This is a genomic window from Nocardia camponoti, assembly GCF_014646135.1.
GTDB lineage: Bacteria > Actinomycetota > Actinomycetes > Mycobacteriales > Mycobacteriaceae > Nocardia > Nocardia camponoti.
Window position 1 is genome coordinate 56,908 of the sequence record NZ_BMMW01000004.1, and the last position, 113,565, is coordinate 170,472.

At 64.9% G+C, this 113,565-nt stretch carries 114 protein-coding genes, 3 tRNA genes and 4 pseudogenes (1 of these 121 only partly in view); 62 read left to right on the forward strand and 59 right to left on the reverse strand.

Annotation, left to right across the window (positions count from 1 at the left end):
• Nucleotides 1-103: 103 nt before the first annotated feature.
• The 5 genes from IEX78_RS18775 to aceE form a co-directional block, all read right to left on the reverse strand.
• Nucleotides 104-1,360, reverse strand: a complete 1,257-nt coding sequence (locus tag IEX78_RS18775) for a KasA/KasB family beta-ketoacyl-ACP synthase (RefSeq protein ID WP_188830342.1) — start codon at nt 1,358-1,360, stop codon at nt 104-106.
• A gap of 9 nt (nt 1,361-1,369) precedes the next feature.
• Nucleotides 1,370-1,669 carry a meromycolate extension acyl carrier protein AcpM gene (acpM, locus tag IEX78_RS18780; RefSeq protein WP_188830343.1) on the reverse strand — a complete coding sequence of 100 codons (300 nt, stop codon included), beginning with the start codon at nt 1,667-1,669 and terminating at the stop codon, nt 1,370-1,372.
• An 82-nt stretch (nt 1,670-1,751) separates the two neighbouring features.
• Nucleotides 1,752-2,675, reverse strand: coding sequence for an ACP S-malonyltransferase (locus IEX78_RS18785; RefSeq protein WP_188830344.1), 924 nt, complete (start codon nt 2,673-2,675; stop codon nt 1,752-1,754).
• A 127-nt stretch (nt 2,676-2,802) separates the two neighbouring features.
• Nucleotides 2,803-4,104 carry a PucR family transcriptional regulator gene (locus IEX78_RS18790; RefSeq protein WP_188830741.1) on the reverse strand — a complete coding sequence of 434 codons (1,302 nt, stop codon included), beginning with the start codon at nt 4,102-4,104 and terminating at the stop codon, nt 2,803-2,805.
• A 44-nt stretch (nt 4,105-4,148) separates the two neighbouring features.
• Nucleotides 4,149-7,034: a pyruvate dehydrogenase (acetyl-transferring), homodimeric type gene (gene aceE / locus IEX78_RS18795; RefSeq protein WP_188830345.1), complete on the reverse strand. Its 2,886-nt coding sequence runs from the start codon at nt 7,032-7,034 to the stop codon at nt 4,149-4,151.
• Between the two features lie 187 nt (nt 7,035-7,221).
• Between aceE and IEX78_RS18800 the strand changes: the two genes are divergently transcribed.
• The 4 genes from IEX78_RS18800 to IEX78_RS18815 all read left to right on the forward strand — a co-directional run bounded on the left by IEX78_RS18800 (nt 7,222) and on the right by IEX78_RS18815 (nt 8,962).
• Entirely contained in the window at nt 7,222-7,773 is a 552-nt protein-coding gene (locus tag IEX78_RS18800) for an Rv2240c family protein (RefSeq protein ID WP_188830346.1), read from the forward strand.
• Nucleotides 7,774-7,890: 117 nt separating this feature from the next.
• Nucleotides 7,891-8,313, forward strand: a complete 423-nt coding sequence (locus IEX78_RS18805) for a DUF3052 domain-containing protein (RefSeq protein ID WP_188830347.1) — start codon at nt 7,891-7,893, stop codon at nt 8,311-8,313.
• Nucleotides 8,314-8,392: 79 nt separating this feature from the next.
• Nucleotides 8,393-8,857, forward strand: a complete 465-nt coding sequence (locus IEX78_RS18810) for a peroxiredoxin (RefSeq protein WP_188830348.1) — start codon at nt 8,393-8,395, stop codon at nt 8,855-8,857.
• A gap of 33 nt (nt 8,858-8,890) precedes the next feature.
• Nucleotides 8,891-8,962: transfer RNA gene (locus IEX78_RS18815), tRNA-Val, on the forward strand.
• Nucleotides 8,963-9,088: 126 nt separating this feature from the next.
• Here IEX78_RS18815 and IEX78_RS18820 read toward each other — a convergent pair.
• The gene (locus tag IEX78_RS18820; RefSeq protein ID WP_188830349.1) at nt 9,089-10,363 is read right to left on the reverse strand and encodes a class I SAM-dependent methyltransferase; all 1,275 of its coding nucleotides are present in this window, start codon (nt 10,361-10,363) and stop codon (nt 9,089-9,091) included.
• 94 nt (nt 10,364-10,457) lie between these two features.
• Here IEX78_RS18820 and IEX78_RS18825 point away from each other — a divergent pair, with 94 nt between their 5' ends.
• From IEX78_RS18825 to IEX78_RS18840, 4 genes are all read left to right on the forward strand, one after another.
• The gene (locus tag IEX78_RS18825; protein ID WP_188830350.1) at nt 10,458-10,865 is read left to right on the forward strand and encodes a DUF6924 domain-containing protein; all 408 of its coding nucleotides are present in this window, start codon (nt 10,458-10,460) and stop codon (nt 10,863-10,865) included.
• A 5-nt stretch (nt 10,866-10,870) separates the two neighbouring features.
• Nucleotides 10,871-11,170, forward strand: coding sequence for a hypothetical protein (locus IEX78_RS18830; protein WP_188830351.1), 300 nt, complete (start codon nt 10,871-10,873; stop codon nt 11,168-11,170).
• On the forward strand, nt 11,167-11,469 hold the full coding sequence (locus IEX78_RS18835) for a hypothetical protein (RefSeq protein WP_188830352.1): 303 nt from the start codon (nt 11,167-11,169) through the stop codon (nt 11,467-11,469). The genes IEX78_RS18830 and IEX78_RS18835 overlap by 4 nt, the downstream gene beginning before the upstream one ends.
• A 209-nt stretch (nt 11,470-11,678) precedes the next feature.
• Nucleotides 11,679-12,071, forward strand: a complete 393-nt coding sequence (locus tag IEX78_RS18840) for a hypothetical protein (RefSeq protein ID WP_188830783.1) — start codon at nt 11,679-11,681, stop codon at nt 12,069-12,071.
• Here the strand turns inward: IEX78_RS18840 and IEX78_RS18845 are convergent.
• The 4 genes and pseudogenes from IEX78_RS18845 to aztB all read right to left on the reverse strand — a co-directional run.
• Nucleotides 12,068-12,166, reverse strand: a pseudogene (locus IEX78_RS18845) (type ISP restriction/modification enzyme); the annotation flags it as partial. The gene IEX78_RS18840 and the pseudogene IEX78_RS18845 overlap by 4 nt on opposite strands.
• 136 nt (nt 12,167-12,302) lie before the next feature.
• Complete coding sequence (gene aztD / locus IEX78_RS18850) at nt 12,303-13,463, reverse strand: zinc metallochaperone AztD (RefSeq protein WP_373291620.1); 1,161 nt, start codon at nt 13,461-13,463, stop codon at nt 12,303-12,305.
• A gap of 27 nt (nt 13,464-13,490) precedes the next feature.
• Nucleotides 13,491-14,435, reverse strand: coding sequence for a zinc ABC transporter substrate-binding protein AztC (gene aztC / locus IEX78_RS18855; protein ID WP_373291621.1), 945 nt, complete (start codon nt 14,433-14,435; stop codon nt 13,491-13,493).
• Nucleotides 14,432-16,444, reverse strand: a complete 2,013-nt coding sequence (aztB, locus tag IEX78_RS18860; protein ID WP_188830354.1) for a zinc ABC transporter permease AztB — start codon at nt 16,442-16,444, stop codon at nt 14,432-14,434. The genes aztC and aztB overlap by 4 nt, the downstream gene beginning before the upstream one ends.
• A 47-nt stretch (nt 16,445-16,491) precedes the next feature.
• On the opposite strand from aztB, the gene aztA reads away from it, so the two are divergent.
• Both aztA and IEX78_RS18870 read left to right on the forward strand, forming a co-directional pair.
• Entirely contained in the window at nt 16,492-17,199 is a 708-nt protein-coding gene (gene aztA / locus IEX78_RS18865; RefSeq protein ID WP_188830355.1) for a zinc ABC transporter ATP-binding protein AztA, read from the forward strand.
• A gap of 95 nt (nt 17,200-17,294) precedes the next feature.
• Nucleotides 17,295-18,794 carry a hypothetical protein gene (locus IEX78_RS18870; RefSeq protein ID WP_188830356.1) on the forward strand — a complete coding sequence of 500 codons (1,500 nt, stop codon included), beginning with the start codon at nt 17,295-17,297 and terminating at the stop codon, nt 18,792-18,794.
• An 18-nt stretch (nt 18,795-18,812) separates the two neighbouring features.
• Here the strand turns inward: IEX78_RS18870 and IEX78_RS18875 are convergent, their stop codons facing one another.
• The 3 genes from IEX78_RS18875 to IEX78_RS18885 are packed head-to-tail and all read right to left on the reverse strand — an operon-like array spanning nt 18,813 to nt 20,916.
• Nucleotides 18,813-19,301 carry an FBP domain-containing protein gene (locus IEX78_RS18875; RefSeq protein ID WP_188830357.1) on the reverse strand — a complete coding sequence of 163 codons (489 nt, stop codon included), beginning with the start codon at nt 19,299-19,301 and terminating at the stop codon, nt 18,813-18,815.
• Nucleotides 19,302-19,313: 12 nt separating this feature from the next.
• On the reverse strand, nt 19,314-20,222 hold the full coding sequence (locus tag IEX78_RS18880) for an AraC family transcriptional regulator (RefSeq protein ID WP_188830358.1): 909 nt from the start codon (nt 20,220-20,222) through the stop codon (nt 19,314-19,316).
• Nucleotides 20,223-20,250: 28 nt separating this feature from the next.
• A complete protein-coding gene (locus IEX78_RS18885; RefSeq protein ID WP_188830359.1) occupies nt 20,251-20,916 on the reverse strand; it encodes a GntR family transcriptional regulator in 666 nt (221 codons plus the stop codon).
• Nucleotides 20,917-21,149: 233 nt separating this feature from the next.
• Here IEX78_RS18885 and IEX78_RS18890 point away from each other — a divergent pair, with 233 nt between their 5' ends.
• The 8 genes and pseudogenes from IEX78_RS18890 to IEX78_RS18930 all read left to right on the forward strand — a co-directional run bounded on the left by IEX78_RS18890 (nt 21,150) and on the right by IEX78_RS18930 (nt 30,452).
• On the forward strand, nt 21,150-22,097 hold the full coding sequence (locus tag IEX78_RS18890; RefSeq protein ID WP_268240915.1) for an ABC transporter permease: 948 nt from the start codon (nt 21,150-21,152) through the stop codon (nt 22,095-22,097).
• On the forward strand, nt 22,094-22,951 hold the full coding sequence (locus tag IEX78_RS18895) for an ABC transporter permease (protein WP_188830361.1): 858 nt from the start codon (nt 22,094-22,096) through the stop codon (nt 22,949-22,951). Before IEX78_RS18890 ends, IEX78_RS18895 begins: the two co-directional genes overlap by 4 nt.
• A pseudogene (locus IEX78_RS24770) lies at nt 22,948-24,890 on the forward strand (dipeptide ABC transporter ATP-binding protein). Before IEX78_RS18895 ends, IEX78_RS24770 begins: the two are co-directional and overlap by 4 nt.
• Entirely contained in the window at nt 24,887-26,413 is a 1,527-nt protein-coding gene (locus IEX78_RS18910) for an ABC transporter substrate-binding protein (protein ID WP_188830364.1), read from the forward strand. The pseudogene IEX78_RS24770 and the gene IEX78_RS18910 overlap by 4 nt, the downstream one beginning before the upstream one ends.
• A gap of 9 nt (nt 26,414-26,422) precedes the next feature.
• On the forward strand, nt 26,423-27,655 hold the full coding sequence (locus IEX78_RS18915) for an amidohydrolase family protein (protein ID WP_188830365.1): 1,233 nt from the start codon (nt 26,423-26,425) through the stop codon (nt 27,653-27,655).
• Nucleotides 27,652-29,109, forward strand: a complete 1,458-nt coding sequence (locus IEX78_RS18920; RefSeq protein ID WP_188830366.1) for a chlorohydrolase family protein — start codon at nt 27,652-27,654, stop codon at nt 29,107-29,109. The genes IEX78_RS18915 and IEX78_RS18920 overlap by 4 nt, the downstream gene beginning before the upstream one ends.
• Nucleotides 29,110-29,136: 27 nt before the next feature.
• Nucleotides 29,137-30,036: a ribonuclease Z gene (locus tag IEX78_RS18925; RefSeq protein WP_188830367.1), complete on the forward strand. Its 900-nt coding sequence runs from the start codon at nt 29,137-29,139 to the stop codon at nt 30,034-30,036.
• Between the two features lie 38 nt (nt 30,037-30,074).
• A complete protein-coding gene (locus IEX78_RS18930; protein ID WP_188830368.1) occupies nt 30,075-30,452 on the forward strand; it encodes an NYN domain-containing protein in 378 nt (125 codons plus the stop codon).
• Between the two features lie 3 nt (nt 30,453-30,455).
• Here IEX78_RS18930 and IEX78_RS18935 read toward each other — a convergent pair whose 3' ends face one another.
• Both IEX78_RS18935 and IEX78_RS18940 read right to left on the reverse strand, forming a co-directional pair.
• Nucleotides 30,456-30,989: a DUF3145 domain-containing protein gene (locus IEX78_RS18935; RefSeq protein WP_188830369.1), complete on the reverse strand. Its 534-nt coding sequence runs from the start codon at nt 30,987-30,989 to the stop codon at nt 30,456-30,458.
• Nucleotides 30,990-31,093: 104 nt separating this feature from the next.
• The gene (locus tag IEX78_RS18940; protein WP_188830370.1) at nt 31,094-31,912 is read right to left on the reverse strand and encodes a serine hydrolase domain-containing protein; all 819 of its coding nucleotides are present in this window, start codon (nt 31,910-31,912) and stop codon (nt 31,094-31,096) included.
• 36 nt (nt 31,913-31,948) lie between these two features.
• On the opposite strand from IEX78_RS18940, the gene IEX78_RS18945 reads away from it, so the two are divergent.
• Nucleotides 31,949-33,142, forward strand: coding sequence for a serine hydrolase domain-containing protein (locus tag IEX78_RS18945; RefSeq protein ID WP_188830371.1), 1,194 nt, complete (start codon nt 31,949-31,951; stop codon nt 33,140-33,142).
• Nucleotide 33,143: 1 nt separating this feature from the next.
• On the opposite strand, the gene IEX78_RS18950 is transcribed toward IEX78_RS18945, so the two are convergent.
• From IEX78_RS18950 to IEX78_RS18960, 3 genes are all read right to left on the reverse strand, one after another.
• Complete coding sequence (locus IEX78_RS18950; RefSeq protein ID WP_188830372.1) at nt 33,144-34,274, reverse strand: NDMA-dependent alcohol dehydrogenase; 1,131 nt, start codon at nt 34,272-34,274, stop codon at nt 33,144-33,146.
• A gap of 98 nt (nt 34,275-34,372) precedes the next feature.
• Nucleotides 34,373-34,894, reverse strand: a complete 522-nt coding sequence (locus IEX78_RS18955; RefSeq protein ID WP_444543792.1) for a DinB family protein — start codon at nt 34,892-34,894, stop codon at nt 34,373-34,375.
• A gap of 71 nt (nt 34,895-34,965) precedes the next feature.
• Nucleotides 34,966-36,021, reverse strand: a complete 1,056-nt coding sequence (locus IEX78_RS18960) for a phosphotransferase family protein (RefSeq protein ID WP_373291622.1) — start codon at nt 36,019-36,021, stop codon at nt 34,966-34,968.
• 81 nt (nt 36,022-36,102) lie between these two features.
• Here IEX78_RS18960 and pabB point away from each other — a divergent pair, with 81 nt between their 5' ends.
• Entirely contained in the window at nt 36,103-38,304 is a 2,202-nt protein-coding gene (gene pabB / locus IEX78_RS18965; RefSeq protein ID WP_188830375.1) for an aminodeoxychorismate synthase, read from the forward strand.
• Between the two features lie 4 nt (nt 38,305-38,308).
• Here pabB and IEX78_RS18970 read toward each other — a convergent pair whose 3' ends face one another.
• Nucleotides 38,309-38,800: a hypothetical protein gene (locus tag IEX78_RS18970; protein WP_188830376.1), complete on the reverse strand. Its 492-nt coding sequence runs from the start codon at nt 38,798-38,800 to the stop codon at nt 38,309-38,311.
• 99 nt (nt 38,801-38,899) lie between these two features.
• Here IEX78_RS18970 and IEX78_RS18975 point away from each other — a divergent pair, with 99 nt between their 5' ends.
• Complete coding sequence (locus IEX78_RS18975; protein ID WP_229684105.1) at nt 38,900-40,888, forward strand: TerD family protein; 1,989 nt, start codon at nt 38,900-38,902, stop codon at nt 40,886-40,888.
• On the opposite strand, the gene IEX78_RS18980 is transcribed toward IEX78_RS18975, so the two are convergent.
• The gene (locus tag IEX78_RS18980; protein WP_188830377.1) at nt 40,885-41,178 is read right to left on the reverse strand and encodes a hypothetical protein; all 294 of its coding nucleotides are present in this window, start codon (nt 41,176-41,178) and stop codon (nt 40,885-40,887) included. The genes IEX78_RS18975 and IEX78_RS18980 overlap by 4 nt on opposite strands.
• A 197-nt stretch (nt 41,179-41,375) precedes the next feature.
• On the opposite strand from IEX78_RS18980, the gene IEX78_RS18985 reads away from it, so the two are divergent.
• Entirely contained in the window at nt 41,376-41,648 is a 273-nt protein-coding gene (locus tag IEX78_RS18985; RefSeq protein WP_188830378.1) for a hypothetical protein, read from the forward strand.
• Between the two features lie 20 nt (nt 41,649-41,668).
• Here IEX78_RS18985 and IEX78_RS18990 read toward each other — a convergent pair whose 3' ends face one another.
• The 3 genes from IEX78_RS18990 to IEX78_RS19000 form a co-directional block, all read right to left on the reverse strand.
• Entirely contained in the window at nt 41,669-42,907 is a 1,239-nt protein-coding gene (locus IEX78_RS18990; RefSeq protein ID WP_188830379.1) for a vWA domain-containing protein, read from the reverse strand.
• 60 nt (nt 42,908-42,967) lie between these two features.
• Nucleotides 42,968-43,041 (reverse strand) — tRNA-Ile (locus IEX78_RS18995).
• A 60-nt stretch (nt 43,042-43,101) separates the two neighbouring features.
• A complete protein-coding gene (locus tag IEX78_RS19000) occupies nt 43,102-43,293 on the reverse strand; it encodes a hypothetical protein (RefSeq protein ID WP_188830380.1) in 192 nt (63 codons plus the stop codon).
• A gap of 555 nt (nt 43,294-43,848) precedes the next feature.
• Here IEX78_RS19000 and IEX78_RS19005 point away from each other — a divergent pair.
• The gene (locus IEX78_RS19005; RefSeq protein WP_229684165.1) at nt 43,849-44,346 is read left to right on the forward strand and encodes a UCP032817 domain-containing protein; all 498 of its coding nucleotides are present in this window, start codon (nt 43,849-43,851) and stop codon (nt 44,344-44,346) included.
• 10 nt (nt 44,347-44,356) lie between these two features.
• Here the strand turns inward: IEX78_RS19005 and IEX78_RS19010 are convergent, their stop codons facing one another.
• From IEX78_RS19010 to IEX78_RS19020, 3 genes are read right to left on the reverse strand one after another with little or no spacing between them, the layout of a single operon-like run.
• The gene (locus tag IEX78_RS19010) at nt 44,357-46,123 is read right to left on the reverse strand and encodes an SDR family oxidoreductase (protein ID WP_188830381.1); all 1,767 of its coding nucleotides are present in this window, start codon (nt 46,121-46,123) and stop codon (nt 44,357-44,359) included.
• A gap of 29 nt (nt 46,124-46,152) precedes the next feature.
• The gene (locus IEX78_RS19015; RefSeq protein ID WP_188830382.1) at nt 46,153-47,241 is read right to left on the reverse strand and encodes a PDR/VanB family oxidoreductase; all 1,089 of its coding nucleotides are present in this window, start codon (nt 47,239-47,241) and stop codon (nt 46,153-46,155) included.
• The gene (locus tag IEX78_RS19020; RefSeq protein WP_188830383.1) at nt 47,238-48,140 is read right to left on the reverse strand and encodes a metal-dependent hydrolase; all 903 of its coding nucleotides are present in this window, start codon (nt 48,138-48,140) and stop codon (nt 47,238-47,240) included. The genes IEX78_RS19015 and IEX78_RS19020 overlap by 4 nt, the downstream gene beginning before the upstream one ends.
• A 437-nt stretch (nt 48,141-48,577) precedes the next feature.
• On the opposite strand from IEX78_RS19020, the gene IEX78_RS19025 reads away from it, so the two are divergent.
• Complete coding sequence (locus IEX78_RS19025; RefSeq protein WP_188830384.1) at nt 48,578-49,381, forward strand: DUF72 domain-containing protein; 804 nt, start codon at nt 48,578-48,580, stop codon at nt 49,379-49,381.
• Here IEX78_RS19025 and IEX78_RS19030 read toward each other — a convergent pair.
• The gene (locus tag IEX78_RS19030; RefSeq protein WP_188830385.1) at nt 49,347-51,377 is read right to left on the reverse strand and encodes a CocE/NonD family hydrolase; all 2,031 of its coding nucleotides are present in this window, start codon (nt 51,375-51,377) and stop codon (nt 49,347-49,349) included. The two genes, IEX78_RS19025 and IEX78_RS19030, sit on opposite strands and share 35 nt — an antisense overlap.
• Nucleotides 51,378-51,521: 144 nt before the next feature.
• On the opposite strand from IEX78_RS19030, the gene IEX78_RS19035 reads away from it, so the two are divergent.
• The 4 genes from IEX78_RS19035 (at nt 51,522) to IEX78_RS19050 (ending at nt 53,913) form a co-directional block, all read left to right on the forward strand.
• Nucleotides 51,522-52,607: an S-(hydroxymethyl)mycothiol dehydrogenase gene (locus tag IEX78_RS19035; protein WP_188830386.1), complete on the forward strand. Its 1,086-nt coding sequence runs from the start codon at nt 51,522-51,524 to the stop codon at nt 52,605-52,607.
• The gene (locus IEX78_RS19040) at nt 52,604-53,230 is read left to right on the forward strand and encodes an MBL fold metallo-hydrolase (RefSeq protein WP_188830387.1); all 627 of its coding nucleotides are present in this window, start codon (nt 52,604-52,606) and stop codon (nt 53,228-53,230) included. The genes IEX78_RS19035 and IEX78_RS19040 overlap by 4 nt, the downstream gene beginning before the upstream one ends.
• A gap of 120 nt (nt 53,231-53,350) precedes the next feature.
• The gene (locus IEX78_RS19045) at nt 53,351-53,608 is read left to right on the forward strand and encodes a hypothetical protein (RefSeq protein WP_188830388.1); all 258 of its coding nucleotides are present in this window, start codon (nt 53,351-53,353) and stop codon (nt 53,606-53,608) included.
• A 59-nt stretch (nt 53,609-53,667) separates the two neighbouring features.
• Complete coding sequence (locus IEX78_RS19050; RefSeq protein ID WP_188830389.1) at nt 53,668-53,913, forward strand: plasmid stabilization protein; 246 nt, start codon at nt 53,668-53,670, stop codon at nt 53,911-53,913.
• Between the two features lie 133 nt (nt 53,914-54,046).
• On the opposite strand, the gene IEX78_RS19055 is transcribed toward IEX78_RS19050, so the two are convergent.
• Both IEX78_RS19055 and IEX78_RS19060 read right to left on the reverse strand, forming a co-directional pair.
• Nucleotides 54,047-54,346, reverse strand: coding sequence for a hypothetical protein (locus IEX78_RS19055; RefSeq protein WP_188830390.1), 300 nt, complete (start codon nt 54,344-54,346; stop codon nt 54,047-54,049).
• A 4-nt stretch (nt 54,347-54,350) separates the two neighbouring features.
• The gene (locus IEX78_RS19060) at nt 54,351-54,737 is read right to left on the reverse strand and encodes a hypothetical protein (RefSeq protein ID WP_188830391.1); all 387 of its coding nucleotides are present in this window, start codon (nt 54,735-54,737) and stop codon (nt 54,351-54,353) included.
• A 202-nt stretch (nt 54,738-54,939) separates the two neighbouring features.
• Between IEX78_RS19060 and IEX78_RS19065 the strand changes: the two genes are divergently transcribed.
• From IEX78_RS19065 to IEX78_RS19085, 5 genes are all read left to right on the forward strand, one after another.
• Nucleotides 54,940-55,581 carry a TetR/AcrR family transcriptional regulator gene (locus IEX78_RS19065; protein ID WP_188830392.1) on the forward strand — a complete coding sequence of 214 codons (642 nt, stop codon included), beginning with the start codon at nt 54,940-54,942 and terminating at the stop codon, nt 55,579-55,581.
• Between the two features lie 78 nt (nt 55,582-55,659).
• Nucleotides 55,660-56,763, forward strand: a complete 1,104-nt coding sequence (locus tag IEX78_RS19070) for an MBL fold metallo-hydrolase (RefSeq protein WP_188830393.1) — start codon at nt 55,660-55,662, stop codon at nt 56,761-56,763.
• A 132-nt stretch (nt 56,764-56,895) separates the two neighbouring features.
• Complete coding sequence (locus IEX78_RS19075) at nt 56,896-58,476, forward strand: tannase/feruloyl esterase family alpha/beta hydrolase (protein ID WP_188830394.1); 1,581 nt, start codon at nt 56,896-56,898, stop codon at nt 58,474-58,476.
• Nucleotides 58,477-58,509: 33 nt separating this feature from the next.
• The gene (locus tag IEX78_RS19080; RefSeq protein WP_188830395.1) at nt 58,510-59,148 is read left to right on the forward strand and encodes a pentapeptide repeat-containing protein; all 639 of its coding nucleotides are present in this window, start codon (nt 58,510-58,512) and stop codon (nt 59,146-59,148) included.
• 22 nt (nt 59,149-59,170) lie between these two features.
• Nucleotides 59,171-59,716, forward strand: coding sequence for a hypothetical protein (locus tag IEX78_RS19085; RefSeq protein WP_188830396.1), 546 nt, complete (start codon nt 59,171-59,173; stop codon nt 59,714-59,716).
• Between the two features lie 10 nt (nt 59,717-59,726).
• Here IEX78_RS19085 and IEX78_RS24775 read toward each other — a convergent pair whose 3' ends face one another.
• Nucleotides 59,727-59,870, reverse strand: coding sequence for a hypothetical protein (locus IEX78_RS24775; protein ID WP_373291634.1), 144 nt, complete (start codon nt 59,868-59,870; stop codon nt 59,727-59,729).
• Nucleotides 59,871-59,872: 2 nt separating this feature from the next.
• A pseudogene (locus tag IEX78_RS24780) lies at nt 59,873-60,085 on the reverse strand (hypothetical protein); the annotation flags it as partial.
• A gap of 117 nt (nt 60,086-60,202) precedes the next feature.
• Here IEX78_RS24780 and IEX78_RS19090 point away from each other — a divergent pair.
• Nucleotides 60,203-62,164 carry a UvrD-helicase domain-containing protein gene (locus IEX78_RS19090; RefSeq protein ID WP_188830397.1) on the forward strand — a complete coding sequence of 654 codons (1,962 nt, stop codon included), beginning with the start codon at nt 60,203-60,205 and terminating at the stop codon, nt 62,162-62,164.
• Nucleotides 62,165-62,392: 228 nt separating this feature from the next.
• Nucleotides 62,393-62,527 (forward strand): hypothetical protein, encoded by a 135-nt coding sequence (locus IEX78_RS24545; RefSeq protein ID WP_268240916.1) that lies wholly within the window; start codon nt 62,393-62,395, stop codon nt 62,525-62,527.
• A gap of 70 nt (nt 62,528-62,597) precedes the next feature.
• Here the strand turns inward: IEX78_RS24545 and IEX78_RS19095 are convergent, their stop codons facing one another.
• On the reverse strand, nt 62,598-63,155 hold the full coding sequence (locus IEX78_RS19095; protein WP_188830398.1) for a dihydrofolate reductase family protein: 558 nt from the start codon (nt 63,153-63,155) through the stop codon (nt 62,598-62,600).
• 1,529 nt (nt 63,156-64,684) lie between these two features.
• On the opposite strand from IEX78_RS19095, the gene IEX78_RS19100 reads away from it, so the two are divergent.
• The 3 genes from IEX78_RS19100 (at nt 64,685) to IEX78_RS19110 (ending at nt 67,747) form a co-directional block, all read left to right on the forward strand.
• Entirely contained in the window at nt 64,685-66,289 is a 1,605-nt protein-coding gene (locus IEX78_RS19100) for a long-chain-fatty-acid--CoA ligase (RefSeq protein WP_188830399.1), read from the forward strand.
• Nucleotides 66,290-66,326: 37 nt separating this feature from the next.
• Nucleotides 66,327-67,031: an AfsR/SARP family transcriptional regulator gene (locus IEX78_RS19105; protein WP_188830400.1), complete on the forward strand. Its 705-nt coding sequence runs from the start codon at nt 66,327-66,329 to the stop codon at nt 67,029-67,031.
• A gap of 443 nt (nt 67,032-67,474) precedes the next feature.
• Nucleotides 67,475-67,747 (forward strand): hypothetical protein, encoded by a 273-nt coding sequence (locus IEX78_RS19110; protein ID WP_229684106.1) that lies wholly within the window; start codon nt 67,475-67,477, stop codon nt 67,745-67,747.
• On the opposite strand, the gene IEX78_RS19115 is transcribed toward IEX78_RS19110, so the two are convergent.
• Nucleotides 67,694-68,413: an NAD(P)/FAD-dependent oxidoreductase gene (locus IEX78_RS19115; RefSeq protein WP_188830402.1), complete on the reverse strand. Its 720-nt coding sequence runs from the start codon at nt 68,411-68,413 to the stop codon at nt 67,694-67,696. The two genes, IEX78_RS19110 and IEX78_RS19115, sit on opposite strands and share 54 nt — an antisense overlap.
• Nucleotides 68,406-68,546 (reverse strand): hypothetical protein, encoded by a 141-nt coding sequence (locus tag IEX78_RS19120; protein ID WP_188830784.1) that lies wholly within the window; start codon nt 68,544-68,546, stop codon nt 68,406-68,408. Before IEX78_RS19120 ends, IEX78_RS19115 begins: the two co-directional genes overlap by 8 nt.
• On the opposite strand from IEX78_RS19120, the gene IEX78_RS19125 reads away from it, so the two are divergent.
• From IEX78_RS19125 to IEX78_RS19140, 5 genes and pseudogenes are all read left to right on the forward strand, one after another.
• Complete coding sequence (locus tag IEX78_RS19125; protein ID WP_188830785.1) at nt 68,539-68,760, forward strand: hypothetical protein; 222 nt, start codon at nt 68,539-68,541, stop codon at nt 68,758-68,760. The genes IEX78_RS19120 and IEX78_RS19125 overlap by 8 nt on opposite strands.
• Nucleotides 68,761-68,765: 5 nt before the next feature.
• Entirely contained in the window at nt 68,766-68,933 is a 168-nt protein-coding gene (locus IEX78_RS19130; RefSeq protein WP_188830403.1) for a hypothetical protein, read from the forward strand.
• 126 nt (nt 68,934-69,059) lie between these two features.
• Nucleotides 69,060-69,191: a DUF6892 domain-containing protein gene (locus tag IEX78_RS24550; protein ID WP_268240917.1), complete on the forward strand. Its 132-nt coding sequence runs from the start codon at nt 69,060-69,062 to the stop codon at nt 69,189-69,191.
• A pseudogene (locus IEX78_RS24785) lies at nt 69,192-69,458 on the forward strand (DUF6892 domain-containing protein); the annotation flags it as partial.
• A 78-nt stretch (nt 69,459-69,536) separates the two neighbouring features.
• On the forward strand, nt 69,537-69,965 hold the full coding sequence (locus IEX78_RS19140) for a hypothetical protein (RefSeq protein WP_188830405.1): 429 nt from the start codon (nt 69,537-69,539) through the stop codon (nt 69,963-69,965).
• A 312-nt stretch (nt 69,966-70,277) separates the two neighbouring features.
• Here the strand turns inward: IEX78_RS19140 and IEX78_RS19145 are convergent.
• Nucleotides 70,278-70,350, reverse strand: a tRNA-Asn gene (locus IEX78_RS19145).
• A 221-nt stretch (nt 70,351-70,571) separates the two neighbouring features.
• Between IEX78_RS19145 and IEX78_RS19150 the strand changes: the two genes are divergently transcribed.
• Complete coding sequence (locus tag IEX78_RS19150) at nt 70,572-70,820, forward strand: hypothetical protein (protein ID WP_188830406.1); 249 nt, start codon at nt 70,572-70,574, stop codon at nt 70,818-70,820.
• A 65-nt stretch (nt 70,821-70,885) separates the two neighbouring features.
• Here the strand turns inward: IEX78_RS19150 and dnaG are convergent, their stop codons facing one another.
• From dnaG to IEX78_RS19170, 4 genes are all read right to left on the reverse strand, one after another.
• Complete coding sequence (dnaG, locus tag IEX78_RS19155) at nt 70,886-72,748, reverse strand: DNA primase (protein ID WP_188830407.1); 1,863 nt, start codon at nt 72,746-72,748, stop codon at nt 70,886-70,888.
• Nucleotides 72,749-72,775: 27 nt separating this feature from the next.
• On the reverse strand, nt 72,776-74,029 hold the full coding sequence (locus IEX78_RS19160) for a deoxyguanosinetriphosphate triphosphohydrolase (RefSeq protein ID WP_188830408.1): 1,254 nt from the start codon (nt 74,027-74,029) through the stop codon (nt 72,776-72,778).
• A gap of 6 nt (nt 74,030-74,035) precedes the next feature.
• A complete protein-coding gene (locus IEX78_RS19165; protein ID WP_188830409.1) occupies nt 74,036-74,728 on the reverse strand; it encodes a YdcF family protein in 693 nt (230 codons plus the stop codon).
• A 72-nt stretch (nt 74,729-74,800) separates the two neighbouring features.
• The gene (locus IEX78_RS19170) at nt 74,801-75,475 is read right to left on the reverse strand and encodes an MBL fold metallo-hydrolase (protein ID WP_188830410.1); all 675 of its coding nucleotides are present in this window, start codon (nt 75,473-75,475) and stop codon (nt 74,801-74,803) included.
• Nucleotides 75,476-75,592: 117 nt separating this feature from the next.
• On the opposite strand from IEX78_RS19170, the gene IEX78_RS19175 reads away from it, so the two are divergent.
• Entirely contained in the window at nt 75,593-77,566 is a 1,974-nt protein-coding gene (locus IEX78_RS19175) for a TPM domain-containing protein (protein WP_188830411.1), read from the forward strand.
• A gap of 51 nt (nt 77,567-77,617) precedes the next feature.
• Nucleotides 77,618-78,421 carry a MerR family transcriptional regulator gene (locus IEX78_RS19180; protein WP_188830412.1) on the forward strand — a complete coding sequence of 268 codons (804 nt, stop codon included), beginning with the start codon at nt 77,618-77,620 and terminating at the stop codon, nt 78,419-78,421.
• 36 nt (nt 78,422-78,457) lie between these two features.
• On the opposite strand, the gene IEX78_RS19185 is transcribed toward IEX78_RS19180, so the two are convergent.
• Both IEX78_RS19185 and IEX78_RS19190 read right to left on the reverse strand, forming a co-directional pair.
• Nucleotides 78,458-79,711 (reverse strand): phthiocerol/phthiodiolone dimycocerosyl transferase family protein, encoded by a 1,254-nt coding sequence (locus tag IEX78_RS19185; protein WP_188830413.1) that lies wholly within the window; start codon nt 79,709-79,711, stop codon nt 78,458-78,460.
• A 146-nt stretch (nt 79,712-79,857) separates the two neighbouring features.
• A complete protein-coding gene (locus tag IEX78_RS19190) occupies nt 79,858-81,258 on the reverse strand; it encodes a glycine--tRNA ligase (protein ID WP_188830414.1) in 1,401 nt (466 codons plus the stop codon).
• Nucleotides 81,259-81,468: 210 nt separating this feature from the next.
• On the opposite strand from IEX78_RS19190, the gene IEX78_RS19195 reads away from it, so the two are divergent.
• Together IEX78_RS19195 and IEX78_RS19200 are read left to right on the forward strand one after the other, a co-directional pair.
• Nucleotides 81,469-81,813, forward strand: a complete 345-nt coding sequence (locus IEX78_RS19195) for an ArsR/SmtB family transcription factor (RefSeq protein WP_188830415.1) — start codon at nt 81,469-81,471, stop codon at nt 81,811-81,813.
• A 4-nt stretch (nt 81,814-81,817) separates the two neighbouring features.
• The gene (locus IEX78_RS19200; protein WP_188830416.1) at nt 81,818-82,261 is read left to right on the forward strand and encodes a Fur family transcriptional regulator; all 444 of its coding nucleotides are present in this window, start codon (nt 81,818-81,820) and stop codon (nt 82,259-82,261) included.
• Nucleotides 82,262-82,442: 181 nt separating this feature from the next.
• On the opposite strand, the gene IEX78_RS19205 is transcribed toward IEX78_RS19200, so the two are convergent.
• Entirely contained in the window at nt 82,443-83,405 is a 963-nt protein-coding gene (locus IEX78_RS19205; protein ID WP_188830417.1) for an ECF transporter S component family protein, read from the reverse strand.
• Nucleotides 83,406-83,506: 101 nt separating this feature from the next.
• On the opposite strand from IEX78_RS19205, the gene IEX78_RS19210 reads away from it, so the two are divergent.
• Both IEX78_RS19210 and IEX78_RS19215 read left to right on the forward strand, forming a co-directional pair.
• Nucleotides 83,507-84,106, forward strand: coding sequence for a TetR/AcrR family transcriptional regulator (locus IEX78_RS19210; RefSeq protein WP_188830418.1), 600 nt, complete (start codon nt 83,507-83,509; stop codon nt 84,104-84,106).
• 104 nt (nt 84,107-84,210) lie between these two features.
• The gene (locus IEX78_RS19215) at nt 84,211-84,942 is read left to right on the forward strand and encodes an LGFP repeat-containing protein (RefSeq protein ID WP_308426567.1); all 732 of its coding nucleotides are present in this window, start codon (nt 84,211-84,213) and stop codon (nt 84,940-84,942) included.
• A 767-nt stretch (nt 84,943-85,709) separates the two neighbouring features.
• Here IEX78_RS19215 and IEX78_RS19220 read toward each other — a convergent pair.
• The 3 genes from IEX78_RS19220 to recO all read right to left on the reverse strand — a co-directional run bounded on the left by IEX78_RS19220 (nt 85,710) and on the right by recO (nt 88,163).
• On the reverse strand, nt 85,710-86,063 hold the full coding sequence (locus IEX78_RS19220; RefSeq protein ID WP_229684169.1) for a YbjN domain-containing protein: 354 nt from the start codon (nt 86,061-86,063) through the stop codon (nt 85,710-85,712).
• Nucleotides 86,064-86,143: 80 nt separating this feature from the next.
• Complete coding sequence (locus IEX78_RS19225; protein ID WP_373291623.1) at nt 86,144-86,947, reverse strand: isoprenyl transferase; 804 nt, start codon at nt 86,945-86,947, stop codon at nt 86,144-86,146.
• 466 nt (nt 86,948-87,413) lie between these two features.
• On the reverse strand, nt 87,414-88,163 hold the full coding sequence (recO, locus tag IEX78_RS19230) for a DNA repair protein RecO (RefSeq protein WP_188830419.1): 750 nt from the start codon (nt 88,161-88,163) through the stop codon (nt 87,414-87,416).
• Nucleotides 88,164-88,496: 333 nt separating this feature from the next.
• Between recO and IEX78_RS19235 the strand changes: the two genes are divergently transcribed.
• Nucleotides 88,497-89,912: an amidase gene (locus tag IEX78_RS19235; RefSeq protein WP_188830420.1), complete on the forward strand. Its 1,416-nt coding sequence runs from the start codon at nt 88,497-88,499 to the stop codon at nt 89,910-89,912.
• Between the two features lie 2 nt (nt 89,913-89,914).
• On the opposite strand, the gene IEX78_RS19240 is transcribed toward IEX78_RS19235, so the two are convergent.
• The 12 genes from IEX78_RS19240 to hemW all read right to left on the reverse strand — a co-directional run bounded on the left by IEX78_RS19240 (nt 89,915) and on the right by hemW (nt 102,217).
• Nucleotides 89,915-92,755 (reverse strand): type 1 periplasmic-binding domain-containing protein, encoded by a 2,841-nt coding sequence (locus IEX78_RS19240; protein WP_188830421.1) that lies wholly within the window; start codon nt 92,753-92,755, stop codon nt 89,915-89,917.
• An 85-nt stretch (nt 92,756-92,840) separates the two neighbouring features.
• Entirely contained in the window at nt 92,841-93,752 is a 912-nt protein-coding gene (gene era / locus IEX78_RS19245; RefSeq protein ID WP_188830422.1) for a GTPase Era, read from the reverse strand.
• On the reverse strand, nt 93,739-94,092 hold the full coding sequence (locus tag IEX78_RS19250) for a cytidine deaminase-like protein (RefSeq protein WP_188830423.1): 354 nt from the start codon (nt 94,090-94,092) through the stop codon (nt 93,739-93,741). The genes era and IEX78_RS19250 overlap by 14 nt, the downstream gene beginning before the upstream one ends.
• Nucleotides 94,085-95,392: a hemolysin family protein gene (locus IEX78_RS19255; RefSeq protein WP_188830424.1), complete on the reverse strand. Its 1,308-nt coding sequence runs from the start codon at nt 95,390-95,392 to the stop codon at nt 94,085-94,087. The genes IEX78_RS19250 and IEX78_RS19255 overlap by 8 nt, the downstream gene beginning before the upstream one ends.
• Nucleotides 95,389-95,949, reverse strand: coding sequence for an rRNA maturation RNase YbeY (gene ybeY, locus IEX78_RS19260; RefSeq protein ID WP_188830425.1), 561 nt, complete (start codon nt 95,947-95,949; stop codon nt 95,389-95,391). The genes IEX78_RS19255 and ybeY overlap by 4 nt, the downstream gene beginning before the upstream one ends.
• Before the next feature lie 109 nt (nt 95,950-96,058).
• Nucleotides 96,059-97,123: a PhoH family protein gene (locus IEX78_RS19265; protein WP_229684171.1), complete on the reverse strand. Its 1,065-nt coding sequence runs from the start codon at nt 97,121-97,123 to the stop codon at nt 96,059-96,061.
• Between the two features lie 180 nt (nt 97,124-97,303).
• Nucleotides 97,304-98,044, reverse strand: coding sequence for a 16S rRNA (uracil(1498)-N(3))-methyltransferase (locus IEX78_RS19270; RefSeq protein WP_188830427.1), 741 nt, complete (start codon nt 98,042-98,044; stop codon nt 97,304-97,306).
• Complete coding sequence (dnaJ, locus tag IEX78_RS19275; RefSeq protein WP_188830428.1) at nt 98,044-99,198, reverse strand: molecular chaperone DnaJ; 1,155 nt, start codon at nt 99,196-99,198, stop codon at nt 98,044-98,046. Before dnaJ ends, IEX78_RS19270 begins: the two co-directional genes overlap by 1 nt.
• A 102-nt stretch (nt 99,199-99,300) precedes the next feature.
• A complete protein-coding gene (gene hrcA / locus IEX78_RS19280) occupies nt 99,301-100,335 on the reverse strand; it encodes a heat-inducible transcriptional repressor HrcA (RefSeq protein WP_188830429.1) in 1,035 nt (344 codons plus the stop codon).
• Between the two features lie 110 nt (nt 100,336-100,445).
• The gene (locus IEX78_RS19285) at nt 100,446-100,670 is read right to left on the reverse strand and encodes a hypothetical protein (RefSeq protein ID WP_188830430.1); all 225 of its coding nucleotides are present in this window, start codon (nt 100,668-100,670) and stop codon (nt 100,446-100,448) included.
• 43 nt (nt 100,671-100,713) lie between these two features.
• Nucleotides 100,714-100,914, reverse strand: coding sequence for a hypothetical protein (locus IEX78_RS19290; protein WP_188830431.1), 201 nt, complete (start codon nt 100,912-100,914; stop codon nt 100,714-100,716).
• Between the two features lie 52 nt (nt 100,915-100,966).
• On the reverse strand, nt 100,967-102,217 hold the full coding sequence (gene hemW, locus IEX78_RS19295; RefSeq protein WP_188830432.1) for a radical SAM family heme chaperone HemW: 1,251 nt from the start codon (nt 102,215-102,217) through the stop codon (nt 100,967-100,969).
• Nucleotides 102,218-102,387: 170 nt separating this feature from the next.
• Here hemW and IEX78_RS24790 point away from each other — a divergent pair, with 170 nt between their 5' ends.
• From IEX78_RS24790 to IEX78_RS19320, 7 genes are all read left to right on the forward strand, one after another.
• Nucleotides 102,388-102,480, forward strand: a complete 93-nt coding sequence (locus tag IEX78_RS24790; RefSeq protein ID WP_373291626.1) for an Ms4527A family Cys-rich leader peptide — start codon at nt 102,388-102,390, stop codon at nt 102,478-102,480.
• 114 nt (nt 102,481-102,594) lie between these two features.
• Nucleotides 102,595-104,316, forward strand: a complete 1,722-nt coding sequence (locus tag IEX78_RS19300) for a nitrite/sulfite reductase (protein WP_188830433.1) — start codon at nt 102,595-102,597, stop codon at nt 104,314-104,316.
• Between the two features lie 20 nt (nt 104,317-104,336).
• A complete protein-coding gene (locus IEX78_RS19305; RefSeq protein ID WP_188830434.1) occupies nt 104,337-105,056 on the forward strand; it encodes a phosphoadenylyl-sulfate reductase in 720 nt (239 codons plus the stop codon).
• A complete protein-coding gene (cysD, locus tag IEX78_RS19310) occupies nt 105,053-106,015 on the forward strand; it encodes a sulfate adenylyltransferase subunit CysD (RefSeq protein ID WP_188830435.1) in 963 nt (320 codons plus the stop codon). The genes IEX78_RS19305 and cysD overlap by 4 nt, the downstream gene beginning before the upstream one ends.
• A complete protein-coding gene (locus tag IEX78_RS19315; RefSeq protein ID WP_188830436.1) occupies nt 106,015-107,310 on the forward strand; it encodes a sulfate adenylyltransferase subunit 1 in 1,296 nt (431 codons plus the stop codon). Before cysD ends, IEX78_RS19315 begins: the two co-directional genes overlap by 1 nt.
• A gap of 132 nt (nt 107,311-107,442) precedes the next feature.
• The gene (locus IEX78_RS24370; protein ID WP_229684107.1) at nt 107,443-107,664 is read left to right on the forward strand and encodes a hypothetical protein; all 222 of its coding nucleotides are present in this window, start codon (nt 107,443-107,445) and stop codon (nt 107,662-107,664) included.
• Nucleotides 107,634-108,383, forward strand: a complete 750-nt coding sequence (locus IEX78_RS19320; RefSeq protein ID WP_229684108.1) for a sirohydrochlorin chelatase — start codon at nt 107,634-107,636, stop codon at nt 108,381-108,383. Before IEX78_RS24370 ends, IEX78_RS19320 begins: the two co-directional genes overlap by 31 nt.
• A gap of 208 nt (nt 108,384-108,591) precedes the next feature.
• Here IEX78_RS19320 and IEX78_RS19325 read toward each other — a convergent pair whose 3' ends face one another.
• Entirely contained in the window at nt 108,592-109,533 is a 942-nt protein-coding gene (locus tag IEX78_RS19325; RefSeq protein ID WP_188830438.1) for a helix-turn-helix transcriptional regulator, read from the reverse strand.
• An 88-nt stretch (nt 109,534-109,621) separates the two neighbouring features.
• Here IEX78_RS19325 and IEX78_RS19330 point away from each other — a divergent pair, with 88 nt between their 5' ends.
• The 3 genes from IEX78_RS19330 to IEX78_RS19340 all read left to right on the forward strand — a co-directional run bounded on the left by IEX78_RS19330 (nt 109,622) and on the right by IEX78_RS19340 (nt 111,539).
• Nucleotides 109,622-109,990 (forward strand): VOC family protein, encoded by a 369-nt coding sequence (locus IEX78_RS19330; RefSeq protein WP_373291627.1) that lies wholly within the window; start codon nt 109,622-109,624, stop codon nt 109,988-109,990.
• 97 nt (nt 109,991-110,087) lie between these two features.
• Nucleotides 110,088-110,654, forward strand: a complete 567-nt coding sequence (locus IEX78_RS19335) for a hypothetical protein (RefSeq protein WP_188830439.1) — start codon at nt 110,088-110,090, stop codon at nt 110,652-110,654.
• Between the two features lie 69 nt (nt 110,655-110,723).
• Nucleotides 110,724-111,539: a DUF8832 domain-containing protein gene (locus IEX78_RS19340; protein WP_188830440.1), complete on the forward strand. Its 816-nt coding sequence runs from the start codon at nt 110,724-110,726 to the stop codon at nt 111,537-111,539.
• Nucleotides 111,540-111,603: 64 nt separating this feature from the next.
• Here the strand turns inward: IEX78_RS19340 and IEX78_RS19345 are convergent, their stop codons facing one another.
• A complete protein-coding gene (locus IEX78_RS19345) occupies nt 111,604-112,212 on the reverse strand; it encodes a TetR/AcrR family transcriptional regulator (protein ID WP_188830441.1) in 609 nt (202 codons plus the stop codon).
• A gap of 103 nt (nt 112,213-112,315) precedes the next feature.
• Here IEX78_RS19345 and IEX78_RS19350 point away from each other — a divergent pair, with 103 nt between their 5' ends.
• Nucleotides 112,316-113,565 carry the 5' portion of an MFS transporter gene (locus tag IEX78_RS19350; RefSeq protein WP_188830442.1) on the forward strand. 151 nt of this gene lie beyond the right edge of the window, so only the first 1,250 of its 1,401 coding nucleotides appear in the window; its start codon is at nt 112,316-112,318; its stop codon lies beyond the right edge, outside the window.

A 113,565-nucleotide genomic window follows, 5' to 3' on the forward strand; every position in this document is an offset into this window, starting at 1 on the left:
GCTGTTGTCGCGGCTGCGTATGGCGAACCACGGGCGGGGTCGAACCATGTAGTTGGCGCGACCCCCGCACCGAGGATCGAGATGCACCTACGGGCGGAGCGGGTTATGCCCGACCGAAGGCGAGCGCGACATTGTGCCCACCAAAACCGAAGGAGTTGTTGATCGCGTACTCGATTTCCTGGCGACGGGCCTCCCCGTGCACCACATCGAGGTCGATCGCCGGATCCTGGTTTTCCAGGTTCAGGGTTGGCGGCACGATTCCGTCACGGATGGAAAGCACCGTGAGGATCGACTCAAGGGCGCCAACAGCGCCGATCGAGTGACCGAGCGCCGACTTCGGCGCATACACCGAAGCGTGGGTGCCGATCGCCTTGTGGATCGCGTTGCACTCGGCGGTATCGCCGACGGGCGTCGCGGTCGCGTGGGCGTTGATGTGGGTGATGTCGGACTTGGTGAGTCCAGCGGTCTGCATCGCCCGCTGCATCGCCCGCGCCGCACCGGTGCCCTCAGGGTCGGGTGCCACGAGGTGGAAGCCATCCGACGTGATGCCGGCGCCGAGGAGGCGAGCGTGGATGGTCGCCCCGCGAGCCTTGGCGTGCTCTTCGGTCTCAATGACCATGAGCGCGCCCGCTTCACCGAAGACGAAGCCGTCGCGATCCTTATCGAAGGGACGCGAAGCACCCTTCGGATCGTCGTTGCGAGTGCTCATCGCGCGCATCATGGAGAACGCCGCGATCGGCACCGAGTCGATGAAGCCCTCGACGCCACCGGTGACGACGATGTCGGCGTCACCCATCACGATCATCCGCCACGCGTTGGCGATGGCCTCCGAACCCGACGAGCACGCCGAGACCGGAGTGACCACTCCCGCCCTGGCCTTGAGTTCGAGCCCGACGACAGCCGACGGACCGTTCGGCATGACCATCTGAACAGCCAGCGGCGAGATCTTGCGGTAGCCACCGTTCTTCAGCTTGTCGACCGAGTCGATCAGGGCGTCGCCACCACCGAGACCGGTACCAATCGCGACGCCGAGGCGTTCGGGATCGACTTCCGGGCTGCCCGCGTTGCGCCAAACCTCACGACCGAGGACGGTCGCGAGACGCTCGACATACGCCATGCGGCGGATTTCGACGCGGCTCAGCAGGGTGTCGGGGCTGACCTTCAGGTGACCGCCGATACGCACCGGCAGGTCATATTCCTCGATGAAGGAATCCTCGAGAACGTCGATTCCGCTCTCACCGTTGAGGAGTCCCTTCCACGTCGCGTCGACGTCACCGGCGATCGACGTCGTTGCCGCCATCGAGGTGACGACAACGTTGGGGAAGTTCCCGTTCAAAGTACTGGGAGCAGGAGTGGTCAAAGTTCAGCCCTACTCGGAGTCGAACTTGGCCTTGAGCTCAGCGGCGAGCTCACCGTTCTCGGCCTCAAGCTTCTGGACGTAAGCGACACCGTCGCCGACGGTCTTCAGGCTGGCGAGATCCTCGTCGGGGATCTTCACGCCGAACTTGTCTTCGAGCTGCACGGCGATTTCGACCATCGACAGCGAGTCGATGTCCAGGTCCTCGACGAAGGACTTCTCCAGCGTGACCTCGGAGGGCTCGATACCGGTCACCTCTTCAACGATCTTGCCAAGTTCTTCGACGATCTGTTCCTGGGTCAGAGCGGCCACTTTGGTGGCTCCCTTCTTGTAGCTACGTGATGGGGTGGGATGGAAGTCATTCACCTCGTCGTGAATGACCGCCGGGGGAAAGCTAGTTGGTGCCCGCGGTCACAGCCAACCCGGGCAGGGCGGCGAGGTCGTCGGGGGTCTTGAGCGCCAGGTTCGGCGTGCCCTTGAGCTCGCGCTTGGCGATCCCGACGAGGGTGCCAGCGGGCGGCAATTCGACAACAGCCGAAACACCAGCGGCGCGAACGGTTTCGGTGCACAGGTCCCAGCGAACTGGGCGCGTGACCTGGGCCGCGAGCTTGGCGATCGCGTCGGCACCCGAGGTGACGGGCTGACCATCGAAGTTCGACAGCAGCGTCCGAATCGGGTCGCTCGGCGAGATCTGGGCGATGGCCTCGGCGACAGCTTCCTGTGCCGGGGCCATGAAGTTGGTGTGGAACGCACCGGCGACGGGCAATGCGCGGACCCGTGCCTTCTCCGGCGGGTTCGCGGCGAGCTCCGCCAGAGCATCCAGTGCGCCCGCCGCCACGATCTGGCCTACCGCGTTGCGGTTGGCCGGGACGAGATCGAGTTCGGCGAGCCGAGCGAGCACGGCGTCTTCATCGCCGCCGAGCACCGCGGACATTCCGGTGGGAGTAAGCGCGCAAGCCCTTGCCATCTCCCGGCCACGAATGGCAGCCAAGCTCACCGCTTCATCGGCGGTGATAACGCCTGCCACCGCGGCCGCGGCGAATTCGCCGACCGAGTGCCCGGCGACGACTGTATCCGCCGGGAACGCTTCCGGGGCGATTTCGGCGAAGGCCAACAGCGCCGCGGCAACAACGAGCGGCTGAGTGACGGCCGTGTCGACGATTTCCTCCGCCGTGGCGGTGGTGCCGAGACGGGCGAGGTCGAGGCCCGCGGCCTTCGACCACAGCTCGATGCGGTCAGCGGCGCCGGGAAGAGCGAGCCACGGCGCGAGCATGCCTGGTGTCTGGGACCCCTGTCCAGGGGTGAACAACGCGATCACCCCCTAAGAAAACACTGTGACGCGGGCCGCATGAGATGTCGGCGCGAATGAACCTTAGGGTGAGCTTTTGTAGGGGTCCCACAAAATCCGTGGTGGGAAGTCCGGATCGACCGAATCTTCAATCTCGTTACAGTGACTCTTCACGAATTGTTACAGATGCGACATCTGCGACAGATGGGGACGATTCGTTACTGGTTCGTGTCAAACGCCCCACTGTGGCTGCGATGCGCAGCACATATGCGTCCCGAGGATTCATCGGGTCACGCCCGGTAATCTCGCCGATTCGTTTCAGACGGTACCGAACGGTATTTGGATGGACGTACAGCTGGCGCGCACAAGTCTCTACCGCGCCGCCACAATCTAAGTAGGCATCGAGTGTGTCGGATAACGAAGATCCCGCCGATGCCAACGGGAGCACAAGATACTCGTTTAGCGCGTCTATCGCAGCTCTATCGCCTAACAGGGCCCGTTCTGGTAACAGCTCGCCCGCGTGAACGGGCCTTGGCGCGCCTCGCCAGCCAACAACGGCTTCCATTCCGGCAAGCGCCTCGATAGCGCTGGCGTGCGCGGCGCTGAGCGTACGCATGGTTGGGCCGATGACAACGGGACCGTCGCCGAAGACGTCAGCGAGCAGGTCGGTGAGGAACGGCGTTCCCATCCCCGACTCGCCAAGGTGCCCACTAACGACCATGACAAGGCGCGCACCTTGCACCACCGCGAGCGCCGCCCGACCGTGCCGCGACGCGATCGTGTGCACCGCGCCAACCGTCGACACACCCTGGTCGGCAGGCGGCGTACCAACAAGCACCGTTGCGGGCGCGGTGGCGTCCCAGTTGAGCGTGGCGGCCCGCGAAAGCATGTCGGGACCGGTGTCGCCGCGCACGACCGCGTCGACCACCAGGGCCTCAAGACGCGTATCCCACGCACCACGCGACTCGGCCGCGCTCGCGTAAACCGAGGCGGCGGCGAAACCGAGCTCACGCCCGTATCGCAACACCGCCTCAGTCAACGCGACAAGCTGCCGGTCATTGCGAGCAAGGGCGGGCAGCCACTGTTCGAAGAAGTCCATGGCGACGCGCACCATGTCGACGGTCTGGCGCAGCGTGAGCCGCCGCGCCAGATCCTGCGGAATCACCTGGAACGCGTCAAGACTGAATCGAATATCCGATTCTGGATCTTGCAGCCACTCAAGGAAATTCACCACCGCCGTCTGCACCAACATCTGGACGCCCGCACGCTGCGCGGCGTCCAGATCGGCGAAGAACGGCAACCGGTCCTGCATTGACCCGACCGCCTCGGTCGATAGCCGCCCAGAGAACTGCTTCACCCGCCGCAGCAACGTGTCGGGCAGCGGATCACGAGTCTGCCGATTGGGCGTGAGCGCCCCGGTCGGCAGGTAAACCTCGTGCTCGCTTGTGCCCTCGGAGATGCGGCGCGGCCGCGGCGGCTTACGTTCCACAGTTCAATAGTCCGCTACGCGAGTTCCTCGGGTGCGTCCGCGTCGGGCTTCGGCGCGGCGGCGACGCTGTCGATGCCGTATTTACGTGCGGCTTCGACGACCTTCATGTGATCGAAGGTTCCCTCTTTCGCGAGCCCGGACAGCACAGCGACCACGATCGACTGGGCGTCGATATTGAAAACGCGACGGCCAGCCGGGCGGGTGTCGGAGAAGCCGAACCCGTCGGTGCCGAGCGTGATGTAGTCGCCGGGCACCCATTGACGGATCTGGTCGGAGACAGCGCGCATCCAGTCGGTCGCGGCGACAACCGGTCCGCGCGCCTCGGCGAGCGCCTCGGTGACATACGGTGTGCCGTGGTCGACCTCGGGGTGTTTGATCGCGTTGATCTCGCGAACAACCGCGTCGCGCCGCAGCTCACCGAACGACGTCACCGACCACACATCCGCGCTCACACCCCACTCGTTCGCGAGGAGTTCCTGGGCTTCAAGCCCGATCGGCACCGTGACACCAGAGACCAGAATCTGGGCTTTGATGTCGCCCGCGCCGCCTTCGCGGTAGCGGTAGATGCCCTTCAGCAGCCCTTCGACATCGAGGTTCTCCGGCTCGGGCGGCTGCACATACGGCTCGTTGTAGAGGGTGATGTAGTAGTAAACGTCCTCGCCACCGAAGTTGCCGATCGGCTTGGGTTGCGTGCCTGGCATCGGCGACGGCGTCTCGGGGCCGCCGCCGAACATGCGCCGCAGTCCGTCACGCATGATGTGCGCGATTTCAAACGAGAACGCCGGGTCATAGGTCACAACCGCCGGGTTGGTCGACGCGAGCAGCAGCGACTGACCGTCGTTGTGCTGCAGGCCTTCTCCGGTCAGCGTGGTGCGACCGGCCGTCGCGCCGAGCACGAAACCGCGCGCGAGCTGGTCGGCGGCGGCCCAGAAGCTGTCGCCGGTGCGTTGGAAACCGAACATCGAATAGAAGATGTAGAGCGGAATCATCGGCTCGCCGTGCGTGGCGTACGACGTGCCAGCGGCGGTGAAGCACGCCGTCGAACCGGCTTCGTTGATGCCCTCGTGCATGATCTGACCGGCCGAACTCTCCTTGTAGGCGAGCATCAGATCGGCGTCGACGGACGTGTAGAGCTGCCCGTTGCGGTTGTAGATCTTGAGCGTCGGGAACCACGAATCCATGCCGAACGTGCGGGCCTCGTCGGGGATGATCGGCACGATGCGCTTGCCGATCTCAGGGTCGCGCAACAGTTCCTTGACCAGACGAACCAACGCCATCGTAGTCGCGACCTGCTGCTTGCCCGACCCCTTGCGCACCGACCGATACGCCTCGTCGCCAGGCAACTTCAACGGCTTGGCAGGCGAGCGACGCTCAGGCACGAAGCCGCCCAACGACTTTCGCCGATCAAGCGCGTACTGGATCACCGGGTTGTTCATGCCGGGGTGGTAGTACGGCGGCAAGTACGGGTCTTTTTCCAGCTCGGCGTCGCTGATGGGGATGCGCTGCAGGTCGCGGAAGTCCTTAAGGTCTTGCAGCGCAAGCTTTTTCATCTGATGCGTTGCGTTGCGACCTTCGAAGTGCTTGCCGAGGGTGTAGCCCTTGATCGTTTTGGCGATGATCACCGTGGGCTGACCCTTGTGCGCCATCGCCGCCGAATAGGCCGCGTACACCTTGCGATAGTCGTGGCCGCCGCGCTTGAGGTTCCAGATGTCGCTGTCAGACATGTTGGCAACCAACGCTTTTGTGCGCGGATCGCGACCGAAGAAGTGGTCACGCACGTACGCGCCGTCGTTGGCTTTGTAGGTCTGGTAGTCGCCGTCGGGGGTGGTGTTCATCAGATTCACCAGGGCACCGTCGCGGTCGGCGCTCAGCAGCGCGTCCCACTCGCGACCCCACACCACCTTGATCACGTTCCAGCCGGCGCCACGGAAGAACGACTCAAGTTCCTGAATGATCTTGCCGTTACCGCGAACTGGGCCGTCGAGGCGCTGCAGGTTGGCGTTGATCACCCAGGTGAGGTTGTCGAGCGCTTCGTTGGCGGCGACCTGAATCAGGCCGCGCGACTCGGGTTCGTCCATCTCGCCGTCGCCGAGGAAGGCCCAAACATGTTGGTTCGACGTGTCTTTGATGCCGCGATCGTGCAGGTAGTGGTTGAACCGCGCCTGATAGATCGAGTTCATCGGGCCGAGACCCATTGAGACAGTGGGGAATTCCCAGAAGTCGGTGAAGGTGCGCGGGTGCGGATACGACGGCAGGCCCTTGCCGAAACCGCCGTGGCTGTATTCCTGCCGGAATCCGTCGAGGCGTTCGGCGCTGATGCGGCCTTCGAGGAACGCGCGTGCGTAAATACCCGGCGACGCGTGGCCCTGGATATACACCTGGTCGCCGCCGCCGGGGGCGTCCTTGCCGCGGAAGAAGTGGTTGAAGCCAACCTCATACAGCGCCGCCGACGACGCGTAGGTCGAGATGTGGCCGCCAACGCCGATGCCGGGTCGTTGCGCGCGATGCACCATGATCGCGGCGTTCCAGCGAATCCAGGCGCGGAAGCGGCGCTCGGTTTCCTCGTCGCCGGGGAACCACGGCTCGTTTTCGGTGGGGATGGTGTTGACGTAGTCGGTTGAGGTGAGCGCCGGAATCGACACTCGTCGTTCGCCAGCGCGCTCAAGCAACCGCAGCATGAGATAGCGCGCGCGACCGGGACCTTCCCGATCGAGCATGTCGTCGAAGGATTCAAGCCATTCGCCGGTTTCCTCCGGGTCGATGTCGGGCAAATACGATGCCACCCCGTCCCGGATCACTCGCACGCGATCGCCAGTCGGTTTAGCTGGCGAGGCTGCGGCGGCTCCGGTGGAGGAGTCGGCGGAATTCTCGGAAGCGTCAGAGTGGATCAGGTGGGTCAAATCTGCTCCTCGTACTTGGGGGCGTGGCCGCTGATGGCTTGCCACGGTCCCCGGGCCTGCCCGCTTGGTGTGCGGGCCACCCGTCGCTAATGGTTCGGGCGCATCCCCATCCTTACCGATAGGCTCGTCCGGGTCATCACGTCGACGGGGATACCAACCAGTTTCTTTTTTGAAGGGATCGCGCAGGATGAGGCAGCAGCAACGGCTGGGACTACTGTGCGCGACCACCGCCGCAGCGGCCGCCGTGGTCATCGCGGGCTGCGGCGCGCAGGTCACCGGCACACCGACCACTGACGCAGCCGATGTCGCCGCCTACAAAACCACCGCCGCTGCCGCGTCGTCGGCCGCCGCCGCGTCCAAAGCTGCCGCCGCGCGCACCCAAGCGATCAAAGACAATTGCGGCCAATTCGCGACAACGACCAGCGCGGGCGTCAAGGCCTACAACGACTTCATCACCGCCCACGACACCAACGCCCCCGACTACGCGGCCAAGCGCGACGGCGCGGCCACCACCCTCGACAACGCGGCGCTGAAAGTGGAGACCGGCGTCGTCTCCGCCGTTGGCGCGCTGCCGACCGAGCTGGCAGAAAAATTCACGGCCTATGTGACCGCCGCACGCGACCTCGCCGCCGAGACCAAGAAAATGACCTACAGCTCGCCCGTTGCCAAGCTCAACGAGGCGAGCCGACGCATCAACGGCGCTCGAACAGCCGTCCACGACGCGTGCCAAGCGAACTAATTTTCGCCCTCCGACACGCGGCAGACCGTCCCAATTCGTCCGATCAGCTTGCGCTACGGGCCGTAGGCGTGTTCGCTAGCACCTATCTATTGTCGGCAGTTTAGGGAGGACACCACCGTGGTCGCCGCGGCGGACGCGCAGAACTACGCTCAGAAGCTTGGCATTTCTCACGGCTTGGTCGTTCAGGAATTGGGCTGGGATACAGACACCGACGACGACTTGCGCGCCGAAATAGAGGAGGTGAGCGGCGGCGAGATGGTCGATGAGGACTCCGACGAGGTCGTTGACGCTGTCCTGCTCTGGTGGCGCGAAGGCGATGGCGATTTGGCCGACGAACTGATGGACGCCATCAGTCCGCTTTCGGACGAGGGATTCATCTGGGTGCTCACCCCCAAGACTGGTCAATCCGGACACGTGGACCCGAGCGAGATCGCCGAAGCCGCCCCCACGGCTGGGCTTACTCAAACGTCAACTATCAGCCTCGGTAGCTGGACCGGCTCACGCCTCGTTCAGCCCAAGGCTCCGACTAAACAGCGCTGACGTCGCGCCTAATTTGGTCCGCTAAGGTCTCAGCCGAACGGTTGTCGTTCGGCTGAGACCCAACGGGAGGATCCACCCCATGCCGCTCGCGGTTGGCACGCTCGCGCCCGAGTTCACCCTCAAAGACCAGAACAACCAACCGGTCTCCCTGTCGGATTATCGGGGCCGCAAGAACGTCCTGCTGGTGTTCTACCCGCTGGCGTTCACCGGCATTTGCCAAGGCGAGTTGTGCAAGGTGCGCGACGAACTGCCTAAGTTCCAAAACGACAACGCCGAGATCCTTGCTATCTCGGTCGGCCCGCCCCCCACGCACAAGATCTGGGCGGCCGAACAGGGCTACCTCTTCCCGTTGTTGTCGGACTTTTGGCCGCATGGTGCGGTCACGCAGGCCTACGACGTTTTCAACGAGAAAAGCGGCTACCCGAACCGTGGAACGTACGTGATCGACAAGTCGGGTTACATCACTTTCGCCGAAATGAACGGCCCCGGAGAGCCCCGTGACCAGGCGCTTTGGGAGAAAGCGTTGGCCGCGCTAGATTCATAGTCGCAACCCGGGCTTTGATGCCCTGTTTGCACGGGGCGTATAGCTCAGCGGTAGAGCACTGGTTTTACACACCAGCGGTCGTAGGTTCGATCCCTACTGCGCCCACTTTGAAAGCACCGGAGTATCCCGACACCCGCAGGCTCAAAACCTCCGCAGTGGCCCGAAAGTGTCCCAAGCGGAATAGCCCGCGGCGATTACGGGAAATCAGCACGGCCCCTTAGCCCGATACCTTCACCCCCAATTGCGACGGGTTGCTGGCATTCCTGAGTTGCCCTGCGCTGTCGGCACTACGCCGAGGACCTGGTGGATTCCTAACCCTCCGTCTTCAAACCCCAGTGCCGAAGCCGCCATGTACAGCCGCCAGATGCGGGCGCGGCCCTCGCCGACGAGCGAAACCGCTTGATCCCAAGCACTTTCCAGATTGGCGACCCAGTGGCGCAGCGTTAACGCGTAGTGCTCGCGCAGCGCCTCGACGTCGCGCACCTCAAACCCGGCGCGCTGCATCGCCAACGCGACCTCACCCACATCGATGAGCTCCCCGTCAGGGAAGACATAGCGCCCGATGAACGAACGGCTGCCCATCGTGGATCCGCCGGGGGATGAGATCGCGTGGTTGAGCAGACGGCCTTCGGGGCCAAGCAGTGCGCGCAGGGTGTCGAAGTACTCCGCAGCGCGTTTGCTGCCGACGTGTTCGAACATGCCGATCGAAGAGATGGCGTCGAACTGTTCGCCCTGCAAGTCGCGGTAGTCCGACAGCCGGATCTCAATATTCGCGCTGAGCCCGGCGTCGTTGACTCGCTCGCGCGCGAGATCGGCTTGCTCGCGACTGATCGTGACGCCGACGACTTGCGCGCCATAAACTGACGCCGCGTGCATGGCCATCGACCCCCAGCCACACCCAACGTCGAGCAGACGCATACCGGGCCGGTCGGCCAGGCCTAACTTGCGGCAGATCAGCTCATGCTTGGCACCCTGGGCATCGCCGAGTGTGCTGTCTTGGTCGACAAACCGCGCGCACGAGTAGGTCATGCTCGGTCCGAGAACCAGCCGGTAGAAGTCGTTGCCCACGTCGTAGTGATGGCTGATCGCCGCCGCATCCCGACGCTTGGTGTGCACCGGTCCGCGACGGGGCCGCGCTTCTTCGGGTGGCGGCTTCGGACGCGTAGTGAGCGCGCCGAGTCGGCGAGCCACGTCCACGGCCTGCCAGGTAGCGCCGAGCCCTAGGTGCGCGTCGTCCGAGGCCGTCAACTGCAGCGACCGCAGCATCGTGAAGATGTCGCCATCCAATTCCACATTCCCACTGACGTAGGCGCGCGCGAGCCCGAGTTCCCCTGGCGCCCAGACCATGTGGCTCACCGCGTCCCGCGACCGCACCCGCATCGTGCCCGCATTCCCGGATTCGATGGAGCTTCCGTCCCAGAACTCGAACCGCACCGCAGGCTTGGCACCCAACGCCGCCCGCACCAACGGTTCGAACGCCGCCGCGACGGTGCTTTCGTTTCCCATCCGACAACTATGTCCCGCGACCTAGGTCGCGAACCGCAACGACGCGGTGTCGCCATCAGACGTCACCAACCCCACGACGACTAGTCTGCCCCGCATGGCGAAATCCATCCCAGACGGCGAATCCATCCTCCTGCGCACCGATTTCAGCGACGACGCGGCGTGGGCCGAACTCCTCACCGCAGTTCAGAATTCGTATTTGGCGGATTCAGCCACGGGCCTCACGCCGGTCGACGACCGCGCGTTCGACGGTGTCACGCTCGACGATTTGCCAGCGCTGGTCGGCGACCGCACCTACCTCTTCCTAGCCGACGCGACCACGATGACCGAGCCCGAACACCCGATCCTTGCCGTCGACACCACCGACGACGATTTCGAAACGTTCCGCCTAGCGCCAAGCGCGATGGGAGCGGTCGAGGTGAACCTCTGGCTCGCCAACATGGATTTCGCCGACTTCGCCGAGAGCGTGGACGAAGACGGCATCTATCGCGGCTTCGGCGAGTAGGACGTATGAGGCAACGAGAAAACGTTCACCCGAGCGGCCCAGCGTTTTGGCAGTCTGCCACCATCGCCCTCGCGCTAAGTGCCTGCGCGGCAGCCGCGATCTTCGGGTTTGTGATTGGGCTTGCTGATGGGAGCGCGTCGTTGCACGAGGCGTCCCCGAACCACGTGTTCGCCATCGTTGCCGTCATCTTGGCCGTGATCGCGGCAGGGTTGGCGTGGCGGAGGACGCCGACGACGGTCGGGGCCGCAGTTGGTGTGTTCACCGCAGGAGTACTTGTCGCCTTCGTCTGCGTGGCGAACGCGTGACCCGCCCCTTCCGCTATGTGCGCGACGACTGGTTCGGGCCAGCGTCGTTTATTGCCGCCACCGTGGGCCTGCTGTGCATTGCGCTTCCCTACACAAAGGTGGTGCCGCACGGTTCGGGCTGGCTTGTTGCCACGCCGCTCGTGGCAGGAGCCGCCTTGCTCGCAATGAGCGGGCTGAGCATCGCGCCACGAATTCGCCTGCGGCGCACAGGGATCGGCCTCCTCGCCGCGTTCGCGGCCTTCATCCTGGCCATCCCGTGCTTCCTCGCCGGCCTCGCACTCTCCACAATTTTTCGATAGCCGCGACGATGAAGGGAAAATTGTCTACAATTTCAGCGGGGTGAATACGAATGATGCTATCCAGGTCGGTTGTGACCGTTCTGGCAATTATTTTTCTGGTCGGCTGCGCATCAAGTGCCGAATCTCCACGCGTGCATAGTGACCTCACCGCCGTACAGGCACAACAAACAATTCGCGGCTATATGACAGACGTGTTGAGGTCACTCCCGGTGGGTGCGGCCCTCTCAAAGACACCAGACAATCCTGGTCTTGCGGTCAAGAACCATGTGAAGCCACTCCCGAATCCGTGTTGGGACGGCAACGAGAAGTCGAGCGGCCCTAGATATTTAAGAGTCGGGTACTGGATCACCGGACTGCCGGTCGGCCGCGTCAGCGAGGAGTTCCTAGCCATCCAGGAGGCGTGGAAGCGCAATGGCTGGCAGGTCGATTCGTCGATACCCTCGGTGTCGAAGGCTGCGTTGCCCGACGGGTACGGCCTGCAGCTCCAAGATGCAGGTAAGGGCGACGGCTCACTGAGCCTGACTGGATTCTCCCCCTGCGTGCCGGAATCGACGATCGCCGAACTGCAGCCCGACCCAACGACTATCGAACGGCCGTCGTAGGTCGGGTCGTCGTGCTCGTCGCACCAGTCGTTGGGGTCGTTGACGATGCCCGAAGCCTTATCGACTTTGACCTGGTACCGATCAATAATCCACGCTTCGCCTCGCCATTCCGTGCTTCCTCGCCGGCCTCGCACTTTCCACAATTTTTCGGTGACTACCCACGTCGCCGACAACAGCCGCCGAAACCCAGAGTCGGTCCCGCGATCGCGGAACCGACTCATCAAACTGGGCTCAGTGCGCGCTAACGCCGCTGATCTCGTTCGGTGCGGCAGCGAGAGTGGCTGTGGCCGTGACCTTTCCGGCAGCTAAGTCGACGCGATGCACCTTCTTGGCGGCCGGGTCGGTCACGTAAGCGACCCCGCCACGCACGAACAGTGCCGGGCGCGCTTCCTGCCAGTTGAGAGGCTCCTGCCAAGGACCGAGCACATCGATGGTGCGAACTTGCTCGCCCGCGACCGGGTCGATCACGTGGATCTTGCCGTCGGTGCCGAGCACGAGCGCCTCACCCTGCGGACCGCGACCCAGCGAACGGAAGGTGTAACTGGTACCGATGTCGACTAGGCGAAGGGTGCCGTCGGTGGTGTTAACCAGCGAAATCTGCTGCGGCCGTTCGAGTTCCGCATCCTTGTCCTGCTTGTAGTCGCCGAGCACGATCGGCGAAACCTCGCTACCGGACATATTGCCGATCCGGCCGTAGGGGTTTGGGCTCTTCACCTTGGTGATCTTGCCGTCGCGATAGATGACAGCGCCGGTCTGACAACCGACTACCACCGCTTCGCCCTGTGCTGCGGCTTCGCCGTGAACTCCCGGACAGTCCTCGTTGCGGGTGATCTCCTTGCGGTTGGGGTCAAGGACAGCGAGTCCGACCCGCGCGTCGGCGGTGCCGAGCGTGATCAGCATGTTCCCGTTGCTCAGTTCGAGGGCGACACCGTGGTGCGCGGTGGGCGCCTTGTACACCTCCGAGGATTTCCCCCCATCGATCTTGTCGCTGTCGATGACGGTGACCTCGCCGGTGCCGTCGGCAAAGAGCACCGTCTTGCCCGCGTGACGCACTACGTGGCCGGGCTTGCTGGCGGCGTACTCGGTTCCGGTGAATTTAGCGGCGTAGGCGTCGAATACCCGGAAGCCGTCCTTGGTCGACACCATCACGTGGTCGTCGTCACCGGCGGGGTTGAGTCGGTTGAACCCTTCGAGTTTCACCTCACCTTCCTGGGCGAGGGTGGCACCGTCGAGCACGTAGATGCCGCCGTCATAGGTGAGCGCGACGGGTTCAGCGCCCGGCGTGTGCTCGTGCTTGTGTTCGGAATCGGCTGTGCCGCAAGCGCTTAGCGCGAGCACCGAAGCGATCGCCCCGGACATGGCCACCATCGTGGTGGTCCGTGACCTATTCATGTGTTGCTCCATCTCTTCGTGCGTGAATTACGTTGGTTGGCCGGTTAAGCCGCGCGCGATGGCCTCGGTATTGGCTCGCGCCATCTCCAGGTAGGTGGCTGCGCCCTCGCCGGGCCCGGTCAGCGATTCGGTGTGCAGGGCGATCACCCGCACCTGCAACCCGGTGTGTTCGGCGAGGACGCGCGAAAGTCGGCCGGGCGCTGCGGAATCAGCGAATATCGCGTTTACTCCCGCGGCCCTGATCGCGGTAGCGAGTCCGTCGAGGTCCGATGCGCTGGGTGAGGCGAGGGTGGTGCCGCTCGGGAGCACCGCGCCGATCACGCGAAAGCCGAATCGCTGTGCGAGATAACCGAATACGTGATGATCGGTGACCAGCTGCCTGCGCTCGGTCGGGATCGAGGCGAACCGGTCGGTCATCCACCGATCGAGCTGGGCGATTTCACCGAGGTAGCGCCGCGTATTCGCTTGCACCACAGCGGAATCGATCCCGTTAACCGTGGCCAGCACTTCCGCACTGATCGCCTCGACCGCCAAGCGTACCCGCGCCGGATCGGTCCAGAAGTGCGGATCGGGTTGTCCGACGGACTCGTCGGAGGCGTAGCGGATCGGGTCGACCTTCTCGGCAACCGCAATGGCCGGAACGCCCGCCCCCTCCGCCGCGCGCACGTGTCTTGCCACGCCTTCTTCAAGCCCGAGCCCGTTGTGCACCACCAGCGCGGCCCGCTCGATTTCGGCCGCCTGACGTGCGGAGATCGCGAACGAGTGTGGGTCGGTGCCCGGCCGCATCAACACCGTCACCGGGACCGAGTCACCGACGACCGCCTTCGTCAGGTCGCCGAGGATGTTGGTTGTCACCACGATCCCGGACCGTTCGCCGCCGCGTGTGCACGCGCTTACCAGCGGCCCGAGCAACGCGACCGCCAAGATCAACTGGACCGTTCGGCGGATCGCCGCTTTCGATGTGCGCTTCACAGCCCGGTCTCCACCATCAGCGTGGGCGCGATGTCCAACTCGAAAGTCCGTGCCACCCGGAGGTTGTCGTTGTAGGCGATCTCGTGAACCTTGCGACCGCGAATGTCATTGACGTAGGCGCGGTTGGGGTCGACGCGGATCACCGGCTGCCCATCGACCGGCCCGTCCGACACCGTGAGGCGCGCCGTCTCCGCACCGGATTCGGGGTCGATCCCGCGCAGGACGCCGTCGCGCGTGAGCACCAGCAGCGACGCCCCTTCGCCAGCGGTGTTCACCGCGACCGGATCGGCGACAGCGGTTCGGGTCCAGGTCTCCTTCCTGATATCGAGCGCCCACACGCCGTCGCGACCAGCCAGCGCGGTCAGCGTGGTGCTGCCGGGCCGGTGCGTGAATTCGGTTGCTCGGTCGGTGGTCGGGCTCGGGTACGCGATCTTCTCGGCGACGAAGTCGCTTTCGCGTCGCGTCACCACGAGCGCGCCGTCTGCACAGCCGAAAACGACTCCGCGCCTGGTGACGGCCTGCCCCTTCGGCTGCGGGCACGTGGTGTCCAGCGCCTGCACGGACGCGCCGTCGCGACCGCGCACTTCCACCCGACCCGAACTGTCAGCGACCACGATCCGCTCGGCATACGGCAGCGCGATGCCCGCTACGCTGCGCTGCTGTTGGACAGTGCCGCCATCGAGGGTCGGTCGGTCGAACAGGATCGTCGTCCCGGACGCGAGCACCACCGACGTGACTGCAGGGTCGGCGTAGGCACCGACAATGCCGGATCGCGGAACCTCCGACGGTCCGGAGCTGGGTAAAGCAACCGTGCCGAGATCGCGGACGGGTGCCTGGTAGTAGTGCCGATGGTCGTCGTGCTCGACCGTCCATCCACCACTGTCAACGACCCGAACCGAGGCCCCCGAGCTGAGATACGCGTACCGCCCGTCCCCGACCACTCCGTCAGTCGGCAGCGAATTAGCCTGCGGCTGAACATTTTCCGGCGTAGGTGCGACGTTCAGCAGATCGATCACCCGAACAGCCCCGGTCGCGGACGCGACAACTAGGCGCGTCTGCGCCTCGCTCATCTCTTCCGCACCAGCGACGTACCCGTGTGGCGCCTCCTCAAGCGGCGCAGGTTCCTCGGCCGAACCACATCCCACCAGCGGCAGCGCGGCAAGCGCGGCCACCGAAGCGGCCCCCACCTTCCCGAGCCGGTCACGCACCGCTGAGCAAATCGCGGAGACGAAGAACAACCCGACCGCGACCGCCGCGATAGTCGCGCCAGCAGCCGTTTCCGCGTGCCACGAAATGACCAGTCCCGCAATGGTGGAGAACCCGCCAATGAGCGCGGCGATCAGCATCACCACCGGAATCCGGTCCGACCAGTACACCGCCGCCGCAGGCGGGGCGATCAATAACCCGAACACCAGCAACGTCCCGACGACGTGGAACGAGGCAACGATCGCCAACGTGAGCAACCCGATCAGCGCCACCTGCGCCGCCTTCGGATGCAACCCGAGCGTGTGCGCTTTGCGCGGATCGAAAGTCAACGCGACGAACGCGCGGTGCCCGAGCACCGCGATCACCAGCGCGACCACGAGCGCAATCACGAGGTACCACAGGTCAACCGTGCGTACGGCGAGCACGTCACCGAAGAGGAACCCGGTCAGATCGACAGCGAACGACTGTGACCGCGACACGATAATCACCCCGGTCGCGAGCATCCCCACGAACAGCAGTCCGATCGCGGTGTCGGCGGCGAACCGTTTGCCGCGCGAGAGTGCCGATACGCCGAACGCCATCGCGGTGCAGCTAATCGCCGCGCCGACAACCAGATTCCCACCAAGCAGCGCCGCGACCGCGACGCCGGGCAGCATCCCGTGCGCCATCGCGTCGCCAAGAAATGCCATGCCGCGCACCACGACCCAGGTTCCAGCAAGGGCGCAGACGCAGGAAACAAGCAGGCCACCCCACATTGCTCGTTGCACGAATGCCACCTCGAACGGGGCGATCAGCCAATCCATAGCGGCGAAGCTATACTGAAAACGATTATCATTTCAAATGAGGTGAGATGAAACACACAGATGATGCGGCGTTCCGAATTGAGCGCCTGACAGCGGCCTACGCCGGGCAGCCCGTGCTGTCGGAAATATCGGCGACCATCCCGCGCGGCCGGATCACCGCGATCGTCGGACCCAACGGGTCAGGCAAGTCGACCCTGCTCGGCATCCTCGCGGGCACCGCGTCGGCGCGGTCGGGCAGTGTGCGTCGAACCACCGCGCACAAACCAGCTTTCGTCGTGCAGCACAGCGCGATTCCCGCCGCGATGCCGATGACGGTGCGCGATGCGGTATCGATGGGCCGCTGGGCGCATCGGGGTCCGTGGCGGCGACTCACCAAAGTCGACCGCGAGATCACGCGCGCCTGCCTAGAGCGAATGGACCTCACCGACCTGGCGACCCGACGGCTCGACACCCTTTCCGGCGGTCAGCGCCAACGCACCCTGCTCGCCCAAGCGCTAGCCCAGCAGTCGGACCTGGTACTTCTCGACGAACCGTCGACCGGGCTGGACGCGGCTTCGCGCGCCGAGATCTCCCGTGCGCTGGCCGACATCAGCGCAACCGGCGTCACCGTGGTGCAGGCAACTCACGACATGGCCGAGGCCGCGCTCGCCGACTACTGCCTGCTGCTACGCGACGGTGTTCTCGAAGCGGCCGGACCTCCCGAGGAGGTGCTCGCCAGAGCGGAAGCCCCGGTTGGGGTGCGGTCGACGGGGTAATTCCTCGCGGCGCGCCTTCGTCGCCGGTCGTGTGACCGGGCGCACACTCAGCTCACACATCGAGCGCGACATTTTCATACAGAAGGGCATTCTGGATGAAGAAACCGGTCTTGGAGTTGCTCAAGCGAATTCGTGCGGGGAGTGTGGCGGTCGTACTCGCCGCAGGTATTTTGTCGACTGTGCCCGGCACAGCTACTTCCGCCCCAGGCGATTCGTTTACTTCCGCCGATGTCGGTTTCGCGGAAGGGTCCGTTTCCGGGAGCGACCTCGCCGCTCGACTTCCCGCGATGCAATCCGCCGTCGCCCCCAAAGCGCCGATTGTGCGCGTTGACCTCGATTGGTGGTACGTCGAACCATCGCGCGGGGCGGCCCTGAAATGGGATCAACTTGATCCAGTTGTCAATGCCGCGGCCGCGCGGGGAATGCGCGTTCTGCTCGTGCTCGCCTACGCACCACCGTGGGCGAATGGGAATCATGGTGACGACAAATGGTTTCCGGTTCGCGACCAAGATTGGACGTCGATTATCGACCGCACCGTCGCGCATTTCGGCAACAAAGTCCAGGCATACGAGGTGTGGAACGAACCAAACTTCGTGCAGTTCGGCAACTTTGGGACCGACCGCAAGACTCGCTACTGGCAGCTTGTAAAACTCGCTTATTCGCGGGTGAAGGCGGGGTGCCCTTCGTGCGTTGTCGTCGCGGGGGCGTCAGGCGCGGGAACAGTGCAGGGCAGTACGAATCCGAACGCGCCGTCCGTGTGGCTGGATTGGGCCTACCGAAACGGGTACCGCAACTATTTCGACGCCGTCGCCCATCACCCGTACCCGGCGTGGAATTCAGGGAAAGGTCCCGCTGACCCCGAATGCGTGAATCGTTGGTGGAATATGTTCGGGCCGCCCGCTGAGTCACCGGCATGCGGCGAACTCGCGAATGTGCATTCGGTCATGGTCCGCAACGGCGATACCGCGAAGAAGGTTTGGGGCACTGAATTCGGTTATCCGACAGCCGGATTGGCCGCCATTCCGAGCGCGGCGACCGTCAGCAAATTCCTCGTGCAGGGTGTCCAAATGTGGCGGGCACTCCCCTACGCCGGCCCGCTTTTCGTGTATTCCTACCGCGACCGCTGCACCGCGGCAGGCGACCCCGAATGCCACTTCGGCCTGACAACCACAACAATGGCGCCGAAGGAACCGATCTTCACCGACGTCACTGCCGCACTCCGAGGCGAAACCCAGCCGCCACCACCGCCCAGTAGCCAGGACAAACTGCTAGTCGGCGCGACCCTCACCCGCGACACCTCACTAAAGTCCCGCAACGGCCTTTACGAACTGTGGTTACAGGGCGACGGAAACTTGGTCCTGTACCGCACAACGGGCGAACCGATATGGGCAACCGGAACAACAACAGGCGCGACGTTGATCAACCAGTCCGACGGAAACCTGGTCCTCTACCCCGCACGGGGCGCGGCAGTGTGGTCGTCCAAAACATGGAACGCGGGCCCATCAACCCTGACCTTGCAAGACGACGGCCGCCTAGTCCTCACCCGCAACGACACGGGCGCGACCACGTGGTCGATAGGGTCGACTCAGGGTTGAGAACGCCGATGCCGCCGCTCAGGCTGAAAGCCGGTCAACGAAAGCGTTCAGGTTTTCCACCACCCGCTTCGCCTTCTCCTCCGGCGTCAAATCCTCGCGATAGCGGCTCCCCATCGACGGCCGCTTCTTGTTCCGCGCGTAAAGCGAGCACGCGAGGTCGGTGCACATGTACGTACCGATCGTGCTCCCCTTACGTCCCGATTCGCCCGTCTTGCTCGCGGTCATGAGCGAAACGCCGCCGCCCGAATGCGTGGTGAGGCAGATCGCGCACATTTGCGTCTTCGCCGACCCGCCGGTCTCATACCGCAACGCGATACTGACCAGCTCACCGTCGCGCGGCACCGAGATGTAGCAGCGCCCGGCATACGACGGGTCGGCCCAGCCGAGGAAGTCGAGATCTTCCCAGGGGCGTTCACCCAGGTCACGCGGCACATTGAGCCGCTTAGCGTCGCCTTTCGAGCAATTGATAAACGACGACCTGATCTCGGCTTCGGTGATGGGTTCCATGATGTAGCCATGCTAACTAACCGCGACAGCTGGCAATTCCCCCTCACGCCGATACCGCCCCGGCGCCACCCCATATGCCCGCTTAAACGCCTTCGCGAACGCGAATTCTGACGCGTACCCCACCTTTCGGCCCACGCTCGCCAGCGGTAGCGAGTCTTCGCGCAACATTCGCGCCGCCGTCAGCATCCGCCACCGGGTCACATACGCGAGTGGCGGTTCGCCGACGGTCGCCGCGAATTTGCGCGCCAACGTTGCCCGCGAAACTCCCGCGCGTGAACTCAATTCGTCAACCGACCACTCCGCAGCAGGATCAGCGTGGATCGCGCTCAGAGCGGCCGACACGGTTGGGTCGGTGAATGCCGTCGCCCACCGACCGGATTCGCGCGAACTGAACCAGGTCCGCAACAAATACAGCAGCAGAGGTTCAAGCAGCGCCGGGATCGCCGACGAAGTGCCGAGCTTCGGTTCCGTCAATTCATCAACAAGCAATTCGACAATGGCGCGCAACCCATTTCGCCGCCCCGATTGTGCGGGCAGGTGAATGAAATCCGGTAATTCATCGAACATCGGATGCGTTCGACCACGTCCCAGCGCGTACGCCCCGCACAGCAATGCCGACCGCGCGCCCGGCCCGTCGATTTCGCGCGGCTCACCGGGATGCGCGGCCTCGGTGACCGCGCTATCGAGCTGATCGACAAGCGTGTGCGCTCGCCCGCGCGGCATAAAGACCACGTCGCCCTCTCCGAGTGCGATCGGCGCGTCGTCCGGTGGCACCAACCAGCACGAACCCTGCACGACGACGTGAAATCCCGCGCCCGGCACCTCGGGATAAGCGCGCCCCCACGGCGCGTGCCGCACGAACATGCCCGACGTTGGATTGCCGGTTCGGATGGCGGCGAGGGTTTCGCTCAAGATGTCCACGCCACACACCATAAAGACACGGAAGGCGTCACCTGGCAGGCCGTAGCTTCGTCACGATCGCCAACGACGGCCCACGCCCCGCCTCCGTGTGGCTCAACATCGCATACTCGGCCAGCCGTTCGTCGCCCGCGCAGATCGCGTCGATCAGCACCCGGTGCTCGTCAACCTGGCCGGCGATGTCACGGTCGGTCGTGAGGAAGAACAGCCAGCTCATGCGCGCCAGAATCGTGCGCATGAGCTGGATCAACAGGGTATTGCCAGCCAAATCAACGATCGCACCATGCAGGGCCGCGTTGACTTCCGCGATGCGCAGCGGGTCGCGACTAGCCATCGCCAACTGAGACTCGGCTTGAAGAGCCAATAACGCCGCCGCCGAAGCGCCGCCCTTGATCCGTGCCGCGGCAAGCCGGGCGGCCAACGGCTCAAGCCCGACGCGCACGTCGAACAGTTCTTCCACCGCGGTCCGGTCCCATGACCGCACCACCGCACTACGCCGCGGCTGCGCGCTCACGATCCCGTCAAACTCCAACAGCGCCAACGCTTCTCGCACAGGTAGGCGCGAAGTGCCAAGCAGCTCAGCCAATCTGGCTTCAGGTAACTTCTCGCCCTCGCGGTACACCCCGGTGATGATGCGACGGCGCAGTTCGTCGTAGATACGGCGGGTCTGCGAAGTGTCTTCAAGAGGCGGGGGCACGCGACAAGTCTACGAACCCGATAGCGCGGCCCGCGCACGCTAGTCGGTAAGCGGCAAATCCGCATTCGGTAGACCAAACATATATCTCTTACGAAAGACCAACCACGACAAACGGCCGCGAAATCCCAGTCAAGACCGCTAGATACCGCCAATAACCAGCACCGATCTCATTCACCATCTCGAAACACCGCCAACACAGGCGGGATACACGCGACACTGATTCTGTATACCGAATGGTTCCAACTACTCGAGAGCTAAGTGTGGCTGTATACCTGATCAGGCGGGTGGCGCAGGCCGTGATCACCCTGTTCGCGGTGCTCACCCTCGCCTTCATCCTGGGTCGACTCACGGGCAGCCCAGCCGCGTTGCTGCTGCCCGAGACCGCGACCCAGGCCGACATCGCCGCCCTCGACGCCAAACTCGGCTTCGACAAACCGCCGCTCATCCAGTACTTCAACTACCTTGGCGGCGTCCTCACTGGCGACTTCGGCGATTCCTACCGCCAACAGGGCACGTCGTCGATGGACCTCGTGATGCAGCGACTGCCCGCGTCGCTCCAATTGGGAACGGCGGGCTTCGCGATTGGCGTCGCACTCGCGTTCGCGGTTGTCCTCGGCATCCATCTGAGCGGCCGCTGGGCGCTCCGAGGCGTCGCACTCGGACTGGGCGCGGCCCGACTTGCGGTGCCGGACTTCCTCTTTGGGCTCCTGCTCGTGCTCATCTTCTCGGTGAGCTTGGGCTGGCTGCCGTCGCTGGCGGGCGCGGACCCGCTCGCGATCGTGATGCCGGCGGTCACCATCGCAACGGCCCAATTCGTTGTCTACGCAAGGCTTTTGGACAACTCGCTTACTACGGAAAGCTCGCAGGACTACGTCCGCACGGCATACGCGCGCGGCGAACGACGGTCGACCGTACTGCTACGCGACGTCCTGCCCAATGCCCTGCTGCCCGTGCTAACCATCTCCGGCATTCACCTCGGCACGCTGCTCGGCGGCCTGGTGATTGTCGAAAGTGTCTTTGCCTGGCCAGGTTTGGGCCAACTGATGCTCGACGCGGTATTCAGCCGCGACTTCCCCGTCGTCCAGTCCGGCCTGGTGGTGATCGCGACGATCTTCGTACTCGTAAACCTCGCCATCGACGTGCTGTACGGCTTTGTCGATCCGAGAGCGAGGGTCCGATGAAACGGCTTTCCAAGCGCGACCTCGCGGCCGCTGCCGGGGTCGCGATGATCGCGATCGTCGTCGCGTTCGCCCTGATCTACCCGCTGACCCCCGGTTACGCCCCGTACGCGCAGACCCTTGCCGACGCCTTCACCCGCCCGTTCACCACCGCGCACTACCCGCTGGGCACCGACTCACTTGGCCGCGATTTGGCGAGCCGACTCGCGCTGGCAGGTCGCATCACGCTGGGCCTTGTGCTGGTGATCGTGCTGGTCAACGCCGCGATCGGCCTGGTCATCGGCACGATTTCGGGCTACTTCCGCGGCATCGTCGACTCGCTCCTGATGGGCGCGGCCGACGTGCAACTCGCGGTCCCGATGACGTTGATCATCATGGCTGTCTCGGCGGTGCGCGGTCCGAGCGTCGGGCTGATGGCGACCATTCTCGGCCTCACGTTCTGGGTCGGCTATGCCCGTGTGAGTCGGGCAGTGGCACTTGGCCTTTCGTCTCGCGATTTCGTGATCGCACCGCAGTTGCTCGGCGCGGGATCGCCGTGGGTGATGCGCAAACACGTTGTGCCGCATGTGCTTATCCCCGTCGTGATCCTCGCGACCGCCGACCTCGGCAACGTGATGATCATGATCTCGTCCTTCGACTATCTCGGTCTTGGCGTCCAACCACCAACGCCCAGTTGGGGATTGATGATCACCGACGGCCAGAAGTACCTGCGTCAAGCGCCGTATCTCACGATCGTGCCCGCTGTCGCGCTGCTGCTCGTGATCGCGGGAACCCTGCTGGTAAGCCAGCGCTTCACCGCATCGGGCAACGGCCTGCGGCGCTCAGTCCGGCGGCGCGACATCAAGGAGCCAGCATGAGCCTGTTGGAAGTGACCGATTTGACCGTCGGTTATGTCACCGCCGCTGGCGAGCGCGTTGTGCTTGTCGACTCGGTCAGCCTGCGACTTGAGCCCGGCGAGGTGCTGTGCCTAGTTGGTGAATCGGGATCGGGCAAGTCGGTCACCATGCTCGCCGTGCTCGGCCTGCTGACCGACCCCCTCACCGTCTTCAGCGGGAGCGTCCGGTTTCGCGGCAAAGAGCTGATCGGTGCCGACGACGAAACCCTGCGAAAACTGCGCGGCGCGGAACTTGGCATGATCTTCCAAGACCCGATGACCTCGCTAAACCCGGTCCGTCGCGTCGGCACGCAGATCGGTCGCGCGCTCGCCGTCCACCAACAGTCCGACCGCCGCACCCGCGAGCGCAAGGTCGTCGAGCTACTCGACGCTGTCGGCATTCCGCAGCCCGCCGAACGGGCACGCGCCTACCCGCATCAGTGGTCGGGCGGTATGCGACAGCGCGCGGTGATCGCGATGGCGATGGCTAACGACCCCGCGATCCTCATCGCCGATGAGCCAACAACCGCACTCGACGTGACCGTCCAAGCCCAGCTGATGGCCGTACTCGCCGAGGCACGCGAACGTAGTAATGCCGCAATGGTTTTGATCACCCACGACCTAGGCCTTGTCGCCCAATACGCCGATCGTGTCGCGATCATGTACGCGGGTCGGGTGGTTGAGCAGGGCACGGTGTGGCAGATTTTCGACTCCGCGACGCACCCGTACACCCTCGGCCTTCGTCGCAGCCTCATCGGCGAGCAGTCCGCAACCGAGCGCGCTTACGCGATCCCCGGTGCCCCTCCCCCACCAACAAAACGCCCGGCGGGCTGCGGTTTCGCACCGCGATGCGAGTTCGCGAACAAGGCGAGCGAGTGCGAAACCCACGTTCCCGCGCTCGTCACCTTGGCTGACGGCCGCGCCATCGCCTGCCCACCCGCGCAGGTGGCGTCATGAGCGACAACGTGATTGAAGTCGACGGCCTCGAGGTTGTCTTCACCAGCCGACGCGGCCTGCGAACCCGTCGACTGCGCGCCATCGACGGCGTCAGCTTCGCGGTCCGAAAAGGCGAAACCTTCGGGCTGGTAGGCGAATCCGGCGGCGGCAAGTCGACGCTGGTCCGCACCCTATTCGGTATCAACAAGCCGACGGCGGGCAAGATCGAAATCCTCGGCCAGGACCTAGCCACGCTGTCGCCCCGTCAACGTCGCGCGCTGCGCAATCGCGTCCAGTTGGTCTTCCAAGATCCGTATTCCTCCCTCGACCCACGCATGACCGCCCACGACATCGTCGCCGAACCGCTGTGGATCGCAGGTGGCTATACGAAGGCGCGCGTCGTTGAGCTGCTCGACCAGGTCGGCCTCACCTCAGATGTGTTGCAGCGCAAGCCCGCTGAGTTTTCCGGTGGCCAGCGACAACGCCTCGGCATCGCCCGCGCCCTCGCGCTTGAGCCGGAAGTCCTCGTCCTCGACGAACCGGTCTCCGCGCTCGACGCGTCCGTGCAGGCCCAGGTGATCAACCTGCTTGAAGACCTACAGGAACGTCTTGACCTGTCGTATCTCTTTATCGCGCACGATCTTTCGGTCGTCCGGCACCTCTGCGACCGCGTCGGCGTCCTCCACCTCGGCAAGCTCGTCGAAATCGGCGACACCGCAACAGTTTTCGCGGCGCCGGCGCACCCCTACACTCGCGCGCTGCTTGCCGCGGTGCCGATTCCCGATCCGCACCAACGTGCCCGCGACGCCTCGTTGCTGGTACGCGGCGAACTGCCCGACGCGGCGAATCCGCCGAGCGGTTGCACGTTCCGTACCCGTTGTCCCGAAGCTCAACCAGTTTGCGCCGCAACGGAACCCACGCTCTCCCCTGTCGCTGGCGAACACACCGTGTCCTGCCTGTTCCCGCTCGAAAGGATCACCCAATGAAACCCCTCCTCCGTTCCGCGACAGGCGGACTGTGCGCGCTCGCTGTGGCCAGCCTCGTGCTGACCGGGTGCGCGCCAGCGGGCACCAACGCTGCCGGCGCCAAGGAGATCGTGATCGGTGCCGTGACCGAGCCGTCGAAGATTCCCGACCCCATCATGGACGGTTCGCTGGCTGGCTATAACTACTACTTCGCCGAATTCGAGCAGCTTGCCCGCTTCGACGCCGACGGCAAGATCGGCCCATCGCTGGCAACCAAATGGGAGCACAACGCCGACTTCACCGAGTGGACCTTCACGATCCGCACCGATTCGAAGTTCAGCAACGGTGAACCGGTGAAACCGTCGGATGTCGCCTTCACCTACAACACGATTAAGGCGAACCCGACGGGCGACCCAGCGACCTACATGGAAATGTTCACCTCCGCCGCTGTCGGGCCGAACAACACGGTGATCTTCAAGCTCAACGCACCGTTCTCCGCGTGGCCGACCATCACGACAGGTGCGTCGATCGTCCCGGAATCGGTGTACACGAAGCTCGGATCGGCGGGATTCGCGGCGGCCCCGGTCGGGTCGGGACCGTACATGTTCGACCATTACACGCACGGCGTCGAGTACGTGCTCAAGCGCAACCCGAACTACACCGGCAAGCAAGCGAACTTCGACAAGCTCACCTTCAAGACTGTCGCCGACGCCGACGCACGGCTCAACGGCGTGCAGTCCGGCAGCCTCGACGTCGCGTTGATCGCGCCGAATCAGGTTTCCGCCGTTGCCAATTCGTCAAGCGTGACGGTGAAGGCAACCGGTTCCAACGGCGTCACGTTCCTCGGCATGAACTCCACCGCTGGCGCGCTCACCAACCCCAAGGTGCGTGAGGCGATCGGCTTGGCCATCGACCGCGACGCGATCGCGAAGAACCTCCTCGCTGGCAAGGCCCAGGTCGACAACCAGCTCGTCGCGAAGTCGGTCGGCGGCTTCAACCCCGCCTACCCGAAGGCCGCGTTCGACCAGGCTAAGGCCAAGCAGCTTGTCGCCGAGTCGGGCTACAACGGCGCGCCGATCCCGTTCCAGTACGCGACCAACGGGCGCATTCCGTTGAGTTCGGAAATCGCGCAGGCCATCCAGGGCGACCTCGCCAAGGCGGGCCTGAATGTGGTTCTCCAGGGCACTGACCAGGGCAGTTTCTCGCAAATCATCTACGGGACGAAGAGCGCCCAGGGCATCTACCTCAACACCTACGCGCCGTCGACGATGGACGGCGACGCCCCGGTCGCGTCGATGTTCGGCAACCAGCAAAACGATTACGCGATGCTGCCCGCGACGGCCGCGCTTGTCGCGAAAACGCGCACGGTGAGCGGGCAGGACCGCATCAACGCCTACACCGAGTTGTTCAAGTTCAACGACGCGAACACCCTGCTCATCGGCCTCTACACCCCGGACACGAGCTACGCCGTCGACCCGAAGTTGACGTGGACGCCACGTGCGGACGGCATGATCACGGTCGACTCGGCGACCTTCGGAGGCTGACACACATCCATGAGCAATTGCCTCCACATCAGCAATGTCCGTCCCTGGGGCGGCGAACCGGTTGACGTGGTTGTCGAGAACGGGCTGGTCACCGACGTGGCCAGCCCGGCCGACTGCCCAACGTTAGACGGCCACGGCCGCATCATCCTGCCCGCGTTCTCGGACGTGCACCTGCACCTCGACTCCAGCTGCCTCGGCTTGCCGTTCCGCACTTTCACTGGCGAGCCCGGCCGCTGGGGTCGCATCATGAACGACCGCGAGAACTGGCGATCGGCAGGACGTTCGGTTGCCGATCGGGCCAGCTTCACCCTCGCGGTGGCAGTTGCCAACGGCGCGACCAGGATTCGCACGCACGCCCAGGTTGATGCCGATTCGAAGCTAGAAAAGTTCGAAGGTGTGCTTGCCGCGCGAGAGCGCTACGCCGACGTGTGCGATGTGCAGATCGTCGCGTTTCCCCAGGTTGGCATCCTGCTTGAGCCGGGTGTCGTCGATCTTCTTGACGCGTCGTTGCGGGCGGGTGCCGACCTCATCGGCGGGATCGACCCATGCGAAATCGACCGTGACCCGGTCCGTCACCTCGACGCGGTGTTCGGCCTCGCGGAAAAGCATCAGGTCGACGTCGACATTCACCTCCACGAGGCGGGCGAACTCGGCCTCTTCACCACGGCCTTAATCCTGGAACGCGTCGAGGCGTTGGGAATGCAAGGGCGCGTGACCATTTCGCACGCACGCGCGCTCTGCTCAGGATTACCGGGCGTTGGCGCGACGATCGACCGAATCGCGGCCAACGATGTCGCGATCACGCATGCGGCGGGCGGCGGCGGCTGGGAGTTACCGCTCGCTCAGCTCGCGGCGGCGGGCGTGCGCGTCGGTGTTGGCATGGACGGCCAGCGCGACTACTGGTCGCCCTACGGCAACAGCGACATGCTTGACCGCGCTTGGCAATTGGCGTTCACGCAGGGCTACCGATCCGACCCCGAAGTCGAACACGCGCTTGCCGTTGCCACGTGGGGCGGCGCGAGCGTGCTCGATCGAAACCTCCTGCGACTGAGGGAGTTTGGTGCCCATCCCGGCTTCGCGGTCGGTGACCCAGCCGAGTTCGTGCTGCTCGATTCCGTCAGTCCTACGGCCGCCGTCATGGATCGGCCTGCTGAACGGACGGTGATCCATCGCGGCGCGGTGATCTCGGTCGACACCGACATCGCTGGCTTCGAGATTCCCGGCCGGTGGAGCAATCGATGAAATGTCTTCGCGCCGAACATGTTCTGGGCTTCCGAGACGGCGGCCATGCGTTCCTTCGCGACGGCCAGGTTGTCGTCGACGGCACGCGCATCGTGTCGGTCGGCCAACGCGCCGACGGCGACTTCACCGAGGTCATCGAACTGGGCGACGTGCTGCTCATGCCGGGCCTCATCGACCTGGACGCGCTCACCGACATCGACCACGCCCTGATCGACTCGTTCCAACCGGCGTCACTGGGCCTTGGCTTGCAGTGGTCGCGCGAGTACGCCGAATCACGCAGGAGCGCGGTCTTTTCCGCCGACGAGCGCGCGTTCATTCGCGAATTCGGCTTCGTCCAACTGTTGCTACACGGCGTGACGACGGCGATGCCGATCGCGTCGGAAGTACACAGCGACTGGGCCGAGACCTATGCCGACGCGGTCGCGATGGCGCAGGCGGCGCAACGACTTGGCCTGCGCGTCTATCTCGGCCCCGCCTATCGCGCCGGGGTGAACGTGGTCGACGCCGACGGAACTAGGTCGATCTATTGGCAACCCGAACTAGGCGAAGCGGGCCTAGCCGACGCGACGCGTTTCCTAGACTGGGCCGACCAACAGGATTCCGACCTGATCCACGGCGTCCTCCTTCCGTGCCGAATCGAAACGCTCACCGAGCCGCTCATGCGCGCGACCGCCAAACTCGCGGCTGAGCGCAATGTCGTTGTTCGACTCCACGCCTTGCAAGGTCTGCTGGAACGCGATTTCGTGCTGGCCGAACACGGCATGCCCCCGCTAGCTTTGCTAGCGGAAACGGGCTTGCTCGGCCCGAATCTGCTGATCCCGCACGGTGTTTACCTCGACTCGAATCCGCTAGTTGATGCGTCAACCGACGACGACCTCGCGACCATCGTCGATTCGGGTGCCGCGGTGATTCACTGCCCACTCACCTCGGCCCGCTACGGCTCAGCCCTGGATAGCTTCGGGCGTTACCAGGCTGCTGGCGTGCGGTTATGCCTCGGCACCGACTCGTTCCCACCCGACCTGATTCGCGGAATAGACACCGGCGTGAACATCGCGAAGGTAGTAGGCCATCGCTTGGACGCGGCAACGTACGCTGACTACCTCACCGCAGCGACCATCGGCGGCGCGAACGCGCTAGGTCGCCCCGACCTCGGGCGAATCGAACCGGGTGCCACCGCCGACCTGGTCGCCTTCCGACTGAACGACCCTCGCACGGGCGTCCACGACGACCCGCTGCGCACTCTCTGCATGAACGCGTCAGCGCGGGAGACCGACTTCGTGATGGTCGCTGGCCGAATAGTGGTGCGCGACAGCACAATTGCCGGCATCGATTTGCCAGCGATGATGACCCGAGCTCAGTCGCTTTTCACCCGAATGCGCGAGGCCTACTCGGGCCGCGACTACCAATCCCGCCCGACAGCCGAACTGTTCCCGCCTTCGTTTCCCGACTTGTAGGCAGGCGATACCTGCCAGGATAAAACCATGTCCAAACGCGAGCTGCTTATTCTCGGCACCGCAGGCGCGGTCCCTACCCGTCGCCGCAATCACAACGGGTATCTCCTTCGCTGGGACGGGCAAGGGATCATGTTCGATCCCGGCGAAGGGACGCAACGGCAGATGTCGCATGCGGGGGCGTCGGCTACCGAGTTGAACTGGTTGTGCGTCACGCACTTTCACGGCGACCACTCCCTTGGCGTGCCCGGCCTCATTCAGCGACTCGGGCGCGACCAAGTTCCGCACGACGTCAACGCCGTTTTCCCGCAAGAAGGGCAGCATTACTGGGACCGGCTCAAACACGCGACAAGCTACTTCGGCGAACCCACGCTCGTCGAACACCCGGTCAGCGGACCCGAGGCAACGGTCGATGGCGGCGCGTTCACCATCACCGCACGTCCCCTCGACCACAGCATCCCCACCTACGGCTACCGCCTCGCCGAACCCGACGGGCGCACGTTCCTGCCCGACAAACTGCGCGAACACGGCATCAGCGGACCTGCCATCCGCGACCTCTCCGGCGACCTGCTCGATGAATGCTCGGTCGCGCGGCCGGGCCAGAAGGTCGCGTTCATCATGGACACCCGAATCTGCGACAACGTCTTCGCGCTCGCCGACGGCGTCGACATGCTCATCATCGAGTCAACCTTCCTTGACGCCGAAGCCGAACAAGCCGCCGAACGCGCGCACCTCACCGCCCGCCAGGCAGGCGAGGTCGCGCGCCAAGCAGGCGTCGGCACGCTCGTCCTCACGCATTTCTCCGAGCGCTACACCGGCCAGCACGATCCGCTGTTCCTAGAACAGGCCGACTTCCCGAACACCGTTTTCGCGCACGACCTCGACCGCGTGCCACTGCCACCCCGACGAACCGCCGACGTCACCGGCTGAGCCGCCGCGTGTCGCACGAGCGCGCGCACACTGGAACTATGACCGAACCTGCGATCGTCGTCGATGTCGCCAACGTGATGGGTTCCCGGCCGAATGGCTGGTGGAAGGACCGCGCTGGCGCGGCTAAGAAGTTGCTCGCCCAACTCGCCGACCTGGGTGCGCAGCAGCACGCCGAGGTGGTCGTGATTCTGGAAGGCCAAGCCAAATCCGCTGGCAAAGGCGATGAGAGTTATCCCGGCGTCCGGGTTGTGCTCGCGAAGGGCGAAGGCGACGACACCATCGTCGACGTGACCGCCGAGCTGAAAGGCCGCCCAACCACCGTCGTCACCGCCGACCGTGGCCTGCGCGAGCGGGTGGAGAAATTGGGCGCGAAAACGGTCGGGCCGGGCTGGCTATTCGAGCGAATCGATAAGTAGAAATCAGCCGACGTCGCGGCGCAACCAATGCACTTCAGCGCCGCTTTCGGGACCGTGCCGGTAATCCTCTAGGTCCTCGTCCCACGGGGTGCCGAGCGCGCGATCGATTTCGGCCGACAAATCATAAGAACCGTGCGAACTGAGTTCAGTCGACGCTTGCAGTAGCGCGCGCAGTCGCATTTCGCCGAGCATCACGTCGCCATTCGCGCCGGTTGATCCGTGCCAGAGCCCAAGGGCGGGAACGAAACTGTAGCGCTCGCCGTCGACGCCTTCGCTCGGATCTTCGGTGACTTCGAAACGCAATACCGGCCACGTCCGCAATGATTGAGCAATCCGCGCTGCCGAGCCGACCGGACCCAACCAATCGCAACTGGCCCGTAAATGACCGTCGGCGGGTTGGGTGGTCCAGCGCAATTTCGCAGGCGCGGAAAGGGCTGACGACAGCGCCCATTCCACGTGCGGGCACAGCGCCGCGGGGGATGAATGAATGTAGACAACACCTGCCGTCGCGTCAGCGAACTGACTCGATGCACGCACCAGCAACACCTCCAGCCTCGACTGCGAGCGTCTTCCCCGACGAGCGGTCCGCGACTGACGTGGCCCGAAGTGTACTGATCGTTCGCAGTGTGCCGGAACCGCTTTCAGAGCGTGTTATGTCTCTCTGCGATAACGGAATCGCTGAACTTCGGCCATGCCGCACGTGCCCAGTCGCCGAAATTCTCGTCGCTCAAAGCCACGGCCGCTAGCCCCAATTCGGGATCGATCCACAAGAACGTTCCGGACTGGCCGAAATGCCCATAGGTGCGCGGCGAATTCGTCGCCCCGGTCCAGTGTGGGCTTTTGTCGCTACGGATTTCGAAGCCAAGACCCCAGTCGTTGGGGCGTTGGGTGCCGAATCCAGGCAGTATTCCGTCGAGGCCGGGGAATTGCACGCTTGTTGTTTCGGCAAGTGTTTGCTCGGAAAGCAATTGGGGCGACAGCAACTCGGCGGCGAACTTCGTCAAATCGTCGACGGAGGCGTAAGCGCCGTGCCCTGCCGAGCCGTCAAGGGTGGCTGACACCATGTCGAGCGGTTCGAAAACCGCCCCGCGTAAATACTCCGGGAACGGTATGCCGGTTTCGGCGGCAAGATGATCAGCGAGCAAGTCGAAGCCCGCGCTCGAATAGATCCGCCGCGTCCCCGGTTTGGCGATCACCTCGGGCGTCGCGAAGTTCACGCCGGACGTGTGCGCGAGCAAATGCCGCACGGTCGACCCGGGTGGGCCCGCTGGCTGATCGAGTTCGATCGCGCCCTCCTCAACCGCGACGAGCGCGGCGTAGGCAACGAGCGGCTTCGTCACCGACGCGAGTCGATAGACGCGACTCGTGTCGCCAACGGTGTCAACAGTCCCGTCAGCTGCGAGGACAGCGGCGGCGGCGTTGGCTACCGGCCATTCGGTGACCTGGTCTAGCGATCGCATACCGGCAGCGTAAGGCAACGCGTTACGATCGCGATCATGAGTGCCGCGCCATCTGTTCACGGCGACGTCGCGGCCGGGTTCGGCCCCGTCGCCGACGCGTTTCGTCGCAATTTCACCCATCACGGCGAAATCGGCGCGGCCGTCGCGGTTTACGCGGGCGACGAACCGCTTGTCGATCTGTGGGCCGGTCATCGCGACCGCGAACGGGTGCGGCCGTGGGAGCGCGACACCATCGTGCCGATGTTCTCGTCGTCGAAGGGCATGTCGGCGTTCACCCTGGCAACGGCGGTTTCGCGCGGTCAACTCGACTACGAACAGCCCGTCGCGAAGTATTGGCCGGAATTCGCGCAGGCGGGCAAAGAAAACGTCACCGTGCGCCAACTCATCGACCATCAGGCTGGCCTTTCCGGCCTGTCCAAGATCGTGAAGTTGCGCGATCTGAAAGACCGGGCCGCACTGGCCGAAACGCTCGCCGCCCAAGCGCCCGCGTGGGAACCGGGAACTCGGCACGGTTATCACGCGCTCACTCTCGGGCTTTATGAAAGCGAACTGCTGAGTCGAGTCGACCCGGCTGGCCGCAGCCTCGGCCGCTACCTCGCCGACGAAGTCACCGGACCAACCGACGCCGATTTCTTTATCGGCTATCCCGAATCCGAATCAATGGATCGCGTCGCCATTCTGTCGGCAACGAAGGGGCTCGACATTCTGCGGTACGAAGTCCGCGACGTGCCATTCCGCCTCGGCCTCGAATTCCAAACGAAACGCGGCTACTCCTATGCGGCGCTGACTAATCCGCGTCCGGGCGCACCCGCACGGGCGGCACGACGCGAATTCCTCGAAGTCGAATGGCCGGGCATGAATGGCGTTGGCAACGCGCGCGCGGTGGCGCGAACGTACGGCGCGGCAGCGGGTCGCACGGGCAAGCTCGACATTTCCGACGCTGTACTCGATTTGCTCGCCGCCGCCGACACCGATACGACGGTCCCCGCCGCCGACCTCGTCCTGCACACCCAAAGTCGATACCACCTTGGCTTCCGCAAATCCTGCGGCAGCTTCCGCTTCGGTTCCGACAAAAAGGCTTACGGCACAACGGGTTTGGGCGGGTCCTTCGGTTTCGCCGACCCGAGCACCGGGCTCGGGTTCGGCTACAGCATGAACCGCCTCGGCATGGCCATCCTCGATGACGTGCGCAGTCGCAACTTGCGCGAGGCGGTTTTCCGCTGCGTCTAGCTCACCAGTCGGCTTCGGTGTAGCGGATGATGCCGCGCAGATTGCGCCCTTCGAGCATGTCGGTGTAGCCCTGGTTGATCTCCTCAAGGGAGTAGCTGCGGGTCACCATGTCGTCGAGGTTCAGCTGGCCCGCCTTGTACAGCGCGAGCAGGCGAGGGGCGTCTTGGCGCGCGTTGCCGCCACCAAAGATGCAGCCCTTCACGGTCTTTTGCAGCATCGAGAGCAGGAAGCTGTTCATCTTCACGTCGCCCGCATCCATGCGGCCCATCGACGTGACGACAAGCGTGCCGGCCTTGGCGGTGAGGATGAGGCCCTCTTCGATGTAGTCGCCGTGCATCTCACCCATCGTGAGGATGACCTTTTCGGCCATGCGACCTTCGGTCACGTCGATCATCGGCATAATCGCCGCCGCCATCGACTCATACGTGTGGGTTGCACCGAACTTTTGGGCCTGTTCCCGCTTCCACGGGTTGGGGTCGATGGCGATCACCTTCGACGCACCCGAGAGCACCGCGCCCTGCAACGCGCTCATGCCAACGCCGCCGATGCCCGCGATCACGACGGTTTCGCCCGGCTGCACTTGGGCGACGTGGGTCGACGAGCCGAACCCGGTCGGCACACCGCACCCGACGAGGCACGCGACCTCGAACGGAATCGTCGGGTCGATCTTCACCACCGACGTGTGGTGCACCGTCATGTACGGCGCGAAGGTGCCGAGCAGGCACATCGGAATCACGTTCTCGCCACGCGCTTGAATGCGGTACGTGCCATCGGAAATGGCTTGTCCCATCAGCAGACCCGCGCCCAGATCGCACAGCGCCATGTTGCCGGAGACGCACGCCGGACAGCGACCGCACGCCGGGATGAACGACAAAATCACGTGGTCGCCGACCGCCAAATCGCTCGGACAGTTGGGCCCAAGTTTGGTGATCACGCCAGCGCCCTCGTGGCCGCCCATCACCGGGTAGCCGGGCATGGGGGTCGCGCCGGTGACGATGTGGTGGTCGGAATGGCACATGCCCGCGGTTTCCATGCGGATCTGCACTTCGCCGGCGACGGGGTCACCGATCTCGATCTCCTCAACCGACCACGGCTGGTCGGTCCCCCACAGGATCGCGCCCTTCGTCTTCATCGATGACCTCTCGCCAAGCTTGCAGTTGTGACTGCACTCACCCTAAGCGAGAACCTGCCGATTCTGGAACACGTTCTAGAAAATTAGTGCGGAAATGCTTATCCGTGCACGTCGTTGACGTGGTGGACGAGGTCGTGGACGAAGTAGCGACCCAGCGAGTCGACCGTAAAGCGCGAACCGTCGCTGCGTTCGGCTTCGAGCGAGAGCTGTTCGGGCGTGACATTCGCGAACGCTTTGCTCACCGTTTCGGCCGCTTCGACCAGCTCGGCGCGCACGGTTTCCGGGTCCTGCTCGTTGTAGCGGTCCTCGATCGCGGTCGCGTCCTGATCCCAGTTTTCAAACCGCGCGACCTCGTCGCCGCTGGCCAATGTGAGCGCCAGTCGTCGGGTGAAGATCCGGCACACGTCGCGCACGTGGGCGGCGTATTCCAGCGTCGACCACGTCGCGTCGTCTGGCCGGACCCGAACATCCGGCCGAGTAAGCGTGGCGGCGATGCGGTTGGCACTGTCGACCGTCAAAGCGGGCACGCTCGCGAAAGACGTTGTGGCACCGGAATATCCGCAATCATCGCAGGCGCGGTCGAGCACCCAGGTCCAGTTTTTCGTGTCAGGGACGATCATGCGCATGAGCCTATGTTGTCGGTATCTCACCGTCGATCAATATCGTGCCAACTTCGCGCAAGATCCCGCCCTCACTCCAGCAGTTTGTCGGCCTTGGCGAACAGTTCGAGAGTGATCGCGTGGAGGAAGTCGCCAATCTGCTTGGGCGCTTTGCCCGCAGCAGCGCGCGCGTGCGTTCCCTTGAGGACAATGCCCAGCTTGAAGCAGGCGAGGACGGTGTACCAGGTGATCGCGCTGAGGTCGCGGTCGGAGAATTCGGCGTAGTGCGCGACCATCTCGTCGGGCGTTGGGAGGCCGCCGATCTCGCCAACCGTGCCGACGATCGCGGCGGCTGTCGTTCCCGGTTCGGGGCGGGTCGCGAGTTGCCAGCCGAGGTCTAACAGCGGGTCGCCGATGGTCGACATTTCCCAGTCGACAAGTGCGGCGACCTGCGGTTTTTGGTAGTCGAACATGATGTTGGCGAGGTGGCAGTCGCCGTGCATGATGCCGGGGGTGACGTCGGCTGGGCGGTTACGTTCGAGCCAGTCGCCGACGCGGTCGAGTTCGGGAATCTGCGGGCCCGCGTAACCCGGCAGCGCTGAATAGGTTTCGAGCTCGCGCAGCCAGCGTGGGACTTGGCGGGCGAGAAACCCGTCGGGGTGGCCGTAGTCGGCGAGGCCGAGCTTGGCATAGTCGAGTGAGCCGAGCCGCGCGATGGCTTCCACGGCCGACAGACCCATTTGGTGCCGCATGTCGACGTCGTTGGCGTAGACATCGGGCAGTTCGGTTTGCGGGTTGAAGCCGTTGACGGGGTCCATCAGATAGAACACCGCGCCGATCACGTTCGTGTCCTCGCATGCCGCGACAACGCGAGGTGCGGGCACATCGGTGTCGCCGAGCGCGCCAAGCAGGCGGGCTTCGCGCGCGATCACCTCATTCGTTTTCGCGCGCAGATGCGCTGGTCCTCGACGCAGGACGTACGCGCGACCGCCGCGCGTGAACCGCAGCATGATGTTTTGCGTGCCACCGCCGACCGGTTGGACATGCGCGAATTCACCGCTCGGCAACTCGGGTGCGTGCTCGTCGAGCCACCGTCCGATCGCGGTGAGGTCGACCTGGGCGCTGTCGGTGGCATCAGACATGGCCACATTGTGCCCCGACACGCCGCCGTCGCGGGTCGTAATCCGACGGCTCAACCGGGCGCGGCCGGGCGTAGGGTTTCGGGCACAATGCGCACGCTGTTGATCGACAATTACGACTCGTTCACCTACAACCTCTACCAGCTCATCAGCGAGGTTAACGGGACCGAGCCCACTGTCGTGCGCAACGACGAGCGCACCGAAATCGACTTCTCCCAGTTCGACAACGTGGTCATTTCCCCTGGTCCGGGGCGTCCGGATCGGGTGGGCGACATGGGGTTGTCGTCGTGGGTGATCCGCGAATCTCCGTTGCCGCTGTTAGGGGTGTGCCTCGGTCATCAGGGGATCATCGTCGGCGCGGGCGGGACGGTCGATGCGGCACCCGAGCCGCGTCACGGCTTCCTCGACCGGGTCTCGCACGACGGCCGCGACCTGTTCGCTGGGCTGCCAGCGGAGTTCACCGTGGTGCGCTACCACTCGCTGGCCGCGACGGGCGCGTTGCCGGAGTCGTTGGAAGTGACGGCCCATACGAGCGACGGGGTCGTGATGGGCGTGCGCCACCGTTCGCGGCCGCAATGGGGGGTGCAGTTTCATCCGGAGTCGGTTTCGAGCGAGTTTGGTGCGGAGCTGTTGCGTAACTTTGCTGCGCTGACGAAGGCAGTTGGCGGGCAAGTGCCTGCCGTTGGGGGCGCTTCGCATCTGCCCCACCTTGATGACGCGATGTCCTCTGCGGAGCTGCGCGTGGGCGAGGCGCGCGATGTCGGGATGGCCGACTTGGGCCTTAGCGACGCTCGCCGCGAACGAGACTCCTACGCCAGCAGTGCGGCAGAGCCCAAGGGGTCGGTCGAAGCGTCGCGCTATCGGGTCCGCTACCGCATCATCGATCGCGCCATCGATACCGAAGCCATCTTCCTGCGCGAATATGCCGACTCCCCAACAGCTTTCTGGCTCGACAGTGAGCACGTGGAAGCCGGGCTTGACCGGTTCTCGTTCCTCGGCGACGCTCGCGGGCCGCTCGCGGAAGTGGTGGCGTACCGGGTTGGGGACGCCAGCGTCACCGTGACGGATGCGGCCGGACAAACAGCATCGGTGCTCGCGGGCAATATTCTCGACTACCTCGATCGCGAGCTGCACATCCGCCGCGTCGAAAACCCTTCGCTCCCTTTCGATTTCGTCGGCGGCTATGTCGGGTATCTCGGCTACGAGATCAAGGCCGACTGCGGTGGGCGCGCGGTGCATCGGTCTCCGACGCCGGACGCGCAGTGGATTTTCGCCGATCGGGTGATCGTGGTCGACCACGTCGTTGGCCGCACTTACCTTGTGTCCCTGGTGAATTCGGCGTCGAACGAAGCCGCTAACGAGTGGCTTGAGCGCACCGACGAAGCGCTCTCGCACCTGCCAACGTGGGTCAACCCGGCCGCGCTGCGCGTGGAAGCCGATGTGGCGAGCGTTGAGTCGCACCTGGTGCGCGGTCGCGAGCAGTACCTCGCTGACATCGCCGTGTGCAAAGACAAACTTCGCGCGGGCGAATCGTATGAAATCTGTCTGACCGACGCCGCCGTTGTTGGCGCGTCCCCCACCGACGACGGTCTCGCCTTCTACCGCCGCCTCCGCCGCTGCAACCCGGCCCCTTATGCCGCCTACCTGCGGTTTCGCGACCTCGACGTGGCGTGCTCGTCGCCTGAGCGCTTCCTCAAAATCAATCGTGACCGGGTGGTCGAGAGCAAACCGATCAAGGGAACGGCCCCGCGTGGACGCACGGCAGCCGAAGATGAAGCGCTGCGCCGCGCTCTGCCCGCCGACCCGAAAACGCGCGCGGAAAACCTCATGATCGTTGACCTGCTGCGCAACGACCTTGGTCGCGTCTGCGAGGTGGGTTCGGTGCACGTGCCGGACCTGATGAACACCGAAACCTATTCCACCGTGCACCAATTGGTGTCGACAGTGCGCGGCACGTTGCGGCCCGACGCGAGCGTGATCGACTGCGTCCGCGCCTGCTTCCCCGGCGGTTCCATGACGGGCGCTCCGAAACTGCGCACGATGGACATCATCGACGAGCTGGAAACCCAAGCGCGCGGGGTGTATTCGGGCACGATCGGCTTCCTGAGCTTGGATGGGACAGCCGACCTCAACATCGTGATCCGCACGGCCGTCCGCTACGGCGAAACGTGGCGGATCGGCGCGGGCGGCGCAATCGTCCTCGACTCCGACCCGGACGCGGAATACGACGAGATGGTGTTGAAGGCGGCGGCAACAATGCGCGCCCTACGCGAGGACCCCACCGGGACCTAACGAATCACACCTTGCGGCGGCGCGACTTCTTCGGCGGCTCGGGTGGGGGTTCGGGGTCGCTGCTCATTCCCGTGATGCGGCCGAGCAAGCCGACGCCCGGCACCTTCGCCAGTGCGCCAAATACGTCCTCGCCCAGCGCGATTACCGCTTCCAAGCGCGGCAGCAAGCGGTCGTAGGTCGCGAAAAGGGGGTCCGCCAAGGCCAGGGTGCGGTCGAGGCGGTCGATGGTGGTGTTGAGTCGGTCGACCGCGACCGTCAGGTTTTCCACCAGGTCAGGCAGTTGCGCGGCCAGCTGCGCCGATGCCGGCGGGAGGCGAATCGCGGCGTCGAAGGCGAAGCCCGCGGTGACCTGTGCTGCGTCGATGGCCTGGCCCGCCGCGCTCTGGGCCGCGCCAACCGCCGCCTGCGCGGCAGCGAGCAGGTCGGAGCCAGGAACTTTCCGTCCGCTCGACGGCTCGACCGGCGGCTGCGCACCGCGCTTCTTCGGGTTGGTCATCTCTCCACTGTGCCGCAAACACCGCGTCGATGCCCGGAGGCGCTGCCGTCAATCGCCTCGGTCAAACGTGTCGGTGGGTCGTGAGATCATGCCAACACCATGGAACTCAGCAAGGGCGCGCACGCGCCGGTCCCGACATCGCTTCTGGCGGTGAGTTTTTCGTGGCGTTCCGACCATGCGGTCGATGCGCACGCCCTGCTGGTCACCACGTCGGGTTTGGTACGAACCGACCGCGATTTCGTGTTTTTCAACGCCCCGCGCCACGCGTCGCAAGCCGTGACGCTCGACCAACAGCCGGAGCCGGGCACCGCGCGCCTGAGTGTGTCGCTGCCGCGCACCGAACTTGAGATCGACCGCATCGTTGTCAGCGGCTCCCTCGACACCGGGACTTTCGCGGACCTGCCCGACCTCACGTTGACCATCTCCGCCGCCGACGGTCCCATCATCGAATTCCCTGTCACCGCCATCGAGCCGGTGCAGGCGATGATGTTTGGCGAGTTCTACCGCCGCGACGGCGCGTGGCGCTTCCGCGCGATCGGCCAGGGTTGGACGGGCGGCTTAGCGGGTTTGGCGACGGAGTTCGGCGTCATAGTCGACGAGCCACGCACACCCAGCGGGACCACGCGCGACCACGCGCACGGCGCTCGGCCCGTGGGGCCGCGCAGTCTTCCGCCACGCTATTCGTCGCCAGCCAGCGCCCGCGTCGGCAGCACTCTTGCCACCAACACCCCGACCGGCACCGGAAACGCCACGACCGCTCACGCTTCCGCCTCGCCGAATAGCGCTACCACCTACACCCCGACCGGCACCGGAAACGTCGCGACCGCTCACGCCACCGCCTCGCAGAACAGCGCCGCCAGCAACGCCCGCGAATTCCACGACCGCGACGAAAGCGCCAACACCGCAGCAGCCCGCAATGGCCAAGCCCGTCCGGAACGCGCGTGGCCGCAGTCGCGCGACCAATCGCCAACTCGCCCAACATCTCTCACTCGGCGAGTAATCGACGTTCCCCCTCCCCCACCCGAACACCCCGAGGTCGCCAACTGGCACCCCGACCCCGACGGCGGCCCCAACCTCCGTTGGTGGGACGGCGACGAGTGGACCACCGCGACAACACAACCGCTTGAGCAGCGCCCACACCACTGCCCGCGATGCGGAACAGCCCTGCGCCGCAAGCTCTTTCGCGGTCACGCCCCCTGCGCAGCCTGTGAAGCCGAGCGCCAAGAACTGCTCGACCCCTGGCACAACCGCGCCCGCCGCATCCTCCACAACCAGGGCACCACTTCGCCTGAATGGCAACACCTTTGGGCCACCCTGCGCTTCCATCGCATCGACGCCGCACACGGTCGTGAACTCCTACGCGATGCTGGCTACCTGCAGATCGAACGCATGGTCGCCTTCGCGTTCGCCGACGGCGAGGTCTCGGCCGATGAACTGGACGCCTTCGAACACGTCGTCGCTGAACTGGCTCTTGGCGGCCCGGTAGTCGACGACCTGCGCCGCCGCATGCACCGCGGTCGCCTCCTTTCGCGGCTGCGCGCGGGCGAACTCCCCACCGTCGACTCCCCCGGCCTGCACCTCGACCCCGACGAACGCGTGCACCTCGACGTCGCCGCCGTGCACGTGCGCATGCTCGCGCGCGGACCTAAGCACACCGAGGGCCGCATGATCGCGAGCAGCAAGAAACTCCGCTACGTCGGCGAAGGCGCTGGCCTCGAATTCCCTTGGGCCCGAATCGTTTCCATTCATGCGGAGCCCGGCGTGGTCGTGATCTCGGCAACCTCTGCCCGTGGCGGAGCGACCTTCGGCGTGCCCGATCCCGACTACGTCGCCGCCGCACTCGAAGGCGCGCTCCGCGTCGCCAAACGCCTCGTGCTCACGCCCGGCCAACTCGACAGCCGCAGCATCTCCCAAGACGTGAAAGCGCAGGTGTGGCAACGTGACGGCGGCCGGTGCGTGGAATGCGGCGACGGCCACTACCTCGAATTCGACCACGTGATCCCACTAAGCCGTGGCGGCGCGACCAGCGCGGCGAACCTACAAATCCTGTGCCGCGCCTGCAACCGAGCCAAGGGCGCGCGGATTTAGCGGTTGAGAATCGCGTTCATGATGGTGCCGCCGCTGGTAGCGACGACACCGCCGATCATCGCGCCCGCGATCATCTTCGGCGACTCCATCGCCGAACCGGTGATCTTCTCCCACGCCAACTTCCCGCCAGCGACGGTAATCGCGAGAATGCCCGACAGCATCGCGAACCAAGTGACGTACTGGACCATCTGCATGATCTTGTCGGCCAGCGGCGGTGCCTCGGGCGTGGGGTTGCCGACCTGGGCATACACGGTGACAGTCTCGGCCACCGACGTAAGAATGATGCTCATAGCCTGCTCCTTGATTCGCCCAACGATCTAGCGCGGCTGACGGATTCGATCTGGTCCCAGGATAATGCCCGAAACCCACAGTGTGCCAACAAAACCGATCGGTACTGAGTGGATACGGCCCCGCGTGCCCCGCGCCGACCGGATACCATCGAGCGAGCACGTCGTCGTTGTCCCCCGAGTCACCGAGTGAGCATCCCATGATTCTGGTCGCCGTAACTGACACTTTGGCCCAGCTCGGCAACCCGACACCCGAGGCACCGCCGATGTCGGGCAAGATTTTGCAGCTGGTCCGCTATTTCACCTGGTTCATCTTGCTTTCGGGCGTCATCGCCATCACCTACGCGGGCGGTCGCTTCGCGTGGGAACGCTGGACTGGCGGCGGTCTTGAGTCACCAAAGATGATCGCTGGCGCGATGATTGGCGGCGCGATCGCCACCAGCGCGGGCACCATTATGAACGCGATGATTTAGCAGCGTATTTAGCGAAACCGTCAGGCCCGCACGATCCCCGCGGCGCGGGCCGCACGCAACCAGTCGGGGAACTCGCCGAGCAGTCGCCGGTACAGCTCGGCGTCGTCGATGCGATCAATGTCGTCGACGGCGAAGAAACCCGCGTTGTCGACAACCCGCCCGTCGAGTTCATCGAGCGTACGCAGTACCCCGAAATTGCCGCTGCCAAGCCCGATGAACTGCCAGAACGCGGGCAGGTTGGCGGCTTCGCGCATGAGCGCGGCGATTTCGCGCCGCTTGGCGAAGCCGCCGTCGGTGAAGAACAGCACCAGCGTGGGCATGGTCGCGTCGGCGCGCAGCGTGTCGATCACCGCGCGCATGATGGGCGGTTCGTCGTTGCGTCCGCCGAGCGAGCCGTAGTCGATCCCGCCGTGCACGCCGGTGAGATGCAGGAACTCGGCAGCCCACTGCTCACTTTCGGCGACGGTCACGTCGGGCAGCTTCGCGTAAGACACCGCGTAGACGAACGCTTCGAGCGAGCCGTCGTCGTCGAGTTGCGTAGCGACCGGAATCATCCGCTCGACCACCCGGTGCACGGTGCCAGCGCGGTAGAGCTTGTGCATGCTGCCGGTCTTGTCGATCACGAGCACGATCCGGGCGCGCATCCCGAAAATGCGATGATCGATGAGCACCTTCGCGACTTCGCGCTTGCGCAGGTCGAGCTTCTCGCGTTTCTCGAACGACAGCCCAAGCTCGCCAGGCACCGAACGCACTTCCATCGCAGGGGCGGGCGAATCATCAACGGACACACCGTGATCGGTGATGAGGGCAGCGAAGCCGCCCGCGTACCCCTGTCCCACCGCGCGCACTTTCCACTCGGCGCCACGTCGATAGAACTCGACTGCGATCACAACGGATTCAGGCCCCAGTCCCTCAATCACATACTGCGCCAACGGATTTCCCGCACCATCGTGCACGGCCGCGACCGGTGCACCGCCCGAGCCAAAGACGACGCCATCGTCGGCGGCGGTGAGTACCGCCCGGATCTGGTCGATGTCGGCGGGAACGGCGGCGAAATCGATGAGCAACCGCGCCCCGTCGAGTCGAACCCCCGGCGCCTGCGGCTGATTGAAGAAGACGAAGTCCGCGTCGGTTCGCACTTTCCCCGAAGCGGTGACGAGCAACGCGGACACATCAGCGCTGATTCCGCCTGCGACCGTGAGCACGACGCCAGCGCCCGCGACCCCCAGATTTTGCCCCTTGACCAGCGCGTTCGCCATCGCCGGGTTCTCCTCCTCGCACGCGATAGCGGGCAAGAAGCAGCACCCAGCGCGTCGCGGTGGGGCGGGTGGGGCTCGAACCCACGACCAGCGGATTATGAGTCCGCGGCTCTAACCGACTGAGCTACCGCCCCGCGCCCGCGCGAGGATGCGGGCGAGCAGATGGTACCCGCCTACCTGGCGAGTTGACTACCTCACCGTCGATCGACGGGTTCGCCAGGGCGGTGATCTTCGCGCGGGAGCGGTCGAATCGGCGTGTCGCCGCCAGGGTTGCTGGCGATCTTGATGACGCCGAAAACGAGGAGAAGAGCGACGGCAATGACCGCGACGACAATAATTCCCTGCACGGTGGTGAACTTATCGCGTATTCCCTTGTCCCGCAGCACAAGTTACACGTCAACGGCAATCGTCACGCGCAACACGTGTCGCAGTCACAAGGCGACCGGACGGAATGTGGGAGCGACCACAATGATAGCCAAATGGGGTTAGCTGGAGGATTGCCAGCAACCGCTAGCTACCGCTGCAGTTACTTCCGCCACCACAGCTCGACCCGCTCGGCGACGGGTCGCCACCGCTGCAGCTGCCACCGCCACCACAGCCCGACGCGCTCGGGCCTCCGCTGCAGCTATCGCCACCACCGCAGCCGCTGTGCGCGCTGCAACTGTCGCCGCCACCGCAACTGCCCGCCTGTGCCCCGACCAAATGCGGGGCGGGAATGTCGGCGCCGGTGCCAACCGCGGCGGCGGTCCAGCGCGGATCGGGGGGAGTCCGGCGCCCGGCGCCAAGAGAGACGGCCACGACGGCGGCAATAAGGCCACCGAGAATCACGATCCCGAACGCGATGAGCGCAATCAGTGTCATAAGGGCCATAGACGCAGGTTAACCGGCATGGATAACGTTAGGAAGACGACTCGGGGGCCTACAGTGGAACTGTGGCGACATTGTTTTCCAGCAAGCGAAACAAGCCCAAAATCGACATTGCGACGGTCGACCGCGTCGTCGACGCGCTCGACTTACCGCCCGCGGTTTTCAAAACATGCCCGTGGCAACCGCGCGAGTTGATCGAAACCGGTCTGCGCCAATGGTTGCGCTGCGCGGGTGCGGCGATGCGCGACGATCAGGTGATCGGGATGCCGTCGCACGCCGTCGACGAGGCGTGGCACGGGCTTATTCTCTGCACGCAGCGCTACGCCGCGTTCTGCGACCGCGCGTACGGCCGCTTCCTGCACCACTTCCCCGAGGGCGCGGGCCCGCCAAATCCGACGCACGGCTCGATGCACGAACAGCTCGGTCGCACGGTCGTCGCGTGGGACCTAGTCGCCCGACCAGGCGAAGAGTGCGTGCTGTGGGACCTCGACCGCCTCGTTGGCGTCGAGCGTCCGTGGGGCGTTGACGCCCGGCAGGTCGCTGAGGTGACGCAGCGACTCCGCCAGGCGTAAGCAACGTGGGTTAGATCAACTTCATCCGACGCGCGGCCATCCGCACCGCACCCGGCGCGAGTCGGTTCACGCGGTACTGCACCCACGATTCCGGCGTCACCGGCACGATGTCGCGACCGTGACGCACGGCGTCGACGATGCGCTTCGCGACCCGGTCGGGGGTGTAACCGCGACGCTCGTAGAGCTTGTCGAACTTGGCTTGCGTCGCGGCTTCTTGTTCGGCCGAAACCCCCGAAATCTGTGTTGTCGCAACGATATTGGTGTGCACGATGCCCGGGCAGATGGTCGACACGCTAATGCCGCGTTCGGCGAGCTCGGCACGCAAGCAGTCCGAGAACATGAAGACGGCCGACTTGCTTGTCGCGTAGGCGGCCATGTCGCGCTGCGGGCTGTAGGCGGCCATGCTCGACAGGTTCACGATGTGGCCGCCGAGCCCGCGTTCGGCCATCGGACCGGCGAACGCGCGACATCCGTTCACGACGCCACCGAGGTTGATTCGCAGCACGCGGTCGAATTCGGCCGACGTGGTGTCGAGGAACGCGCCCGCCTGACCGACGCCCGCGTTGTTGATCACGACGTCGGGCACGCCGTAGGCGGCGATCACTTCGGCGGCGTGTTCGTTGATGGCGACCTCGTCAGCGACGTCGAGCGCGTACGCGTGCGCGACGCCACCGGCCGCATCGACCAGCTCAGCGGTTTCCTTAGCGGCCAATTCGTTCACATCAGACAGCACAACTTCGGCACCGAGACGGGCGAATTCGAGCGCGGTTTCGCGGCCGATGCCGCTGCCAGCACCCGTGATGACGACGAGCGTGTTCGCGAATTCCTTTGCGCTGCGGCCGATTTCGGACTTCGCGAGACCACGCGCGATGCCGTCGCCGTTGAGCGCGTCGATGAGTTCGGTTGTCGCGGTCGCGAGCAGTTCGGGGTGCGAGAACGGCATCCAGTGCCCTGCGGCGACGTCGCGTCGCCACAGGCGGTCGGTCCACTTCGCGGAATCGTCGTAGCCCGCGGGCCGGACCGCGACGTCTCGCTCGGCGACGATCAACTGCACCGGCACGGTCGTGTGCCGTTCGCGCGGCGACAGCATCCGCTGCACGATGTTGGCGCGGTAGATCAGCAGGCCGTCGACCATGTCCTGGCGGAACGTCGGGCCGAGTGTCACGTTCGACGGTGACGTGTCGTTCATCAGCGCGACCGCCCGCTGCCACACCTTCTCAGTACCGATCGCGTTGAACGTGGCGCGCGGCAGGCGCGGGGTCATGAAGAAGAACGTGTACGCCGATGACGCGAGTTGGGTGAGCGGCTGCCACACGTTGCGCGGGGTGGGCCGCGAGAATCGCGCGCGGACCCAGCTGGCGAGGTGGTCGAGGTTAGGGCCCGAAACCGAGGTGAACGACGCGACGCGCTCAGCCGCTTGCGGTTCGCACACCGCCTCCCAGACCTGCACCGAACCCCAGTCGTGGGCCAGCACGTGCACGGGCTTGTCGGGGCTCACCGCGTCGATCACGGCGTAGAAGTCGCGCGACAGTTCTTCAAGGCGGAAATCGGTCGTGCGCTGGGTGCGGGTCGACGCACCGTGACCGCGTGTGTCGTAGGCGACGACGTGGAAGCGTTGCGCGAGCAGCGGGATCACCCGGTCCCACAGGTGATGCGTATCGGGCCAACCATGAACCAGCACAACGGTTTCGGCGGTTGGGTCGCCGTATTCGAAGACCGCGAGATCGAAGTCACCGTTGGTGACGGTCCGCTGATGCGGAGCCTGCGAAGCGGGCATGGGGGTAACTCCTTGGTTAGCAGTCGATCTCATAGGTCTAAAACCAGGCGGGTGCCAGCACAGCGGGACACACACGTCAGCATGGCCCCACTCGCGTGTTCATCTTCGCTCAGGGTGTGTTCGCGATGGTCAACTTCCCCGTCGACTACCCGCACTACGCAGGTTCGACAGAATCCCTGTCGACACGAGTAGGGCTGGTCGGGGCGCACGTCGAGCAGGGCGTCGAGCAGGGTGCGGTTGGCGTCGACGTGCACAATTTCGCCGGTCGAGCGCAGTTCCACGTCGAAGGGGCAACCGTCGGTCACCGGGGGCGGCGAGAAGCGTTCGTAGTGCAGTTCGACGGCGGGGATCGCGCGGACCGCGGCGGCGATCGCGGCCGTCATCGGGGTTGGCCCGCACGCGTAGATGGCGGTGCCGGGGCCGACGCCCGGGAGCAGGTCGGCGGGCGTCGGCAGGCCGTGGTCGTCGTCGGTGCGCACGATGACGTCGCTGAGTTCCCATACCTCGCGGAGAAACGGGAGACTGTCACGGCTGCGGCCGGTGTAAACCAGCGTTGTCGGCACACCCATGCGGTGCGCGAGTCGGGCCATCGGCAGGATCGGCGTGATGCCGATGCCGCCAGCGACGAAGTGCAGCCGCTCGGCTGGCGAGCCATAACCGGGAAGGGCGAACGGGAACGCGTTGCGTGGACCACGCACGAAAAGTCTTGTGCCGATGGGCAATTCATCGTGCACTTCGCGTGATCCCCCACCCCCGTTGGGGATGCGACGAACCGCGATCCGGTACGAGCGCACCTCTTCTGGGTCGCCACACAGCGAGTACTGGCGTAATCGCCCGGACGGTAACTCCAGATCGAGGTGGGCACCAGGTCGCCAGCGCGGAAGTCGACTGCCGTCTGGTGCGGTGAGGTACAGCGCGACAACGTCTTGGTCGCGCGCGACCGTAATCCGGTCGGCGACAACAACTTCGAACCGCTGGTTGTCGACGCGACCGCGCACGTTTCGACGGTTCACGACCCCGCTCCACCACAGCCGCGACCGCGCGACCGCGTCAATGAACCGAATGCCGGGGTCGTGTTGGTGCTTGCCGTACAGGTCGGCAGGCAGCGTGGCGGTCACGACGCCGCCGCGCGGGCCGCGGGTGATGCCGCCAGGTACGCGACGGCCTGCGCGGTCGAACCGACCGACTTCGGCGTGTAGCCGGGCTGGAAGGTGGAAAGCGCGCTGACCAGCAGTGACGGCACACCGGGAAGCGCACCGCGCCACATCGCGCCGAGGATGTCGACGAGCAGGCGCGGGTAGCCGGGGTCGGGCAGCCTTGGGTCTTGCACGGTGAGAAACCGCGTTCCTCGGACGACGAGCGAGAGGAAGATCGGGAAAACGATCACCATCGACGTGCAGCGTCGCACGTAGCCAACGCCGAAGTACTCGGCGACGTCATGGGCCACTTCGCGATGCTCGACCTCCTCAGCACCGTGCCAGCGGAACAGGTCGACCATGCGTGGGTCCGCGTCGAACGACTCCCAGTCGGCGTTGAGTACCCAGTCGCCAAGCCAGGCGAAAAAGTGTTCAAGGCAGGCGATGAAGGCGATGCGTTCGACAAGTCGCTGTTCGGCAACGCGCCCGTTGATCGTGCGCGGGCCGAGCGTCTGTCCGAACAGGTAGTCCATTTGCCGCACATAGGGTCCGACGTCAATGTTGTTGGCGCGCAACACTTCATCGAGGGCTTTGGCGTGCGTTTGGGCGTGCATCGACTCCTGACCGATGAAGCCGAGCATGTCGGCGCGCAGCTTTTCATCGCGCACGTACGGCAGCGCTTGGCGGTAGGTCTCGATGAACATGCGCTCGCCTGCGGGCAGCAGCATATTGAGCGCGCTCACGAGATGGCTCGCGACGGGTTCGCGCGGCATCCACCGCGGATCAATGCCCGACCAGTCGAAACCGACGTTGCGGGCACGCAAGGCGACTTTCCCCGGGTCGACCGCGACCCGACTCCGTCGCGAAGGAAGTAACTTCATCGGTACTCCTCGATCACCGAACGCGCGCTGTCCGCGCGCATCTGGCCCACGTCGGTATGGTCCAGACAACTCAAGTGTACATATATGTAGAACTCGCGGTACCGGCTATTTTGCCAGCCGTCGAATACGTGCCGGATCGGTAACAAATTTCGATTGCTGGAATGTTGCTAACGGGCGGGGGGATACTTGCGATATGTGGGTTGTCTACATCGAATACCAGCGATGATGCTGGCCAACGACGCCTTGTTCTCGACGCCGCCGACCAGTTGCTGGTTTGTAAGGTGCGGGAAGGAGGTGCGTGGTCATGTTCGTCGAGTTCTTGGAGCTTTTCTGGGACTTTCTGACCGCTCTCTTCATCGGCTGATAGGTAGCCACAGCCGCGTCGGTGGTGTCGCACCTCTGTCCGGCACCACCGACGCGGTGAGCTGGTGCGCGTCATGACCATGCTCATCGGCACCTCAGGCTGGCAATACCAATCCTGGCGCGGCATCCTCTACCCGCGCGACCTCCCCATGCGACTCTGGCTTGAGCGCTACGCCGAAGCGTTCGCCACCGTCGAGTCGAACGCGGCCTTCTATCACCTACCAACCAAACAGGTATTCGAAGGCTGGCGTGCCCGCACTCCCGACGACTTCATTTTCGCCGTCAAAGCCAGCCGCTACCTCACGCACATCAAACGCCTGCGCGAACCGGCCGAACCGGTCGAACGCCTACTCGACCGCGCGAGCGGCCTCGGCGACAAACTCGGCCCGATCCTGCTGCAACTCCCGCCCACTTTGCGCGGCGACCCCGAGCTACTCGACGAAACGCTCGCGCTGTTCCCCGCGACCGTGCGCGTTGCCGTCGAACCACGCAACGACAGTTGGTGGACCGACGACGTCCGCAACGTCCTCGAATACCGCAACGCCGCCCTATGCTGGGCCGACCGCGAAGCGAAACCCATCACGCCGCTGTGGCGCACCACCGACTGGGCCTACCTGCGCTTACACGCCGGACTCGCCACGCCCAAACCGAGCTACGGCAGCGCGGTCCTCACCGAATGGGTCGACCGCTTGCGCGAAACCTGGTCGGATGAGTCCGACTGCTTCGTCTATTTCAACAACGACGCGCGCGGCGCGGCGGTCCGCGACGCGGTGCTGTTCGGCCAGCTCACCAAGGCGGCGGGCTCGCCGATCAGTCGCATTCCCACGCTCGACAAGGGTGTCGTCACCATCCCGTCGGGCGATCCAGCGGAACATTGATCCAGCTCGGATTCGCCGGGTCGAGTTCGAGATGCTGTGTGCGCAACTGACTTTCGTTGAGCAGCGGACGCAGCAGCACGCCGGACGGGAAGTTGCCAGCGAACACGTCGACGCGCAGGCGATGCCCTGGCTTCAACAGCGCGTCGGTCGCGCGCACGCCGATGTCGATCGTTGTCGCCTCGCCCGGCACGATCGGCTGACGGGTGTCGAGCGTCAGGACTGGGTAGGGGTCGGTGTAGTCGCCGTTGGGTGAGCGGGTCGACTTCGCTTCGTCGATCGCACGCAGTGACGCGGTGAGCTGGCCCTGGGTAAGAACCGTCGACTTCCCGTCTGGCGCAACGTCATTGACCGTCACCGACCAGTACCCGTCGGTCGCGTCGAGCACGGTGTTGAGGTGGACACCGATCGGGCCGGACAGTCGGGTGTCTTCACTGACCGGCGCGGTCGTGAAGGTAAGCGCGGCACCTTCGCTGATCCGCGCGTCCTTGATGCACACGTCGGGCAGCGGAAGCATGCCCGCGGTTCCTTGCGCGGCATCGCGGGAGCACGTTGTCGCCAAAGTGGGGTCGACCGAAATACGCTGCGCAGCACCGGGTTCGGGTTTCAGACTGCCGTCGTAGCGCGCGCCCGCTGCCGAGCCCGACGAGGCCGGGTCGAGGTAAAGGCGACGGTAGGTCATCCCGGGACGCGGGAACGCCGTGTCGCTTGTCCAGGTCTCGCTGCCCTGCTGCCACAACGTAACTGGCGAGTACCGGTCGATTCCGTTGTCAATTCCCTTGAGCCACTTGTCAAACCACGCGCGTTGGAGCACTTGGAGTGGCGCTGGGCCGCCCGCGGTGCCCATCCCCGAACCCAGCGTCACGTGATAGACGTTGTCCATCACCAACTTCTTTTGTGCCGCTTCAACATTCACCGCGTTATAGATGCGCGGGGTTGAGTAGGTGAAGATGTCGTGCCAGCCGCCGTAGAGGAACGTCGGGATGGTGATCTGGTCAGGATGGCCAACCCAGGCGGTGCGCAGTGGCGAGCCGTCGTCGAGGATGTGTTCGAGTTCCGGCGGAATGTCGTTCACGCTCGCAGTGGTGAGTGCGGCGATGAGCACGTTGAAGAAGGTGAAGGGGTCGCGCACGCGGTCGCGCAACCACGTCCAGTCGAACCGGCCGCCGATGATCGAGACCAGGTCAGGAAGCAGTTTCGCGGCGTCGACGGCGAGCAGCCACTCGGGCAGGAAGCCGACGCCGAGCGCGCCACCGGGGGCGGCGACGTCGCGGATCAGGTCGCTGCCTGGCACAACGGGGAAGATCGCCTTGAGCGCTTCGGGATGACGTTCGGCGGTTTGCAACTGGTTGATGCCCGAATACGAAACGCCGCTCATGCCGATGCGGCCATTCGACCAGCCCTGTGCGGCAGCCCAATTCACCACTTCGACACCGTCGAGCTGTTCGCGTTCGCCGAAAACCTGCCAGGTGCCCTGCGAGAAACCGGTGCCGCGCACGTCGACAACGACCTGGGTGTAGCCGCTTTGGATGAGCGTGCGGTCGACCGCGAAGGTGCGCGCGCCGCCGCCGGGCAGCACCTTGAGAATATCGGAGACGCTGGAGAAGCCGTAGGGGCTGAAGTCGAGGTTGCGCAGGATCGGCGTGAGGAAATCGTTGAGGCCGGGCACCGCGAGCGCAGAGTCCGCGACGTTGGTCACGAGCTTGGTGTAGGGCGTCATGTTGACGACTGTCGGCGTCGGTTCGGTGATCGGCTGACCGTTCGCACCCGCCGGGTGATAGACGTTGGCTTTCAATACGGTGCCGTCGCTCATCGTGATGGGGACGTCCCATTCGATGAAAACGTTCGGGTATTGCTGCGGCCCTGAATGAGTCGCGATGAAGCTCGCGTCCAAGTCGGGCTCGGCTGGCGACGCCGCGACCGGCATGGATATGGCAACGCCCGCGACAACAGTGGCGGCGACCGCGACCGCGGCGAGCCACCCTCGATGGTTCCTCATCTTCGGCTGTGCGCCCTCCCAGCATCGGGAACCACATCGTTCCCGTCTGCGAGAAAGGTAGCGTGCGTCACTGTCTGGGACAAGAGGGAGTTGCGTTGCCCGATATCGTCGACGGCAACGCCACATCCGACCGAGGAGGTTCCCATGCCGGACACCGTGCGCGGCGTCATCGCCCGCGAAAAGGACGCGCCTGTCGAAACGGTCGACATCGTCATCCCCGACCCCGGGCCGCACGATGTGGTCGTCCGCGTCGACGCGTGCGGTGTTTGCCACACCGACCTGCACTATCGCGAAGGTGGCATCAACGACGAATTCCCGTTCCTGCTTGGGCACGAGGCGGCGGGCGTTGTCGAGACGGTCGGTTCGGCGGTAACCCATGTGGCCGTTGGTGATTCGGTTGTGTTGAACTGGCGCGCGGTGTGCGGGGAATGTCGCGCGTGTAAGCGCGGAAAGCCGCAGAACTGCTTCGATACGCACAACGCGTCGCAACCGATGACGTTGGTTGACGGCACCCCGTTGTCGCCCGCGCTGGGGATCGGTGCGTTCGCCGACAAGACGCTCGTGCACGAAAAGCAGTGCACCGTCATCGATTCCGACACCGATCCGGCCGTTGCCGGGTTGCTTGGCTGTGGCGTGATGGCGGGCATTGGGGCCGCGGTGAACACGGGCGCGGTCGGTCGCGATGACACCGTCGCGGTGATCGGCTGCGGCGGAGTTGGTGACGCGGCCATCGCGGGCGCACGGCTGGCCGGGGCGCGCACGATCATCGCGATCGACCGCGACCCACGGAAACTGGAGTGGGCGAAGGACTTTGGCGCGACGGCCACCGTCGACGCGTCGACCGAAGACGTGGTGGAGCGCGTTAAGGAACTCACTGGCGGATTCGGCGCGGACGTGGTGATCGACGCCGTTGGCCGCCCCGAGACCTACAAGCAGGCGTTTTACGCGCGCGACCTGGCAGGCACGGTCGTGCTCGTCGGCGTGCCAACCCCGGACATGACCTTGGAAATGCCGCTGATCGACTTCTTCTCGCACGGCGGTTCGCTGAAGTCGTCGTGGTATGGCGATTGCCTGCCCGAGCGCGACTTCCCGACGCTGCTCGATCTGTACCGCCAGGGCCGACTTCCGTTGGAGCGCTTCGTTACTGAGCGCATCGCATTGGACGAGGTTGAGCAGGCGTTCGCCGCGATGGGCGAGGGCAACGTGCTGCGTTCGGTGGTTGTGCGATGAGCCCGCGCGTTGAGCGCATCGTCACGTCGGGGACGTTCTCGCTCGACGGCGGGACGTGGGAGGTCGACAACAATGTGTGGTTGATCGGCGACGACGAGCAGGTGCTGATCGTCGACGCTGCCCACGACCTCGACACCATCGCCGCCGCTGTCGGCGACCGTGAGGTGCGCGCGGTGCTGGCAACGCATGGCCACAACGACCACATCACCGTCGCGCCGGAGTTGGCTGCCCGCTTCGACGCCCCGATCCTGCTGCACCCTGCCGACGACATGCTGTGGCAGATGACGCACCCGGGCGTGGCGTACAAGTCGTTGCTCGATGTTCCGCGAATTACGGTGGGCGGCACCGAGATTGACGTGTTGTCGACGCCTGGCCACTCCCCCGGGTCGGTTTCCTTGCACGTTCCCGCGCTGAACGCGCTGTTCACGGGCGACACGCTGTTCAACGGCGGCCCTGGTGCGACGGGCCGCTCGTTCAGTGACTTCGCGACGATCATCGCGTCGATTCGCGACCGGCTGCTCACGTTGCCGGACGAGACTGTCGTCCATACCGGCCACGGTGAGACGACGACAATCGGTGCGGAGAAACCCGCGCTCAGCGACTGGATCGCGCGGGGGCACTGAACACGTTTTCGCATCACCACCGATCCAACCGCGGCGCGACAACGAATAAATGACAGGTCAGTGAGCTGACCTGCGGGGATCTCCCTCCCGCCCGTATTCGAACTGAATCGGCAGGACAGCATGGTGATCAATTCCGAACTCGCGCCGCACGCTCTTCCCGACTCCACCCGTTCCGACGCCGCACCAGCATGGGCCCCACCGCTACTGCTGCTCGCCTTGCTCAACCTCAGCTTCGACCTGGTCGCCCTGATCCCCCTCGGCGATTGGATGACCGACCACGGCATCCTCACCGTGAGCGCCATCTATTTCCTCCACGTGCTGAGCGGCACGGCATTGGCCTGCTGGACCGTCGCCCAGGTGCGCCTGATCCCGGACTAAGACTTCCGTCCCTTGCACCTAGCCGGACCTGCGGTGACTATGGAGCGAGGAGGTGTCACATGACCGAGGACTGGAGCCCGAAACGGCAGCGCCAATACAAGGACATCAAGGCATCAGAGGAATCCCGGGGCGTCAGCGAACGCACCGCCGAACACATCGCGGCGGCGACGGTAAACAAGCAGCGCGCGGAATCGGGCGAGACAAAGGAAGACCTGTACCGCGAGGCCCAGCGTTTAGACATCCACGGCCGATCGACGATGTCGTACGAGGAATTGGCGAAGGCGGTGAAGGGGGCGAAGGAGTAGGCGTCGTCGCGAAACAGCTATCGCGGGCTCACCTTGGGCATGGCAACCGAAGGGTTGCGCTAACGGTGGCATATTCGTGCAAGTTCGCGGCTACGGCCCCTAAATTCCGCCGTTTGGCCCCGAATGTGCACGTTTATGCCAAGTGGGCTTTCCCCGTCCTCCGCATAAACGCCACCGTGAAACTCTGCCGGTCCAGTTGCGGCGTCACCACGCTCACCAACTCCCAGCCCTGTGACTCAAGCAGCTCGATGCCGTTGGTCAGATGCACAATCGGCTCCAACAGTGCGCGCTGATAGCCGTCGGTCCCGAAGACAAAGCCTCCTGACGGCGGCGCGCTTAGCACCAGATGCCTGCGCGGATAGTTGCGCAGGTCAACCACACCGTTCAGCACAGCGATCACGTCGAAAATGGGGCCCGGTAGCGGCGCTGTCACCGACTCAACTTTCCTCACCCGACGGCGGTGAGATTCGGCGTGGGCGTACCCGCCGACGCGGCACCGACGGGTCCATTCGTTCCCTGCGGGATGCGTCGAGGTCGACAACATTGCTGCCAAGGTCAACCGGTGCCATCCACGACTCTGTCTCGCGCTGCAACTCCGCGCGCGTGACCGGCCGGGTGGGCGACGGGTCATAATCACCGTCAGCCCACGGGTGCCGAACACCTTCGGTATCTGCGCGACTCCGTCGCGGCCGTTTCGGCAACCGCACCACATTCGACGCGTCACCTGCCGCCGACTCGGCGCTGCGCAACTGCTCCCACTTCTTACGCATGCGCTCGACCGCGTCAAAGCGGTGCTCCCCAGCGCCGCCGTCCTGATCCGACATCGAATTAACCGCGACCCAGTGCCGCAGCGACACCCGTCGACGCGAGGGCGGCTAGCTTGCCGAACTTCATTTTGGTTCTCACACTCACCCTCGCCTTGTGTTGTCAGCACCCCCAGCCTAGCTGGGCGGACCACTCGCGGTGCAAGCTGTCAAGGACCTGACTCGCCCACTGGGAGCAGCCACCTTAGGAGGACCGACCGCAATGCCAACCGCGCAGGGGCAACGACCCGGCCGCCGGTACTCCGGCATGGACGCCGAGGAACGCACGCGCGCACGTCGATCGGCGCTGCTCGACGCCGCGTTAGAGATGTTCGGCACGGGCGGTTTCACGAGCGCGACGGTCAAGCAAATCTGTGCGAAAGCCGCGCTCACCGAGCGGTACTTTTACGAATCTTTTCGCGATCGCGAAACCTGCTTAACCGCCCTTTACACCGAGCTGGTCGGCGAGCTCACTGTCGCGACGAACGAAGCGATCAGCGCTGCCGCGCCCGGCATCGAGTCAGCCATTCACGCTGGGCTTGGCGCGTTCGTCGGCTACCTGACCGACGATCCGCGACGGGCGAGGGTGATCCTCATCGAGGTGGTCGGCGTCTCCCCCGAACTTGAGGAACTCCGGCACGGCGTGCTGCGCGCGTTCGCCGACGTAATCGGTGCGGTGTGGGCGGCCGAACCCGACACCGACCCCGACGATGAGGATTCGCGACTGACCGCTGTCGCGTTGTCGGGCGCGGTCAACAACCTGCTAGTCGACTGGCTGATGACCGGACGACAGCAGACACCCGATGTCCTAACCCGGGTCTGCACAAGGCTTTTCGCAGCGGCAGCCGACGGTCTCCGCGGCTAACACTTGCCATTGAGGGCGACCCGGTTCCATACTGGGCAGCATCTGACATGCCGAAGTGTCAGATAAGGAGCGAACTGCATGACTACCGACCTGCGCCCGATTCCCGAATTCGCCGGAATCAACCACATCTGGCCGCGCGGAAACCGACTCACCGCGATCCGCGAAGCCGCGCTCGCCTACCGGGAACGCTTTCTCAGCCAAGGCCAGGTCACCGCGGTGAAAAGCATCGACATCGCCGCCGCCCCCTACCCCGCCCGCTTCGCGTTCCAGGGCTACTCGGTAAACGCGAATCCGATGATTTCGATCATCAACCGCATGTTCGTCGTCCAATTCGAAGGCTTCGACGGCAAACCAAAAACGCTGGTCTGGGAGCCGACGGTCGCTGCGGGCTCGGCGAAAGCGCCGTTTTATCGCAACCTGCAACGGTTCGCCGCGCGACTTGGCGTCGAGAAACTGTTCGTCAAGTACTACAACGATCCCGACGCCGTGCTCCCCGGCCTTGGCCTGCGCAATTCCGACGTCGACTACCTCAGTTTCGACCACTTACATGTCCAGGACGTTCGCATGATCATGGGCAGCAAGACCGTGATAGACGGCGAAACCGAGCCAAGGAAGCCGCTGTTTCCGCATGCGAAACTGCTGGTGCACCGCAAGGAACTCGGCACATTTGAAGCAATGCATCCGATGCAGTCGGCCTGGTACGTCGAAGGCGGAATGGACGGGGTCGACGAAGAGCGCCTTGAAGTATTCGATGGTGACGTCGAATTGGGCGTCGGCGTAAGCCTGCTGTGGACGCCCGGACACACCGACGGCAACCATTCCCTCGTGCTCAATACTCCTGACGGCGTCTGGGTTTCATCGGAAAACGGCATGGCCGCCGACAGTTGGCAGCCCGAATTATCGAAGATTCCCGGCGTGAAACAGCAGGCGCGGTTTTATGGCCGTGAAGTGGTACTCAATGGCAATACGCTGGAAGATTCGCTAGACCAGTACGACTCGATGGTCAAAGAGAAAACGATGGCATCGCCGTCGCGGCGCGATCCGCGTTGGTTGCAGATTATCCCGTCGTCGGAATGCGCGCCGTGGAAGCGGCAGTGGCCGGTGGTCCCGACATACAGTCATGGCGGGCTCAACTACGGGACGATCCAGGCTCCGGCAAACTCGCCGCAATCCCGTAACTAGGATCGCGACGATTCGAGGTATTCCGTTTACCTCGACAGGCTGAGATGCTGGGAGCGCGTTATCGGAGACTGCTCAGTCGGATCACCGCACGCCCCGACTGACCAGCACCGATAGCTCAAGGAACACCCGCTCATGAAACGTTCTGCCGCGACACTCGTTGGCGTCGCGATTACCGTCGCGGCTGCGGTTTTCGTCCCGCGCGCACTGTCCGAGAGCGCGCCGACCTGCGAATTCGCCAGTCTGGCCGCGCCCGAAGGCACGGTTATCGAATCGGTTGTCACGCGGGCGCATGAGGCGGGCACGTTCGAAGTGCCAACCGCGAAACCAGGCAAGGGCTACCAGGTGCCGGACGTTCGCGCGTACTGCCAGGTCACCGTCACGCTCGCGCATCCCGGCGCGGGCGACCACGTCAAGGCCGACGTGTGGCTGCCGAATGCGGGCTGGAATGGGCGACTTCAGGCGCTCGGCGGTGCCGCGTTTTCGGCGGGCAATGACGGCGGCGCCCTGGCACTGGCCGTGAAAGATGGCTACGCGGCCGCGACGACCGACGCTGGCGTGGGCGAGCGTTTCGACACTCGCTGGGCGTTGCGCCCGAACGGAACGGTCGACACCGAACTGCTGCGCAATTTCGGTTCCCGTTCCCAGCACGACCTCGCTGTACTGAGCAAAAACCTCATTCTGTCGTTTTATGGGAAAGCCGTTTCGTATTCATATTGGCGCGGGTGCTCAACGGGCGGACGCCAGGGTTACGCTGCCGCACAACAGCATCCGGGCGATTACAACGGTATTCTCGCAAATTCTCCTGCGATTAGCTGGAACCAATTTCAGCTCGCCGGATTGTGGCCGCAGGTCGTAATGAACGAGGCGCACACGTATCCGAGCAAATGCGTTTTCGCGGCGGTTAATCGTGCGGTCGTTTCGGCATGCGACGCACGCGACGGGGCGGTCGACGGCTTGGTGAGCGACCTCGCCCGCTGCGATTTCGACCCACGCACTTTGGTCGGCACAAGCGTGCTGTGCGAAGGGAAATCGGTGACCATTACCGAGGCGGATGCTGAAGTAGTGCGTCGCATTTGGGATGGTCCGCGCGATGCGTCTGGCAAGCGGCTATGGGCCGGACTTCCAGTAGGCGCAGATTTCGCTTATCTCGCCGAAACGAAGGGCGACCACGGTTCGCCTTTCGTTATTCCGGCACGCTGGGTCTCGTACTTCCTCAAGAAAGATCCGAAATTCGACGTTGCCACGCTAACCTCGGCACAGCTCGTTGAACTCTTCACTGACGCAACCGAATTCGACTCAATCATCGGCTCCGATAACCCTGACCTCTCGCGCTTCGCCCAAGCTGGCGGCAAACTACTCACCGTCCACGAGGAGTGGGACCAGCTGGTTTTCCCGCACGGCACGATCGAATACCGCGAAAAAGTGGAAGCGAAACTCGGTGCGCGCGTCGACGATTTCTACCGCGTCTTCGTCGCCCCAAGTTCGTCCCATTGCGCGCTCGGCACCAAAACTCCCGATTTCGCCGCACTCGTTGATTGGGTGGAAAAAGGAAAGGCCCCCGACACCCTCCGGGCCGAATTAACGAACGTCGACGGCAAACCGGTGCAGCGAAACCTGTGCCGCTACCCAACCATCTCGCACTACCCTGGCCACGGTTCCCTGACCGACCCGAACAGCTTCACGTGCGTCGCGCCTTCGGTGAGCGGGGGATAATCCGGCACCCGACCAACGACTGCGAGGTAGCACGTGCGCCAACTTGAGCAACTCTCGTTTTTTCGGCACCTTGAGTACGTCGAACAGCTCAGTGCCGAAGGCGACTTCGACTGCGCGCGCATCGAGCACCAGGAATACAAGGAAATTGACCTGCGTGATACCCGAATTTCGGATTCGGTGCTGCTCGACGTGACCTTCGCTGGCGGGGCGTTCGGTGCGGCCCGCTTCACCGATGTGTGGATGCGCGACGTCGTGATGACCGGATCGCACCTGTCCGATTCGCAGTGGCGCGACGTTGAGCTCGGCTCGTGTGCGTGGGTGGGGACTGATGCGATCGGCACCGAACTTCGCCGAGTCATCTTTGAGGGATGCAAGCTTGAGGGAGTGAATCTCCGTGGGGCCGTGCTGGATTCGGTGACCTTCCGCGATTGTGTCTTGCGCGACGTCGACCTTGGCGAAGCGAAGGTCACGTCGGTCACGTTCCCGGGCACTCGCATCACCAGCTTAGCGCTCAACAAGGCACGCTTGAAGAAGGTCGACTTTCGGGGCGCGGAGGGTCTATCGATCACCGACGGATTGGACGCTCTACGCGGCGCGACCGTGACCCCTGTTCAGCTAATGGAACTCGCCCCCACTTTCGCCGCCGCATTTGGGCTGGTCGTGAAGGAGTAAATCGCGCCGCGGCGAAATTCGCGTGCGCTTCGTGTTCGGTGAGCGGAAGATCGTTGCGGTGCGCTACACCAACGCCGAGTGTGTGAACTTTCGGGACTACCCGTTCGATCCCCCGTCGGGACCCGCGTGCCAGTGGATAGACATCAAACACTTCTCGATCGGTAACGTGTGCCTCTCTGATCAGGAATTACTCGCCGAGTTGATCAGCCAGCCGGAATACCACGACGGGTATATCGGTGCCGGGGTCGTCCCTTCCGATCCGCGCCACGGCCCATACTGGATCTCCGCGATTTCGCCGGGTGAATTCATCAAGGTAACCGCTGCCGAAGCGACAGCGGAAACCCACAAGTGGACCGCGAATTGCGGCACCCTTCGGCCGGAATTAACCGCGCGAATCGAGGCGACGGTTTTGACGCGTTTCGCGGAAGGCAACGCGATCTTCGTCTTGCCCAAGTTGCCTGACAGCGCGCACCACGATTACGGGTGGATTCACACGGAATTCCACGAATTCGCGGTCGTGTCGGCAGACCGAACCCGCCTGTCACTGATGGTTTTGGCGGACGACTGAGGGTGCCACGCTAAAAGACGGGGCGCGGGCACAGCACCACTCGCCACCCATCCGGGTCCGCGAACGTGACCGCGCCCGCCTTCTCCCAATAGGGATTTTCCGCATCGCCCCGCTGTACCCGTCGTGGTCGGCGAAGCGCCCAATGACCGCGAATCCCAGTGCGCCACTGTAGAACTCCTCGATGGCGGCAAGCTGATCAGTGGGCCGCGCCACCCGCACCTGCATAAACGCACTCACCCGCGAAACGCTACCCCGCGCCAAACCACTCAAGCACCTGCACGATGAACCCGTTCCCGTCAACAACTTGAAACAGGCGTTCGCCCCACGGTTGCGTGGTGAGCGGCAGCGTGAACTGGCACTGATTCGCATGGACGCGCCGCCACTAGCAAGGGATGCCAACCTCTCGCCAACCCTGAGCGATTAACTTGTCGCGCAGTGGATTACAGCGTCGCCTCGATACAGTGCTGACGCGCCAAAGGGGGTCACGTGGCCAATATTCACCGCGAGCGCATCGCCAGGTGGGCGGAGCAGCAGCTGGCTGAGCAGCGGCATCTTCCGCCTCAACAGCGGCGACTCCTAACGGGTTTGCTCACGACACCCGGGTGGCATTTGCTGCTCAGCCCTCGTCCGCCGTCGGCCAGCCGGGTTGCCGCGTACGCGCTCAGCAGGACTGGTGTCTTCGCGCTAACCTTCGTCGCGACGCCGCCATCACCGGAAACGCTACTCACCATCCGGCGAGAGGCAGAGCAAACTTTCGCACGACTCAGCATCAGCGGTACCCAATTCGTGCCACATTCGATCGAACTCGTTTTTCTTGTTCCATACGGGTCACGGATAACAGCCGCCGGGCGCTACCTGGTCGCCAACGAAACCAATTTCGTCCACATTCTCTCTCGCCGAGATAACCGAATGCGAACCGAGCGCGTCGCCGAACTCGCGACAGCGGCTGCCGAAATTCTTAATTCCTGGCAATGGCTTAGCTGGGGCGACGCGCCCCGCACCGAAACTATCGAAAGCACCGGATTATTCGCCGCGGAAGATATCGCGGCCGACGCCCGGTTAGCGGCGCTGCGCAAACCATTCAGCGACTGGATGACCTTCCTTGACCCCGAACAACTGCCGCACGTCACCGCCACGTTCACCGGTCCCGCGCGAATCAGCGGCCCTGCGGGCACGGGAAAATCCGTCGTCGCACTCCATCGCATGGCCCATTTTGTGAAGCGAAATTCAGGCCGCGTGCTGTTTACCACCTTCGTCAAGACCCTGCCCGCGTACCACCGGCGAGGTTTCGCACGGCTGGCACCGGATGCCGCTAATCGGGCCGTTTTCCTGGGCCTCCATGCGTGGGCGATGAAGTTCTTAAATCACCGGGGCGTCGAATTCAACCTCGACACCGATGTCGTTGACGTCGCGTTTAAGCACGCCTGGACCAGATCAGGAAAGGTGCTAGGTAACGTCAAGGACACCGACATCGGATACTGGCGTGACGAAATCTCCCGGGTCATTAAAGGTCGAGGGATTGCGACAAAAGACGTCTACAAACGTGTCCCGAGGAAAGGTCGCGACGGCATCAGCTTAGTGGCCGCACGCCGCGAATACGTCTGGGAGAACTGGTACCTGCCCTACCAGCGAACGCTCGACAAAGCAGGCGCACACGATTTCGATGACATCATTGCTCTCGCCGTCGCGGAAATCACCGCGCGACCTCTCGACTCCACCGAGAATTTCGCGATGGTGGTCGTCGATGAGGTGCAGGATTTCACCCTGATGCAATTGCGGCTGGTTCACCTTATTGCCGGCGGTGGGCCCGACGCACAGCTACTGCTGGTCGGTGACGGACAGCAACAGGTTTACGCGGGCGGCTGCACCCTATCGGAGGCTGGCATTTCGCTCGCTGGCGCACGTGGCCGCGTTCTGCGGAAGAACTATCGCAATTGCGAAGCGGTGCTGACGTATTCGCAACGTATTGAGGCGAGCAATGCCGTTGACGACCTCGATGGCGGCGCGGGCATTGCCTTGCGCGACAGTCCGCCGGTCCTGCCGGGCGGCCGGGTCGTCGATATGCACGTCGCGCGCCATGAGGTTGACGGTCTGCTGCCGAACGCCATCCGCGCGGCTGACCTTCCACCTGATGCTGAGGTCGCGGTGATCGTGAACTTCGCCAGTGAAGCGGCACGCTACCTGCGCGTTCTTCAGCGTGCGGGTTTCTCGACGCGCGCGCTGGAGGCCTATGACGGATCGCAGGTACACGAGATCAAGGTCGGCACAGTCCACCGTGCGAAGGGCATGGATTTCGCGGCGGTCTTCCACGTGACCGACGAACCGCCAACCGAGCTCAGTCGGCTGACCGGCGGTGCGCGCGATCGCGCCGAGATGCTCGCGCGCCAACTGCTCGTCGCGACGAGTCGGGCGCGCGACTATCTGTGGGTGGCCTACGTCGTTGATTGAAATCGTTCAGGCGGCGAAAATTCATGGGTCTCACCGTGTTTGGTTTCCGAACGAGCCTTGCGACAACCCCGCTACAAGTGGCTTCTTAGGGCCATAGCGCACCCTATAGTCGACTCACATCGCGTGAGCGGTAGCGGTAGTGCGGCGGGACCGGCAGTGGTTCGCCAGCGCTTCGGGGGAAGGAAATATGCGGTTCGCCCGGTCCCTTTTGTCAGTTCGGGTGCGGCAGTGAGTCGCGACCTCCAGCTCGCGATGATGAATTGTGGTGGGGCACTGAACATTTACTCGCGGGCGACGATCACCGTCGACGCGTCACAGTTCAGCGTGAACGATGCAGTCTTCGGGGACACCATGTTCATCTAGGCCGAATGCGGTTGCCGCGCAACGGAAGTAGGCGCGGCTCGCGCTCTCGGCTCTTGCCGGGGGCGCGACGCTAGCCGTTCGCGTCGCCCCGCGGTCCAACCACGCGGTATTTTCCCATCAGAAACGCTTTGTTCCTTGCCCATTCGAGCAGCTCGAAATCGAACGGCTTCGTGAACAGCGGCCGCCCCGACCCGACGGTGACGGGCGCGTAGCTGATCAGCAGCTCGTCCAACATTCCGTCGGTAGCGAACTGCGCCGCCAGGTCGCCGCCGCCAACGACCCACACGCCCTTGTCCCCCGCAGCCGCCTCTAGCGCGGCCCGGTGCGAGGCGGGCGTTCCGTCGACGACCTGAATCGATTCGTGGACCGGCGTCAACGCGCGATGCGTGAACACGAACGACGGCACGCTCGGGTACGGCCACTCCTCGCCCGACGCGGCGATGTGGTCGACCAGCCACTGATAAGTGGTGCGACCCATCGCAATCGCGCCGACCGACGTCATGAAGTCCTCGATATTCATCGGTCCGCGCTCATCGATTGGCTGGGACAGCAGCCAATCGAGACTGTCATTTTCGTCGGCGAGAAAACCGTCGAGCGTTGACGCGGTGTAGTAGGTGTACTTGGTCATGCGGTGCCTCCTGTGACGCGCGTGCACTGATCTGTCATGTGTGGCTGCCCACCAAGCGTCGGGTCATGATCCAGATGGTCGAGAGGTAACCGCAGTCATGACGACTCCCCACGACGAAGAGTACGCACGGGCAGTACAGCAACTGAACGAGTTCGAACAGGTGCGACTGCGCGCGTTGGATCCGGGCTGTCCACCGGCGATGCGCTGGGTGCGCAGTTCTTCATCATGGGACGATCGCTGTCGAATCTTCGGTCGGGCACCGCACCCGTGGGACCGTGGGCCTGGACCGATGACACCGAGATGGCCTGCGGCGTCGTCGCGGTAGCGGTCGCCGCGGGACAGGGGGCGTGCGCCCGCCAGACCCGAAATCCGCCCACGCCAACGGAGTTCCTCACCACCGTCCTGGGATACCTCGGACCCGGCGAGACAACGCACGGCATCCCACGACGGCAGCCCGGCCTGAACGCATCGAGGCGACCCTGGCGCCCGGTGGCGATGGGCGCGCGCTAAGGCGTCTGTCGCCGCGCAAGGGAAGAGGCGCCCGGCACGCAGGTGCTCACGAACGGAGTGCGCAGGCCCGATCCTCCTTGCCGCGCCGCAAGTCGGGGCACTCGTGGCGGCCCCCTGCAATCGGTGAGCACGCTGTGGTGGCGGCATCGGCCGAGTAGCTTTCGCCATCACAGCGTGCTGATCTTGATCAGCTAGTTCCGCCACCTGGACAGATGATCACCAGGCTGTGGTGGCGAAATTTCGCGCCGAAATTTATCCCTGAGAGCCTGGTGGACCGGCGTCCAACTCCGTGCTTCGAACGCAAAGGCCCGCTACCTGCCTAAACTGGTAACCGGCTACGCCCATCTGGGTGAATCCCTGTGCGCCACTGTAGAACTCCTCGACAGCGGCGAGCTGATCAGTGGCCGCGCGACCCGCACCTGCGCAAACACACTTACCCACGAAAACCTACCCCGCGCCACCCCACTCAAGCACCTGAACGATGAACCCGTTCCCGTCAACAACTTGAAACAGCCGTTCGCCCCACGGCTGCGTGGTGAGCGGGAGAACGAACTCGACTCCGGTAGCGCGAAGTCGGCTTTCCTCCGCGAATCAACAGTCCCGCGGCATAGGCAGCCGAAATGGGCGAGGGGCGAGCCCGCTTATCCGAGAGTGACTGTCTCGCAAGGTATTTCAACGTGGCGTGGCACAGACTTCGGTTACCACGCACGGTGGGCGATGACAGCGGTGGGCCCGACACGTCGGCCGAGATCAGGCCCTCGATCTCGGGTCAGATCCGCAGTATCGAGGTAGGCAGCAAAGCGCCCCCGCGTCGACAGCCATATCGTCAGCACCGATTTCCATCTCGCGATGATGAATTGCGGTGGGGCGGTCAACATCTACTCGTGGGCCACGATCGCCGCCGACGCACCGCAAGTCAGCGTCAACGACGCGATCTTCGGCGGCACGATGTTGTTCCGCTGGCGTCTCCGAAATCGGGAATTACTGGGCGGTTACTGCAGGTGGATACCGTTGAGCGCATGGTTATGCAGACGGAGCTGAAGAAGGTCGCGACGTCGGAGACGCTTTCGTCTGTCATCGGCGCGCACGCGGCGGGGCGCCCGGACGCCATCGCGTTGATCAGTGGGGATCGGGAAATCGACTATCGGGCCCTGCATCGGGCGGTCAATAAAGTCGCGCACGCGCTCACGGCGGCGGGGATCGGGCGCGGGGACCATATCGCCTATCTGGGGCGCGACAGCGAGCAGTTATACGAGTTGGTGATCGGCTCGTCTATCGTCGGTGCCATCGTCGTGCCGATCAACTGGCGGCTCACCCCGACCGAGATCGCGCACATTCTCACCGATTCGCAGTGCGGACTGCTATTTGCCGACGCGGCCGCCGCCGACATCGGCGCGGCGGCGTTGGCCCGGGCGACGAGAATGCATGAAGCCCAACAGGTCACCGTGATCGGGATGGACGCGACCGAGGACGGGGGCGGCGGTTTCACCAATTGGCTCGCGCCGCACCCGGACACGACACCGCCGGTGCGGGCGACGCGCGCCGACCCGGTCTTGCAGATGTACACGAGCGGCACCACCGGGGCGTCGAAAGGCGTCATGGTCGCGCAGGAGAGTTTGTTCGCGGTCTGGGATATCACGTTCTCGTCCGGCTGGGACTGGCTGGTGCCGCGCCCCGACGACCGCGCGTTCGTCGCGATCCCCGGCTTCCACATCGCGGGTCACGCGTGGGTGATGCAGGGGCTGATTGCGGGCATCACCATCGCGATCATCCCCGAATTCACCCCGGGTGCCGCGCTTTCCACGATTCGGAAGCATCGGATCACCACGATGACCGCGGTCCCGGTGATGTTGGCGCTTATCCTCACCGAGCCAGGCGTGACCGGTGCGGATTTCGACCTGCTCCGGCAGATCTCCTACGGCGGGTCACCGATCCCGGAGAGCATGCTCATGCATTGCATGGAGAAATTCCAGTGCGAGTTCGTCCAGTTCTACGGCATGACCGAAACCGTGACGCCCGTGTCGTTCCTGCCACCGTCGGAGCATGTCGCGGGCGGTGCACGGCTGCGTTCGGCCGGACGGCCTTACCCCGGCTGCGAGATCGCGGTGATCGACGACAGCGGCGAGCCATTGCCGCCGCGCCAGGTGGGCGAGATCGTCGTCCGGCCGCCCGCGCCGATGCTCGGCTACTGGAACCGACCGGAGGCGACGGCGACGACGCTGGTCGACGGATACGTCCACAGCGGTGACGCGGGCTGGCTTGACGAGCAGGGCTATCTGTTCGTCAGCGACCGCATCAACGACATGATCATCGTGGGCGGCGAGAACGTGTATCCCGCCGAGGTGGAGAACACCATCACCAGCCATCCCGCCGTCCAGGACGCGGCCGTCGTCGGCATTCCCGACGAGCGTTGGGGCGAGGCGGTGCACGCCTTCATCGTGGTGCGGCCCGGGCAGACGGTCACCGGCCGCGAACTGTCGTTGTATCTGCGCGACAAGGTCGCCGCGTTCAAACGTCCGCAGCGTTTCGACGTCATCGCCAGCCTGCCGCGCAATGCGAGCGGCAAGATCCTGCGACGGGAGCTGCGGCGCAAGTTCTGGGAGGGGCGCGAACGCGCGGATTGAGGCCTACGCGAACGACGAGCGGATCGATCTCGGTGGGGTGACGCGTCGGGCGGTGTTGGGTTACCTGCTGCTGCACCACAATCAGGTCGTTCCGGCGAGCCGCTTGCGCAAGGCGCTGTGGGCCGACGATGCTCCGCCGACTGCCCGCAAGATCGTGCAGAATTCGATTTCGACCTTGCGCAAGACCTTCGTCAAACACGAGTTCGACGGTGTCGAGCTGGTGACGCAGACGCCCGGCTACCTGTTGCGACTCGACCCCGACACCGTTGACCTTTACCGATTTCGCAAACTCGTGCGGCTGGGTCGGCGGGAACTCGACGACGGCCATCCGGCGCTAGCCCGCGCCTATCTACGCCAAGCGCTCGGCATGTGGTCGGGCGCTGCGATGGCCGATCTGCTGGAAGCGGGCCTCGGCTGGAACGAGTTGTCGGCCATCGAGGACGAGCGGCTGGGTGCATACGAGGATTGTTTCGACGCCGAACTCAGTTGCGGGCTCCATCGGGAACTCACGCCCGAGCTGGAATTGCTGACCACGACCGCACCGCAGCGCGAGAGTTTCTGTCGCCAGTACATGCTTGCCCTCTACCGCTGCGGCAGGCAGGCCGACGCGCTGAACTTCTATCAGTCATCGCGTGCCGCGCTGGTGGCCGATCTCGGGGTGGAACCGGGCCACGACCTGCGCCGACTGCACCAGCTGATCCTCACCCAGGATTCGTCACTGACCCAGCGCACCCCGGCCTGATCCAGGGCGGTGGTCAACACCGCGACAAACGATTCGACCACCGCCATGACAACGACGAAGGCGATGAGCGCGATCACCGCGGCGACGCCGGCGGCCCCAAGACCGCACATCCCGGCGATGAGCACGGCGATGCCGACGAGCGCGAGCGCGACGTCGGCACCGAGCAGCGACACCAGGCCCTTGTCGAGCTGGATTCGACCCATCGCGAGCGCCACCGCGCCGACCCCACTGGCCAGCACGACAGCGCACGCGAGCACCTGAACGAGGACCGAGATGTCGCGCTGTGGTTCGGTTTCGGTGGTGGTGACCACCACCGCGACCAGGAGCAGACCGAGGATGCGGCCGAGGACGCGGCCATCGACGGCACCTTCGCCGAACGCGTGTACGCGACCGCACGCATCCATCTCCGGTTCGCCGTCGAGAACGCGGCCCTGCTGACCCTGATGTTCAGCAGCAAACAGCACGCCGACGTCACCCCCGAATTGGCCGAGGCGATGCGCCGGACGTTCACCCCGGCCATCGCGCTGATGGCCGAGGGGCAACGCACAGGCGAGGTGATGCCCGGTGATCCGGCGCGAATCAGCATGTCGCTCGCGGCGGCGGTGCACGGTTTGGCCGACTTCGTCGTCTCCGGATTCCTCGCCGAAGAGGCCGCGGAACACCTACTGCACGACACGGTCACGAATTTCATTGTGGGACTTCGACCCCGAACGTGACGACAACGTCTCGAATCGGTAGTCGTCGATCGGGAAATGCCTACTGCGCCAACGGGCCTCGCACAGGGTCGATGGGCGCAGATAGGCCATGTCGCCCTGGGAGTTCACGTAATACGTTCGGAGACCGGCGTTTTGGACCGTGAAGTAGTGCTTGATCAGCTTGCCTCGGCTGCGGACCTGATCGTGGTAGTCGGCATGCGCTGACTCGCGCACTTCGACCACGGTCGCGCCACGCTCGCGACCCTTCGTGATGGCCCGAATCGCGTGTGTCGCACTGACTTCAACCAGGGTGTGCCACCCCGAGCCGGTCCACGAGTACGGGCCCGAGATCAGCCAGCGGTTCGGCAGTCGAGGGATGGCCACGCTCTCGTAGGCCTGAAGTCCCTTACTGGCGAAGAATTCGGCCAGGTCGAAGCCGTCACGCCCGACGACGGCACCCACGTGATAGCTCTCCGGATCGGAGAACATCTCGTATCCGGTGGCGAGCACGATCATGTCGTAGTCGCGTTCGACCCCGTCCACGGTGCGGATGCCCGACGCGGTGACGCGGTCGATCCGGTCGGTGCGCAGCGCGACATTAGCCCGATTGAAGGACTGGAGGAAGGTATTCGACGCGGTCGGGCGCTTGCCGATCGGGCCGTAGTCGGGGATCAGCCGCTCAGCCACCCTCGGAAAAGGCGGGCAACAGCAGCGCCAACGAGGTTGGGACGATGTCGCCGCCCGGTACGGTCTGCGCGAAAACGGTCGGCTCGAAGAACAGCGGGCCGAGGTCGGGGCACGCCGCGCCACCGGTGAGCACGGTCGCGCCCTCGGAGGCGGTCGAGGAGGCGCTCGCGCGACGGCCGGAGGTGCGTGACCAGCCGTATCGGGCGATCGTCGAGCACGTGGGTCCGATTCTCGCGGGCGACACCGTGACGATGCGCCAGGAAAGCAGCGACAGCGGCTTGTTCCTGCAACTCGACGTAGCTGGGGCGGCACGGACGTTGGCCAGCGTGGCCCGAATGGGTGCGTGATGAGAATGACTGTGTCACAAGATATTTCATCCTCGATCGACATCACGAACGCGGTATTCGACCACGCGGCGACCACCCCCGATCACGTTGTCTTCCAGCGCCCGACCTTGGGCGAATGGCACGACGTGACCGCCGCCGAATTCGCCCGGATCGTCTGTCGTTGCGGCTCCTGACCAATCGTGAAGAAGTACACGCCCGAGCGCTGACGCAGGCACATTCCACCGCCAAATGCGCTGAAGCTGACCGAGTTCGGGGCTCGGCACGAAGTAGTTGTCGTAGGCCGAAGCTAGGTTAATCTTGTGACTAAGTTCGTGGACTTCAATCTCAAACTCGCGGTTATCGAAGAGCTCATGTACAGCGAGTTCCCCGTGCTAGCGCCATGGTCCCTCCGCGCCACGCTGGAAGCCCGAGGTTTCGATGGCGACCTCTAGGTCATGCCGGAAGCTCAGGCCTACTTCGAGAGCCTTGAGCTATCGACCGGTCTCCTCGCAGGGATTGAACAGCTCGTCTTCGACGGAGCCTGCCAGGTTTACTCCGAATGCTGCCCGCATTGGGACGGTGAGGGCGAGCAGTTTGATGTCGCCAGTGTCGACGACCTCCACCTCCTCCCGAATCTGCAGCGCGTTCTGGGTGCGGAATTGCTCGCGCCCCATCTCCAGGTGACCTTGCGGGCCCGGGGCATCGAGTTGATCCACTAACCTCATTGCGCATAATGCGACCGAACCTGTTCAGGCACAAGAACTCTGGTGCAAATCAGCGCATCTAGCATTCGACGTGTGGACACCGTGATCGAATCAGCTCCATACACGACCGAGTGCATCGAATGCAGGTCGCCGATTGAAGTCACGATCATCGAAGTCCTCACCGCAGGTACGCATTGCTGGGACGTCGAAGGAGATTGCCCTCGCTGCGGGTGTCGTTGGACCGAATGCGGCTATCAGTCGCCGCTTGCTGGTATGCGCGCGGCGATTTTGGACGCGAATGGCCCGTCCACCCTCACCGTTGCTGCGGGCACCGCCACACTGGTGACGGTGATGCGCACCCTTCGCGAGGTCGGAGCGCTGTCGCTCACCGAAGCCCGCGCGATGGCCGAGGAACTCTGCACCAGGGGGCTTGAAGGAACCCGGGTCGAAATGGAGGTTCTGGCGACTGCACTGCGCGCGGCGGGTGCGATTGTCAGCATTCGGTCCAGCAGCGCGGTCTGAGCGTCGCTCGTCGTCAGTTGGGCGACCGCGTCGGCGCTCCGGCTCGGTGAGCACGCTTTGGTGGCGGCATCGGCCGAGTAGTTGTCGCCATCACAGCGTGCTGATCTTGATCAGTCAGACCCACCACCTGGACGGCTGATCACCAGGCTGTGGTGGCGAAATTTCGCACCGAAAAAGCCCGCTACCGGTCTAAGCCCGGACGTGCGCGAGGTGCTCGACCGGTACGCGGGGAAAGTAAGGGATTTCGACACTTTCGCCGCAAACACAAAACAGCCCGCCACCAGTTCGCACTGGTAGCGGGCTCTTTCACTGCTCCCCCATCTGGACTCGAACCAGAAACCTGCCGATTAACAGTCGGCTGCTCTGCCAATTGAGCTATAGGGGATTGCCCTGAGGTGTATTCTCAGGCGGTCTTCCTTGGCTTGGCTGACCGAGAAGAAACTTTAGCGCATCGGGTGCGCACTTCCCAAATCGGGTCTCTACCTGCGGCGATGCGGGGCGATGCGGTCGGTCTCGATGCGCGAAACACTCGGCCGGTCAGATCGACATTCGGGGGTCTGCTCGGGCAGGATGGGGCGCACACAATTGTGGGAGGAGCTTCACTAGATGCTGCGGTTGATGATCGGTGTCGCGGCCGGGTACGTGCTCGGCACCAAAGCTGGGCGCGCTCGGTATGAGCAGATCAGTTCGGCCACTCGGGCGGTCGCCGGGTCGCCGGTCACGAAGAAGTTGGTTTCGGCGAGTCGGCAGAAACTGTCCGACAAGTTGAGCACGCGGCCCAAGCTGGAGCCGATGGTGCCCGTCGACGAGCGCACCACCATCCTGGTCCCCCACGACCAGTTGCGCCGCCGGTAGGTTCCGCAGTTGGACCACGCGAGGCAGCCGAACGCAGCGCGTGGCCAACGACAAGTCGGCAACGGCTAGTTGCCCATTGCCCGCTGGCCCAGATCCTTGCGGTACGCCTCGAGCGCCACTAGGTCGCCGAAGAGTTGCATGTAGTCGTCGTCAGAGGCCGAGATCCGATGCAGGCGCGACTTGAGGTCGGCGATCTGGCGCCCAACCCAGACCTCCTGCACGCGCGCTAGCACCCCGGAGATCAGCCGTGGCACGTCATTCTGGGTTCGAACAGGCAACTGCTCACTTGCCAGCTCCGAGACCAGAGCGCGCAGCATGAGGTCGTCGCTTTGATCAGCCACAGCGGCGACCCATTCCGCACCAGAAAGCCCCGAACCGGTGCCGCCCGCCTTGCCGATCAACATCCGCACCATCTTGTACGCCGGATGCAGGAACGCGTCCGCGTCGATCTCGTCGAACGAAGGCCCTGCCACGCCAGGGTGTTGCAAAGCGGCACAAAGGCTTTGGCGGTGGGCGAGCAACGTCGGGTCGCGCGGGTCGGGGCGCACTGAGTCGACCGGCTTGGCCGCGACCTGCGTCACCGCACCCTGGTTGCCCTTGCGTGCCTCGTCACCGACTCGGCGGACCACCGACTGAATGTCGTCCTCACCAAGCCAGCCAGCCAGCTTCGTCGCATAACCCTTACGAGTCGCGTTGTCTTTGATCTTGGCAACGACGGGAATGGCGCGGTTTTGCGCCTGCACACGTCCCTCGACCGAGTCGAGGTCGTACTCCGCGAGGATTCCGCGAATCACGAACTCGTACAACGGAGTTCGCCGCGCGACAAGATCGCGCACCGCGGCATCGCCGGACCGCTCACGCAACTCGCACGGGTCGAGCCCATCCGGCGCGACCGCGATGTAGGTCTGCCCTGCAAGGCGCTGGTCGCCGCTAAACGCCTTCAACGCCGCCGCCTGACCAGCCGCGTCCCCGTCGAAGGTGTAGATGATCTCGCCGCGCCAGAAGTTGTCGTCCAGCAACAGCCTGCGCAGCACCTGCAAATGCTCCTCGCCGAAGGCGGTGCCACACGATGCGACAGCCGTCTTCACGCCAGCGAGGTGCATCGCCATCACGTCGGTGTAGCCCTCGACTACGACGGCCTGGTGCCCACGCGCGATCTCCCGCTTCGCATGGTCGAGGCCGAAGAGCACCTGAGACTTCTTGTACAGCAACGTTTCTGGCGTATTCACATACTTGCCAGGCATCGTGTCGTCGTCGTAAAGCTTGCGCGCGCCGAAGCCGATCACCTCGCCACCGAGGTTGCGGATGGGCCACAGCAGGCGCCGATGGAACCGGTCGATCGGCCCGCGCTTGCCCTGCTTCGACAGACCGGCGGCCTCAAGCTCCTTGAATTCGAAGCCCTTACGCAGCAGGTGTTTGGTGAGCGTGTCCCAGCCCGCGGGCGCGTAACCGCAGCCGAATTGCTGGGCGGCGGCACCATCGAACTTGCGGTCGGTGAGGTATTTGTGCGCGGCGGCAGCCTCAGGTTCGCGCAGCTTAGCGACGTAAAACTCGTGCGCGGCGGCGTTAGCGGCGACCAGTCGCGCGCGCGTTCCGCGATCGCGCTGCACCGAGGTGCCGCCACCTTCGTAGTTGATCTGGTAGCCGATCCGGTCGGCCATCTGCTCAACCGACTCAACGAAGCCGATGTGCTCGATCTGCTGCAGGAATTTGTAGACGTCACCGCCCTCGCCACAGCCGAAGCAGTGGAAAAGACCGTGGTTGGGGCGCACATGGAACGACGGCGACTTCTCGTCGTGGAACGGGCACAGGCCCTTCATCGAGTCGGCGCCCGCGCGTTTCAGCGCGACGTACTCGCCAACTACGTCTTCGATCCGAACTCGTTCACGGATCGCCGCGATATCGCGATCTGGGATTCGTCCGGCCACGCGAGTGAGTCTAGTCAGGCGGCGAAACTACCGGTCAAGCGAGGCGGCGACCCGTTCAAACCGGCTTTCGGTATACGACGCGATCTGGTCGATAACAACCCGAACGCGCGCGGCATCGTCGCTGGCGGCGTGCCACCACGGCAGCAACAGCGCGTCGAGGTGGGCGGGCGCGGTTTCGACGAGCCGCGCGGCGACGGCTTGGACGCGTTCGCGTTGCACCTGCTGACGGGCCAAATGCAGCCGATCCGAGCGCACATAGCGCAACGCCATCGTCTTGAGCAGCGCGACCTCGGCGGCGACCGAGTCGGGAATGGTGAGGTCGGCGTCGTAGCGGGTGAGCGGGTCGGTGCCGGATCGCTCGCGGGTGGCGGTGATGGCGGCCGTCGCGAATCGGCCGACCAGTTCGCTCGTGAGGCGCTTGAGCGCGATCGACGCCGCGAAGGTGCCGTCGTAGCCGGTCGCGTCCATGACAACGTCGAGTTCGGAAAGGCGCTGCGCGGCGGCGGCGAGGTCGTCGAAGGTCTGTTCGGGGTGCTGCGCGGCGCCCTGCTCGGCGAGGGCGGCCTGCTCCTGCGGGTCGGCGAGGGCGCGCAGGTCGAGTCGCCCGACGATCACGCCGTCTTCGACGTCATGCACCGAGTAGGCGACGTCATCAGACCAATCCATGATCTGACACTCAAGACTCTTCACACCCTCGGGCGCGTCCTTGCGGACCCACGCGAGGCGGTCGAGGTCGTCCTCGTACGCGCCGAACTTCGAGCCGGAACCGCTTCTGCCCCAAGGGTATTTGAGCGTCGCGTCGAGGGCGGCGCGGGTGAGGTTGAGGCCGAAACTCTCGTCGTCGGCGTCGAGAATCTTCGGTTCGAGGCGGGTGAGGATGCGCAGGTTTTGCGCGTTACCTTCGAAACCGCCGTAGGGGTCGGCGAATTCGTCGAGCGCGCGTTCGCCGTTGTGGCCGTAGGGCGGGTGGCCGATGTCGTGCGCGAGTCCAGCGAGGTCGACGAGGTCGGGGTCGGCACCGAGCCCCTCGGCGATGCTGCGACCAATCTGGGCGACTTCGAGCGAATGGGTAAGGCGCGTGCGCGGCGTGTCACCTTCGCGCGGGCCCATGACCTGGGTTTTGTCGGCGAGGCGACGCAGCGCGGCGGAATGCAGCACGCGGGCGCGGTCGCGGGAGAACTCGGTGCGATGACCGTTGCCCGCGAGCTCGACGATGCGAGCCGTCTTAGCCGGTTCGTGCACCATCCGTTCCCGGTCAACCGGGCGGTAGTTATCGCTCATCTTGTCTCACTGTCGGGCCGTGTACGGGAAGTCTGCCGAGAAATGCGTGAGCTGGTACCACAGGAGAGCGCCGGTTTCGCGGGCGATACCGTGGAACTGCGACTCGCGGGTGTAGACGGCAGGGCCGGTGCGCGTTGGCGCCGTCCACGCGCGCAGCCCCGCGTCCGATGCCATCGTGCGCGTACGCAGTGAATGCCACGGATCGCTGACGAGTACGGCCGATGACATGTCATTGGCGCGCATGGTGTCGGCGACAGCTTCGATGGAACGCAAAGTGTCGGAACCGGTTTCGACGGCGATGATGTGTTCGCTTGGGACGCCCTTATCTTCGAGGTAAGCCTTGCCGGACGCGGCTTCGGTGTAGAGGTCGCCCTCCTGTTTGCCACCGACGGTGATGACTGTCGGCGCGACGCCAAGCTCATACAACCGCGATGCCTGATACAAGCGCGCTTCAAAAACCGACGACGGCGTGCCCGAATATTGCGCGGCACCGAGCACGACGATCGCGTCGGCATGGGAGTAGTCGTCGATCCGCGCGACCTGCCACACCCGAAACGCCGTGCCACCGACCAGCACGATCGCGACAACGATCGCACCAGCTAACAACCTGCCGAGCCACAGCGAGATGGTCGGCACGAACCCACGGCTTGGCCGCGTGTCGACCGTGGTCGGCGTGGTTCGTGAGAAACCCGATTTCATCCTCGCCAGTTTGCCAGGTCATCCCGACAGCCGCTGTTGGAGCACGCCGCGCCGCGTCGTCGGCTGGCCGCGCTACCAACCGCGGGCGCGCCACTCGTCGAGGTGCGGGCGTTCCGCGCCGAGGGTGGTGTCGTCGCCGTGACCTGGGTAGATGACGGTGTCGTCGCCGTATCGGTCGAAGAGTTTCGTTGTCACGTCGTCGAGCAGGCTGGCGAATTGTTCGGGCGAGTGAGTTTTGCCGACACCACCGGGGAACAGGGAGTCGCCGGTGAAGATGTGGGTCGTGCCGTTGCCGTCGGTGAAGGCGAGCGCGATCGAGCCCGGGGTGTGGCCGCGTAGATGGATGACGTCGAAGGTCAGGTCGCCAACTTTGATGGTGTCGCCGTCGGCAAGTCTGGTGTCGGGCGGGACGGGCAGGTGGTCGGCGTCGTCGGTGTGGGCGGCTGTTGGTACGCCGAGCGCGCCCGCGACCTCGCCTAATGCCTGCCAGTGATCGGGATGACGATGGGTGGTGACGATCTGGCTCACCTGGTCCGGTGCGGTGAGCATGGTCAACTCGACGATGTTGCTCGCGTCGTTGGCCGCATCGATCAGCAGCGTGTCGCCGGTAGTCGTTGACTGCACCAGATAGGTGTTGTTGTCCATCGGCCCGACCGACATTTTGGTAATCCGCGCGCCGGGAACCTCACGCTGCGCGGCGATGTCGCCTGTCACGTGACCGGTGTAGTCGCTCTCCACTGAGACCATGGTGGCGATCCTAGGAGCCCGTCGCGGTTGGCGCTCGCGCAACGCCCGGCGGGTCAACTTGTCGGCGCCACGCGCGTTCGCCGCTACATGTCGTAGGGGCGGTTTACATTCGAACCTATGCCGCTGCCGCGTAAGCGTTCGCTCCGCTGGGTTGTCGTTGGGCTGTGCCTTATCTTGTTCGCGCTCCTTGGCGGTGCGCCGGTGCTCGCCGAACCGCCCGCGCGTATGGGACCGCAGGTTGTCGACTCGGCGGGGGCGCTCAGCAACGCCGACGCCGACCGTGTGCGTGCCGCCGTTGAGGCCCTGTACGACGAGCATCGGGTGCGGTTATGGGTCAACTACGTGCACTCCTTCGCCGGGCTTTCCCCGCAGGATTGGGCAGCGCGAACGTCGGCGCTCTCCGGATTTGGTGACCGCGACCTGCTGCTTGCCGTCGCGGTCGACGACGGTGCCTACGCCTTCGACGGCACGCTGCCTCCCGAAGTCACCGACGACGAACTCGACTCGCTCCTCATCGATTCGGTTGAACCGGAGCTGCGCGCGAAAAACTGGGCGCAAGCAGGCATCGTCACAGCTCAGGGGCTTGGGAGCGCGATCAGTGGCAGCGGATTGTCCTGGGGTTTACTCGCGTTCATCGCGCTCGGCGTACTGCTCGCGGCGGCCGCGCTCATCCTGTGGTCGCGCAAGCGCCGCAGCAACCGCGACAAAGCCGAACTCACCGCAGCGCGCGGCATCGATCCCACTGATCCGAAGGCCCTTGCCAGCCTTTCGCTGCCCACCCTGCACGCGCTTTCCCGCGAGCGACTCGTGGAAATCGACGACGCCATTCGCACCAGCACTGAGGAATTAGCTTTAGCGACAGACGAATTCGGCGCGACAGCGGTGACCCCGTTCCGCACCGCGCTCGACAAGGCGCGAGCGGCGGCGGCGAAGGCGTTCGCGATCCGTCAGCAACTTGACGACGCCATCCCCGAGACGCCCGATCAGCAACGCGCGATGCTGCTTGAGTTGCTGGCCACCGCAGGGACCGCTGATCGCGAATTAGATTCCCAGGTCGCCGCTTTCGATGAAATGCGCAACCTGCTGATCGACGCGCCCGGTCGCCTCGACGCACTCACTCGCGACATCGTCGACCTCACCGCGCGCCTGCCCGCTTCGCAGGCCGAGCTCGCTCGGCTCGAAAGTGCCTATCCGGCAACGGTTATCGCACCCATCGCCGACAACGTGCGGATGGCCGGTGAACGAATCACGTTCGCGGAGCACAACATTGATGCGGCGCGCGCCGCGCTCACGCATCCTGCTGGCCAGCAAGGTCCCGCTGTTGCCGCGATTCGCGGGGCCGAGGGCGCGATCGGTCAGGCGCGCACGTTGCTCGACGCGGTCGACACCGCCGAAAGCAACATCGCGGCGGCTCGCGACGGACTCGCGCCCGCGCTCGACGAGCTGCGTGCCGACATCGCGACGGCAACTGGGTTGGCGGAATTCGGCGGCGAAGAACTCAGTGCCGCCGTAGGTCTCGCCCGCGACGCGCTCACCCGCGCCGCCGCGAGCGCCGAAGCCGACCCGCTCGGCGCGTTCCACGACGCGGTCAACGCCGACACCGCCCTCGACCAGGCCATCGCGAACGCGACCGATCGCCAACTCGCTGCCGCTGACCTGCAACGTCGCCTTGACCGCGCGCTCAGCGACGCGACGGCGCGCATCGACGCGGCGTCGTCGTTTATCGCGACCCGGCGCGGTGGCGTTGATGCCGAAGCGCGGACGCGATTGTCGGAAGCGCAACGTCACCTTGAGCAAGCGCGTGCCGCCGCCCAACCAGCGCAGGCGCTTGGCGAAGCCCAGCTGGCCGCCGACTTGGGTGGGAAGGCACTAGAACTCGCGCAAGCCAGCGTGCGGGCATACGAAACGCGACGACCCGCGACCGGCGGTGGCCAGGCAGGCGCGGTACTTGGCGGCATCCTGCTCAATTCGATGTTGCGGGGTTCGATGCGCGGCGGTGGTGGTCGCGGGATGGGCGGTGGCGGGTTCCAACCAGGATCGTTCGGCGGCTCGTCAGGGTCACGTCGGGTGAGTCGAGGTGGGCGATTCTGAGCCGACACCCTTGACTCTCACACCGTGTGAGGCCGTAGACCGGAGAACATCATGTTCAGTATCGGAGATTTCGCCAGGCACGGTCAGGTGTCGGTGCGCATGTTGCGCCACTACGATGCCGTCGGGTTGTTGCGACCCGCGCGGGTCGATCCGGCTACGGGGTATCGGTTCTACACCGCCGGTCAGCTGGCTCGGCTCAACCGGATCGTCGCGCTTAAAGGGTTGGGGTTCACGTTGGACCAGGTTGGCGGGCTGCTCGACGCACCGCCCGCGCCCGATGACCTACGCGAGCTGCTGGCCACCCGAGCGGCCGAATTGGCCGCGCAGGTGGCCGCCGACCAAGCACGCCTGACCGACATCCAAGCGAGACTCCGACTCATCGAAAAGGAGGGTGTCATGTCCGACCAAGATGTGGTGATCAAGTCCGTTCCCGCCGTGCGGGTGGTTGAGGCGACCGGGACTGCGAGCGGGTTCGAACCGTCGGCGATCAGTCCGGTTGTTGGGCCGCTTTTTGAGAAACTGGCCGACGACCTCGCCAAAGCGCACATCCCCATCGCCGGGCCTGCGATCGCGTATTACGTTGCCGAATCGGACGGGAGCGTCGGGGTGCACGCGTGCGTGCCGGTGAATCAGGACGCGCCCGGCTTCACCGTGGTCGACCTGCCCGCGATCCCGAAAGTCGCCACAACGATCTATCGCGGCAACGTCTCCGGCATCGGTCGCGCGTGGCAGGAATTGGGCCGGTGGGTCGAAGACAACGGCTACCAAACGAACGGCCCGGCGCGCGAAGTGACACTGGAATGGACGCCCAACCCCGACGGGTGGGTCACCGAATTGCAGGACCCCATCGCGTAGCCCTTCGCGCCCCCTAGCCGCGTTGGCCCGACCCACTCAGGCGCTCACCGCGTCCTCTTCGCTCGCGACCACCTCAGCGAGGTGGTCAAGAACGCGGGCGGTCAGCGTCGGGCCGCCGCCAAGTTGGCCGATCGTCAGTCGACCCAGGTAGCTGTACAGCTGGAAGGTCACGGCGGCCGCGCCGCCTGCGGACGGTCGCGGGTGCGCTGACAGGTACACGATTTCGTAGTCGTCGATGAGCAAACCCGCAGGTGCGCGGAAGATCGGGACGATCCCGGTGTTCGTCACCGCGACATGGCCAGCGAGCGAGTGGATTCGCATGTCGCCGTAGTAGTCGGCGAAATGCAGGACCGACTGCGCGGTCACGCCGTCGGCGAGGTCGCGCTCCAGGGTCGCGCCGACGCGATGGGCAACCTCGACAAGGTTGTCGGTCGAATCAGTCGCGAAGGTCGTCAGTCCACCCATATTGGTTCCGGCCTCAGCCGCGACCACCGGACTCAAGCGTTTACGCAGGTCAACCGGGTAAAGGCAGCGCGCGGCACCACCATCGGCACATGCGCGCAGGATCGCCGCGGTGATCAACGCGTTCACACTCACCCCGAGTGCGCGCGCCTGTTCTCGAATGCGCGCGGTGGTTGCCGTGTCGAGCAAAACGCGATCCGACCGATGCAGGCGAGACACAGCGGCCTGGGAGGTCGGCCCAGCGGGCACCGGTGCTGGAACGGTCGAGGTGACGTCGATAGCGGCTTCAAGTCCGGACCGCGTACCGCGCTCAATACCCCGATCCGCCAAGTGCTGCTCAAGCGAACGCGGCAAACTGTGCACCGCGGCGACGGAGCTGCCCGTCTCGACGTGGTCGGTGTAATAGCCCCAGAATCGACTGAACAACTCAACGCAGAATCCGCCATCGGCGATGCTGTGGTGGACGAACAGCGTCACGCGCGCCGAATCATCTTCGGCGAGAACAACATCCAGGTACGCCAGCTGCGAACCCGGGTCGATCGGTTCGGTCGGCACCCGAATCTCATCGGGCTCACCGAAGCTGATCCACGCACCAACGGGCTCAATGTGGCCGGGGCGCAGCAGGATTCCGTTGCCAGCTTCGTCTTCAACGATCCGGCACACCAGCACAGGGAACGCGCGCTGCAACGTGGCGAACGCGCACCCGAGCGCGGCGGCGTCGACTTCGCCCCGCAGATGCACCGAACGGCCGGTGAACGTGCCATGCCGGACAAATCGTTGTTCCGACGGATCGAGCGTCCGCACTACATCTTCGGGTTCCCACAGCACGAACAGAAGTTTATTGGCCAGAGCCCGCGACGACACGCCCGGGAGCCCGATTGGACGTTCGACCAAGTGGCATATTCGTGCGCATTCGCGGCTTATGTGCCCACAACCGGGCTTTCAGGCGCGAATGCGCACGAAAAAGGCTATAGCTACGCGCCGATCAAGCGCGCGGCCAGGTAACCCTCGACCTGATCCAGCGCGATCCGCTCCTGCGCCATCGAATCGCGCTCACGCACGGTAACCGCCTGGTCATCGAGGGTGTCGAAGTCGACGGTGATGCAGAACGGCGTACCGATCTCATCCTGACGGCGGTAACGACGACCAATCGCGCCCGCGTCGTCGAACTCGATGTTCCAGTTGCGACGCAACTGCGCCGCCAGATCCTTCGCCTTCGGCGTGAGGTCAGCGTTGCGCGACAGCGGGAGCACCGCCGCCTTCACGGGCGACAGACGCGGGTCGAGTCGCAGGCTGATGCGCTCCTCGGTCGTGCCCTTCGCGGTGGGCACCTGGTCGACGGTGTACGCGTCAACAAGGAACGCCATCAGCGAACGGGTAAGGCCCGCAGCCGGTTCGATCACATACGGCGTGTAGCGCTCGCCGCTGGCCTGGTCGCGGTAGGTGAGGTCGACGTTGGAGTGCTCCGAGTGCGTCTTGAGGTCGTAATCGGTGCGGTTCGCGATGCCTTCGAGCTCGCCCCACTCGCTGCCCTGGAAGCGGAAGCGATACTCGATGTCGGTGGTACCGGCCGAGTAGTGCGACAGCTTTTCCTTCGGGTGGTCGTAGAGGCGCAGGTTCTCCGGGTCGATGCCGAGGTCGGTGTACCAGGCGAGACGGGTCTCGATCCAGTACTTGTGCCACTCGGCGTCCTCACCGGGCTTGACGAAGAACTCCATCTCCATCTGCTCGAATTCGCGCGTGCGGAAGATGAAGTTGCCCGGGGTGATCTCGTTGCGGAAGCTCTTGCCGATCTGGGCGATGCCGAACGGCGGCTTCTTACGCGAGGTTTCCTGGACGTTCTTGAAGTTGACGAAGATGCCCTGTGCGGTTTCGGGGCGCAGGTAGTGCAGGCCCTGTTCGTCGTCGACCGGGCCGAGGAACGTCTTGAGCAGGCCCGAGAAGTTCTTGGGCTCAGTCCAATTGCCCGGCTGACCCGTTTCGGGGTCGTTGATGTCGGCGAGGCCGTTGACCGGCGGGTGGCCGTGCTTTTCCTCGTACGCTTCGAGCAGGTGGTCGGCCCGGTAGCGCTTGTGGGTGTGCAGCGACTCGACGAGTGGGTCGGAGAAGGTCTCGACGTGGCCCGACGCTTCCCACACCTGGCGGGGCAGGATCACCGACGAGTCGAGGCCGACGACGTCGTCGCGGCTGGTGACCATGGTCCGCCACCACTGCCGCTTGATGTTTTCCTTCAGCTCGACGCCAAGCGGACCGTAGTCCCACGCCGATTTGGTGCCTCCGTAGATCTCACCGCACGGGTAGACCAGACCCCGACGCTTGGCGAGGTTGGCAACGGTGTCCACCTTCGACTTGGGTGCCACGCGAGAATTCTCCATCCCTTAGGGAGTCAGACAAGTATTCGAATAAGCCTATCGGCACCAGCAAGCAGCTTTATCACCGCACGGGCGAAGTGTCGTCGCGACCTCTACCGCGAACGCCCGTCGACACTGTTGGCTACGGCTGAAAACTCCTGGCCGCTGTGCGACATTCGACATGCGCACTTTTGCATGTCAAAATGGAATCGGTTTCCAATAAGGAGTTGGTTGATGACCGCCGAAGCGCAGCACACGCATAACCCTTATCCCTCCGCCGCACCCGCCCCGGTGCCCGCTCGCGCGGTACTAGAAGAGGCGGGGGAATTGCTGCGCGCGCTTGCCGCGCCGGTGCGGATCGCGATCGTGTTGCAGCTACGCGAGTCGCCGAGGTGCGTGCACGAGCTTGTCGACGCGCTCGGTGTCACGCAGCCGCTCGTCTCCCAGCACCTGCGCATCCTCAAGTCCGCTGGCGTGGTGCATGGCGAGCGGTCGGGCCGCGAGGTGCTCTACGAACTTGTCGACGACCATCTCGCACATATCGTTGTCGATGCCATCGCGCATGCTGAGGAAGGGTGATCCGATGACCGAGAACGCGACCCCCAAGCAGGTCGGTGTCCGCAGCACGCGCCAACGCAGTGCGATTTCGGCACTGTTAGGCGACACCGCCGAGTTCCGCTCGGCGCAGGAATTGCACGATGAACTGCGCAAACGCGGCGAAGGTATTGGCCTCACCACGGTCTATCGCACGTTGCAGTCGATGGCCGACGCCGGTCTCGTCGACGTGTTGCGCACCGATTCGGGCGAGTCGGTATACCGGCAGTGCTCAAGCGGACACCACCACCACCTGGTGTGCCGCCACTGCGGGCGCACGGTTGAGGTTGAAGGCCCGACCGTCGAGGCGTGGGCCGAGTCGATCGCTGGCCAGCACGGGTTTACCGAGGTGAGCCACACGCTAGAGATTTTCGGAACGTGCAGTGAGTGTGTGCGAAACCGGGTGTGCGAGCCGGAGGCGGCGTCGGCTTAGGCCGGGTGTGTGAAACCACCTGGGCCGCACAATCTTTGGGCTCAAGCTGTGACGCTCGACGGGTCCGTTTAGCGAAAAAGCCGAGCCAGCGACAGGCGTCTTGGTATCGCGGTTGCGTCCCCAGACAAAGCGAAACCGCTTCGCGCCGAATGCTTTTCGGCGCGAAGCGGTTTGTTAGTGACTACGCGGCAACCGGAATCTGGTCGACGCTCGCGACCGGGTCAACCCGTCGCCCCCGCACCATCCCAACCCCAACCAGCGCGATCCCCGCCCCTGCCCAGGCGAGCAGCACCGCGAGCGGGCCCATCGCGCCAGCGCCGTCGAAGTACGCGACCGAGCGCAGCAGCGTCGCGGCGGCACCCGGCGGGAGCAGCTGACCGAGTTCGCCCCACGGCTGTGGGAGCAGTTCAGGGGCCGACGTCGCCGCTGAGAACGGGTTGCCGATCAGCAGCATGGTCAGTGCGCCGATGCCGATTCCCGGCGTGCCGATCGCTGCGGCGAGGCCGATGATCGTCGCCGCGACAGCGAAGGTCGCGAGGCCAACGATCGAGGCGAGCAACAGGTAATTGCCGGGCAGGATGCCGAGCCAGGTGTGGAAAATCAGCGTGCTGACCAGGCCACCGACAACACCGAACGTCGCGGCACCGAGAAGGCGAAGGCCCGGCGCTGGCACCAACAGGGTCAGCAGCACCGCGGCCGCGATCCCCGACATCACCAGCGGCAACACCATCGCGCCGAAGCCTGCGCCGCGCGGATCGTCGGGCGACGTCGCGACAACGTCTTCCACGGTTGCAGCGGGCACGCCACTCAACTGTTGCGCGACTTGGCCGAGTTGCTGCGCGACCACGGGCGCCGCCGCCGACGCCACGAGCACCTTGGGCGCGCCTTCGCCGGTGATGATCGCGCCGTAGATCTCACGATCGAGCAGCGCGGCACGGGCGGCGTTGGCGTCAGGCAGCGTGGTGACCGCGAACGCGTCGCCGTCGAGTTTCTGCGCGACCGCCGCACTCTGTGGACCAGCGACCGCGACCGGCAGGTCACGCGGTGCGACATTGACGGCGGGCCACGCGAACGCGATGAGCATGAGCCCCTGAATGAGTGTTGCGAGCAGGCCGATCGCGACTGCTTTTCGTGTGATCGTCATGACATTCTCCCCTAAAGCGAATGTTCGTTCTTTTTGTTGGATTAACCATCGCGCGGCCGACGTCGCTTGTCAAGAACGAATATTCGTTTTAGTTTGGAAGCATGCCGAAAGTCAGCGATGAGCACCTCGAACGCCGTCGAGAACAGATCCTCGACGCCGCCCAGCGCTGCTTCGCACGCAAGGGCTTCCACGACACGTCGATGCAGGACATTTTCAGCGAAGCTGAACTGTCGGCGGGGGCGGTATACCGGTACTTCACCAGCAAAAACGCCATCATCGCCGAGCTTGTGCGCCGCACGATGCTGCCCCTGCGCGCCAAACTCGCGACGATCATCACCGAAGATCCGTTGCCGTCGCCGGGCGAGGTTGTCGCGATGGTGACCAGGGAGATCGTGAAGCTCTCGGCCAACGACGGCCCGCTTTGTCTAGCCCCCCAAGCATGGGCGCTCGCGATGGTGCAGCCGGACGCGAACATCCCGGTCCGAGAAGGCATCACCGCGATGCGCGAGGTGTGGCGCGACTACGGCGTCCGTCTGCGCGACGCTGGGCGACTCCCCGCCGACGCCGATGTCGACGCCTTCGCGAAAACGATCCTTGGCGTGCTGCCCGGTTTCATCCTTCAGCACCTAATCGTCGGCGACATCGAGCCCGACGATTTCGCTCGCGGTATCGCGGTCCTGTTCCCCGACAAGCGCGACTAGGTTCGGCTATCGCACGCGGGGTTCACCGGGTAGGTTCGATGCGCGGTCGCCCGTCGGGGCGAGCGATCGCGGGGAGAACATCGAGCTAACCTGGGAGTTTCGCAGTGGCATCACCGCACCGCCGGTTCCGGCAATCAACCACCGTTGTCTCGCTCGCGGCGGCTGCCGTGCTTGCTTTAGGCGCGGGCTCCGCGCAAGCGCGGATGGTTGGCCCGTTCGAAGTGGGCGGCGCGATCGAAGTCGAATACGACGCTCAGGGCGGCGCGCTCGGCGACCCGACCTCCCCCGAATCCGACGCTGGTTTTGGCGGCAAATTCCAGACCTTCGCCAACGGCGCGACGATCTACTGGCACCCCGACACCAACGCCAACACCGTCGCCGGTCAGATTCGCGATAAATTCGCCGAATTGGGTTATGAGACAGGCAAACTCGGCTACCCCGTCACCCGCGAACTGCCCGCGAACGGTGGTCGGTTCAACCACTTTCAGAAGGGGTCGATCTACTGGTCCGTCGGCACCGGCGCGCACCAGATCAGCGGCCCGATCCGCGACAAGTGGGCCGCGCTCGGCTGGGAATCGAGCCCGCTCGGCTTCCCGTTGAGCGACGTGTCGAAGGCCGGTAAGGGCGGCGAATACACGCTGTTCCCGACCGGCGCGATCTATTACACGGCGAAAACCGGCGCGCACGCGGTGTGGGGCAGCATCCAGGCCGACTGGACCCGCGCGGGCGGCGAAACCGGGCGCTACGGGTACCCGACGAGCGACGAGTACGACTACCAGGGTGGGAAAGCGCAGGATTTCCAGGGTGGAAAGATCACCTGGAAGCCGGGCAACTAGTCGCCGCCTCCGCCGCCGCACCCGCTGCTACAGCTGCTGCCGCTAGAGCAACTGCTACCGCTTGAAGAGCTACTGCCACTTGAGCAACTGCTCCCGCTTGAGCAGCTGCTGCTTGACGAGCGGCGGCGGTTGCGGTTGCTCGGTCTGTCGCGCGCGGCCGACCATTGCGCTTGGCCGTGCCCCCGATTGGGGTACCCCGGTCCACGAGAATTCCCCCGCGTGGCAAGCGCCACGATGACGATGACCGCCGACACGGGCAATCCTAAGCACGCAACCGCGAACGCGAGCGTCGTCAAGATGTCAACCACACGCTCAGCGTAGCGGTCGAAACTGCCTGCGTGCGATCACAATTCGCGCGGATATCCGGCCGAGCGGGCTAGCAACCGCCCCCTCCACCACCGCCACAGCTGCTGCTACTTCCACCGCCACAGCTGCTTCCGCCGCTGCTACTTCCGCCGGAGCAGCCGCTGCTTCCGCCGCCGCACGCGCTTGAACTGCCGCCTGAGGAGTCGCCGTAATGGTGGGCTGAGCTATCACCCGCTGCCCACCACGTCGATTGTGGGTGACCGCCGCTGTCCCCGCCGCCGTATATCCCGTGGTGCGTCGTCCTCGACCGCGAGACAAGCGCCGCGATGATGACCCCAATCGCGATCGGGACTCCCATGCAGGCCAGGGCGAGGAACAGACCCGCGAAGATTTCCATCAGTTCAGGGTAGCCGCCAACGACGCTCGAAGCAGGCCCCGATTTGGCATGGGGCACAGCATCTTTACGGCGCGAGCAAGCCCTGGCGCGCTCGACTCGCGCCCGTCAGGGTGAGCAGCAACATGGTTGTCAACGCAGTGTCGTCCAGCCCTTCGGCCGGGAACGTGTAGCGCATGATCACGTCGCCCAGCTTGCCGCGCGCGATCAGCGTGACCGAACCGAACTGAATCTCGTTGTTGCGCTCGGCAACTCGCTTGTACAGCTGCGGTTTGAGCGGGCGATCCCAGGCGAGGACGGCCGTCACGGACGCGACGGTGAGGCCGGGCGCGAGGGTGACCGCGCGGATCGAGCACAGCGCGCCGTCGTATTCGAAGCCGAGCGAACCGTCAGCGTCGACGCGAACATCGATGTCCTGCATGCCAATACACGCGCCGATGCGGGCTTGGAGGTCGATCTCGGGGCTCACGGTTGAGGTGTCCATCTCAGTTGGTTCCTCACTCATTTGGTGCCACCGAAGCGGCGGTCGCGCTTGGCGTATTCCAGGCACGCGTCCCACAGGTTACGGCGGTCGAAGTCGGGGAAAAGTGTGTCCTGGTAAACGAATTCGGCGTAGGCGGCCTGCCAGATCAGGAAGTTGGAGCTGCGGTACTCGCCCGAGGGGCGCAGGAACAGGTCGACGTCCGGCATGTCCGGCTCGTCGAGGAACCGTGCGACGGTCGCCTCATCGACCTTCTCCGGATCAATCTCGCCAGCGGCAACGCGACGCGCGATTTCCCTTGCGGCATCAGCGATTTCGGCGCGACCACCGTAGTTGACGCACATCGTCAACGTCATGACGGTGTTGTCCTTGGTGAGTTCCTGGGCGACCTCGAGCTCTTTGATGACGCTGCGCCACAGTCGCGGGCGACGACCCGCCCAGCGCACCCGCACGCCCATCTCGTGCATTTCGTCGCGGCGGCGGCGGATGACGTCGCGGTTGAAGCCCATGAGGAAGCGCACCTCGTCGGGGCTGCGTCGCCAGTTCTCGGTGGAGAAGGCGTACGCCGACAGCCACTTGACGCCCATCTCGATACAGCCTTCGACCGAGTCCATAAGCACGGCTTCGCCACGCTCGTGACCTGCGGTGCGCGGCAGCCCGCGTTCCTGCGCCCAGCGCCCGTTGCCGTCCATGACCAGCGCGACGTGGCGCGGCACCAACTCCGGCGGAATCTCGGGCGGGCGCGCGCCGGACGGGTGCTGCGACGGCGGCCGAACCACCCGACTCGACTTGGGCTCGGCAGCGGAATCACGACGCAGAATCACGCATCCATCCTGCCTGATGGCGGTGCGGGCCAGCATGCGGGTGCTCGCATGCGACGCCGCCCGGTAGCGGCGTAGGTCGACCGACGGGCGCGCGGACCCTTATCGGCGCCCCCGCCCGATCGCGTACCCGTCGGCGCGGAGCCACACCGACCGGCCGCCTGACCACACTGCCGGTCGACCCGCAGGTGCGCAGGTCCGCGCCGGTGGCCGGGCATGATTGGATGCAGGTCAACCCGCAGTGCTCGCGTGACACATCAGGCGACGCCGCCGGTTGCGGTGTGGGTCGACCGACGGGTTCGCGGGCCCACATCGAACGGAGCCGCCTGACGCGGTGCCGGTCGATTCGCAAGCGCAGGTCCACATCGGGCGTGGCCTGATCAGGCGCGGGGCAGCGCGGCCTAAATCGAGCAGACCCCGCCTGATCGCGGTGCGTTCGGTGCGCGGTGCTCGCGAACGGGGCCGGCGGTTAACCCGCAGTCGTCACCGGGTCGCGCTCGATCATCGACAGCGTGCGCAGCTGGCGTTCCAAGTGCCACTGCAAATGCGCGGCGACCAGCCCGCTCGCCTGACGGCGAATGTTCATCGGCACCGACTCCACGTACGCCCACTCCCCCGCGCGCAGGGCGACGAGGAGGTCGATGACGCCGGTGATCGGGGTGCTTGCGCCAGGCGGTCGACAGTGCACGCACACCGACCCGCCCGCGGCGACATGGAACGCGCGGTGTGGGCCGGGGGTCGCGCAGCGGGCGCATTCGTCAAGCGCGGGGGCCCAGCCAGCGAAACCCATCGCGCGCAGCAGGTAGGCGTCGAGGATGAGTTCGTGTGGGCGGTGCTGTGCGGCGATCGCACGCAATGCGCTGGCGGTGAGCGCGTGCAGCTTGGGCGCGGGCGCGCGTTCCTCACCGGCGAGGCGCTCGGCGGTTTCGAGGATGGCGCATGCGGTGGTGTAGCGACCGTAGTCGCTGATGATGTCGGCGGCGAACGCTTCGACGGTGGTGACCTGGGTGACGATGTCGAGCGTGCGCCCGGGATGGAGCTGCACATCGATGTAGGCGAAGGGTTCAAGCCGCGCCCCGAACTTCGACTTGGTGCGCCGCACCCCCTTGGCGACCGCACGGACCAGCCCATGTTGCCTGGTCAAGAGTGTGACGATGCGATCGGCTTCGCCCAGCTTGTGCTGGCGAACCACCACCGCCTCATCTCGATACAACCGCACAGAGCCATCTTCGCACGCACCCCCGACAGTTCTCCCCCGACGCGTGCCGCGAACTCCCGGAGCCCCCTAACGGCCGGCCACCTCGATACGGACACGACCGAGCCCGACACCCGACGCGAACCGCCGCTCGACCTCACCACCAAGACCACGCAACACACTGCGATCGCTACGCGCGATACCGCCGACGCGGGCGCCCACCTCCGACGTAGGAACGAGACAGCACGGTCATTCTCTGCGGTGGGCGCGTCCCGGCAATGCGGGGCGAAATCGAATATGGACGCGTGACCAGTTTCACGCTACCGTCGGGGCTATTCACGCAGAGATGGAGCTCACATGCCCGACCACCCCGCGCCGCGATCCGTCGATCTCGGGCTTAGCGAGCTCGCCAAAGCCATCGCAGGCGGGCAGGTTTCCTCGGTCGACGCCGTCGCCGCCGCGCTCGATCGCGTCGACGCTTCGCAACCCACGCTCAACGCGTTCCGGGTCGTGCGACGCGAAGCCGCGCTCAGCGAAGCCGCCGACGCCGACCGGCGGCTCGCCGCTGGCGAGCGATTGCCCCTGCTCGGCGTGCCGATCGCGGTGAAGGACGACACCGACATCGCGGGCGAGGTGACCGCGTTCGGGTGCGGCGGCGCGTTCGCGCCCAAAACCGAGGATGCCGAATCCGTCCGACGGCTGCGGGCTGCGGGTGCGGTGATCGTCGGCAAAACCAACACCTGCGAACTCGGTCAGCTGCCGTTCACCAACGGCGTCTTCGGCCACACCCGCAACCCGTGGGATCGCGAGCGCACGCCTGGCGGCTCGTCGGGTGGGTCGGCGGCGGCCGTCGCCGCGGGGCTCGTGCCTGCCGCGCTCGGGTCCGACGGCGCGGGATCGGTGCGCATCCCGGCGGCGTGGACCAACCTGGTCGGCATCAAACCCCAGCGTGGCCGCATTTCGACGTGGCCGCTCGCCGAATCGTTCAACGGCCTCACGGTGAACGGCCCGCTCGCCCGCACGGTGCGCGACGCCGCGCTGCTGCTCGACGTCGCCGCTGGCCCAAACCCCGGCGACCTGCACACTCCCGCTCCGATCGCGGCTCGCGCTGCTGCCGATCACGATCCCGGCCGTCTGCGCATCGCCCTGTCCCTGCGCCCGCCGTTCACGGCGATGACAACGCCGCTCGACCGCGAAATAGCTTCGGCGGTAAAGCAATTGGCGGCAACTCTGCGCAAACTCGGCCACGAGGTCACGATCGCCGACCTGCACTACGGCGTATTGATCGGCGCGACCTTCTTGCCGCGCTCACTCGGCGGAATCAGCGCAGTACTGAAAGCCATGCCGGACGCGGTGGTCGACCCGCGAACAACAACGAACGCTCGCGTCGGACGCCTCCTGACTGGTCCCGCGCTCAAGGCTGCGCGCCGCGCGGAACCGTTGCTGCACAAGCGAATTGGCAAGTTCTTCACCGACTACGACGTGGTACTCGCGCCAACAACGGCAACCCCTCCCCCGCGCGCCGAAGACATCGACGGCATCGGCTTCGGCGCGACCAACCACCTGATCACAGCCGCGTGCCCGTACACGTGGCCGTGGAACGTACTGGGCTGGCCGAGTGTGAACATCCCCGCTGGTTTCACTGACGCGGGCCTGCCCATCGGCGCGCAATTGATGGGCAACGCGAACACCGAAGAAACCCTGATTTCCCTTGCCGCACAACTGGAATCAACCCAGCGCTGGGACCGAAACCGCCCGTCGCAGTGGTGGTGAGCTTAGCGGCGCGGCTCCGCCCACTTCTCCACCTCACTTCGCGTCCCATCCGGGCACCCATCCTGGCCCGGGGAGCGCGGGAACATCAGCAAACATCGTTGTGGGCCGCCCGCGCCAACTGCCGTTGTCACCAAAACCGCGATGGATGACGTGTCCGCTACTCGGCGCGTCGAGAAGGCCAGTGTGCCGGTCACGCCCCGATAGTCGCTCTCGCGCAACTGCACTGCGATCGCCGTGCGGTTGGGTTCGGCGAGCACGCCTCGGCTCGCGCGCACCGCCTGCAAAAACAGCCCGCTGACGTCGAACGCGAGGCCGGTTCGGTCGCCTGCCCATGTCGGGCGGTAGTCGCCCATCTCCGGGTAGGCGCGCAGGTCGGTAATCAACCCGGCCAAGTCGGCGCACAACTGTTCATGCTCGAAGCCGACCGCCGCGTTGCCCAACTTACCAACGCCCGCAACACAATCCGCGCCGCCAAGCATCACCGGCGCCGCCTTCGCCACGTATCGCACCGTCAAGTTCGCGGGCAACGCCGCGGTGGCGCGCGGGTCGGTGATCAACCGCGTGACCGCGTCGTTGCCGAGAATCGCGGGACCTTCCCCACTCAGGCAACCACGGCTCACCGACTTCGCGAACGTCGGAAAGTCATTGTTGCGACCGGCGAAGAACAGCAACGACTTTCGATCGAAATCGGGGCTCTCGCATGGCGCGGGGAAGCGGTAGAGCTGCTGCTGTTCACGCCACGTCAACTCGCGCGCGGGCACGCCGCGCTTCGCCAGTTCGGCCCGCATATCGTTGACCAATGTCGTGACGTACAGGTCGCTTTCGTCTTCGGGGTGATACACCGTGACCCCGGTATAGCGACGGCTCCCGTCCGCAGCCAACGCCCCCTGCACGTAATCACCAATCAACTTGGCCTGCACCACATTCGACGGTGCTGCCCCGAAATACAGCGGCGACGCCTGCTCAAGCCCATCGGCAGACAACGTCGTCGACACCGTCGGTACACCCAGCTCACCCAATCGTGTTATCGCACTCCGTGTTTCAGCGGTACTCCGATCAATCCCCACAACACCAAGCACCGTCGGATCGTCAGCGATCAACTGCCGCAACGGATTATCGACAACCCAGCGTGCGCTGCGCATATCGGATCCACCGTTGGCGATGATCACCCGCAACAGCGGTTCGGACGCATCCGACGCCAACAACGCTCGCCGCTGCCGCACCGCCAACCCAGCCAGTTCCTCAACCTGCGCGTGCGGGTAGCGCACGTTCGTGTCGGCGTAGCTCAGCCCGGCGAAGTACACGAGCGAAACCAGCGGACGATGCGGATTGTCTTCCCGCGCGGCGGCGCTGCGCGCGTTCAACGCGAACACCTCACGCTGAATCGCCGACAGCTCGGCATCGTCGGCGAAAGTCTGGCTCTCGTTGTCGCTGTAGCCGACGCACTCGCCGTCACGCAGCGCGACCGAAACCCCGTCTGTCCAGGGCCAATGCGAGCATTCGACCCCGCGCAACGGCGGAAAACTCACGAGCATCAGCCCCGCGACCAGCACCACGGGCACCAGCGCGCACAGCCCAACAAACCACGCGCGCGAAGCCAACGGCGGCGCGGGCGGCAACGCGAGCCCACGGAATCGCGCGTCACTGACCCACGGCCGAGGCTCTGCGGGCAACACCGCGCGCAACGGCAAATACCAGGCGTCGGCGCTGCGGTGCGTGCGCCGGTTGTCGATCTCGCGCACCCATTCCTGCAACGGATCCGGCGGTTGCGCGACGCCAACAGCAGCGAGCGACTCCAACGTCCGCAGCCCGCGCAACTCCCCCACATGCGATAGCTCACCGACTTCACGCTCGGGCCCCTGGTCGCAAAACGCGACGATCACCAGCGGATCGAAAAGCCCCGTCTCGTTGCGAATCTCGTTGATCCACCGCAAGACTCGCGCACCGTCACCGGTAGAGCTGAGGCCGCCAAGCAGCGCGACCGGATACGCGGTGCGTCGCCAACTCGACGGCCGCCACAGTCGACGCCGATACGCGTCGCGCAGATCTTCCAAAAACGCGTGAATGAGCAGCTTCGCAACCTGGTCTTCGTTCTCATCAACCCGATGCGATGCCGTGAGCCGCGACGCGAAACCTAGGAAACTGCCAGACAATTCGGGTGCGAGGTAGCGCTGATGCAGAAACCACCGCGTCACCTTCGACATGCCAGGAATGCGTCCGGAGACCCACAACCACAGTCGCAACACCGGCCACAGCGCGAGCACGCCAAAGATCGCGCGCGAAATCATGTCTCCGCCAGCACCTTCGGCGGCGTCGGACGCGCTCGTCGACGGCGACCCGCTGCGCAACAGCTTCGGCAGCCGACGGCGAATTTCGTCGGGTGCTTCGGACTCGTCGCTCGTAACCCGTTGGCGCGTAAGCCAATCGGCCGTGCGGTAACGCGGGAACTTGATCGCGCCCATCGCCGTGTCGTCAGCGGCGAACCCAGCGACCAACGCCTGCACAATCGGCAGACAGTGCCGCATGATTTCGTCGCCGTTGGGCGACAGCGCGGTGAGGTCGGGGGTGAGCGCGATCGGCGCGAGTTGCGACGACGTGAGGTCGACGCGTACGCGCGGCGCCGCACGTCGACCGCCCGCGCCAAGCCACGCGTAAAGCTCGCTCACCCAGGCCGAATACTCAACGACCCCAACGAGTTCGGTGATCGGCCGTGGCAATGCGCGACCACCACGCACCAGCGTGCGCAACACCCTCGGGCGCGCGTCGGGCAACGCGAGCGCGCGCAGCAACTCAAGCAGCTTGCCGACGTCACCTACGTCGCCACCAACATTGGCATCGGGCACGCGCGTTGCCCTCCCGTCTGACTCCCCACGCCCATCAAACAGGCGTGTTCAGCGACGGTACCCCGATCATGACCGCGACAAACGATCAAAAACCAAGTTTGCCAAGCTGTTTCGGGTCGCGCTGCCAATCCTTGGCGACCTTGACATGCAGGTTCAGATAGATGCGCGTGCCGAGGATGTGCTCGATCTGCTTGCGTGCGTTGGTGCCGACTTCCTTCAGGCGCGAACCGTTCTTGCCGATCACGATCGCCTTCTGGCTTGGCCGCTCGACGTAGAGCAGAGCGTGCACCTCAAGCATGTCGGGATTGGGCTCATACGGCTCAATCTCCTCGATGACCACGGCGAGCGAGTGCGGCAGTTCGTCGCGCACGCCCTCGAGCGCCGCTTCGCGGATGAGCTCGGCCATGAGGGTCTCCTCAGGCTCATCGGTGATTTCACCGTCGGGGTAAAACGCCGGTCCCTCAGGCATTTTCGATGCGATCACGTTGACGAGCACGTCGATCTGCTCGTCCTTGACCGCCGACACCGGCACCACGTCGGACTCCGGCCCGAGCAGCTGCGAAACGGCCATGAGCTGGTGGGCGATCTCGTCGCGGCTCACCTTGTCGATCTTGGTGACCACGCCAAGCAGCTTGGTCTTGGGTGCCATGAGGCGAATCTGCTCGACGATCCAGCGGTCACCGGGGCCGATCTTCTCGTCGGCGGGAATGCACAGCGCGATCACGTCGACCTCGGAATAGGTGTCGCGCACCAGGTCGTTGAGGCGCTGACCAAGCAGCGTGCGTGGCCGGTGCAGGCCGGGGGTGTCGACGAGAATCAGCTGCGCGTGGTCGCGGTGGACGATGCCGCGAATGGTGTGGCGGGTTGTCTGCGGACGCGACGACGTGATGGCGATCTTGCTGCCAACGAGCGCGTTGGTGAGCGTCGACTTGCCGGTGTTTGGCCTGCCGACGAAACAGACGAAGCCCGACCGGAATTCATCATCATTTTTGGTCATGGGATACCTCGTTCGGGAGTTCGGACAGGACAGTTCCACGCGCGTCGGTGACGATGACCCGCGCCGTGGGCGACACCTCGCGCACCGCGGCGACGCCAGCATCGTCGGGCGTGCCAGCGACGAGCACCGCCGCTTCGAAACCCTCAGCGCCACTGGAGACCGCGGCGGCGACGGCCGCTTGCAACGCCGACAGTCGCAGCGCGGCAAGGTCGACCGCGCCAGCGGCGTACGTGCGACCGTCGCTGTCGCGCACCGCGGCGCCGCTCGTTCCGCCAGCACGCGCCATCGCACCTCGGGCGAGCGTCACCAGTTTGGTGTCCTCGGCATCAAGTTCACTCATCGCGATCTCCGTTGGTATTGACCTTGGCTTTGTCGTCGACGTGACGTTCTTTCGCGCGGCGGGTGAGCACGGTATTCACGCGCATCCGGCCACGCGCGTCGGCGCCGCCTTCGCCGCGCAAAACCAGCCCGTACGCAACAACTTTGGAGCCGGGAAGCGGAACGCGACCGAGTTCGTGCGCGAGCAAGCCGCCGACGGTGTCGACGTCCTCGTCGGAGATTTCCACCCCGTACAGCTCGCCAAGGTCTTCGACCGAAAGGCGAGCCGAAACGCGAAATCGCCCGTCGCCCAAGTCTTCTATCGGTGGCGTCTCGTCGGTGTCGTACTCGTCGGCGATCTCGCCAACGATCTCCTCAAGCACGTCTTCGATGGTGACCAACCCGGCGATGCCGCCGTATTCGTCGACGAGCAACGCCATGTGGTTGCGTTCGCGCTGCATCTCGTCGAGCAGGTCGTCGAGCGGTTTGGAGTCGGGGACGAAAACCGCGTCGCGCATCACCTCGGCGACCGTGACCTTCCGGCTCCGATCCGCGTACGGCACAAGGTCTTTCAGGTATACGACGCCACGCACGTCGTCGACGTTCTCGCCGACAACGGGGATGCGCGAGTGCCCCGACCGCACCGCGAGCGACATCGCCTGGGCCGCGGTTTTGTCGTCTTCGATCCACACCATTTCGGTGCGCGGCACCATCACCGCGCGCGCCGGGGTGTCGCCAAGTTCGAAAACGGACTGAATCATGCGCCGTTCGTCGACGTCGACGACGCCACGTTCCTGGGCCATATCGACCATTTCGCGCAGTTCGATTTCCGACGCGAACGGCCCGTTGCGGAAGCCTTTACCTGGGGTGATGGCGTTACCAAGCAGGATCAGCAGTCGGCTGACCGGGTTGAGCACCGACCCGATGATCTGCATCGGCACCGCCGCGCCAATCGCGATTGAATACGCGTGCTGGCGACCGAGTGTGCGCGGCCCGACGCCGATCACGACGTAGGAGGCGATCGCCATCACGACGGCGGTAATCACCAAAGCCGGTGTGACCCTGAGGAATTGGAGCAACGCGCCAGCGAGCACAACGGTCGCGGCGATCTCGCTGACCACCCGCAGCAACACCATGAGGTTCACATAGCGGGGTCGGTCATCGACAATGCGACGCAAGCGGGCCGCTCCCGCGCGGTCCTCGCGGACCATGTCGTCAAGGCGAGCACGCGAAACGGTGTTGATGGCGGCGTCGACTCCAGCGAACACCCCGCCGAGCCCGATCAGGGCGGCGGCGAGGACAAACAACGCCACTGACGTCACGCGGGGCCGTCACCCGGGGTGGTGAAGCCTGCTTTGCCAAGCAGGCGGGCGTCGCGTTCGGCCTGTTCAGCGCGTTGCTGCTCGCGCTGGCGTTCCTCGCGGACGCTCACGTACCACTCTTCGAGCAGCTGACCTTGCAGCGCGAACATTTCCTTCTCTTCCTCGGGTTCAGCATGGTCATAGCCGAGGAGGTGAAGGACACCGTGCACGGTGAGCAGGGCGAGTTCGTTGTCGAGGGAGTGACCGGCCTTCTGCGCCTGCCCCATTGCGAATTCGGGGCACAGCACGATGTCGCCGAGCATCGACGGACCGGGCTCGGGGCTGTCGGGGCGACCGCCCGGTTCGAGCTCATCCATCGGGAACGACATCACGTCGGTTGGGCCGGGCAGGTCCATCCAGCGGACATGCAGGTCGGCCATCGTGTCGAGATCAACGAGCACCATCGACAGTTCGGCGGCTGGATGCACATCCATGCGCCCGATCACAAAACGCGCGACGCTGACCAGGTCTTCTTCCGGGACGTCCATCCCCGATTCGTTGGCGATCTCGATGCTCACCCGTTAAGGGTACGGAAGTACCCACCCGTGCCCGCCCGCGACCCGCTGACGCACCCGGCACCGCGCTGCGGGGTGTGTTCCGCAGGCGGTGCTCGGAGTGACTGGTTGATTACCTGCCGCGACCAGCGGCACGCCGCTGCGCCCGATTGCCCGGGTGGTAGTGCGTCGGCGCGGGACCGTTGGCATGCGCTTCGGCTTCGAACCGGTCGTACGCGTCAACGATGTCGGAAACCAACCGGTGCCGAACCACGTCGGCGCTGGTGAGTTCCGAGAAGTGGATGTCGGGGATATCGACCAAAATCTCGGTGGCCGCACGCAACCCGGACCGCTGCCCGTTGGGCAGGTCGACCTGCGAAATATCGCCCGTCACAACCATTTTCGACTGAAAACCGAGCCGCGTGAGGAACATCTTCATCTGCTCAGGCGTGGTGTTTTGCGCCTCGTCCAAGATGATGAAGGAGTCGTTGAGGCTGCGACCACGCATGTACGCCAACGGTGCGACCTCGATGACACCCGAAGCAAGCAGCTTCGGGATGGCTTCGGGGTCCATCATGTCGTGCAACGCGTCGTAAAGCGGCCGCAGATACGGGTCGATCTTGTCGTTGAGCGTGCCCGGCAGGAAGCCCAACCGCTCGCCCGCCTCGACAGCGGGACGAGTGAGGATGATGCGGGTGACCTGCTTGGCTTGCAGCGCTTGGACCGCCTTGGCCATCGCCAAGTAGGTCTTACCGGTGCCTGCCGGACCGATGCCGAAGATGATGGTGTTGACATCAATGGCATCGACGTAGCGCTTCTGGTTGAGCGTTTTAGGTCGGATGGTTTTGCCGCGCCGCGACAAGATGTCGAGGCTCAACACCTCGGCGGGCGACTCGGCCGTGCCCTCGGTGAGCATGGAGTAGGTATGCCGCACCGATTCGGGGGTGATGTTGCGGTTGCGCCCGGTGAGCGCGACTAGCTGTTCGATGACCCGTTCGGCGAGCGCGACGTCGCCGGGCAGGCCGGTGATGGTGACAGTGTTGCCGCGAACGTGCACGTCGGCATCGAGAAGCGCTTCGAGTTGACGCAGGTTCTCGTCGGCTGAGCCGAGAAAGCCGAAGACGGACTCGGGCGCGAGTTCGATACTGGAACGGACGTTGCGCGGTGCCGGGGCGGCGCTACCGTTACGCGCGCCAATGCCGGATACGGGGGTGGGCTGCTGCTCGCCGATCTCGCCTGAGTTCTTCAAAAGTGGCTACTCGCCTGCTTTCGTGCTCGACTGTGTGTTCGATGAAAGCCAGTTTAACGCGCTCAGATCATCACGCCCAGCGATATTTTCCCAGCACGTGCGCAATCGGAACCCGCGCGATACCGGCGGTTACCAGCGAGTGGTGAGCGCGCCTAACGCACCGAGTGCAACGGCGGCGGCGGTCGATGTCCGCAGGACCGTTGGGCCGAGCAGAACCGCGTCGGCGCCAGCTTCGGTGAGCGCGGCGATCTCAGCGTCGTCAAGACCGCCTTCGGGGCCGACGATCAGCACCACGCTGTCGGTTTTCGCGACCGGCAATTCGGTGAACTTGCCCGCGCCCGACTCGTGCAGCGCGGCGACAACCGCGCCTTCGTCCTTGGCCGCTTTCACGAGCTCGACGAGGTCGCGCGTGCGGTGAAGGTGGGCGATGTCGGGGATATAAGCCCGTCGCGACTGGCGCGCCGCCGAGCGCGCGGCAGCACGCCACTTCTCAATTCCCTTGGCCGCCTTGGCTTCCCAGTTGGCGACACACCGCGATGCCTGCCACGGCACGATCAGATCGGCACCGGCTTCGGTCATCAACTCGATCGCGAGTTCGGAGCGATCCGACTTCGGCAACGCCTGCACGACGGTCACCGTGGGGTTTGGCGGCGGCGCGAGCACGCGATTGTGCACCTTGAGTTCAAGGCGGTCTTTGGCCGTGGCGATCACCTCGGACTCGGCGAGAATGCCGTGCCCGTCGGAAAGCGTGATCGCCTCGCCAACGCGGGTGCGACGCACCGTCGCCGCATGCCGACCTTCGGGACCATCCAATACCGCGATGGCACCCGGCTGCGGGACCTCGTCGAGATAGAAGACGGTCGCGACCATCAGCGCCCGCTAAACGACGCGCGCAGTCGAGCGAACAGGCCGCTGTTGTGTTCCGAACCCGTCGACATCACTTCGGCACGGTCCTTGTCGCGCATGCCCTTGAACTTGCGCAGCAGGTCGGTCTGCTTGCCGTCGAGCTTGTTCGGCACGACGATGTCGAGGTGGGCGAGCAGGTCGCCACGGGCGCCGCCACGCACGCTCGGCATGCCGTGCCCACGCAACTGGATGACCTCGCCAGGCTGCGTACCAGCGTTAATGGTGAGCTCGGTCGGGCCGTCGAGGATAGTGTCGACAACAACGGTGGTGCCGAGGATCGCGTCGACCATCGGCACACGAACCGTGCAGTGCAGGTCGTTGCTGTCGCGGACGAAGGTGTCGTGCGGCTGCTCGACAACCTCAACGAACAGGTCGCCGGGAGCGCCGCCGCCGGGACCAACCTCGCCCTGGGCGGTGAGCCGCACGCGCATGCCGTTGGCGACGCCAGCCGGAATCGGCGCCGCGATCTCGCGACGCGCACGCACGCGACCGTCGCCGCCGCACTTCGTGCACGGGTCGGGAATGGTTTCGCCAGCACCGCGACACGTGGGGCACGGCCGCGAGGTAAGCACCTGCCCGAGGAAGGACCGCTGCACCGACTGGACTTCGCCAGCGCCGTCGCAGGTCTCGCAACGGACCGGCTGGGACTTGCCGTTGGTGCCAGCGCCCTGGCACAGGTCGCAGAGAATGGCGGTGTCGACGGTGAGGTGCTTGGTGACCCCAACCGCGCACTCGGCCAAGCTCAAGCGGGTGCGAATGAGCGAATCGGCACCGGGCTGGGTGCGACCACGCGGCTTGCGCGGGCTGCCACCCTGGCCATTCATGCCACCGAAGAACGCTTCGAACACGTCACCGAGACCACCGAAACCAGCGCCGCTGAAGCCGCCGCCACCGCCACCGTTTTCCAACGGGTCGCCGCCGAGGTCGACAATGCGCCGCTTCTCGGGGTCGGTGAGCACCTCGTATGCCGTCGACACCTCTTTGAAGCGCGCCTGGGCGACTTCGTCAGGGTTCACATCGGGGTGCAGCTCACGCGCCAACTTGCGGTAGGCGCGCTTGAGCTCGGCGTCGGAAGCGTTCTTGCCGACGCCAAGCAGTCCGTAGTAATCGCGTGCCACGTGAGTTCTCTTAGTCCTTGGTTTATGCGTTGAGTAGGGCTTATGAGCCGAACGCACTCAACTTTACCGGCCGAAGTATCGACCTTAACAGTTGCGCCCGACTCACCTTTCGGCGAGGACTTCGCCGATGTAGCGGGCAACCGTTGCCACCGACGCCATCGTGCCGGGGTAATCCATGCGGGTCGGCCCGAGCACGCCCATGCCGCCGAGCACCGCGCCAGCGGCTCCGTATCCGGTGGAAACCACCGACGTGCCGCGCATCTGTTCGACCTGGGTTTCCTCGCCGATCTGCACGGTGACGCGACCCGGATGTTGTGCTGCCGCAAGCAGTTTCAGCACAACGACCTGTTCTTCGAGCGCTTCGAGGACGCTGCGCAGCGAGCCGGGGAAGCCGAAGTCATTGCCGTTGCGGGTGAGGTTGGCCGTGCCGCCGAGCACGAGACGTTCCTCGGGATGTTCGACGAGCGTTTCGACGAGCACGGTCGCGACGCGAACGAGGACGTCGCGGATCTTGGCAGGCGCGCGTTCGGGCAAGCCCGCGACGGCCGCGCTCGCGACCGACAACAACTTGCCGTCCATCGCGCTGCCAAGCAGCCCGCGCACGGCGGCGAGGTCTTCGTCGGAGACAACGCCGCCGAGGTCGAGCACGCGCTGGTCGACGCGGCCGGTGTCGGTAATGACGACGAGCAGCAGCCGCGCGGGGTTGAGCGCGACCACCTCAATGTGGCGCACCGTCGACGCCGAAACGGTGGGGTACTGCACCACCGCGACCTGACGGGTGAGCTGGGCGAGCAACCGGACACCGCGCCGAAGCACGTCGTCCAGGTCGACGCCCGACTCAAGAAATTCCATGATCGCGCGCCGTTCCGCGCCCGAAAGTGGTTTCACCTCGGCGATGCGGTCGACGAATTCGCGGTAACCCTTATCGGTTGGCACGCGACCCGAGCTGGTGTGTGGCTGAGTGATGTAACCCTCGGCCTCAAGCACGGCCATGTCATTGCGAATCGTCGCGCTGGAAACGCCAAGATTGTGCCGCTCGACAAGGGCCTTCGACCCGATGGGCTCCTTGGTGGCGACGTAGTCGGCAACGATCGCCCGCAACACCTCAAACCGGCGATCCTCGGTGCTCGACGCCATCGAGCCCACCTCCTTGCTGCACAGACTTGCGAGCCGCACGACCCAGACACCCTTAACGATGCCTGTGACCGTGCCCTGTGACAAGCCGCTCAGCGATTGAGCAACGTGGCTTACCTCGCGGCAGCGGCCCGTTCGATGCCGACCTGCTTGCCAGCGGCGGCGTCGAGGCCAAGCATCGCGAGCAGCGAGACGCAGTCGTCGGCGTCTTGTGAATGTGCGGCAACGGTGCGGGCGGCAACAGCGCACTGATGCGCGTTGGCGGCCTTTTCAGCATTGCGCGCTTCGGCGAATTCGCTCTGCTCGCTGACGAGTGTGATGTGCCGTTCGGTGGACATATATCTCCCTCGGTATCGAGGTGCTAGCCTACGCCCCTAATCGTTATCTTTGGCCGGTAACCCGCTCTTCGATCGTGATCGCCACCCCAATCGCCGCCGCTCGAATGCGATGTGCATCACTGCCGATCCGGGCGTTGACCGGGCGATCTGCGTGAGCGTTCCGTCGCAGGAAAAACGGCAAAAATGTCGTGATTAGCGGGGTTGAAATCCGGGCGCGTTCGGGCCATGCCAGGGCTTCGGTCACGCGTCAAACGGTGGTTATCAGCGCGTGATATTTCCGTGACCGTAACTAGCGACTAATCGAGCAGGTCGCGGACCACACCGTCGGCAAGAAGACGGCCGCGATCGGTGAGGACGAGCCGGTCGTTCCCAGTGACCTCGATGAGCCCTTCGGCGACAAGTCGGTCGACGGCGGCGCGGCCGGTCGGTGCCAGATCGGCGAGCGCGAGCCCGGTACGCAACCGCACGGTCAGCATCACGTGTTCGAGGTAGCGCTCGTCGTCGGTGAGCGTTTCCGAGCCAGCTGCGGGCAGGCCGCCTTCGGCGACGCGGTCGGCGTAGCGAGCCGGATGCTTCACATTCCACCAGCGCACGCCGCCGACGTGCGAGTGCGCGCCGGGGCCAGCGCCGAGCCAGTCGCCGCCATCCCAGTAGCCGAGGTTGTGGCGGCAGCGCGCGGAATCGCTCGCGGCCCAATTGGATACCTCGTACCAACTCAGTCCGGCAGCTTCGAGTCGTGCGTCGATGCGCTCGTATCGGTTGGCGAGTACGTCGTCGTCGGGGGCGGGCAGTTCGCCACGCTTGACCTTGCGCGCCAGCGCGGTGCCGTCTTCGACGATGAGCGAATAGGCCGACACGTGGTCGACGCCAGCGGCGAGCACGGCGTCGAGGCTGGCGTCGAGGTCGGCGTCGGTTTCGCCTGGCGTGCCGTAGATGAGGTCGAGGTTGACGTGGTCGAAGCCAGCAGCGCGCGCTTCCTTCGCGGCGGCGACAGCGCGCCCCGGCGTGTGGGTGCGATCGAGGGTTTTCAGCACGTGCTGGGCCGCCGACTGCATGCCGAGCGAGACGCGCGTATAGCCGGCGTCGCGGATGCGGGCGAAGAACTCAGGCGATGTCGATTCCGGGTTGGATTCGGTGGTCACTTCAGCGTCGGCGGCCAGGGTGAAATTCGCGCGAACGGCAGCGAGGACGTCGGCGAGTCCGTCACCGCCGAGGAGCGAAGGGGTGCCCCCGCCGACGAAGATCGTCGAAACCGGCGGCGTTGCCGTGGGGAAGGTGGCGAACCGCTCAGCGGCCGTCGCCAGCTCGCCACGCAACGCGTCAAGCCACGACTGCGGCGACGCCGAGGTGCCCAACTCGCCCGCGGTGTAGGTGTTGAAGTCGCAGTACCCGCAGCGCGTCGCGCAGAACGGCACGTGCACGTAGATGCCGAACGCGCCGGTGCCGAAATCGCGCAACGGGAGTTGGTCGACAGTGGCGGCTTCGGCGGCGGGATTCACCTGTTCAGTCTCTCGCGTGCCGACCGTGCGACAACCACCGGGCCGCATCAGCAGCTAGGCTCGGCAGGTTGTCACCAGGCGAGAATGGCGATTCACATATGACGCCCGTCACACCGGTGCCAGCAAATCCAGCGGATTTCCCGGGAAAGTGCGGGAAATATCTCCTCGCATCCCGGTGCGTGGGAAAACGACCTCGCTGACATGGCACAATAGGCACCATGCACGCAACAGGAATCCGACTCGTGGCCCGTCGCCACGTCGATTTCCAGCGTGTCTGTAGCGCCTGTTGTCGGCCCGGTATCTACCGGTAGCGCAGCGGCTTCAACACGCCCGGGCGCTGTCGACATCACGCGCGAGCTTCAAGCGGAACGGCCGCCTCGCGCTTTGCGCACGAATGCCCATTCACCCCGCAGGAGCGACCCCCTATGACGTCGAGCACCGACGCCGGTTCGACCGAGCAGTCCCCCGTTGTGCCGCGCGCCCGTACGCCGCGGCCGACCAAACGTCGCTCTGAAGGCCAGTGGGCCCTCGGTTACCGCGAGCCGCTCAACGCCAACGAGCAGTCCAAGAAGGACGACAACCCGCTCAACGTGCGCGCGCGCATCGAAAACATCTACTCCAAGGGCGGCTTCGACTCGATCGACAAGGCCGACCTGCGTGGCCGTTTCCGCTGGTGGGGGCTCTACACCCAGCGTGAAGAGGGCTACGACGGCACCTGGACCGACGACGACAACATCGACATCCTCGAAGCCAAGTACTTCATGATGCGGGTGCGATGCGACGCGGGCGCGCTCAATGTCGCGCAGCTGCGTACCGTCGGCGAGATTTCCACCGAGTTCGGTCGCGACACCGCCGACCTCTCCGACCGCGAAAACGTCCAGTACCACTGGATCGAGGTCGAGAACGTTCCCGAGATTTGGCGACGGCTTGAGTCGGTCGGCCTGCACACCACCGAAGCGTGCGGCGACTGCCCGCGCGTGGTGCTCGGATCGCCGCTCGCTGGCGAGTCGCTCGACGAGATCATCGACCCAACCTGGGCCATCGACGAGATCGTCAAGCGCTACATCGGGAAGAAGGAGTACTCCAACCTTCCCCGCAAGTTCAAGACCGCGATTTCGGGTCAGCAGGACGTGGTCCACGAGATCAACGACATCGCCTTCGTCGGCGTCAACCACCCCGAGCACGGTCCCGGTCTCGACCTCTGGGTCGGCGGCGGCCTGTCGACCAACCCGATGCTCGCCCAGCGGCTCGGCGCGTTCGTGCCGCTCGACGAGGTCCCCGACGTGTGGGAAGCGGTCGTCTCGCTCTACCGCGACTACGGCTACCGTCGCCTGCGCACCAAGGCGCGCCTGAAGTTCCTCATCAAGGACTGGGGTGTCGAGAAGTTCCGTCAGGTGCTTGAGGACGAATACCTCAAGCGCAAGCTCATCGACGGTCCCGCGCCCGAACAGCCCGAAAAGCCCATCGACCACGTTGGTGTGCAGAAGCTGCGCAACGGCCTCAACGCCGTCGGCTTCTCCCCCATCGCCGGTCGCGTTTCCGGCACGATCCTGAGCAAGGTCGCCGACGCGGCCGAGAAGTACGGCTCGGATCGCATTCGCTTCACGCCGTACCAGAAGCTGATCATCCTCGACATCGCCGACGACCAGGTCGAGGCGCTTATCGACGAGCTCGAACCGCTTGGGCTGCAAGCGCGTCCGTCGATCTGGCGTCGAAACCTGTTGGCGTGCAGCGGCATTGAGTTCTGCAAGCTGTCGTTCGTCGAGACCCGCAAGCGTTCGCAGGTGCTCGCACCCGAACTTGAGCAGCGTCTCGCCGACATCAACGCCGAACTCGACGTGCCGATCACCATCAACATCAACGGTTGCCCCAACTCGTGCGGCCGGTCCCAGATCGCCGACATCGGCTTCAAGGGCCAGCTCGTCGACGATGGCGAAGGGAATCAGGTCGAAGGTTTCCAGGTTCACCTGGGCGGCAGCCTTGGGCTCGATTCCGGATTCGGGCGCAAGTTGCGCCAGCACAAGGTCACCAGCGTCGAACTGGGCGACTACATCGAGCGCGTTGTCCGCAACTTCGTGAAGAACCGCGAAGCTGACGAGCGATTCGCCGTGTGGGCCGTGCGCGCCGACGAAGCCGACCTCCGTTAGTCGATGAGGGGAATTCAACTGTGACAACCGATTTCGCGGCGAAACTGTCCGAAGAGGAACTGCGCGCTATCGCGGCTGATGGTGCTGCTGAGCTTGGCTCCGATGCGACCGCCGCCGAGCTGCTCGCTTGGACCGAGAAGGTTTTCGGACTTAACTACATCGTCGCGTCGAACATGCAGGACGGCGTGCTCGTGCACCTCGCCGCGCAGGTGCACCCCGGCGTCGACGTGCTGTTCCTCGACACCGGCTACCACTTCGCCGAGACCATCGGCACGCGCGACGCCGTCGAGGCGGTGTACGGGGTGAACGTGATCAACGTGCGGCCCGAGCACAGCGTCGACGAGCAGGACAAGTTGCTCGGCAAAGACCTGTTCGCGCGGGACGCCGCCGAATGCTGCCGCCTGCGCAAGGTTGTCCCGTTGACCAAGTCGCTTGCCGGCTACAACGCGTGGGTCACCGGCATCCGCCGGGTTGAAGCGCCGACCCGCGCCAACGCGCCGCTGATCTCGTTCGACGAAGCATTCGGGCTGGTGAAGATCAACCCGATCGCCGCGTGGTCGGACGACGACATGCAGGAATACATCGCGGCCAACGGCATCCTCGTCAACCCGCTTGTTGACGAGGGTTACCCCTCGATTGGCTGCGCGCCATGCACCCGCAAGCCAGAACCGGGTTCCGATCCGCGGTCCGGACGTTGGGCCGGTCTCGCCAAGACCGAATGCGGACTACACCAATCATGACCTCCATCATCACTACCGGGAGTGAGCCTGTGAGTGCCAACATCACCGAACGCGAGCTCGGCTTGACCGAGTTCGATACCCTCGCGGCGCTCGAATCCGAGGCGATCCACATCTTCCGTGAGGTCGCTGGCGAATTCGAGCGGCCGGTCATTCTGTTCTCCGGCGGCAAGGACTCCACCGTCCTGCTGCACCTCGCGCTCAAGGCGTTTTGGCCCGCGCCGCTGCCGTTCGCGCTGCTGCACGTCGACACCGGCCACAACCTCGACGAGGTCCTTGAGTTCCGCGACAAGGTCGTTGAGCGCTACGGCCTGCGCCTGCATGTCGCGTCGGTCGAGGAGTACCTCGCCGACGGTCGCCTGACCGAGCGTCCCGACGGCATCCGCAACCCGTTGCAGACCGTCCCGCTGCTCGACGCCATCACCGAGCACCGCTTCGACGCGGTCTTCGGTGGCGGCCGTCGCGACGAGGAACGCTCGCGTGCCAAGGAGCGAATCTTCTCCCTGCGCAACGCCTTTGGTCAGTGGGACCCGAAGCGGCAGCGGCCCGAGTTGTGGAACCTCTACAACGGCAAGCACGCGCCGGGCGAGCACGTTCGCGTTTTCCCGCTCAGCAACTGGACCGAACTCGACATCTGGCGCTACATCGCGCGCGAAGACATCGACCTCGCGTCGATCTACTACGCCCACGACCGTCCGGTGTACCAGCGCGACGGCATGTGGATGACGCCGGGCGTGTGGGGCGGCCCGAACGAGAACGAGGTGCTTGAGACCCGCTCGGTGCGCTACCGCACCGTCGGCGACGGCTCAACCACCGGCGCGATCATCTCCGACGCGGCCGACAACGAGGCGATCCTCGCCGAGGTCGCCGCATCCCGACTGACCGAGCGCGGTGCTACGCGCGGTGACGACCGAGTTTCCGAAGCCGCTATGGAAGACCGCAAGCGAGAGGGTTACTTCTGATGTCCGACCTCCTGAGGCTGGCTACCGCCGGTTCCGTTGACGACGGCAAGTCGACTCTCGTCGGACGCCTGCTCTACGACACAAAGTCGGTGCTCGCCGACCAGATCGACGCCGTCACGCGCGCGTCGGTCGACAAGGGTCTGTCGACGCCCGACCTTTCGCTGCTTGTCGACGGCCTGCGCGCCGAGCGTGAGCAGGGCATCACCATCGACGTCGCGTACCGCTACTTCGCCACCCCGAAGCGGTCGTTCGTGCTCGCCGACACCCCCGGTCACGTGCAGTACACCCGCAACACGGTCTCTGGCGCGTCAACCGCGCAGCTGGTGATTCTGCTTGTCGACGCGCGCAAGGGTGTCATCGAGCAGACCCGTCGCCACGCGGCGGTGCTCGCGCTGCTCGGCGTGCCGCGCCTTGTGCTCGCGGTGAACAAGATCGACCTGGTCGACAACCCGGCCGAGGTGTTCGCGTCGATTTCGGCGGAGTTCAACTCGCTCACCGCCAAGCTCGGGTGGGCCGACGATGACGTCATCGAGATCCCGGTGTCGGCGCTGCATGGCGACAACATCGCGAGCCGGTCGGACAACACGCCGTACTACGACGGTCCGTCGCTGATTGAGCACCTTGAATCGGTGCCGGTCGACGCCGATTCCACCGGTTCGCACGCCATTGGCCTGCGTTTCCCTGTCCAGTACGTGATCCGGCCGCGCACCGCCGAGTACCCCGACTACCGCGGGTACGCGGGTCAGGTTGCCGCCGGTTCGGTTTCGCCTGGCGACGAGATTGTGGTGCTACCTTCGGGTCGACGCACCACTGTCGAGCGCATCGACACCCCCGATGGTGAGTTGGCTGTCGCGCAGGTTGGGCGCAGCGTCACGCTGATCCTCGCCGACGAGGTCGACATTTCGCGTGGCGACATCATCGCGTCGGTTGCGGACGCGCCGGAGTCGATCGACACCTTCGACGCCACCGTGTGCTGGCTCGGCGACAAGGGTCTGCGTCCGGGTGCGCGTCTGCTGCTCAAGCACGGCACGAAGACCACGCAGGCGATCGTCGGCGCGCTCGTTGAGCGTTTCGATGAGCAGACGCTCACCGCCCAGGAAAGCCCGGAGTCGTTGGAACTCAACGACATTGGTCGCGTTTCGCTGCGACTTGCCGAGCCGATCCCGGCTGACGATTACCGGACGAACCGCCACACGGGTTCGTTCCTGCTGATCGACCCTGCTGGCGGTAACACGCTTGCGGCTGGCTTGGTTGGCGATGTGTTGACCTCGGTTGAGGTTGGCACGGCGGTCTGATGCTTGAGCCCGGGTTCGCTTTCCGGCGCGACGCTTTGTGGGCGTCGCGCGGGGAAGGCGGACCCGGGTTTGTTGGTTGTGGAGTCGACAACCCTGCGCCTCTAGGAGCGCGCGCCGCTTTCGGGGCGTGGCGTGGCGAACTTCTTGGTCCCGGCGGCAACCACGCTGTGGGGACGCGCGATGCTTTCGCGGCGTCGCGGGGCGAAGGTGGGCTTGTCGATTCTGGAGGCCACCACCCTGTTCCTGTGCGGGCGCGCGATGCTTTCGGGGCGTCGCGGGGCGAAGGCGGGCTTGCCGGTTCCGGCGGCGACTCCGCAGCGCCGGTGGGGACGCGCGATGCCGAACCTGCGCTAATTCTGGTTGCGCATGGGAGTCGGGATCCGCGGTCGGCGGCTAATGCGGCGGCGGTTTGTGCGCTTGTTGCTGGTCAGCGGCCTGATGTTGCCGTGCACCTCGCGTTTCTTGATTTGAACGCGCCGTCGGTTGACCAGGTCATCGACACCCTCGCGACGGGTGGGGTCGGGCACGCGATTGTGGTGCCGATGTTGTTGGGCAGCGCGTTTCATGCGCGAGTTGATCTGCCGGGAATGCTGGCGGCGGCTCGTCAGCGTCACCCCTTTCTACGGCTTGAACAGGCCGACGTACTTGGCGCGGATGAGCGCCTAATCGCGGCACTGTGCGAACGGGTCTGTGCCGTTGTGCCAGTTGCTGATTCGCCTGTAGGTGTCGCGGTTGCTGCGGTTGGTTCCCGGCGTCGTGGTGCGAACGCACGGACGGCCGAAGTGGCTGACCGTCTTGCGGATCGTCTCGGTGTCACCGCCGAAATATGCTTCGCGACAAGCGAACCCGGCGTTTCCATCGCGGTCGATCGACTGCGCGCGCGAGGTGTTGACCACATTGTTGTTGCGCCGTGGTTCCTCGCCCCGGGGCTACTCACCGACCGATTGCGCACGGCCGCACCGGATTTGGTGCACGCCGGCACGTTAGGCGCCCACCCGTTGCTGGCTGACGTGGTGTGGGACCGATACGACGCCACCCTCTCCGCCAGCATGAAGTGGGCGCTGAGCGCGTAGGGGTGCCAGCGTGGACTGCGCTCGACGTTCACGGCGGTTCGCGACACGCCGAACTAACGGCTTCTCCGCTCATGCTCTCGGCGATTCGTTGGCATTTTCGTGCGCCTTCACGCCTCGACCTCCGATTTGCGGCCTTTTGCGCGCGAACGTGCACGAAAATGCCACTTCGCCTCTCGCGTCGCCGCAGGTCGGGCGTGTCCAAGACGCGTCAGGTGTTGTCGCGCAACAGTTCTCTAGCGAGCATGACCAACTCGGCGCGAACCTCGGGTGGGCCGAGAACTTCCAGGTCAGCGCCCCAACCCGCCAATTGGCGGGCAACCATTTTCGCGGTGTCAGCGGTGATGGTCGCCTGGATTCGACCATCTGGGGCTACACCGTGCAAGGTGCAATTGCGGCCCTGTTGGTCGGCCAGGATCGGGGCTAACGCCGCCGAGACTAGGACGTCGGCAGCCACGGCAGCCCGTCGCTGTTCCATCTGATCGACGATCTGCGCCCACTCGGAGGTGAGGTCGAAATTACTTGGGCGCGTTGCCTTTTCATCAAGGATAATCACCGCGCCCACACGGTCTAGCCGGAAGGTCCGCCGACCTTTTTCGGTCCCGGCCAACAGGTACCAGGTGGTTTCCTTCTGCGCGAGACCCCACGGATGCACCACGCGCGGCGTCGGCTCGCTCCCCGGGCGCGTGTAGTCGAATCGCACTTGACGCCGGTCGACCACCGCTTGCCGCAACAAACCAAGCGCCGTCGGCTCAGCCGGATCGCGCCGACCCCATCGCGCAGCGTCGACCACAACCGCGTCCGCAGCCGCCTGCGCGTCGGCGCGGAAAGGCTGCGGGAGCGCGCGCACCAGCTTGCGTAATGCTGACTTCACCTCGGGCGCGGCTTGGGCGGCTGGGCCCGCGAGCAGGAACAACGCCCGCGTCTCACCTGCGGTCAGCCCCGAGAGGTCGGTGCGCGCACCGCCAATCAGCGACCACCCGCCACCTCGTCCAGCCTGCGGATATACCGGAATGCCCGCTGTCGACAGCGCTTCCAAGTCGCGCCGCGCGGTCGCGACTGACACTTCCAACTCCTCGGCAATCTCGGCTGCCGTCACCCGTCCGCGCGCCTGCATCAGCAGCAGGGTCGCAACCAATCTGTCCGCCCGCATACTGCTCAATTCTGCTCATAAAAGTGCTCATTTGGTGAGCACTTTTGCTGGCAAGGTCTTCTTCAATACCAACAAACAAGGAGACGCAATGCTGCAGGGAATGGCGACCACCACGTTCTACGCCGACGACATCACCGCCGCCAAGGAGTGGTACACCGAATTCCTCGGTCTCGCACCGTATTACGAGGTCGACGGTGCCTACTACGAGTTCCGCGTCGGGCCGATGCAGGCCGAGCTCGGCATCATCAATCGCGCCTACGCGCCAGCCGGCGCGCGCAACGCACCCGGGGGCGGCGGCGTCGTGTTCTGGGCCGTTGATGATCTCGCCGCCGCCTTCGCCCGTCTGCTTGAGCTCGGCGCCACCGAGTACGAGCCCATCACCGAGCGCGCGGGGAGGGCGCTGGCTTTGCGACGGCGGCGGTGGTCGACCCCTTCGGCAACATCATCGGCATCATGACGAACCCGCACTTCGTTGCGATGACGGCTCAGCGCGCGGTCGCGACAACGACAGGATAGGCTGTCCTAAGAGTGTTGCGATTTGCGGTGGAGGCACGGTGCACGACGCTGGAATGGGCGCGATCATGGCGCGTCCTATGCTCGCGTTCCCGCGCGACTCGTGGCGCACCATCACCGCACTCTGTGGCACGCTTGCAGTCGGAGTCGCCATCTGGGTCGCCGGGCACCTCGCGTTCAGCGCGGAAGTCCACGAAGCTGGCGTTGTCGCGCACCTGGTGGCGCTGGCAGTCGGGTTTGGCGGGGTGCTCACCGCCGATTTCCTGATGTTGCGCTGGCTGGCTGGTCGTTCAACGCTCAGCGCGGCCGTGCGCGGGGTCAGCCGCCTGCACCTACCGATCTGGGCGGGTGTCGTGGGCCTGATCGGCAGCGGCTGCGTGCTCGAACCGAATCTCGGTGCCCCACTGACGATGGTCAAAATGGCGTTGGTCGTTGGACTCACCGTGAATGGGTTCGGAGCGAGCGCGCTGAGCCGTCGCCTTGTGAAGCATGCCGATGACACTCCGCTGCCTGCGCGTTTGCTTGCGTGGGGCGCGGCGTGTGGGGCCATTTCGCAGGTGTGCTGGTGGGGTTCGATCGGCATCGGTTTCTGGAATTCCGCGCACTAGCACCGCTAGTGATCCAGGTCACCGTTACTTCTCTTGCTGGGATACCCCTACCGGGTATAGGTTTCTCTCATGAGCGCCAACGCCATTCATGCCAACCACACCGCGCACGCGGACCATTCCGCCCACGCCGTTCCCGGCGGCCTGCGCATCACCCAGGACGGGTACACCCTCGACCTTGCCGAAACGATCCTTTCGCCTGGTGAGGTCGACTTCCGCTTCCGCATCGTCGGCCCCGACGGGCGCGCGGTCACCGACTTCACCCCGGTCCACGACAAGCGACTGCACCTCATCGTCGCCAAGCGCGAACTCACCGGTTTCTGGCATGTTCACCCCGAACTCGCCGACGACGGCACGTGGTCGGTTCGCTTGAATTTGCCTGGGGCAGGCGCATATCGGGTGTTCACCGACATCGCCCCGACCGCACTTGGGAAGACGATTACGCTCGGCGCCGACGTCGCGGTTCGCGGCGAATACGCACCGCAGCCCGTGCCCGCCGCGAACCGGACCGCGCACGTTGACGGGTACGAGGTGACCCTCGATGGCGACCTCGTCGCCGACGAAGGCACCCACCTCGTGCTCACCGTCCGCAAGGATGGGCGACCGGTCACCGATTTGCAGCCGTACCTGGCCGCCTTCGGCCACCTCGTCGTGCTGCGGGCGGGCGACCTCGCCTACGTCCACGTGCACCCGAGCGGCGAACCGGGCGACGGCGTCACGCCCGCGGGCCCCGAAATCGCTTTCCACACGGCCGTTCCCGGCCCAGGCACCTACCGCCTGTTCTTGGACTTCCAGCACGGCGACGTGGTGCGAACGGCAGCCTTCACCTTGTCAACTCGCGCGGCCGCCCCTCACGCAGGTCACCACGGTCACCACCACCACCACTAAGCAGTCGCGGCGCACCCGAGGCCATCACTCGGGTGACCCGTGCTCAGCACGCGCGCACGTGTTCCTATTCCGCAAGCAACTTCGCGACAATCTTGCGCGCCGCGGCGACGCGCGCCGAATCATCAATCTGCCGTGCGATATTCGCTGCCGCGAACAGTGCGTCGAGTTCGAAAACCAGCAGGTCGGCGTCGGTGTCGACGAGCGCGCCAAGTTCCTGCGCCTTGCGGACTTCACCAGTGAGGAACGCGAGCCAATCGTCGTGGTCGGCGACGATCGCGTCGCGCACCGCACCCGGGCGACTGCTGAATTCCGACAGTGTCGCCTCCCGGAAACATCCGCCGGGAAAAGGGGATTCGTCGATGTGTGCGAACCAGCGTTCCATGAGCGCGCGCAGTCGCTCCATGCCGCGCGGTACGCCTAACGCGGGCACGATGACGCGCTCGATGAACACGTCACGGCCAGTTTGAACGGCGGCCAGTTGCAGCGCTTCCTTGCTGCCGAACAGTGTCGCTATGCCGCTTTTGCTCACGCCGAGGTCGGTGGCGAGTTTGCCGATGCTGAGGCCTTCAAGGCCGTCGACCGAAGCGAGTTCGGCCGCGCGGCGCGCGATCGTCGCGCGAGCGCGGGCGCCCTTCGCGAGGCGCTGGTCGATTGGCTCCTTTAGCTCGGTCATGCGGTTCATTCTTCCACTCCCCTCTTGCGAATGCGAACGATCGGTCGTACGTTATTGAACGAACGATCGTACGTTCTTATTTCTTCGTCGAAGGGCGTCTCGCATGACCGACGTGTCCACTCCGCCAACCGAAAAACCACCAGCTCCGCCAGCCGCGCGCGCGACGCTCACCGTCGCCATCGGCGCGGCTTTCCTTGCGTTCCTTGACCTTTCCGTAGTCAATATCGCGTTCCCGACCATCGCGCTCAGCTATCCGGAGACCGACACCGCCACGCTGACCTGGATCGTGAGCGGCTACGCGATCACCTTCGCGGCACTGCTCACGCCCAGTGGGCGCATCGCTGACGTGTTCGGCCGCCGTCGCCTTTTCACACTCGCGTTGATCGGTTTCGCCATCACGTCGCTCCTGTGCGGTGTGGCACCGGGTGCCGAATGGCTCATCGCGGGCCGCCTACTTCAGGGCGCGACGGCCGCGTTCCTCGTTCCCGCCGCCCTCGGGCTCATTTTGGCCGCGACACCGCGTGCCAAGATCGGTGCCGCGATCGGCGCGTGGTCGGCTGCGGGCGGATTTGCGGCCGTCATCGGGCCCGCGTTGGGCGGCGTCTGTGTCGACCTCTTCGGGTGGCGCGCGGTTTTCCTGCTGAACGTGCCCGTCGTGCTTGCGCTGCTCGCGCTGCTCAGAAGGGTGCCGAGCGACAACCCGACGCCCGGCAAGCTGCCCGACGCGATCGGCACGGTCGCCATCGGCGTCGGCCTCGGTGCGGTCGTCGCTGCCGTAACCGAAGGGCAGCGGTGGGGCTGGACTGACCCGGTCACGCTCGGGCTGCTCGTTGGCGGGCTCGCGCTCACCACCTTCGCGCTCGTGCGTTCAGCTCGGCACGCCAGTCCTGCCGTCGCGGTAACACTCTGGCGCGCAAGGGGTTTCGCCATCGCGAACGCGGGGTCGTTCCTGTTTGGCGCGACGATGTTCGCGTGGTTGCTCGCCGGGCCGCTCTTCCTCGCGCGGATTTGGCAGTACTCAGTGCTCGAATCCGCTGCTGCGCTGACCGTCGGCGCGGTCGCGTCGATGGTGACGGCGATCGGCACGGGGCGCGTCACTTCGGCGGTCGGGCAGCGGGTGGTCGGGGTCGCCGGTGCGTTGATGTACGCGGCGGCGCTGGGCTGGTCGAGCACGAACGCGTTCAGCTACGACCCCGCGCTGTGGTCGGCGTGGGTGCCCGTCGGATTGCTCGGCGGTGGCGGGGTCGGGATCGTGGTGACGGTATTGGGGACTGCAGCCGCGAGTTCTGTTCCGCCGCTTCACTTCGCGACTGGGCTCGGCATGAATCTGACGGCTCGCCAAGTTGGCGGTGC

Excerpts from the sequence above, each read along its gene's own strand:
- IEX78_RS18800 (WP_188830346.1), top strand. The coding sequence starts at position 7,222 with ATGAGGCAGCAGCAACGGCTGGGACTACTGTGCGCGACCACCGCCGCA.
- IEX78_RS18810 (WP_188830348.1), top strand. The coding sequence starts at position 8,393 with ATGCCGCTCGCGGTTGGCACGCTCGCGCCCGAGTTCACCCTCAAAGAC.
- IEX78_RS18820 (WP_188830349.1), bottom strand. The coding sequence starts at position 10,363 with ATGGGAAACGAAAGCACCGTCGCGGCGGCGTTCGAACCGTTGGTGCGG.
- IEX78_RS18825 (WP_188830350.1), top strand. The coding sequence starts at position 10,458 with ATGGCGAAATCCATCCCAGACGGCGAATCCATCCTCCTGCGCACCGAT.
- IEX78_RS18830 (WP_188830351.1), top strand. The coding sequence starts at position 10,871 with ATGAGGCAACGAGAAAACGTTCACCCGAGCGGCCCAGCGTTTTGGCAG.
- aztD (WP_373291620.1), bottom strand. The coding sequence starts at position 13,463 with ATGAATAGGTCACGGACCACCACGATGGTGGCCATGTCCGGGGCGATC.
- aztB (WP_188830354.1), bottom strand. The coding sequence starts at position 16,444 with ATGGATTGGCTGATCGCCCCGTTCGAGGTGGCATTCGTGCAACGAGCA.
- aztA (WP_188830355.1), top strand. The coding sequence starts at position 16,492 with ATGAAACACACAGATGATGCGGCGTTCCGAATTGAGCGCCTGACAGCG.
- IEX78_RS18870 (WP_188830356.1), top strand. The coding sequence starts at position 17,295 with ATGAAGAAACCGGTCTTGGAGTTGCTCAAGCGAATTCGTGCGGGGAGT.
- IEX78_RS18875 (WP_188830357.1), bottom strand. The coding sequence starts at position 19,301 with ATGGAACCCATCACCGAAGCCGAGATCAGGTCGTCGTTTATCAATTGC.
- IEX78_RS18890 (WP_268240915.1), top strand. The coding sequence starts at position 21,150 with ATGGTTCCAACTACTCGAGAGCTAAGTGTGGCTGTATACCTGATCAGG.
- IEX78_RS18895 (WP_188830361.1), top strand. The coding sequence starts at position 22,094 with ATGAAACGGCTTTCCAAGCGCGACCTCGCGGCCGCTGCCGGGGTCGCG.
- IEX78_RS18910 (WP_188830364.1), top strand. The coding sequence starts at position 24,887 with ATGAAACCCCTCCTCCGTTCCGCGACAGGCGGACTGTGCGCGCTCGCT.
- IEX78_RS18915 (WP_188830365.1), top strand. The coding sequence starts at position 26,423 with ATGAGCAATTGCCTCCACATCAGCAATGTCCGTCCCTGGGGCGGCGAA.
- IEX78_RS18920 (WP_188830366.1), top strand. The coding sequence starts at position 27,652 with ATGAAATGTCTTCGCGCCGAACATGTTCTGGGCTTCCGAGACGGCGGC.
- IEX78_RS18925 (WP_188830367.1), top strand. The coding sequence starts at position 29,137 with ATGTCCAAACGCGAGCTGCTTATTCTCGGCACCGCAGGCGCGGTCCCT.
- IEX78_RS18930 (WP_188830368.1), top strand. The coding sequence starts at position 30,075 with ATGACCGAACCTGCGATCGTCGTCGATGTCGCCAACGTGATGGGTTCC.
- IEX78_RS18940 (WP_188830370.1), bottom strand. The coding sequence starts at position 31,912 with ATGCGATCGCTAGACCAGGTCACCGAATGGCCGGTAGCCAACGCCGCC.
- IEX78_RS18945 (WP_188830371.1), top strand. The coding sequence starts at position 31,949 with ATGAGTGCCGCGCCATCTGTTCACGGCGACGTCGCGGCCGGGTTCGGC.
- IEX78_RS18950 (WP_188830372.1), bottom strand. The coding sequence starts at position 34,274 with ATGAAGACGAAGGGCGCGATCCTGTGGGGGACCGACCAGCCGTGGTCG.
- IEX78_RS18955 (WP_444543792.1), bottom strand. The coding sequence starts at position 34,894 with ATGATCGTCCCTGACACGAAAAACTGGACCTGGGTGCTCGACCGCGCC.
- pabB (WP_188830375.1), top strand. The coding sequence starts at position 36,103 with ATGCGCACGCTGTTGATCGACAATTACGACTCGTTCACCTACAACCTC.
- IEX78_RS18970 (WP_188830376.1), bottom strand. The coding sequence starts at position 38,800 with ATGACCAACCCGAAGAAGCGCGGTGCGCAGCCGCCGGTCGAGCCGTCG.
- IEX78_RS18975 (WP_229684105.1), top strand. The coding sequence starts at position 38,900 with ATGGAACTCAGCAAGGGCGCGCACGCGCCGGTCCCGACATCGCTTCTG.
- IEX78_RS18980 (WP_188830377.1), bottom strand. The coding sequence starts at position 41,178 with ATGAGCATCATTCTTACGTCGGTGGCCGAGACTGTCACCGTGTATGCC.
- IEX78_RS18985 (WP_188830378.1), top strand. The coding sequence starts at position 41,376 with ATGATTCTGGTCGCCGTAACTGACACTTTGGCCCAGCTCGGCAACCCG.
- IEX78_RS18990 (WP_188830379.1), bottom strand. The coding sequence starts at position 42,907 with ATGGCGAACGCGCTGGTCAAGGGGCAAAATCTGGGGGTCGCGGGCGCT.
- IEX78_RS19010 (WP_188830381.1), bottom strand. The coding sequence starts at position 46,123 with ATGCCCGCTTCGCAGGCTCCGCATCAGCGGACCGTCACCAACGGTGAC.
- IEX78_RS19020 (WP_188830383.1), bottom strand. The coding sequence starts at position 48,140 with ATGAAGTTACTTCCTTCGCGACGGAGTCGGGTCGCGGTCGACCCGGGG.
- IEX78_RS19025 (WP_188830384.1), top strand. The coding sequence starts at position 48,578 with ATGACCATGCTCATCGGCACCTCAGGCTGGCAATACCAATCCTGGCGC.
- IEX78_RS19030 (WP_188830385.1), bottom strand. The coding sequence starts at position 51,377 with ATGAGGAACCATCGAGGGTGGCTCGCCGCGGTCGCGGTCGCCGCCACT.
- IEX78_RS19035 (WP_188830386.1), top strand. The coding sequence starts at position 51,522 with ATGCCGGACACCGTGCGCGGCGTCATCGCCCGCGAAAAGGACGCGCCT.
- IEX78_RS19040 (WP_188830387.1), top strand. The coding sequence starts at position 52,604 with ATGAGCCCGCGCGTTGAGCGCATCGTCACGTCGGGGACGTTCTCGCTC.
- IEX78_RS19045 (WP_188830388.1), top strand. The coding sequence starts at position 53,351 with ATGGTGATCAATTCCGAACTCGCGCCGCACGCTCTTCCCGACTCCACC.
- IEX78_RS19050 (WP_188830389.1), top strand. The coding sequence starts at position 53,668 with ATGACCGAGGACTGGAGCCCGAAACGGCAGCGCCAATACAAGGACATC.
- IEX78_RS19060 (WP_188830391.1), bottom strand. The coding sequence starts at position 54,737 with ATGTCGGATCAGGACGGCGGCGCTGGGGAGCACCGCTTTGACGCGGTC.
- IEX78_RS19065 (WP_188830392.1), top strand. The coding sequence starts at position 54,940 with ATGCCAACCGCGCAGGGGCAACGACCCGGCCGCCGGTACTCCGGCATG.
- IEX78_RS19070 (WP_188830393.1), top strand. The coding sequence starts at position 55,660 with ATGACTACCGACCTGCGCCCGATTCCCGAATTCGCCGGAATCAACCAC.
- IEX78_RS19075 (WP_188830394.1), top strand. The coding sequence starts at position 56,896 with ATGAAACGTTCTGCCGCGACACTCGTTGGCGTCGCGATTACCGTCGCG.
- IEX78_RS19095 (WP_188830398.1), bottom strand. The coding sequence starts at position 63,155 with ATGACCAAGTACACCTACTACACCGCGTCAACGCTCGACGGTTTTCTC.
- IEX78_RS19100 (WP_188830399.1), top strand. The coding sequence starts at position 64,685 with ATGGTTATGCAGACGGAGCTGAAGAAGGTCGCGACGTCGGAGACGCTT.
- IEX78_RS19110 (WP_229684106.1), top strand. The coding sequence starts at position 67,475 with ATGTTCAGCAGCAAACAGCACGCCGACGTCACCCCCGAATTGGCCGAG.
- IEX78_RS19130 (WP_188830403.1), top strand. The coding sequence starts at position 68,766 with ATGACTGTGTCACAAGATATTTCATCCTCGATCGACATCACGAACGCG.
- IEX78_RS19150 (WP_188830406.1), top strand. The coding sequence starts at position 70,572 with ATGCTGCGGTTGATGATCGGTGTCGCGGCCGGGTACGTGCTCGGCACC.
- IEX78_RS19160 (WP_188830408.1), bottom strand. The coding sequence starts at position 74,029 with ATGAGCGATAACTACCGCCCGGTTGACCGGGAACGGATGGTGCACGAA.
- IEX78_RS19165 (WP_188830409.1), bottom strand. The coding sequence starts at position 74,728 with ATGAAATCGGGTTTCTCACGAACCACGCCGACCACGGTCGACACGCGG.
- IEX78_RS19170 (WP_188830410.1), bottom strand. The coding sequence starts at position 75,475 with ATGGTCTCAGTGGAGAGCGACTACACCGGTCACGTGACAGGCGACATC.
- IEX78_RS19175 (WP_188830411.1), top strand. The coding sequence starts at position 75,593 with ATGCCGCTGCCGCGTAAGCGTTCGCTCCGCTGGGTTGTCGTTGGGCTG.
- IEX78_RS19180 (WP_188830412.1), top strand. The coding sequence starts at position 77,618 with ATGTTCAGTATCGGAGATTTCGCCAGGCACGGTCAGGTGTCGGTGCGC.
- IEX78_RS19190 (WP_188830414.1), bottom strand. The coding sequence starts at position 81,258 with ATGGAGAATTCTCGCGTGGCACCCAAGTCGAAGGTGGACACCGTTGCC.
- IEX78_RS19195 (WP_188830415.1), top strand. The coding sequence starts at position 81,469 with ATGACCGCCGAAGCGCAGCACACGCATAACCCTTATCCCTCCGCCGCA.
- IEX78_RS19200 (WP_188830416.1), top strand. The coding sequence starts at position 81,818 with ATGACCGAGAACGCGACCCCCAAGCAGGTCGGTGTCCGCAGCACGCGC.
- IEX78_RS19205 (WP_188830417.1), bottom strand. The coding sequence starts at position 83,405 with ATGACGATCACACGAAAAGCAGTCGCGATCGGCCTGCTCGCAACACTC.
- IEX78_RS19210 (WP_188830418.1), top strand. The coding sequence starts at position 83,507 with ATGCCGAAAGTCAGCGATGAGCACCTCGAACGCCGTCGAGAACAGATC.
- IEX78_RS19220 (WP_229684169.1), bottom strand. The coding sequence starts at position 86,063 with ATGCAGGACATCGATGTTCGCGTCGACGCTGACGGTTCGCTCGGCTTC.
- IEX78_RS19235 (WP_188830420.1), top strand. The coding sequence starts at position 88,497 with ATGCCCGACCACCCCGCGCCGCGATCCGTCGATCTCGGGCTTAGCGAG.
- era (WP_188830422.1), bottom strand. The coding sequence starts at position 93,752 with ATGACCAAAAATGATGATGAATTCCGGTCGGGCTTCGTCTGTTTCGTC.
- IEX78_RS19250 (WP_188830423.1), bottom strand. The coding sequence starts at position 94,092 with ATGAGTGAACTTGATGCCGAGGACACCAAACTGGTGACGCTCGCCCGA.
- IEX78_RS19270 (WP_188830427.1), bottom strand. The coding sequence starts at position 98,044 with ATGGTCGCGACCGTCTTCTATCTCGACGAGGTCCCGCAGCCGGGTGCC.
- hrcA (WP_188830429.1), bottom strand. The coding sequence starts at position 100,335 with ATGGCGTCGAGCACCGAGGATCGCCGGTTTGAGGTGTTGCGGGCGATC.
- IEX78_RS19285 (WP_188830430.1), bottom strand. The coding sequence starts at position 100,670 with ATGTCCACCGAACGGCACATCACACTCGTCAGCGAGCAGAGCGAATTC.
- hemW (WP_188830432.1), bottom strand. The coding sequence starts at position 102,217 with ATGCGGCCCGGTGGTTGTCGCACGGTCGGCACGCGAGAGACTGAACAG.
- IEX78_RS24790 (WP_373291626.1), top strand. The coding sequence starts at position 102,388 with ATGCACGCAACAGGAATCCGACTCGTGGCCCGTCGCCACGTCGATTTC.
- IEX78_RS19300 (WP_188830433.1), top strand. The coding sequence starts at position 102,595 with ATGACGTCGAGCACCGACGCCGGTTCGACCGAGCAGTCCCCCGTTGTG.
- cysD (WP_188830435.1), top strand. The coding sequence starts at position 105,053 with ATGACCTCCATCATCACTACCGGGAGTGAGCCTGTGAGTGCCAACATC.
- IEX78_RS19315 (WP_188830436.1), top strand. The coding sequence starts at position 106,015 with ATGTCCGACCTCCTGAGGCTGGCTACCGCCGGTTCCGTTGACGACGGC.
- IEX78_RS19325 (WP_188830438.1), bottom strand. The coding sequence starts at position 109,533 with ATGCGGGCGGACAGATTGGTTGCGACCCTGCTGCTGATGCAGGCGCGC.
- IEX78_RS19330 (WP_373291627.1), top strand. The coding sequence starts at position 109,622 with ATGCTGCAGGGAATGGCGACCACCACGTTCTACGCCGACGACATCACC.
- IEX78_RS19340 (WP_188830440.1), top strand. The coding sequence starts at position 110,724 with ATGAGCGCCAACGCCATTCATGCCAACCACACCGCGCACGCGGACCAT.
- IEX78_RS19345 (WP_188830441.1), bottom strand. The coding sequence starts at position 112,212 with ATGACCGAGCTAAAGGAGCCAATCGACCAGCGCCTCGCGAAGGGCGCC.